Source organism: Labrys sp. WJW (assembly GCF_001676615.1).
GTDB lineage: Bacteria > Pseudomonadota > Alphaproteobacteria > Rhizobiales > Labraceae > Labrys > Labrys sedimenti.
On record NZ_LYXZ01000008.1, the window covers coordinates 1 to 81,906 of the forward strand.

Annotated in this window: 65 protein-coding genes and 1 riboswitch; of the genes, 28 read left to right on the forward strand and 37 right to left on the reverse strand. The window is 64.6% G+C overall.

What is annotated here, in order from left to right; translation table 11 throughout:
- The first annotated feature begins 350 nt into the window (after positions 1-350).
- Positions 351-1,019 carry a TerC family protein gene (locus BA190_RS05725; protein WP_371260292.1) on the forward strand — a complete coding sequence of 223 codons (669 nt, stop codon included), beginning with the start codon at positions 351-353 and terminating at the stop codon, positions 1,017-1,019.
- A 274-nt stretch (positions 1,020-1,293) separates the two neighbouring features.
- On the forward strand, positions 1,294-2,322 hold the full coding sequence (locus BA190_RS05730; RefSeq protein ID WP_068284024.1) for a LacI family DNA-binding transcriptional regulator: 1,029 nt from the start codon (positions 1,294-1,296) through the stop codon (positions 2,320-2,322).
- Between the two features lie 6 nt (positions 2,323-2,328).
- Here BA190_RS05730 and ubiG read toward each other — a convergent pair whose 3' ends face one another.
- Entirely contained in the window at positions 2,329-3,078 is a 750-nt protein-coding gene (gene ubiG, locus BA190_RS05735) for a bifunctional 2-polyprenyl-6-hydroxyphenol methylase/3-demethylubiquinol 3-O-methyltransferase UbiG (protein WP_068284027.1), read from the reverse strand.
- Positions 3,079-3,534: 456 nt separating this feature from the next.
- Between ubiG and BA190_RS05740 the strand changes: the two genes are divergently transcribed.
- A complete protein-coding gene (locus BA190_RS05740; protein ID WP_371260293.1) occupies positions 3,535-8,355 on the forward strand; it encodes an NAD-glutamate dehydrogenase in 4,821 nt (1,606 codons plus the stop codon).
- A 94-nt stretch (positions 8,356-8,449) separates the two neighbouring features.
- On the opposite strand, the gene BA190_RS05745 is transcribed toward BA190_RS05740, so the two are convergent.
- Positions 8,450-9,715, reverse strand: coding sequence for an MFS transporter (locus tag BA190_RS05745; protein WP_068284032.1), 1,266 nt, complete (start codon positions 9,713-9,715; stop codon positions 8,450-8,452).
- Between the two features lie 268 nt (positions 9,716-9,983).
- On the opposite strand from BA190_RS05745, the gene BA190_RS05750 reads away from it, so the two are divergent.
- Positions 9,984-11,258: an arsenic transporter gene (locus tag BA190_RS05750; RefSeq protein ID WP_068284035.1), complete on the forward strand. Its 1,275-nt coding sequence runs from the start codon at positions 9,984-9,986 to the stop codon at positions 11,256-11,258.
- Between the two features lie 14 nt (positions 11,259-11,272).
- Here BA190_RS05750 and BA190_RS05755 read toward each other — a convergent pair whose 3' ends face one another.
- Positions 11,273-12,064, reverse strand: a complete 792-nt coding sequence (locus BA190_RS05755) for an RNA methyltransferase (RefSeq protein ID WP_068284038.1) — start codon at positions 12,062-12,064, stop codon at positions 11,273-11,275.
- A 169-nt stretch (positions 12,065-12,233) separates the two neighbouring features.
- On the opposite strand from BA190_RS05755, the gene BA190_RS05760 reads away from it, so the two are divergent.
- Both BA190_RS05760 and BA190_RS05765 read left to right on the forward strand, forming a co-directional pair.
- On the forward strand, positions 12,234-13,085 hold the full coding sequence (locus tag BA190_RS05760; RefSeq protein WP_068284041.1) for a methyltransferase domain-containing protein: 852 nt from the start codon (positions 12,234-12,236) through the stop codon (positions 13,083-13,085).
- An 82-nt stretch (positions 13,086-13,167) separates the two neighbouring features.
- Positions 13,168-13,737, forward strand: coding sequence for a hypothetical protein (locus tag BA190_RS05765; RefSeq protein ID WP_156771374.1), 570 nt, complete (start codon positions 13,168-13,170; stop codon positions 13,735-13,737).
- Positions 13,738-13,752: 15 nt separating this feature from the next.
- Here the strand turns inward: BA190_RS05765 and mutT are convergent, their stop codons facing one another.
- The 3 genes from mutT to BA190_RS05780 all read right to left on the reverse strand — a co-directional run bounded on the left by mutT (position 13,753) and on the right by BA190_RS05780 (position 16,509).
- Positions 13,753-14,166 (reverse strand): 8-oxo-dGTP diphosphatase MutT, encoded by a 414-nt coding sequence (gene mutT / locus BA190_RS05770; RefSeq protein WP_068284052.1) that lies wholly within the window; start codon positions 14,164-14,166, stop codon positions 13,753-13,755.
- The gene (gene argJ, locus BA190_RS05775) at positions 14,163-15,401 is read right to left on the reverse strand and encodes a bifunctional glutamate N-acetyltransferase/amino-acid acetyltransferase ArgJ (RefSeq protein ID WP_068284055.1); all 1,239 of its coding nucleotides are present in this window, start codon (positions 15,399-15,401) and stop codon (positions 14,163-14,165) included. The genes mutT and argJ overlap by 4 nt, the downstream gene beginning before the upstream one ends.
- A 112-nt stretch (positions 15,402-15,513) precedes the next feature.
- Positions 15,514-16,509: a peptidylprolyl isomerase gene (locus tag BA190_RS05780; protein ID WP_068284057.1), complete on the reverse strand. Its 996-nt coding sequence runs from the start codon at positions 16,507-16,509 to the stop codon at positions 15,514-15,516.
- A 649-nt stretch (positions 16,510-17,158) separates the two neighbouring features.
- On the opposite strand from BA190_RS05780, the gene secA reads away from it, so the two are divergent.
- Positions 17,159-19,978: a preprotein translocase subunit SecA gene (secA, locus tag BA190_RS05785; protein ID WP_068284060.1), complete on the forward strand. Its 2,820-nt coding sequence runs from the start codon at positions 17,159-17,161 to the stop codon at positions 19,976-19,978.
- A gap of 205 nt (positions 19,979-20,183) precedes the next feature.
- Here secA and BA190_RS05790 read toward each other — a convergent pair whose 3' ends face one another.
- From BA190_RS05790 to BA190_RS05815, 6 genes are all read right to left on the reverse strand, one after another.
- Positions 20,184-20,921, reverse strand: coding sequence for a TfuA-like protein (locus tag BA190_RS05790; RefSeq protein ID WP_068284062.1), 738 nt, complete (start codon positions 20,919-20,921; stop codon positions 20,184-20,186).
- Positions 20,918-22,189 (reverse strand): YcaO-like family protein, encoded by a 1,272-nt coding sequence (locus BA190_RS05795; RefSeq protein WP_082979485.1) that lies wholly within the window; start codon positions 22,187-22,189, stop codon positions 20,918-20,920. The genes BA190_RS05790 and BA190_RS05795 overlap by 4 nt, the downstream gene beginning before the upstream one ends.
- Complete coding sequence (locus tag BA190_RS05800; protein ID WP_068284067.1) at positions 22,189-22,842, reverse strand: hypothetical protein; 654 nt, start codon at positions 22,840-22,842, stop codon at positions 22,189-22,191. Before BA190_RS05800 ends, BA190_RS05795 begins: the two co-directional genes overlap by 1 nt.
- Positions 22,843-23,013: 171 nt before the next feature.
- Complete coding sequence (locus BA190_RS05805; RefSeq protein ID WP_068284070.1) at positions 23,014-24,981, reverse strand: BTAD domain-containing putative transcriptional regulator; 1,968 nt, start codon at positions 24,979-24,981, stop codon at positions 23,014-23,016.
- A 562-nt stretch (positions 24,982-25,543) separates the two neighbouring features.
- Positions 25,544-26,722, reverse strand: coding sequence for a YcaO-like family protein (locus BA190_RS05810; RefSeq protein ID WP_068284073.1), 1,179 nt, complete (start codon positions 26,720-26,722; stop codon positions 25,544-25,546).
- A 30-nt stretch (positions 26,723-26,752) separates the two neighbouring features.
- A complete protein-coding gene (locus BA190_RS05815) occupies positions 26,753-27,379 on the reverse strand; it encodes an FMN-binding negative transcriptional regulator (protein ID WP_068284076.1) in 627 nt (208 codons plus the stop codon).
- Between the two features lie 140 nt (positions 27,380-27,519).
- Between BA190_RS05815 and BA190_RS35720 the strand changes: the two genes are divergently transcribed.
- Positions 27,520-27,999, forward strand: coding sequence for a hypothetical protein (locus tag BA190_RS35720; RefSeq protein ID WP_156771375.1), 480 nt, complete (start codon positions 27,520-27,522; stop codon positions 27,997-27,999).
- Between the two features lie 57 nt (positions 28,000-28,056).
- On the opposite strand, the gene BA190_RS05825 is transcribed toward BA190_RS35720, so the two are convergent.
- The 6 genes from BA190_RS05825 to BA190_RS05850 all read right to left on the reverse strand — a co-directional run bounded on the left by BA190_RS05825 (position 28,057) and on the right by BA190_RS05850 (position 39,737).
- Positions 28,057-30,024, reverse strand: a complete 1,968-nt coding sequence (locus BA190_RS05825) for a BTAD domain-containing putative transcriptional regulator (RefSeq protein WP_068284080.1) — start codon at positions 30,022-30,024, stop codon at positions 28,057-28,059.
- Between the two features lie 507 nt (positions 30,025-30,531).
- Complete coding sequence (locus tag BA190_RS05830; protein WP_068284200.1) at positions 30,532-32,499, reverse strand: BTAD domain-containing putative transcriptional regulator; 1,968 nt, start codon at positions 32,497-32,499, stop codon at positions 30,532-30,534.
- A 408-nt stretch (positions 32,500-32,907) separates the two neighbouring features.
- The gene (locus BA190_RS05835) at positions 32,908-36,132 is read right to left on the reverse strand and encodes an efflux RND transporter permease subunit (protein WP_068284083.1); all 3,225 of its coding nucleotides are present in this window, start codon (positions 36,130-36,132) and stop codon (positions 32,908-32,910) included.
- A gap of 15 nt (positions 36,133-36,147) precedes the next feature.
- Positions 36,148-37,314, reverse strand: coding sequence for an efflux RND transporter periplasmic adaptor subunit (locus tag BA190_RS05840; RefSeq protein ID WP_068284203.1), 1,167 nt, complete (start codon positions 37,312-37,314; stop codon positions 36,148-36,150).
- Positions 37,315-37,748: 434 nt separating this feature from the next.
- Complete coding sequence (locus BA190_RS05845; protein ID WP_068284086.1) at positions 37,749-39,065, reverse strand: UDP-glucose/GDP-mannose dehydrogenase family protein; 1,317 nt, start codon at positions 39,063-39,065, stop codon at positions 37,749-37,751.
- Positions 39,066-39,182: 117 nt separating this feature from the next.
- Entirely contained in the window at positions 39,183-39,737 is a 555-nt protein-coding gene (locus BA190_RS05850; protein ID WP_068284089.1) for a histidine phosphatase family protein, read from the reverse strand.
- 50 nt (positions 39,738-39,787) lie between these two features.
- Positions 39,788-39,919: riboswitch (cobalamin riboswitch) on the forward strand.
- 32 nt (positions 39,920-39,951) lie between these two features.
- Here BA190_RS05850 and BA190_RS05855 point away from each other — a divergent pair.
- The 6 genes from BA190_RS05855 (at position 39,952) to BA190_RS05880 (ending at position 46,552) form a co-directional block, all read left to right on the forward strand.
- Positions 39,952-40,164, forward strand: a complete 213-nt coding sequence (locus BA190_RS05855) for a CbtB-domain containing protein (protein WP_068284091.1) — start codon at positions 39,952-39,954, stop codon at positions 40,162-40,164.
- 18 nt (positions 40,165-40,182) lie between these two features.
- Entirely contained in the window at positions 40,183-40,953 is a 771-nt protein-coding gene (locus BA190_RS05860) for a CbtA family protein (RefSeq protein WP_068284093.1), read from the forward strand.
- 529 nt (positions 40,954-41,482) lie between these two features.
- Positions 41,483-42,097, forward strand: a complete 615-nt coding sequence (locus tag BA190_RS05865) for a J domain-containing protein (protein WP_068284096.1) — start codon at positions 41,483-41,485, stop codon at positions 42,095-42,097.
- A 282-nt stretch (positions 42,098-42,379) separates the two neighbouring features.
- Positions 42,380-43,366 carry a cobaltochelatase subunit CobS gene (gene cobS / locus BA190_RS05870; RefSeq protein ID WP_068284099.1) on the forward strand — a complete coding sequence of 329 codons (987 nt, stop codon included), beginning with the start codon at positions 42,380-42,382 and terminating at the stop codon, positions 43,364-43,366.
- Positions 43,367-43,490: 124 nt separating this feature from the next.
- Positions 43,491-45,380, forward strand: a complete 1,890-nt coding sequence (gene cobT, locus BA190_RS05875) for a cobaltochelatase subunit CobT (RefSeq protein ID WP_068284105.1) — start codon at positions 43,491-43,493, stop codon at positions 45,378-45,380.
- Complete coding sequence (locus BA190_RS05880) at positions 45,377-46,552, forward strand: rhomboid family intramembrane serine protease (protein ID WP_068284107.1); 1,176 nt, start codon at positions 45,377-45,379, stop codon at positions 46,550-46,552. Before cobT ends, BA190_RS05880 begins: the two co-directional genes overlap by 4 nt.
- Positions 46,553-46,599: 47 nt before the next feature.
- Here BA190_RS05880 and BA190_RS05885 read toward each other — a convergent pair whose 3' ends face one another.
- Positions 46,600-47,349 carry an SDR family NAD(P)-dependent oxidoreductase gene (locus BA190_RS05885; RefSeq protein WP_068284114.1) on the reverse strand — a complete coding sequence of 250 codons (750 nt, stop codon included), beginning with the start codon at positions 47,347-47,349 and terminating at the stop codon, positions 46,600-46,602.
- Between the two features lie 145 nt (positions 47,350-47,494).
- The gene (locus BA190_RS05890) at positions 47,495-47,788 is read right to left on the reverse strand and encodes a helix-turn-helix transcriptional regulator (RefSeq protein WP_068284116.1); all 294 of its coding nucleotides are present in this window, start codon (positions 47,786-47,788) and stop codon (positions 47,495-47,497) included.
- 97 nt (positions 47,789-47,885) lie between these two features.
- Here BA190_RS05890 and BA190_RS05895 point away from each other — a divergent pair, with 97 nt between their 5' ends.
- Positions 47,886-50,447 (forward strand): FtsX-like permease family protein, encoded by a 2,562-nt coding sequence (locus BA190_RS05895; RefSeq protein ID WP_082979489.1) that lies wholly within the window; start codon positions 47,886-47,888, stop codon positions 50,445-50,447.
- A 176-nt stretch (positions 50,448-50,623) separates the two neighbouring features.
- Positions 50,624-51,400, forward strand: a complete 777-nt coding sequence (locus BA190_RS05900; protein ID WP_068284120.1) for a Bax inhibitor-1/YccA family protein — start codon at positions 50,624-50,626, stop codon at positions 51,398-51,400.
- A 151-nt stretch (positions 51,401-51,551) separates the two neighbouring features.
- Here the strand turns inward: BA190_RS05900 and BA190_RS05905 are convergent, their stop codons facing one another.
- The 7 genes from BA190_RS05905 to BA190_RS05935 all read right to left on the reverse strand — a co-directional run bounded on the left by BA190_RS05905 (position 51,552) and on the right by BA190_RS05935 (position 60,221).
- The gene (locus BA190_RS05905) at positions 51,552-53,171 is read right to left on the reverse strand and encodes an AMP-binding protein (RefSeq protein WP_068284123.1); all 1,620 of its coding nucleotides are present in this window, start codon (positions 53,169-53,171) and stop codon (positions 51,552-51,554) included.
- A gap of 7 nt (positions 53,172-53,178) precedes the next feature.
- A complete protein-coding gene (locus tag BA190_RS05910; RefSeq protein ID WP_068284126.1) occupies positions 53,179-53,784 on the reverse strand; it encodes a CAP domain-containing protein in 606 nt (201 codons plus the stop codon).
- Positions 53,785-53,798: 14 nt separating this feature from the next.
- Entirely contained in the window at positions 53,799-56,672 is a 2,874-nt protein-coding gene (locus BA190_RS05915) for a DUF3772 domain-containing protein (RefSeq protein WP_068284129.1), read from the reverse strand.
- A gap of 183 nt (positions 56,673-56,855) precedes the next feature.
- On the reverse strand, positions 56,856-57,332 hold the full coding sequence (locus tag BA190_RS05920; RefSeq protein ID WP_068284206.1) for a GNAT family N-acetyltransferase: 477 nt from the start codon (positions 57,330-57,332) through the stop codon (positions 56,856-56,858).
- 2 nt (positions 57,333-57,334) lie between these two features.
- Entirely contained in the window at positions 57,335-57,808 is a 474-nt protein-coding gene (locus tag BA190_RS05925) for a GNAT family N-acetyltransferase (protein WP_068284131.1), read from the reverse strand.
- The gene (locus BA190_RS05930; RefSeq protein WP_068284134.1) at positions 57,808-58,719 is read right to left on the reverse strand and encodes a 3-keto-5-aminohexanoate cleavage protein; all 912 of its coding nucleotides are present in this window, start codon (positions 58,717-58,719) and stop codon (positions 57,808-57,810) included. Before BA190_RS05930 ends, BA190_RS05925 begins: the two co-directional genes overlap by 1 nt.
- A gap of 161 nt (positions 58,720-58,880) precedes the next feature.
- Positions 58,881-60,221 carry an aspartate aminotransferase family protein gene (locus BA190_RS05935; protein ID WP_068284209.1) on the reverse strand — a complete coding sequence of 447 codons (1,341 nt, stop codon included), beginning with the start codon at positions 60,219-60,221 and terminating at the stop codon, positions 58,881-58,883.
- Positions 60,222-60,481: 260 nt separating this feature from the next.
- Here BA190_RS05935 and BA190_RS05940 point away from each other — a divergent pair, with 260 nt between their 5' ends.
- Positions 60,482-61,783: a nicotinate phosphoribosyltransferase gene (locus BA190_RS05940; RefSeq protein ID WP_068284137.1), complete on the forward strand. Its 1,302-nt coding sequence runs from the start codon at positions 60,482-60,484 to the stop codon at positions 61,781-61,783.
- Between the two features lie 38 nt (positions 61,784-61,821).
- On the opposite strand, the gene BA190_RS05945 is transcribed toward BA190_RS05940, so the two are convergent.
- On the reverse strand, positions 61,822-62,754 hold the full coding sequence (locus BA190_RS05945; RefSeq protein WP_068284140.1) for a DMT family transporter: 933 nt from the start codon (positions 62,752-62,754) through the stop codon (positions 61,822-61,824).
- Between the two features lie 89 nt (positions 62,755-62,843).
- On the opposite strand from BA190_RS05945, the gene BA190_RS05950 reads away from it, so the two are divergent.
- From BA190_RS05950 to BA190_RS05965, 4 genes are all read left to right on the forward strand, one after another.
- Positions 62,844-63,617 carry a helix-turn-helix domain-containing protein gene (locus BA190_RS05950; RefSeq protein WP_068284143.1) on the forward strand — a complete coding sequence of 258 codons (774 nt, stop codon included), beginning with the start codon at positions 62,844-62,846 and terminating at the stop codon, positions 63,615-63,617.
- Between the two features lie 81 nt (positions 63,618-63,698).
- Positions 63,699-64,745 (forward strand): aldo/keto reductase, encoded by a 1,047-nt coding sequence (locus BA190_RS05955; RefSeq protein WP_068284146.1) that lies wholly within the window; start codon positions 63,699-63,701, stop codon positions 64,743-64,745.
- Between the two features lie 151 nt (positions 64,746-64,896).
- Positions 64,897-65,454 carry an RNA 2',3'-cyclic phosphodiesterase gene (gene thpR, locus BA190_RS05960; RefSeq protein WP_068284149.1) on the forward strand — a complete coding sequence of 186 codons (558 nt, stop codon included), beginning with the start codon at positions 64,897-64,899 and terminating at the stop codon, positions 65,452-65,454.
- A gap of 68 nt (positions 65,455-65,522) precedes the next feature.
- Positions 65,523-65,828, forward strand: a complete 306-nt coding sequence (locus tag BA190_RS05965; RefSeq protein ID WP_068284152.1) for a 4a-hydroxytetrahydrobiopterin dehydratase — start codon at positions 65,523-65,525, stop codon at positions 65,826-65,828.
- A gap of 43 nt (positions 65,829-65,871) precedes the next feature.
- Here the strand turns inward: BA190_RS05965 and BA190_RS05970 are convergent, their stop codons facing one another.
- The 4 genes from BA190_RS05970 to BA190_RS05985 all read right to left on the reverse strand — a co-directional run bounded on the left by BA190_RS05970 (position 65,872) and on the right by BA190_RS05985 (position 68,952).
- The gene (locus BA190_RS05970) at positions 65,872-66,336 is read right to left on the reverse strand and encodes a GNAT family N-acetyltransferase (protein ID WP_068284155.1); all 465 of its coding nucleotides are present in this window, start codon (positions 66,334-66,336) and stop codon (positions 65,872-65,874) included.
- Between the two features lie 54 nt (positions 66,337-66,390).
- Complete coding sequence (locus tag BA190_RS05975) at positions 66,391-67,554, reverse strand: extracellular solute-binding protein (RefSeq protein ID WP_082979491.1); 1,164 nt, start codon at positions 67,552-67,554, stop codon at positions 66,391-66,393.
- Between the two features lie 14 nt (positions 67,555-67,568).
- Positions 67,569-68,240: an alpha/beta hydrolase gene (locus tag BA190_RS05980; protein WP_068284161.1), complete on the reverse strand. Its 672-nt coding sequence runs from the start codon at positions 68,238-68,240 to the stop codon at positions 67,569-67,571.
- A gap of 67 nt (positions 68,241-68,307) precedes the next feature.
- Positions 68,308-68,952: a DNA-3-methyladenine glycosylase gene (locus tag BA190_RS05985; protein ID WP_068284163.1), complete on the reverse strand. Its 645-nt coding sequence runs from the start codon at positions 68,950-68,952 to the stop codon at positions 68,308-68,310.
- Between BA190_RS05985 and gluQRS the strand changes: the two genes are divergently transcribed.
- The gene (gluQRS, locus tag BA190_RS05990; RefSeq protein ID WP_068284211.1) at positions 68,951-69,853 is read left to right on the forward strand and encodes a tRNA glutamyl-Q(34) synthetase GluQRS; all 903 of its coding nucleotides are present in this window, start codon (positions 68,951-68,953) and stop codon (positions 69,851-69,853) included. The two genes, BA190_RS05985 and gluQRS, sit on opposite strands and share 2 nt — an antisense overlap.
- 32 nt (positions 69,854-69,885) lie before the next feature.
- Here gluQRS and BA190_RS05995 read toward each other — a convergent pair whose 3' ends face one another.
- Positions 69,886-70,341, reverse strand: a complete 456-nt coding sequence (locus BA190_RS05995) for an NfeD family protein (RefSeq protein WP_068284166.1) — start codon at positions 70,339-70,341, stop codon at positions 69,886-69,888.
- Positions 70,342-70,354: 13 nt separating this feature from the next.
- On the reverse strand, positions 70,355-71,329 hold the full coding sequence (locus BA190_RS06000) for an SPFH domain-containing protein (protein ID WP_068284168.1): 975 nt from the start codon (positions 71,327-71,329) through the stop codon (positions 70,355-70,357).
- A gap of 230 nt (positions 71,330-71,559) precedes the next feature.
- On the opposite strand from BA190_RS06000, the gene BA190_RS06005 reads away from it, so the two are divergent.
- Positions 71,560-72,747, forward strand: a complete 1,188-nt coding sequence (locus BA190_RS06005; protein WP_068284171.1) for a homoserine O-acetyltransferase — start codon at positions 71,560-71,562, stop codon at positions 72,745-72,747.
- Between the two features lie 29 nt (positions 72,748-72,776).
- Entirely contained in the window at positions 72,777-73,412 is a 636-nt protein-coding gene (gene metW, locus BA190_RS06010) for a methionine biosynthesis protein MetW (RefSeq protein WP_068284214.1), read from the forward strand.
- Positions 73,413-73,666: 254 nt separating this feature from the next.
- On the opposite strand, the gene BA190_RS06015 is transcribed toward metW, so the two are convergent.
- Both BA190_RS06015 and BA190_RS36565 read right to left on the reverse strand, forming a co-directional pair.
- Positions 73,667-74,416 carry a methyltransferase domain-containing protein gene (locus BA190_RS06015; protein ID WP_068284174.1) on the reverse strand — a complete coding sequence of 250 codons (750 nt, stop codon included), beginning with the start codon at positions 74,414-74,416 and terminating at the stop codon, positions 73,667-73,669.
- 190 nt (positions 74,417-74,606) lie between these two features.
- Complete coding sequence (locus BA190_RS36565) at positions 74,607-76,151, reverse strand: L,D-transpeptidase family protein (protein ID WP_082979492.1); 1,545 nt, start codon at positions 76,149-76,151, stop codon at positions 74,607-74,609.
- A gap of 504 nt (positions 76,152-76,655) precedes the next feature.
- Between BA190_RS36565 and BA190_RS06025 the strand changes: the two genes are divergently transcribed.
- The 4 genes from BA190_RS06025 to BA190_RS06040 all read left to right on the forward strand — a co-directional run bounded on the left by BA190_RS06025 (position 76,656) and on the right by BA190_RS06040 (position 81,125).
- Positions 76,656-78,428: an alkaline phosphatase gene (locus tag BA190_RS06025; RefSeq protein ID WP_068284181.1), complete on the forward strand. Its 1,773-nt coding sequence runs from the start codon at positions 76,656-76,658 to the stop codon at positions 78,426-78,428.
- Positions 78,429-78,680: 252 nt separating this feature from the next.
- Positions 78,681-79,142, forward strand: coding sequence for a hypothetical protein (locus tag BA190_RS06030; RefSeq protein WP_068284184.1), 462 nt, complete (start codon positions 78,681-78,683; stop codon positions 79,140-79,142).
- Between the two features lie 4 nt (positions 79,143-79,146).
- On the forward strand, positions 79,147-79,836 hold the full coding sequence (locus BA190_RS06035; RefSeq protein ID WP_068284187.1) for an ABC transporter ATP-binding protein: 690 nt from the start codon (positions 79,147-79,149) through the stop codon (positions 79,834-79,836).
- A complete protein-coding gene (locus tag BA190_RS06040) occupies positions 79,833-81,125 on the forward strand; it encodes an FtsX-like permease family protein (RefSeq protein WP_068284190.1) in 1,293 nt (430 codons plus the stop codon). The genes BA190_RS06035 and BA190_RS06040 overlap by 4 nt, the downstream gene beginning before the upstream one ends.
- 123 nt (positions 81,126-81,248) lie before the next feature.
- On the opposite strand, the gene accA is transcribed toward BA190_RS06040, so the two are convergent.
- Positions 81,249-81,906, reverse strand: a 658-nt coding sequence (accA, locus tag BA190_RS06045; protein WP_068284194.1) for a carboxyltransferase subunit alpha, incomplete at its 5' end; no start/stop codon positions are given.

The window sequence follows — 81,906 nt, forward strand, 5'->3', positions numbered from 1 at the left end:
CGGCGGTGATCCTTTTCAGCATCGCCGCCCTGGCTCTCGTCGTCCCCGCCTATATGCGCTGGCGCGGACGCGGCAAGGTTCTCACCCAGCTCGCCGCTTCCGAGGATTGATGCAACGTTCCGGCAGCCATGCCGGGACGTTACTTTTCTTTCATCTCGACTTGCAGTACACCACCCGCACCAGGCCGGGCCCCTCTGGCAGTTCCCGATGCGTAGCGTTCCGGGACCTGTGATGTCGGACTGGAGCAAACAGAGCGGTCCCGGCGCGTCGGCGTCCCCTAGCGCCCCAGGCTTCCTTCCTGGCTCGAATCGGCACCGCTCTCCCGCACCGGAACGAGAGAGCCTTCCTCCATGCCCGATATCCTTGCCATCCTGTCGGAAGCCATTTCCGTCTCCTCCCTGGTCGCGCTCGGCCAGGTCATCCTGATCGACCTGGTCCTGGCCGGCGACAATGCCATCGTCATCGGCCTCGCCGCCGCCGGCCTTCCCAAGGAGCAGCGGACCCGCGCCATCCTGATCGGCATCGCCGCCGCCACCGTCTTGCGCATCTTCTTCGCCGCCATCACCACCCAGCTTCTCGCCATTGTCGGGCTTCTGCTCGCCGGCGGCATCCTGCTCTTGTGGGTGTGCTGGAAGATGTGGCGCGAACTGAGCACCAGCCATAGTGAGGAAGCCGCCGCCCAACACGCCCTCGACGGCGACGGGGAAAACGGCAACGGCTCGAGCAACGGCACCCCGCGCAAGACTTTCGCCCAGGCCGCCTGGCAGATCGTGGTCGCCGACGTCTCGATGTCGCTCGACAACGTCCTCGCCGTCGCCGGCGCGGCGCGCGACCATCTGTGGGTGTTGATTTTCGGCCTGGTCGTCTCGATCGCACTGATGGGTATCGCGGCGAGCCTGATCGCCCGCCTGCTCAACCGCTATCGCTGGATTGCCTATGTCGGCCTCATCGCCATCCTCTATGTCGCCGGCGACATGATCTATCGCGGCGCCAAGGAAGTCTGGCCGCTGATGTTCTGACGCGGTTGACCTGAGCATCATCCAGGCCGGCAGCAATGCCGGCCTTTTTTCTGGATCGGCATCCATGTTGCTCACGGATGATGAACGTCCCTCAGGAATCGCTCCCTGTTTCAAGGCGCTCTTCCCTGTCGCACAGTGACCGGGGGACGCTGGCAATAGCCGCCTGATATGAACGGGATAGCAACGTTTTCGAGGAAAAGGCCGATCGCCTATTGCCGTTTGCCTCGTCGAATCTTCTGAGGTACGTTCCCGAAAGATCGGGACAGGTGGAACCATGGCGCGGGCAACGGTGCACGATCTGGCGCGTGCGGCGGGCGTGAGCCTGGCCACCATCGACCGCGTGCTCAATCGCCGCGGCGGCGTGCGGCCGGCGACGATCGAGAAGGTCGAGCAGGCCATGGCCCGGCTGAACTATCGCCGCGACATGGCGGCCGCGATGCTGGCCAAGCAGCAGGAATATCGCTTCGTCTTTCTCGTCCCGGTCGGCGTGAACACCTTCATGCGCAACCTGGCGAACGAAGCCACACGGTTGTCCGATCTCAATGCCGCCGACCGGATCAGCATCCGTGTCGTGGAGATCCCGCCCTTCGACGACGACAGGCTCGCCGGGATCCTCAACGGGCTCGACAGCGCCGATATCTCGGGCGTGGCCGTGGTCGCCACCGAGAACGCCCAGATACGCCAGGCCATCGACCGGCTGGCCGAGCGGGGCATCCCGGTAGTGACGCTGGTGTCCGACGTGCCGGCTTCACGCCGCGCCCATTTCGTCGGCATCGACAACAGCGCGGCCGGCCGCACTGCTGGTTCGCTGATGGGGCGCTTCCTGCGCGGACGTTCGGGCCGCATTGCCGTGCTCGCCGGCTCGATGCTGCTGCGCGACCATGTCGAGCGCCATTTCGGCTTCGAGCGCGTGCTGCGAACCGAGTATCCCGATCTCGTCACCCTGCCGGTGATCGAGGGCCGCGACAATGGCGCCGTCGTCGAGGAGGTGCTCGGCACCCTGCTCGACGACCATCCGGATATCATCGGCCTCTACAGCCTCGGCGGCGGCAATCGCGGCGTGATCGCCGCCCTGAACAAGCGCCAAGCCGGCGCCCGCATCTGCGTGATCGCGCATGAGTTGACCACCCATTGCCGCGAAGCCCTGGTCGACGGCACCTTCGATGCCATCCTCAACCAGGACCCTGGCCATGAAGCCCGCAGCGCCATGCGCGTGCTGCGCGCCCTCACCGACGGCCAGCCCATCGACCAGGGCCAGGAACGCATCCGCATCGACATCTATCTCAGGGACAATCTACCCTGAGGCTCCTCACGCCCCTCGCGAAAACACCATCATGAAGTTGACGTCGGTGTCGCGGCTGAGGCGCCATTCGTCCAGCAGGGGATTGTAGACCACGCCGCAGCGGTCGAGCTCGGCCAGGCCTTGCGGCGTCACCGCTTCCTCGATCTCCGCCGGCGTGACGAACTTGTTCCAGTCATGCGTGCCACGCGGCACCCAGCCCAGCACCTTCTCGGCCGCGACGATCGCCAGCGCATAGGCCTTCATGGTGCGGTTGAGGGTGGCGACGAAGAGGAGGCCGCCGGGCTTCACCATATCAGCGCATGTCTTCAGGAAAGCGGCGGGATCGGTGACATGCTCGACGATCTCCATCGCCAGCACCACGTCGAAGCGCTCCCCGGCCGCTTCGAGATCCTCGGCAGGCAGGACGCGATAGTCGATGGCGAGGCCCGAGCGGGCAGCATGGGCCTTGGCCATCTCGACATTGGTCGCGGCCATGTCGATGCCGACGACCTCGCCGCCAAGCTTGGCCAGCGGCTCGCTGAGCAGGCCTGCACCGCAGCCGATATCGGCGAGCCTGAGGCCCTTCAGCCCGTCGAGGGCGACGGAGGAGCGGCCGAAATGCCCGGCGATCTGATCCCTGACATAGCGCAGTCGCACCGGGTTCAGCCGGTGCAGCGCCCGCATGGTGCCGCGCGGGTTCCACCAATCGGCCGCCATCGCCTCGAAGCGTTCGATCTCCTTGGGATCGACCGACGAACCCTTGCCTGCTGCGCTCATGCCTGCGTCCTGGAGAAAGACGCGTTCCGACGGAAACGCTTGCTTGCCCCAGCTCCCTGTTTCGGTGCCTCTTGCGATTCTTGCCGATTCCGTCAAATCGCAAAACACAAAAATCGCGTGGTACGGAGCAGAAAATTACCGTTTTCAGCCGCCTGTGTGGCCCCGATCTACCCCTAAGGCAACCCCATTAACAATGCCCCGCTCTCTTTCTCGATATTGTCATCGCAATTTGGCAATTTCCGTCGCGCCTGGACTTTGAGCGGCCTTAATTTCAGCTATGGTCACCCGAGCCGCATCGACCGGGCAATGCCGGCCTTCCCAAGGTGAGGAATCCTCGCCCCGGGTAGGACTGCACGGCATTCGGCCAATGTGGAATTTCCGAGCCCGTCGCTGGGCGGGTTCGGAAATTCCACAGAGCGCCGCCACAAGGCGGCGTAGCAAGAAGGGATGAACGAGATGGCGTGGCGCGACGACGAAGCCCGGGCGGCCCTGATCCACAAGGCGGCAAGGAGCCTCCAGCCAGGCAAGACCCCTCCCACCTTCGCCGAAGTACTCTTCGGCCGAACCACCCTCGAAGACCTCGCCACCCATGACGCCGCCTCGCTCGCCTTCCTGGCCGAGCAGGCCTGGGACCATGTGCAGCGCCGCACGCCCGGCCATGCCGATATCCGCGTCGTCAATCCCGACATGCCCGACGGCCGCGAGATCTCGGTCATCGAGATCCTCAACGACAACATGCCCTTCCTGTTCGATTCCACCATGGCCGAGCTTTCGGAACGCGGGATCGAGGCACAATTGGTCGCCCACCCCATCATCGCGCTGGAGCGCGACGCCCAGGGCAAGCTCGTGCAATTCTTCGGCGATGCCGTGCCGGACGGCAGCAAGGGCGTGCGCGAGAGCCTCATCCACATCCATATCGCCCGCATCGATTCGGACGCCGACCGGCAGAGCCTGATCGACGGGCTGACGCTGGTGTTCAACGACGTCAGGGCCTGCGTGGTGGATTGGCGCGCCATGCGCGACCGGGTCGAGCAGGCGATCGAATCCTTCCGCACCAATCCGCCGCCGCTGCCGGTCGACGAGATCGCCGAGGCCAACCAGCTCCTGCAATGGATCTGCTCGGACAATTTCACCTTCCTGGGCCTGCGGGAATATCGCTTCTCCACCGACAGCGACGCCTCCGACGAAGTCAGTGAGGGCGAGGGCCTCGGCATCCTCAGGGATCCCGAGGTCAAGATCCTGCGCCGCGGCACCGAATTGGTGGTGATGACGCCGGAAATCCGCGAATTCATGCGCGAGCCGACGATCCTGATCGTCACCAAGGCGAATGTGAACAGCCGCGTCCATCGCCGCGTGCGCATGGACTATATCGGCGTCAAGCTCTACACGCCCGACGGCCAGGTCGAGGGCGAATTGCGCGTCGTCGGCCTGTTCACCTCGGCAGCCTATACGCGCTCGGTGCGCCAGATCCCCTATGTCCGCCACAAGGTCGCCCAGGTGCTGCAGCGCGCCGGGCTCGATCCGCAGAGCCATTCGGGCAAGGCGATCCTGCACATCCTCGAAGAATATCCGCGCGACGAACTCGTGCAGGTCGATTCCGAGACGCTCTACAACTTCGCCATGGAAATCCTGCTCCTCTATGAGCGCCCGCGCCTGCGTGCGCTGGTGAGGGCCGACAAGTTCGACCGCTTCGTCTCCATCCTCGTCTTCATTCCCCGCGAGAAATACGACACCGACGTGCGCATCGGCATCGGCAATTATCTGGCGAATGCCTATAAGGGCCGCCTTTCGGCCTCCTATGCGGCCTTCCCCGAAGGGCCGCTGGCGCGCGTGCATTACATCATCGGCCGCTATGAAGGGGATACGCCCTTCATCGAGCGTTCGGTGCTGGAAGCCGGCATCACTGCCATCGCCACCAATTGGGGCGACAAACTGCGGGCCGCCCTGACCGGCACCACCGACGGCATGCGTGCGCGCCTGCTCGGCAACCGCTACGCCAATGCCTTCACCGGCGGCTATCCCGAAACCTTCTCCACCGCCCAGGCCATCGCCGACATCGGCGTGATCGAGAAGCTGACGCCCGCCCGCCCCGTGGCGATCCTGGTCTATCGCCTGGAGGAGGACGACACGCCTTCGCGCTGCGGCCTCAAGGTCTTCTCGCAGGGCGCACCGATGTCGCTGTCCTATCGCGTGCCGGTGATCGAGAATCACGGCCTGCGCGTGGTCGACGAACGCACCTACGAGATCACCCCCACCGCCAAGCCGGCGCCGGCTCCCGTCTGGCTGCACGACATGACGGTGGAGACCAGCGACGGCCAGCCGATCCCTCCCGGCATCGACTTCCAGCATCGCCTCGAAGCCTCGATCATGGCGGTGGTCGGCGACTATGCCGAATCCGACGGCTACAACGCCCTCGTCCTGCGCACCTCGCTGGGCTGGCGCGAGATCTCCGCCATCCGGGCTTTGTCGCGCTATCTGCGCCAGATCCGCGCCCCCTTCAGCCAGGACTATATGTGGGAAACGGCGCGCAAGAATCCGCAGATCACCGCCAGCATCGTGGCCCTGTTCCGCGCCCGCCACGACCCAAGGCTGACGGCCACCGATGCCGAGCGGGCCGCGCATGAAGCCGAGATCGTGGCCGAGATCGAGGAACAATTGCAATCGGTCTCCTCGCTCGATGAGGACCGCATCCTGCGTCGTTTCACCAATCTGGTGCAGGCGATCATGCGCACCAATCTCTGGCAGGTCGGCCCGGACGGCCAGCCCCGGCCGGTGATCAGCTTCAAGTTCGAATGCCGCAAGGTCGAGGGCCTGCCCGCCCCCAAGCCGCTCTACGAGATCTTCGTCTATTCGCCGCGTGTTGAGGGCATCCACCTGCGCTTCGGCAAGGTGGCGCGCGGCGGCCTGCGCTGGTCCGACCGCCCCCAGGATTTCCGCACCGAGATCCTGGGTCTTGTCAAAGCACAACAGGTCAAGAATGCGGTGATCGTGCCCGTCGGCGCCAAGGGCGGCTTCGTGCCCAAGCGCCTGCCGCCGCCGTCCAACCGCGATGCCTGGCTGGCCGAGGGAACGGAAGCCTACCGCATCTTCATCCGCTCGCTGCTGGAACTCACCGACAATATCGACGGCGACAACATCGTGCCGCCCGACAACACCGTGCGCCATGACGGCGACGACCCCTATCTGGTGGTCGCGGCCGACAAGGGCACCGCCACCTTCTCCGACACGGCCAATGCCATCTCCATCGAGAAGCATCACTGGCTGGGTGACGCCTTCGCATCGGGTGGCAGCCAGGGTTACGACCACAAGAAGATGGGTATCACCGCCCGCGGGGCCTGGGAGGCGGTAAAGCGACATTTCCGCGAACTCGGCACCGACATCCAGGTCGAGCCCTTCACCGCCGTCGGCGTCGGCGACATGTCGGGCGACGTCTTCGGCAACGGCATGCTGCTGTCGCCGGCGACCAAGGTGGTCGCGGCCTTCGACCATCGCGACATCTTTATCGATCCTTCGCCCGATCCCGCCATCAGCCATGCCGAGCGCCTGCGCATGTTCAACCTGCCGCGATCCAGTTGGCAGGATTACGACAAGTCGCTGATCTCCAAGGGCGGCGGCGTGTTCTCACGTTCGCTCAAGGCCATCCCGCTTTCCGCCGAAATGCGCGCGCTGCTCGATCTCGACAAGGCCGAGGCAACGCCCACCGAGGTGATGACGGCGATCCTCAAGGCCCGCGCCGATCTCCTGTGGTTCGGCGGCATCGGCACCTATATCCGCGCCGCCAGCGAGACCGACGACCAGGTCGGCGACCGCGCCAACGACCCCATCCGCATCACCGGCGCCGATGTCAGGGCCCGGGTGATCGGCGAGGGTGCCAATCTCGGCGCCACCCAGCGCGGCCGCATCGAGGCGGCACAGAAGGGCATCAAGCTCAATACCGACGCCATCGACAATTCCGCCGGCGTCAACACCTCCGACGTCGAGGTGAACATCAAGATCGCTCTGGCCCGGCCCGAGCGTGACCAGCGCCTGACGCAGGCCGATCGCAACATCCTGCTGGCTGTTATGACCGACGAGGTCGGTTCGCTGGTGCTGCGCAACAACTACCTGCAGACGCTGGCGCTCTCGCTCTCCGAGCGCAAGGGAGTCGCCGAGACCGGCTTCCTCACCCGCCTGATGCAGTCGCTCGAACAGCGCGGCCTGCTCGACCGCGGCGTGGAATTCCTGCCCGACGACGTCGCCATCGCCGAGCGCACCCGCCGCGGCCAGGCCCTGACGCGGCCGGAACTCGCCGTGCTGCTCGCCTATGCCAAACTGACGCTCTATGATGACCTGCTGGTCACCAGCGTGCCGGACGATCCCTATCTGGCCCGCGAGTTGTCGGTGTATTTCCCGCCCGAGATCCAGAACCGCTTCCCCGATGCCGTCGAGAACCATCGGCTGCGGCGCGAGATCATCGCCACCAATCTGGCCAACGGCATCATCAACCGCGGCGGACCCGCCTGCGTAGTGCGCCTCAGCGACGAGACCGACGCCGACGTCACCACCATCGCCATGGCCTTCGCCGCCGTGGATGAATCCTATGGCCTGCGCTATCTCTACGATGCCATCGATGCTCTCGACAATCGTATCGACGGGCAGCTCCAGCTCAGCCTCTATGGCTTCCTGCAGGATCTCCTGCTCTCGCGCGTCGTGTGGTTCGTGCGCAATGTCGACTTCTCGCCCGGGTTGGAAGCGGTGATCGCCCGCTTCGGCGCCGGCGTCCATGAAATCGCCATCGGGCTCGACGCCACCTTGCCTGAGGCGATGCAGGCGGCACGCCTCAAGCGCACCCGCGAGCTGGTCGAGGGCGGCGTGCCTGAAGACCTCGCCGGCAGGATGGGCAACCTCGATCCGCTGGTGTCGGCGCCCGACATCGTGCTGGTAGCGGGCCGCACCGGCCGGGCCATTGGCGACACCGCGGCCACCTTCTACGCGGCGGAAGCCAATTTCCAGCTCGACCGCATCGTCACGGCTGCCCGCTCCGTGCCCGCCAGCGACTATTTCGAACGCCTTGCCATCGACCGGGCGATCGAACAGATCGCGGCTGCCGAGCGGCGCCTGGTCGCCGACATGCTGGCGACCGGTTCGTCCGGCCAGGCGGCGACGGATGCCTGGCTAGAGGCCCATCCCGAAGCCGCGCGCATCCGCCGCTCGGTGGAGGAAATCGCGGCCAGCGGCCTGACCCTGGCCAAGCTCACCGTGGCGGCCAACATGCTGGGCGATCTCGTCAGGGAGTGACGAGGTCGCGGATGGCCGGCCAGCTGGCACCTCGATGTTGCCGACTGGCCTGTTCGCAAGGCTCCAGTTCAGTTCCTGCTTGAGGCAAGCGGTATCAGGCAGGCGTTTCCTCGGCGTTTTGCGGCTGCCGGTCGGTCGCCGCAGCCGGGGAAGGCATGCGTGGCGCGATGTCGTGGCGTCCCCACACGAACAGCGCCAGCGCCACCAACGCCACGCTGCCATGGACCCAATAGGCTAAACCATAACCGCCCAAATCGGTGAGCCAGCCGGCGACGACATTGCTCAACGAGGCTCCGATAGCCTGCACGGTCATGACGGCGGCGAGCCCGACATTGAAGCGGCCGGTACCAGAGAGAATGCGCTCGGCGGCGATGGGCGTGACAATACCGATCAGGCCGGCTCCCACGCCATCGAGAAATTGCACGGGGAAGATGAAGGCAAAGGATGTGAAGGTCCCCGCGATCGCGCCACGGATCGGCAGGGCTGCCAGTGCAACGATGAATATGGCGGCCAGGCCGAACCGTCTGATCAGCCAGGGCGCCATCAACGCCATGCCGATCATCGAAAGCTGGGAAACGCCCGTCGTGATCGCGGTGGTCCTGAAAGGAGTGCCGAGCTGAATGGAGAAAGCCTGGGCGATCAGGCGGCTGATGGGAGCGTTGCCAAAATGAAATATCATCAGCACCAGGCTGAGCAAGACCAGCCCCTTGCTGCCGGCCAACACTGAAAATCCGGAAGGGGCCTCCGCTCCCTCGTGATGCGCCAGCCCGCGTGCAACTTGATGGTCGATCAATTTCGGCTCGATGGCGAGCGTCGCCGCAATCGTGGCAAAGGCGGCAAACAGCATGAGCCCGACGACGCCGTGGAGGCCGAACAGGAGCGTTCCCGCATAGATCGCCGCCAGGGAGGCAACGTTCCCTGTGTGGTTCCAGAATTCGTTTCGGGATACCTGGCGGGAAAAGCGCTCTTCGCCGACGAGCCCAAGCGTCAGGCCCATGAGCGCGGGACCGATGACGGCGCCGACGATGGCCGTCGCGGACTGTCCCCCGAAGACGGAAAGGCCATTGGGGGTCGCCAGCGTCCACAGAGCCATCATCGTCACAAAGGTGACGGGCAGGATGATCAGTGTCCGCTTGTAGGGCGAGGCATCGACGAGCGCGCCGAACACAGGCGTGGTCAGCATGCCCAACACCCCTCCGATCGTCGCGATCACGCCGAGTGTGAACGGCTCCCAGCCGCGGGTTGCAAGGAAACCGTCGAGAAAGGGCCCCAAACCATCGCGGGCATCGGCAAGGAAGAAGTTCAAGATCGACAGGGCGATGAGGGAGCGACGAAACTCGGAGGGTGGAGAGGACGTCACGACTACTCCCGCGATCAGGTCTCTTCAACGACACGCCATGCCGAGCACCCGGCGGGAATGACGCAGGGATTTCCGCGAGAGCGTTTTGCGATTTGACGGAATCGCGTCGAATCGCAAAACGCATCGAACCAAAGATTTGGAGCAAATAAGCGTTCACGCCTGAACGCGTTTTGCTCTAGCCCCCTCGATGTTCAGCACATATACGATCGAAGAGGCGCGCGAAATGCAATCGCTTTCGAGCACTCCCCGGAGCCCCCATACAGTCCCCATGGTCTTTCAAGTTTCCGCCCCGATTCTCAGCCTTTCCGTTGCAGCCCTGACAGCGTTGACTTTGCTGATCCGGCCCTTCAAGTGGCCGGAGGCGGTCTGGGCCGTCCTCGCGGCGGCGTTGCTGACGGGTGCGGGCGCCATCCCCCTGCTGGACGCTTGGGCAGGCATCGCCAAGGGCCTGGACGTTTATCTGTTCTTGATCGGCATGATGCTGATCGCCGAATTGGCACGACAGGAAGGCCTGTTCGATTGGTTGGCCCTGATAGCCACCAACCATGCGAAAGGCTCCCCGTTCAAGCTGTTCACCCTGACCTATCTCGTCGGCATCCTGGTGACGGTCTTCATGTCGAACGATGCGACCGCCGTCGTCCTCACCCCCGCCGTTTATGCAGCCTGCCGAGCAGCCAGGGTCAAGGATTCTCTACCCTATCTCCTGATCTGCGCGTTTACCGCAAACGCGGCCAGTTTCGTGCTGCCGATCTCCAATCCTGCCAATCTGGTGATATTCAACGGCGGTCATATGCCTGCCCTCGTCGATTGGCTGTCGACCTTCGCACTCCCCTCCGCGCTTGCCATCGCAATCACCTTTGCCGCGCTTTTGTGGAATCAGCGCGCGGCGTTGGCAGCTGAAACACTGGCTGCTCGCGTGCCGGGCACAAGCCTTTCCCTTACCGGAAAGGTGGCGGGACTGGGGCTGACGGTCACGGCCATCGGCCTGATCACCGCCTCGGCGCTCCACGTCGACCTGGGCTGGCCCACTTTTGCCGGCGGGATTCTCACCCTGTCGATCGTATCGATCATCAAGCGCCAATTCCCATCGCAGGCGCTCGAAGACATTTCGTGGAGCGTCATTCCACTGGTGGCGGGCTTGTTCGTGGTGGTGGAAGCACTCGGGACGAGCGGCGTCCTCGCAATGCTGGCCGAGTCCGTCAGCCGCCTGACGGCAATGTATCCCCAGCTCGGCGCGCCTGCCGCCGGCGTGCTCACCGCCATCGTCGCCAACCTCGTCAACAACCTTCCAGCCGGGCTCGTGGCGGGAAACATCGTTCAGTCGATCCACGCATCGCCCGCTCTCTCCGGCTCGATCCTGATTGGAATCGACCTTGGCCCCAACCTGTCGATCACCGGATCACTGGCCACGATCCTCTGGCTGAACGCGTTGCGGCGCGAGGGCATAAAGGTTGGTTTCTGGCAGTTCCTCAAGATCGGGACCGTCGTGATGTTCCCTGCGCTCCTGGCCGCGATCGCCAGCCTCGCAATCCTGAATTCTTGAACCGCCCGGAAGCGTTACCGCGCCAGATGATGCAGCACGATGCCGCTCGTCGTGGCGACATTGAGGGAATCGAAGCCGCCTCTCATGTCGATGCGGATGGTCCGCAGCCGCCTCAGGATGCGTTCGGGCAGGCCAGGGCCTTCGGCACCGAACAAGACGGCCTGCCGGCCCACAGGCTCGATATCGGCGAGGCGCTCCTTGCCGGAGGGGCTGGTGGCCAGCACCTCGAAACCGGCGGCGAGCAAGGCGTCGCAGAGATCGCCGATATCTCCGCTTTGGGCAAAGGGCGTCATCAGGACCGCGCCGGCCGAAACCCTGATCGCCTTGCGGTAGAGCGGATCGCAGGAAGCACCGTCGATCAGCACGCCGTCGAGGCCGAAGGCGGCCGCGTTGCGAAAGATGCCGCCCATATTGTCATGATTGGCGATGGCCGACAGGCCGACGAACAGGGCATGCGGCGGCGCATCGGCCAACAGCCTCTCCACCGCGAGGCCTTCGCCCCTCAGCCCCATCGCCAGGATGCCGCGATGCATGGGAAAGCCGGCAATCCCGTCCAGGACACCGCGTGAGGCACTGTAGACGGGGGTCCCGGCCGGCACCTTGGCGAGGAGGTCGGCGATCGGCTCGATCCTGTTCTCGGCGATCAGGAGGGATTCGACGGCGAAACGCCCTGATAGCAGCGCCGTGCGCAGCACCACCTCCCCCTCGATGACGAAGCGCCCGCCTCGGCCCTTGAGGTCACGCTCGCGGATGTCGCGATACGGCTCGATGCGTGGATCGAAGGGGTCATCGATGGGCAGAAGCATGGAAATCTCAAATCGAGCCGAGGAAACATCGCGGCTGGGACCGCGGACGTCCCGTCCGCTCTTGGCACCATCACGCTCGCAGGAAAAACAGAGCGGACGGGACGTCCGCGGTCCCAGCCATGGCGTCATAGTCGGATAGGCGCATCCTGCTGATGAAAAGCAAGCCCGAATGTCCTACATAGCGGGCATGACCACGCCCTTCCTGTTCGATCCTCAGGCGCTCGCCCTGCACCGCCGGCGTGCTGCGGCCGCTCCCGCCGACTTCCTGTTGCGCCACGTCGCCGAGGACATGGCCGACCGCCTCGCCGTGATACTGCGTCCGTTCGAGCGGGCAGCAGAGATCGGCCCGCTTTCGCCCGTGCTGGCGCAGGCGGTACGCCCTCGCCTCGCCGCAGACTGGCAGGAAGTCGCCATCGGCGACGAGGTGCTGCCTCTTCAGCCCGAAAGCATCGATCTTGCGCTGTCCGCCCTTGCCTTGCAGTTCGTCAACGACCTGCCGGGCATGCTGAGCCAGATCCGCCGCGCCCTCAGGCCGGACGGATTGCTGCTGGCTGCCCTGATCGGCGGTTCCACGCTCACCGAGTTGCGAGCCGCCTTTTCCGAGGCCGAGCTGGAAATGGAAGGCGGCGTCTCGCCCCGCGTGGCGCCTTTCGCCGACGTGCGCGACATGGGCGGCTTGCTGCAGCGAGCCGGCTTCGCACTGCCCGTCACCGACAGCGATGTCCTCACCGTGCGCTACGACAATGCCTTTGCCCTGATGGCCGATCTCAGGGCGATGGGGGCCGCCAACATGCTGGTCCAGCGTCGCAAGGCCTTCACGCGCCGGGCGACGATGCTTCGCATGGCGCAGATCTATGGCGAGCGCTTCTCCGATCCGGACGGGCGCATCCGCGCCACCTTCGAGATCGTCTGGATCTCCGGCTGGGCGCCCCATGCCGGCCAGCAGAAGCCTCTGAAGCCGGGGTCGGCCAAGACCCGTCTCGCCGACGCCCTGGGCGTGAAGGAATACAGGCAGGAGTGACGAGGCCTCGTCCCGGGGCGGTCGCGCAATCCCAGGCGCCCGGCCGCCATGTTCGGCAGCGCCCATGAAGAAGGGACATACCATGCGATCGATCGTGGCCCTCATGGCCTTCCTGGCTGCCGCGGCACAGGCGCAGGCAGCCCCCTCGATGGCGCAGCACTTTGCCCGGTGCGAGCCTGAATTCTTCGAGGCTCTGCGCGATTATATCGCGCACAATGGACCGGCAACCCGCGGCTCCGTGGTCACCAAAGCCGGCACATGGGACGAACTCGTTTTCGCCAAGCCGGTCCGGGCACATGGATTCGATATCAGGGCCTATCGGCAATTGCAGTCGACGCTGGGCTCCAAGCCCAGCTCCACGGCCTGGCAGTGGGGGCTGGTGATCGAGGCGAAACCTCGCGCGGTCGCCTATGCCATCGATCCCTATCTGAGGAAGATTCGCGCCACCAGCGAAGGGCTCGGCCTGCGTGCCGAGGCCAATGGCTGGTCAGCCGGCCTCGGCGCCTACAAGGGGGGACGATGGCGACAGGTACGCGTCGCTCCCCTTGAAGACGGCAAGGCAACCCTGCTGAGCTGTTTCACCTTCAATGGGGATTATCCCGACTTTCCCGGCCTGCCCGACCCTGCGTCCCTGACTGCTTCCAGGAATTGAGCCTGCATTCCCTGCCTACCGCGCCGGGATCATGTCGATCAGCATCGGGATCAGCGGCTCGTCCGCAGGTGGCATCGGATAGTCGCGCAGCTTCCTGGGCAGCACCCATTTCACCGCCTGGCCCTCGCGCCCATGCGGCGTGCCCTTCCAGCGCCGGCAGATCCACAGCGGCATCAGCAGGGTGAAATCCTCATAGCTATGGCTGGCGAAGGTGAGCGGGGCCAGGCAGGGCTCCTCCACCTCAATGCCGAGTTCCTCGTGCAGTTCGCGGATGAGCGTCTCCTCGGGCCGCTCTCCGGGCTCGAGCTTGCCCCCCGGAAACTCCCACAGGCCGGCCAGGGCCTTGCCCTCGGGGCGCTGGGAGATCAGCACGCGCCCGTCGGCATCGACGAGGGCGCAGGCGGCGACGAGAAGCAGGCGTTTGGTCACGAGCGGTAATCACCGTTGATGGCGACATATTCCTTGGTGAGGTCGCAGGTATAGACCCGGTCGCCTGCCTCGCCGAGGCCGATGTCGACGGCAATGGTGATCGCCTGCCCCTTCATGTAGGTGGAGACCGCTTCCTCGTCATAGGAAGGATCCCGCTCGCCATCGACGGCGACACGGATGTCGCCGAACCAGATGGCGAGCCGGTCACGGTCGGCTTCCTCTCCGGCCTTGCCGACGGCCATCACCACGCGGCCCCAATTCGCATCTTCGCCGGCCACCGCCGTCTTGACCAGAGGCGAATTGGCGATCGATAGGCCGATGCGCCGGGCCGCCTGCTTGGAGGTGGCGCCGCGCACCTCGACCGTGACGAATTTGCGGGCGCCTTCGCCGTCCCGCGCCACCTGCTGGGCGAGATCGAGCAGCACGCCGTCGAGCGCCTTGGCAAAACCAGCCAGGCGCGGATCGGCGGCATCGGTCACCGGAGAGCCCCCTGCCTTGCCGGTGGCGAACAGCAGGAGCGTGTCGGAGGTGGAGGTGTCGCTATCGACGGTGACAGCGTTGAAGCTGTCGACGACGCCCCTGGAAAGCAGGCCCTGCAGCACATCCTTGGCGATCGGTGCATCGGTGAAGACGAAGGAGAGCATGGTCGCCATGTCGGGCGCGATCATGCCGGCTCCCTTGGCGATGCCGTTGATCGTCACCGTGATGCCGCCGAAATCGACGCTGGCGGTCGCCCCCTTGGGGAAGGTGTCGGTGGTCATGATGGCACGGCCGGCATCCTCGAAAGCGCCGGGAGAGACCCGGCCGGCGGTCTCGACCAGCACGCCCCGGAACTTGCCGGCATCGAGCGGCTCGCCGATCACGCCGGTGGAAGCGAGATAAACCTCGCTCGGCCGGCAGCCGGCGGCCTCGGCTGCGAGTTCCGCCGTCAGGGCCACCGCCTCGGCGCCCTTCTTGCCGGTGAAGGCATTGGCATTGCCGGAATTGACCACCAGGGCCCGTGCGCTGCCGTCGGCGAGCGCCGCGCGGCACCAGTCGACCGGTGCTGAGGGGCATTTGGAGCGGGTGAACACGCCTGCCGCCTGCGTGCCCTCGTCCATCAGGACGAGCAACACGTCGGTGCGGCCCTTGTAGCGGATACCGGCTTCGGCCGTCGCCATCCGCACGCCGGCCACCGGCGGCAGATCGGGAAAGCGGGCGGGAGCGAGCGGGGACAGCGGCGCGGCCTTGGCCATGGTATTCCTCGATAGGGTGTGCCGATCTCCTCAGTTCCATTGACCTATCGATGGAATGGGATCGGCACGGTCGGTGAAGAAAGTGCCGGTCCGAAGACCGGCACACCCGATCTTACTGGGCGGGAGCGGCCGGAGCCGGCGTGACAGGGGCCGGGGTGGCCGGGGCCTGATCATCGCCGCCGGGAAGCTGCATGCTTCCATCCGCAGGATCGGCCGGCGCCGCCGGCGGCTGCACGATCTTGGCGGCGGCACGCAGCTTGGCGAAGACTTCCTGCTGCGTCTTCTGGGTCAGATAGTCCGAGATCTGCTGCTTGACGCGGTCGAGGGCCGGCGGAGCCTGCGGACGGCGCTCTTCAAGCTTGATGATGTGATAGCCGAACTGGCTCTTCACCGGCTGAGAGACTTCGCCAGGCTTCATGCCGAAGGCAGCCTCGGCGAATTCCTTGACCATGCGATCCTTGGTGAACCAGCCGAGGTCCCCACCCTGCTCGGCAGAGCCGGGATCCTTGGAAACTTCCTTGGCGACCTTGGCGAAATCCTCGCCCGCCTTCAACCGGGCCTCGACCTTCTTGGCGTCGTCCTCGCTCGCCACCAGGATGTGGCGGGCATGCACCTCGTCCTGGGCCGGGATCAGCTTGACCTGGTCGTCATAGGCCTTCTTGATGGCGTCCTCGGTCACGGCTTCCTTGACAGACTTGGCGACCAGGGCATCGATCAGGATGCGCTGGCGGTAGAAGGCGAGCTTCTTCTGCACCTCGGCTTCATCAAGCACCTTCTGCTGCTCGGCCGCATTGGCGGCCACGCGCAGATTGATGGCGGCGTTGATGATGATGTCCTGCCGCTTGGCCGGCGAAAGCTGGGGCGACAGGCTCGGCCCGATCTCCTGCTCCACGGCGTTGAGATCGTCCTGGGTGATGGGCTGTCCGTCCACGCTGATGGTCGGGGTCGCCTGCGATGCGGGCGCCGCAGGAGCGGGCTGGGCTGCCGGAGCCGGGGTAGCGGCAGGCTTCGCCGCGTCTTCAGCGTTGGAAGGCGCGGCAGCGAAGGCCAGGAAGGCAACGCTGGCGAGCAGGGTCGCGGCTGGACGCGCGCGGCGAAGTGACATCATGGGCAGGTTCCTCGAGAGCGGGGGCGGACCCGGAAGCGATTGGGGCATCCGGACGGACGCTGTTTCGGCAACAGGCCCGCATTGCTCCTGATCCCGGGACGAACGCCTACGCAGCGCTGATAGGACAGGAGAAAAGCAAGGTCAATGTCGCCGAATGGCCAGCGCTTCGCCCGCCTTTTAGGAAGGCCTGTCGTCAAAACTGTGACGAGGCCGGCGCTTTGCGACGAATGATCGAGCCATGGCGACGTGACGGCAAAAAATTACGGATTTTTCAGCCAAATGCCCCGGTCAACCGGCGTGGTAGACCCTAAGGTCGATTGACACCCCAAACCCCAATACTTAAGTGAGTCCGGCCGGCAAGCCCTTCGAACCGGGGCGCCGGCATTACGGCCGTCGGTTCACACAATTTCAAAGGCAGCCTGATTCCCGCTGCATCGGAATGCCCCCAACTTGCCGTATCGGGAGCATGCCGCCATGCTGGTGCCATAGCGCACGGTGATTGGAAGCGGGTTGCCTCACATCGGACAGCGCCCGGGCGATGTCCGGTTTCCGTTCCCCGGCTTTCACGGCCGGGGTTGACACGATGACCGGAGCCCCTCTCCGGTCAGGTATCACGCCGCCGCGAGGCGCGAAGATTTGAAGGCCTTCTATGTTCGGCTCGCTCGCCAAGAAACTGTTCGGCTCCTCCAATGATCGCCGGCTGAAAGCCTACAAACCCAAAATCGCCGCCATCGCGGCGCTCGAACCGGAAGTGGCGGCATTGTCCGACGAGGCTCTGCGGGCCCGCACCGACGAGTTCAAGGCCCAGCTCGCCGGCGGCAAGACCCTCGACGACATCCTGGTGCCGGCTTTCGCCACCGTGCGCGAGGCGGCCAAGCGCGTGCTCGGCCAGCGCCATTTCGACACACAGCTCCTCGGCGGCATGGTGCTGCATGAGGGCGCCATCGCCGAAATGAAGACGGGCGAAGGCAAGACCCTGGTGGCCACCGCCCCGGTCTATCTCAATGCCCTGGCCGGCAAGGGCGTTCATGTCGTCACCGTCAACGACTACCTCGCCAGCCGCGACTCCGAATGGATGGGCCGCGTCTATGCCTTCCTAGGTCTCACCACCGGCGTGATCGTGCACGGCCTCACCGACGAGGAACGCCACGCGGCCTATGCCTGCGACATCACCTACGGCACCAACAACGAGTTCGGCTTCGACTATCTGCGCGACAACATGAAATACGACATGGCGCAGATGGTGCAGCGCGGCCACGCCTTCGCCATCGTCGACGAAGTCGACTCCATCCTGGTGGACGAGGCCCGCACGCCGCTGATCATCTCCGGCCCGCTGGAGGATCGCCCCGAGCTCTACCAGACCATCGACGCGCTGATGCCGCAGCTCGACAAGGACGACTATGAGCTTGACGAGAAGCAGCGCACCGTCAGCCTCACCGAGAAGGGCAACGAGCGCGTCGAGCAGATGCTGGCGGGCTCCGGCATGCTGCGTGACGGCTCGATGTATGACGCGGCCAACGTCACCATCGTCCACCACGTCAACCAGGCCCTGCGCGCCCACAAGCTGTTCACCCGCGACAAGGACTACATCGTCCGCAACAATGAAGTGGTGATCATCGACGAATTCACCGGCCGCATGATGCCGGGCCGGCGCTATTCGGAAGGCCTGCACCAGGCGCTCGAAGCCAAGGAGCGGGTGCAGATCCAGCCCGAGAACCAGACGCTGGCCTCGATCACCTTCCAGAACTATTTCCGCCTCTACGGCAAGCTCGCCGGCATGACCGGCACCGCCGCCACCGAGGCGGACGAGTTCATGGACATCTACAATCTCGAAGTGATCGAGATCCCGACCAACCGGCCGGTGCAGCGCATCGACGACGACGACGAGGTCTATCGGACGGTTGACGAGAAATACAAGGCGATCGTGCGCCTGATCGAGGACTGCCGCCAGCGCGGCCAGCCGCTCCTGGTCGGCACCACCTCGATCGAAAAATCCGAGACGCTGGCCGCCTATCTCGCCAATCAGGGCTACAAGCAGCGCGACTTCTCCGACCCGAACGCTTTCGCCTCGCTCTATGACGGCGACCAGGGCACGGCCGAGGAGAAGGTTTTCGCCGTGCTGAACGCCCGCTACCACGAGCAGGAAGCCTTCATCGTCAGCCAGGCCGGGGTACCCGGCGCCATCACCATCGCCACCAACATGGCCGGCCGCGGCACCGACATCCAGCTCGGCGGCAATGCCGACATGCGCATCAAGGTCGAGCTCGCCGACCTGGCTGAAGGGGACGAGCGCCAGGCGGCTGAGACCCGCATCAAGGATCAGGTCGCCACGCTGAAGGAAAAGGCGCTCGCCGCCGGCGGCCTCTACATCATCGGCACCGAGCGCCATGAGAGCCGGCGTATCGACAACCAGTTGCGCGGCCGCTCCGGCCGCCAGGGCGATCCCGGCCATTCGCGCTTCTTCCTGTCGCTGCAGGACGATCTGATGCGCATCTTCGGCTCGGAGCGCATGGACGGCATGCTGCAGAAGCTCGGCCTCAAGGAGGACGAGGCGATCGTGCATCCCTGGATCAACCGCGCGCTCGAAAAGGCGCAGCAGAAGGTCGAGGCGCGCAATTTCGACATCCGCAAGAACATCCTGAAATACGACAATGTGCTGAATGACCAGCGCAAGGAGATCTTCGAGCATCGCCGCGAGCTGATGGCGCAGGATTCCGTCGGCGAGACCATCACCGATTTCCGCCATCTCGTCATCGACGACACGGTGCGCGCCCATGTGCCCGAGAATGCCTATCCTGAGCAGTGGGATACGGAAGGCCTGCACAAGTCGGTGAACGACGTGCTCAGCCTCGACCTGCCGATCACCGACTGGGCCAAGGAAGAGGGCATCGCCGACGAGGAGTTGACCCACCGCATCACCGAGGCAGCCGACAAGCACGCCGCCGAGCGGGCAGCCGGCTTCGGCGACGAGGTGACGCGCCAGGTCGAGAAGGCCGTCCTCCTGCAGACACTCGACAATCTGTGGCGCGACCACATCGTCACGCTCGACCATCTGCGCCAGGTCATCGGCTTCCGCGCCATGGCCCAACGCGATCCGCTGATCGAGTACAAGTCGGAAGGCTACCAGCTCTTCTCCGACCTGATGAACCGCTGGCGCGAGGACGTCACCCGCACCATGTTCCGCCTGCAGGTGATGCAGCAGCCGGAAGAACCCTCTCTGCCGCAGATGTTCGGCCAGCATATCGATCCGCTCACCGGCGAGGATGAGTTCGCCCAGATGGGCTCCGGCTTCCCGCCGGCCCAGTTGAGCTCGCCCTTCCCCGCGGCCGACAGCCCGACCCAGCGCATCGTCGCGCCGGAAGACCGCAACCCCGACGATCCTTCGACCTGGGGCCGTGTCGGCCGCAATGAGGTCTGCCCCTGCGGCTCGGGCAAGAAGTACAAGCACTGCCACGGGCAGCTGGCATAGGCGGGATTTAGCCTCTCATCCCGCTACCGCCACCCTAGGCACTTCCTCAGGAAGTGCCAGATCCCTCAAGGGAAGAAGGCCGATCAAGCACCGTCATTGCGAGCGTAGCGAAGCAATCCAGGACTCGTAGCCGCGGTGGCATGGTTCCTCGATTGCTTCGCTACGCTCGCAATGACGCGTGAGTCAAACATCTCGACCGCTGGTATCAAACCTCGTTCGCCTCCGCCTCCAGCCTTTCCTCCACCCGCTGTCGCAGCACGGCGAAGAAGCCCGATTGCGACAGAGTGAAATTCGGCCTGGCGAACGGCTTGCCGGCATCGGCCCGCATGCGGGCGAGCAGCGCCAGGGCGTCTGCCTGCTTCTGGCTGACGGCGTGACGCTCCAGCACCGCTTCCACCGGGACGGCATCGGCAAGCCCGGACAGGGCCACGACGTCCGGCCAGGTGCGTTCCTTGAAATGCATGCGCCGTGCTGCCGCCAGCAAGGCCTCGCAGTTCGCGGCCGGCAGCGCTCCGGCCTCGGCGACGGCCTCCAGCGTTGCCTCGACATCCACCAGGGCCAGACTGAGCGGCGCATAGCCGAACTCGGCCGGCGCATGCGCCACGCCGACATCGGCATCCGCCACCCGGCGCCCGCTCGCATAGTCCTCGAAGATCCGACCGACACCGATCATGCCGAAGGCGGCGCATTCGGCGCCGCGCAGCGCTCCCATCGAGGCGGCCCCATAGACCGGAATGCCTTCGCTAAGCGCGTAGAGGATCTCCTTGTGCCAGACCGAGGGGGCGTGATCGAAGACGCCGTCGATCAGGCCGATGGCTTCGGCCCCCGTCATCGCCGCCGCCAGCACATCGCCGCACCCCGCGGGCGGGCGCACCGCAAAACCCTGGAGCAAAGTCGGGTCGATGCCGTGAAGGCTGGGACCGGTGAAAAGGATAGTGGTCATGGGCAGGTTTCTCTGGCGGCTCCGGCCGGTCCACCAACCGTCGTCTGTCTGGGAATGAGGTCATTGACACCGACGGAGGCGACGTCGCCTTCCATATAGGCGCCCAGCCCCGGTGTCAGGATCCTTACCACATGGGCAAGGGGTGAGGGAGAGGCGAGGTCGAACAGGAAGACATCCTCGCAGCCGGCATTGGCCAGCGCCTGCAGCGTCACACTCAGGCGCTCGGCGTCCGAAAGACTGCTTCGGCTGGGATAGCGCTCGGCCAGGAATGACAGCGTCACCGCCTCTTCCCTTGGCAAGGGCACGATGCTGCTCGCGACGCAATATTGGGAAGGGTCCATGTCGTCCCGAGCGCCGGCTATATTGGTCAGGCGCGACTGCACCGCTTCCAGCAGCGCAGCCAGCATGGCCTCCCCTGCATCGAGGCGGCAGGCATAGCCCCCGGATAGTCGCTCCCCGGCTCCTTGCTCGTCCAAGACGGGCCGGCTTATCACAGCCCCGACAACGGGAAGGTCCGTCTTGCCCCTGACATGGTAGAAATGGGGAACCAGGCCTGCGGCGGACACCTTGCCGACGGCTTCGTCGAGCCCGGCATGCAAGCCCGGCTGCCACAGCAATTGCCGTGCGAAAGCGCTGGAAAGCCCGAAGAGCTCCACCGGCAGGGTGGCATCCCGTTCAATGGCTTCGAACAAGGCCCGGGTGGCGGCGAACTCGAATGTCCGCCCGGCGGCAAGGCCGGTGGACGCCACGGTAAAGGCCCTGTAGTCCCAGGGGAATCCCACGCGCGTATCGAGCCCGATCAGTTCATAGGGCGCATAGACCTCCGCACCGGACCGCTGATGGATGCCGCGGACCCAGGCGCGCTGGCGCAGGGGATCGAAGAGAGCGTATTTGCAGCGCGACAATCTCTCGAGAGGCACGAGCCTGCGTCCGCGAGCTGCCATCTCCGTCGTCGTCGCGAATTCGCAGACCAGTTCTTTCGTCTGCTCGGCAACCGCTCCCTCGATCGATTCCATGATGGCGCCGATCCGCGCCTGCTCATGCGTCAGGCCCTTGCCCTGGCTGACCGACAAGGCCCGGGAATTGGGCCGCGTCGCAAACCAGACGGGAATGCCGATGATATCAAGCCCAGTGATGTCACCGCAGCGTGTGATGCGGAACGGCGCCAATGACTGCGGAGAAAACGGCGAATCGCAATCCGCCGCCTTCCCTGGATCCGCCGGGAGCAACTCCCCTCTTTCGAGAGGATGGTGCAGTTGATCAGGCATTATTTGCCGGCATCATCCGACAGGACCGCATTTTGCAGCGTATCGCCGTCCGAACCGATCAGCTGCCGCAGCGCGGCCTCGACCGGAGAATAGATGCCCGCATTCGATTGAATGGTCGTCTGGATGCCGGCATGGGGTTGGATACCGGCCTGGTTGGTAATCCCAGCCTGATTGGTGATGCCGGCTTGATTGGTGATACCGGCCTGGGATTGAACGCCAGCCTGGGACTGTACGCCGGCTTGGGACTGTACGCCGGCTTGGGACTGCACCCCTGCCTGGGACTGCACGCCAGCTTGACTTTGGACGCCGGCCTGGCTCTGGATCCCCGCATGCAACTGGCCGTTGGCATCCGTGAAAATATCGGTTCCGAATGCAAAATCGACCTCGGACAGCCGCACGCCGGCAGCCACGAGCGCTTCGATACCCTGGGCACTGCTGGGGTCTATGCCGCTTCCCGATGCGGTCGGCGCACGGCAGTCCGCCATCAGCCGCCACAGGGCCGCAACGACTTTCGCGTAGCCGTCACTCGAGGTTGCCTGGCTGTATTTCACGATCTCATCGTGACTGATTTCGACAACGCGCAACGGACTCATCTTGATGAGTACAACCCCGGCGCCCCGGTTTCCGATGACGAACATCCGCTCGGTGGACATATCCCCTCCTGCTCCTTTCAAAAAGACAGCAACCCTCGAATGCACGCCAGCTTATGGAATTTTATTTCGCACAAATCGATAATTGCTATCCAACGCCACCCCAATACACGAGTGAAAGACTTTAATCTCTATATTTAAAGTCAAATTCGATAATTTTTGGAGATGACAAACTCAATCCAAGCCGGCTATTCTTAATCCTTCCGCACATAGATTGATGTCTTCGCTGCGCCGATCCGGTGCGAGACGAGCCATCTCGAGCGCCGTTGCGCCGGGATACATTTCAGCGAGCTTCCTGCCATATTGGCGCGCCACGTCCACATTGCCCATGAGGCCGTGGCACATGGCCAGGACGCGCAGCACCGCATCTTCGCTGCTCATGTTCTTGCAAAGCTCAATTCCCGTGGCGAAATCCCTGCGCCGGATCGCGATGGTGCAACCGAACCACCAGTAATAGTCCGGCGGGAACGGATTGAGCTCCAGCGCCCGCTGGAAGCGCTCCCAACCGGTGTCGGCGAAGCCGAGATGCGACAGGGCATCGGCATGGTGGGACAAGAGGTCAGCCGAATGCGGATTCAGCGCCTCTGCGACCAGGAATTTCTCGGCCGCATAGTCGAAATCACGCTGATAAAGCGCGACGACCGCCGCCATCCAGTGGCCCTCGCCGATGCCGCCATCGATGGCGAGCGCCGTTTCGGCCTCGTGACGGGCCTGGTGCAGGAGATAGGGATCATTCCCCCCGAGCATCAGCCATTCGAGCTGCAGGGTCTGGGCGATGCGGGCATGGGCCGGCGCAAAGTACCGGTCTTCGCCAATGGCCTGCTTGAACTCCGCCCGGGCCCGGCGCAGTTTCGGCAGGTCGCAATTCTTCAGGCGGGTCTGGCCTTCCAGATAATGCCGGTAGGCGTTCGGCTTCGGGTCGGCCCGCATCCGGTCGAGCTGGTCGCGCTCGATCTCGCTCGCGAGCGTCGACGAGATCTGCCGGGTAATGCGCCTGAAGGTGGAAGGCAGTTTGTCCAGGCCGATCGGATATTCCGCCGCCCAGATGATCTCGGCGCCGGGCTGCCGCGTCAGTCTCAGAGCCATATGCTCGCCATCGGGAAGCATGAAGCCTGAAATGAGATAGCCGCTTCTCAGCGCGGCCAGCCGCTCTGCGTCCGGCGAATCCGCGACCTCGAAGCTGCTATGGGGTGCAATCACCGCGAAGGTTCGATGGCGCGACAGGTCATTGGCCACGTCCTCGATGAGAGCACGATGCAGATAATGGAGATTGTCGCCCGCCAACGCCTTGGGAGGGAACAAGGCAACCCTCGGCAGGCCGACCAGGCTGCGCGTTGCCGAGACTTCCCGGTCGGCGTCGCCCTGCATCTCGCTGGACCGGTCCGACACCACATGCAGCCGCGCTCTCGGCGCGTTCGCCAGGATGCGCCGCATCGCCGCCATCGTCTCGGGACGCGGCTCGCTGTCCAATTCCTGCTTCAGAACGGAAACGAGCGTGGCATAGGTGCGGTTCACCGCATCGAAATTGCCGTTTCGCCCATAGGCCTCGAGCAAAGCTCGATAGCTTTCCTCGCGCTCCGGCTCCAGGGCCAGCATGCGTTCGCCGATGATATCGATCTCACGCTCGGGCGCACGCCCAAAGCGGGTCATTTCCAACAGCACATCGGCGGCCAAGCCGAGCACGAGGCGGCGGAAGCGTTCGCGCTCACCGCGGAACCATTGCGCCAGTTCGCCGCCGCCGGTGTCGACGGTGTCGAGGAGATCGCCTCGCGCCAGCAGCACCGCCTCCACCCGCTCGGCGAGCACCGCCGATTTCTGCAGGGCAAGGATGCACGCCAGATCGGAGCGATGCGCACTGGAGCCAGCCATCAGATGGGAGCCGCTGGTCTCGATCAGGGGCTCCTCATAAGGCCAGCACCTGTGAATGCGCACCAGCAGCTGACGCAGATTGGTCAGCGCCTTCTCCTCGGGCGCATCATCCCAGAGCAAGGCCGCCACCGCTTGACGGCTCATCCGGCCGCTGCCGGCGAGCAGCAGCATGGCGATGAGAATGTAACCCTTGGCCGGAAATACCCCCTCGGTCGGCTTGGCCATGTGAGGCACGCCGACCAGATGAACGATCATGTCCCGCTCAGCATTCATTCGTCGATCCCAGCTCCCTTCGCATGGTTGACGGACGAAAACCGCGCCCGCTCCCCCATAAGGCCTGGCACTATCGATCCGAACAACGCCGGCTCGCGCTCGTGGGAAACTCGCGCGAGCACCGCCAAGTTCGTGAACCGTGGCGACACTGTGTTACAAAATCTATTCAAGTCAATGAATTGACCGGGAATCCTCGCCTCAAGTCACACCGGCGTCACACCAGCCATCAAATCATGAAAGTATAAAATAAGCATTTTTTTCAAAAATCCTTAGGTAATCTGTAATTTTATTGAAACTCACCCCCGCAAAATCGAAACAATTACCATTGACAGATAAATAATACAAAAAATAAACATAAACAAATAATATTAATACATAAAATTTACACGGAAAAGATAAATCTGCGTTGAGGTTCTCCGAAAATATACTGCCAATCTCCCAGAGAATAGCGGGGATTCTCGGTTTTTGGATCTCCCTCGCCCCCATGAGCGGGACTCCCGGAAAGACGCGCTTTCCCTGCTTCTACATTGCTACTTCCGTCATTGCGCTCCGGCCGGCACGGTCACACCACCGTTCCGACCAGGTCCTCCAGGCCGATATCGGAGACGCCGTCCTCCACGAAAGTCTTGAGGCCCGGCACCAGGGCGCGCACCACATGCACGCCCTCGACCGGCCCTGGAAGATCGAAAAGAAAGATCTCCGCATGGCCGGCCTCCGCGAGCTTGCCTGCGACGATGTCGAGCTGTGCGGCATGCGTCCGCTCTTCCGCCCGCAGTAGAGGCGGCTGGCGATGACGCTCGGCGAACTCGGCCAGACCGGGCGCCCCCGGATCCGGAGCGGGCAGAGTGTCGCCCCGCGTTTCGTAGAAATCCGGCTCGAGATCGTCGCGGGCCCCGCCAATATGGGTGAGCCGCGATTGCACCGCCTCCAGCAAGGCCGCCAGCGCAGCGGCTCCGGCATCGAGCCGGCAGGCCTCGCCCCCGGAAAAGCGCTCGCCGCCGCCCGCCTCGCCAACCACCGGCCGCACGATCGCGGCGCTGACCACCGGCAGGCCGAGGCGATTGGTCTTGTCGAAGAAGCGCGGCTCCAGCCCGGCGGCGCACACCTTGGCGACGGCCTCGTCCAGTCCCGCATGCACGCCGGCCTGCCAGCGCATTTGGCGCGACGTCGCCTCGAGATGGCCGAACGCATCGGAGAAGGTGGTCGCATCATGCTCCACCAGTTCCAGCAGAGCGGCCAGGGCGGCAAATTCGAAACTCGGCCCGGCGGCAAGCCCCGCCGAGCTGATATGGAAGGCATCCCGATCCCAGGGAAACTCCTCGCGCATGTCGAGCCCGATGAGTTCATAGGGTGCGAAGACCGGCTCCCCGCTGCCATGGGCAATGCCGCGCACCCAGGCGCGTGGGGTCTCCTCGTCATAGGCTTCGGCCCGGAAACGCACGAGTTCTTCCAGCGGAACCAGGCGCCGGCCGCGGGTCAGCATCTCCTCCGCCGTGCCGAATTCGGCGATCAAAGCCTTGGTCTGCTCGGCGACGGCGCCTTCCACCGCCTCCATGATGGCGGATATGCGCGCCTGCTCATGCGTCAATCCCTTGCCCTGGCTCACGGCGATGGAACGGGCATTGGGCCGGGTCGCAAACCAGACGGGAATGCCGACAATGTCGAGCTCTGTCAGGTCGCCCACCCGCGTGATGCCAAAGGGCACGAGAGGCGGATGATGGAAAGCAGATGCTGGCTTCATGGTTGGGGCGGTCATCAATCGATGAGCCGGCTATTTGGTGGTATTGGTCATAAGGTCCGCCATGACCGCATCGCCCTCCGCCGTCAAGCCTTCGATGACGCTGCTGCGATAGGGCTCCGGCCGGTTCTGACTGAGCTTCCATTTGCCCTCGATGCTGGTAATCGCGATCTCCAGCCCGATAATGCCCTTGATCTGCCCCTTCATGAAAGATGGCGGCGCACTCTCGGGCTGCCAGGGCCGTGATCGCCCGGCCTCGACCAGATTGGTCAGGGCGGTGACATGCTCGCGCAGCCAGCGCGGATTTTCGGTCGACCTCAAACGGCCATGGACATGGACGGTGACGTAGTTCCAGGTCGGCACGGCCTTGCCGCCCTCCACCTTGTCGACATACCAGCTCGGCGTGATATAGTGCATCGGCCCCTGGAAGATCGCCAGTACCTCCAGGGCCGGGTCGTGATCGACCGCCATATGATTGTTACGGTTGAGATGGCCCCGCAACACGCCCTTGCGCCCCTTGTCGGCCACCAGGAACAAGGGGATGTGATTAGCCTGAAGGCGCCCCCGCTCATGGGTGACGACCGTCGCCAGCGGATGATCGCGCATCAAGGCGTGAAGCACCTCCACGCGCTCTTCCCGGAAATATCGAGGGTTATACAAGGCTCACCTCATACTTCCACGAACTCGGCATCGCAAAACAGAACCGAACCGTTTGGAGCAAAGCACGATATCCGAAATCGCACTTTGCTCCAGCTCGCCGTCTTGACGCATTGCCTCGATCAACAAGTCCGTCAACGTCCTTGAAAAATGCCCTAGCAGGCAAAATCGTCGGCATTGCCGTCATCGAGCAACACCGCATCCTGCAGATTGTTGCCGGTTCTCTGCGTCAGATAGCAAAGCGCCATTTTCAGGGAACGGTTTCGGCCTCGGACGGCTTCGATCGCCGTAGCCGACATGTTCGTGCCGAACGAAAACTCCAGATTGCTCAGTTCCGCACCGGCCTCGGCAAGCGAGGCGATGCCGACGATATTCTCGGGCTCAAGCGGCTTGCCTTCACCATTGGCAGCGCGGTGGTCGGCAATCACCCGCCAGCAGAGGGCGGCGACCGCCGCATAGCCATCGCAATTGTTCTCCTTGCCAAAACGACGGACCTCCTTGTCGGGAATCCGAACGATGCGGATGGGACTCATCTTGATCAGGAAGACGCCGACGCCCCTGTCGCCAATGATGTAGATATGATCTCGATCTCGTCTTATTCCAGCCATGCTACCCTCTCTTGAGTAAATTTACGGTTTTAAGTTTTCTTATTATGAAATTAAGAAGAAGCATTCTGCGAATTAACTTATCCCAGCTACCCTGAGCCCGCGCACAATAACCTCTTTCATGTTTCCTTTCTTATCCGGCGTAAGATTTACAACATCCGCCGCGGTGATTCCGGGATACATATCCTTCAAACGCGCACCATAGCTCCTGGCGACTTCCCTGTTGCCGAGATTGCCATGGCATATTGCCAATATCCTCAGGACGGACTGATCGTTCTCCATTTTGCCGCACATGTCGATCGCCCCGTCGAAGTCCTCGCGAAAATAAGCGATCGTGGCCCCACCCCACCAATAGCGGTCGGGCGGGAAGGGGTTGAGTTCGATGGCGCGCTGAAACCTCTGCCAGCCCGCGTCGGGATCGCCCAGATGCGCCAGGGTGTCGCCATGCGATTCCAACAGGTCGGCCGAATTGGGATTGAGCGTCTCGGCTTCCAGGAATTGCTCCGCCGCCTTGTCGTAGTCGCGCTGATGCAGCGCAATCACCGCCGACATCCAATGACCGACACTGTTGCCCGCATCGATGTTGATTGCCGCCTCGGCTTCGTGACGGGCCTGCATCAGGAGTGAAGGGTCGTTCGCTCCCAGCATGAGCCATTCCAGCTGCAGCGCATTGGAGACCGCCCCCCTCGCGCCGGCGAAATCCATATCGATCGCCGCCGCTTTCTGAAACTCCACTCTCGCGCGCCGCAGGCGCGGCAGGTCGCAATTCTTGAACAGGAGGTGCCCTTCCAGATAGTGGCGATAGGCAAGCGGCTTGGGATCGGCCCGCAGGCGGTCGAGCTGGTCCCTCTCGATTTCGCTCGCCAGCGTCACCGCGATCCGATGCGAGATCATGCGGAAGGCAACGACCAGATCCTCCAGTTCCACCCGATATTCCGCCGCCCAGATGATCTCATCGCCGGGATTGCGGGTCAGGCGCAGGGCCATCTTCTCGCTCCCGGGCACCAGAAAGCCGGTGACGAGATAGCCCGAGCGCAGCGCGGCCAGTCTTTCACGATCCCCGGTATCGGCCACGTCGAAACTGCTATGCGGCGCCGTCACCGCAAAGGTGGCGTGACGCGACAGGCTGTTGGCGACGTCCTCGATCAGCATGCGATAGAGGGGATGCAGGGTCTCTCCCGGCCGCGGCTGCGGCGGGAACAGGGAGACGCGCGGCAGGCCCGCCAGATTGCGCAGGGCCGGAGGTTGGACAGCCTGCTCGATCGCCGCCGACACCTCGGCTTCCGCGACGACCTGCAGCCGAGGGCGAGGAGCGTTCGCCAGGATACGCCGCATCGTGGCCACCGTTTCCGGCCTCGGTTCGATGCCGAATTCATCGCGCAAGGTCTTTTTCAGATCGTCGAAGACACGGTTGGCTTCCTCGATATCGCCGATCCGGCCATAGGCCTCCATCAGTGCGCGGAAACTCTCCTCCCGCTCCGGTTCCAGCGCCAGCATGCGCTCGCCGATCTCGTCGATGTCGCTCTTCTTGGCACGGGCGAACTGGGTCATCTCCATGAGCACCTCGCCCGCCAGCCCCAGAACCTGGCGACGAAAGCGCTCACGCTCGCTGCGGAACCATTGCGACAGATCGGGCCCGCCGCTGTCGATCGTGTCGAGCAGGTCTCCCTTCACCAGCCTGACGACGGCCACGCGCTCGGCCAGCACCTGGGATTTGCGGCGCACCATGATCTGGGCAAGGTCGCTGCGGGCGGCTCCAGGTCCGGCCATCAGATTAGAGCCTTCCACCTCGACCAGCGGCTCGTCCAGCGGCCAGAACCTGTTGATGCGGGCCAGCAATTGCCGGAGATTGGTGAGGGCCTTCTCTTCGGGAGCATCGTCCCACAGCAACGCGGCAATAGTCTGCCGGCTCATCCGCCGGCTGCCGCAAAGCAACAGCATCGCAATGAGAACATATCCCTTGCCCGGAAACACGCCCTCCACTGGTTTGGCAACATGCGGTACGCCCACCAAGTGAAGAACAATGTCGTCCTCAGCGTCCATTCGACTATCCTCGCCTGGGGAGTCTGGTCCGGCATCCCATGCATGCCGCCACCACTTGCCAGATCCCCGCCGTTCCCATCACAAATCTCGTGATTCGGAATGAGAACCTTCGGGCCATGCCCGACCTATGCGCCACATCTACTACTTGTTCGTCAAACACATTGAAGTCAACAAGTCCAATCTGATTCCTCACCAGACTTCACGCCCGAGTCACACAGAAACGGAATCATGAATATCACATCACCCTCGATCAAGAAGTTCATTTATAAAATGATGACAAGGAATGACCTCTACGCCTATACCTTAAATTATATGATTAATCTTGAAATTATAAAATAAATCATAATTCAATTCTTTAAATAAAGCAGTCGAACAAAGTCAGACGCAGGAAAATATCGAGCGCCGCACACCGACAATACATTTAAGGAAGCCAATCGCTTGAAACTTCGGGTATCCGCGCGGCCGACTGGACTCTTCTTGATTTCCCCCGCGCCAGCCGCCTCTTCTTCAGGAAAGACCGGCGAGGCGCAGGCCTTGGGCACAGAACTCGACGTCCTCCTGGCGGCGATCCGGTGCCAGGCGTGCAAGGTCGAGGGCGGACATGCCCGGATAGGTGTCCATGACCCGCCGCCCATAGTGACGGGCCATCGCGGTATCGCCGACGAAGCCATGGCCCATGGCCAGCACCCGGATGGCCGATTCGTCGTTCTCCATCCGGGCGCACAGCTCGATTGCTTCCTCGAAGCGCCGGCGACGGATGGCGATGGTGGCACCGGACCACCAATAATAATCCGGCGGGAAGGGGTTGAGTTCCAGGGCCCGCTGGAAGCGCTCCCAGCCCAGTTCCGGCTCGCCAAGATGGGAAAGCGCATCGGCGTGGTGAACCAGCAGATCGGCCGAATGCGGGTTAAGGACCTCCGCTTCCATGAACTTTTCGGCGGTATAGTCGAAATCATGCTGATAGAGCGCCACCACGGCCGACATCCAATGGCCCGTGCCGTGACCAGGATCGATCTTCATCGCCAGATCCGCTTCCGCCCGGGCCTTGTTGAGCAGGGATGGATCCGTGCCCCCCAGCATCAGCCATTCGAGTTGCAGGGTCTGGGCAATGCGGGCGCGCGAGGGCGCGAAATCCCCGTCTTCCTCGGTAGCCAGCTTGAACTCGGCCCGCGCCCGGCGCAGACGGGCGAGGTCGAAGCTGTGTAGGCGGGCCTGTCCTTCGAGATAATGGCAATAGGCCGCCGGCTTGGGATCGGCGCGGGCGCGATCGAGCTGGTCGCGTTCGATCTCATTGGCAAGGGTGGCGGCGATCTGCCGCGTGATCAGCCGGAAGGAAAGCGCCAGCCGCTCGGGCGAAACCAGATATTCGGCGGCCCAGACGATTTCCTCATCCGGCTGCCGTGTCAGCCGCAGGGCCATGCGCTCGCTGCCCGGCACCATGAAGCCGGTGATCAAATAAGCGCTGCACAGGCTGGCAAAGCGCCTGGCATCGCCCGCATCGGCGACATGGAAACTGCTGTGCGGTGCGAGAACCGCGAAAGTACGGTGGCGCGACAGGTCGTTGGCAACGTCCTCGATCAGGGCCCGATGCAGGGGATCCAGCATGCGACCGGGTATCGGGCGCGGCGGAAACAACGCCACTCGCGGCAAGCCAGGCAGGCGAGGCACGGCAGGGTTCGCCTGAAGCGGGCGTTCATCCGGCACATTGCGCGTTTCGCTGCTCACCTGCACTCGTGGCTGCGGCGCGCTGGCGAGAATGCGACGCACGGTGGCTATAGTCTGGGGCCGGGGCTCCGTTCCGAATTCGCGACGAAGCATGTCGGTCAGGCCGGCATGAACCCGATTCACCGCCGGAATGTTGCCGTTGCGGCCATAGGCTTCGATCAGGACGCGGTAGCTCTCCTCCCGTTCCGGCTCAAGCGCCAGCATGACCTCGCCGATGAGATCGATCTCTCGCTCGGGCGCACGACCGTAGCGGGTCATCTCGACCAGGACCTCGGAGGCCAAGGTGAGCACGATGCGGCGGAAGCGTTCGCGTTCACTGCGGAACCATTGCGACAATTCGGGACCGCCCGAATCCATGCTGTCGAGCAAATCGCCCTTGGCGAGCAGGACGGCCTGCACCCTCTCGGCCAGCACGCCCGATTTCGCCAGGCGCAGGAGCGCGGCAAGGTCGCTACGGTCAGCGCCAGGCCCTGCGGTCAGGTGGGGTCCGCTGGTCTCCACCAGCGGGTCGGCATAGGGCCATGTCCTGTGGATGCGGACGAGCAGCTGGCGCAGATTGGTGAGCGCCTTTTCCTCGGGCGCATCGTCCCAAAGCAGGGCGGCGATGGCCTGGCGGCTCATGCGTCGGCTGCCGGCCAGCAGCAGCATGGCGACCAGGACATAACCCTTGGCGGGAAACACCCCCTCTCCCGCCACCGTGAGATGGGGAATACCGACCAGGCGAAGCGCTATGAAAGGCTTGTCATCCATCTTGCCCACCACGACCTCGGCGCCTCCTGAGAGGTGCAACGCTAGAGAGTCTCGATGGTGAAGATCACACACATGAAGCCAAACACAGCCTCACGTCAGTAATGACGTCGGTGCCGATCTTCTCCTCATCGAGACCCAGGCCGGATGAACTGCCCCAGCGCGACAAAGCTGCCGGGGCCCACGTACATCTGAGTATCGTCAGAACGATCCGCGACTATGCCCCGAACCGTGCTGCGCGGTTGAGAATGGTCAACATTGTGTGACGAGTCAATCAAAGGGACTGCAAAGCCTCTTTGCCCGCTCTATTCCCTATCATATTACCTCAGAAAGAGAGCGATTTGCCGTGTCATCCTTGGCGGGCCGGCATGCCGGCCCGCCAAGGGCTGAATCCTGGAGCCGCAGCCGGCCTCAGCTGCCTTCCGGCTCGCCCATCGTCGCCGGCGTCACCGTCGACGGCTTGGGCTTCTCGCGGAAGAGCTTGCGCACGATCAGCCGAATGGTGACGTAGAACACCGGCGTGAGGAAGAGGCCGAGGAAGGTCACCCCGCTCATGCCGAAGACCACGGCCGTGCCGATGGCCTGGCGCAGTTCCGAGCCCGGACCGGTGGCGATCATCAGCGGCACCGCACCGAGGATGAAGGCGAAGGAAGTCATCAGGATCGGGCGCAGGCGCAGCCGGCAGGCCTCGACCACGGCCTGCCAGGGCGTGTCGCCATGGTCCTCGCGCTGGCGCGCGAACTCCACGATCAGGATGGCGTTCTTGGCGGCAAGGCCGATCAGCATGACGAAGGAGATCTGCGTCATGATGTTGTTGTCCATCACCTTGAACCACCAGCCGCCGAAGATCGGCAAGCCGCGTGCCATGCCCCCGAGTAGCGCCGCCAGGATGGAAAGCGGCACGATCAGGATGATGGCGAGCGGCAGCGACCAGCTTTCATACTGGGCGGCCAGGAACAGGAAGACGAACAGCACGGCAATGCCGAACACGAAATAGATCGTGTTGCCGACCGAGCGTTCCTGGAAGGCGATCTCGGTCCATTCATAGCCCACGCCCGGCGGCAGCACCTCGGCCGCCGCCTTCTCCATCAGGTCGAGCGCCGTGGTGGAGGACACGCCGGGCAGGCCCGAGCCGCTGACATAGACGGCCGGATAGAGATTGTGGCGCATCACCGTGTCGGGGCCGGTGCGTTCCTCGAAGGAGATCAGCGAGCCGAGCGGCACCAGGGCACCGGTGCTGCTGCGCACCTTGAGGCGGGTGAGATCTTCCTTGTTGAGGCGGTCGCGTCCTTCGGCCTGGGCATTCACCTGGAAGGCACGCCCCAGCCGGGTGAAGTCGTTGACATAAGCCGAACCGACATAGACCTGCATCGCCTCGAAGATATTGCCGATCGGCACGTTGAGCATGCGCGCCTTGATGCGGTCGACATTGACGAAGAGCTGCGGGCCATTGTTGGACAGCGTGGTGTAGACCTGGGTGAGGCCCGGCGTCTGATTGGCCTTGCCGATCAGGGCATTGGCGGCCTGCATCAGCGCCTCAGGCCCGACGCCGCCGCGATCCTGCACCTGCATCTTGAAGCCGGCGCCGGTGCCGAGCCCCTGGATGGTGGGTGGCGGAATCACGAAGACGAAGCCCTCCTCGATGGCGAAGACGCGCTTTTGCAATTCGCCCACGATGGCCTGCGCCGACAATCCCTCCTTCAGGCGTTCGTCGAACGGCTTGAATGGCACGAAGATGGTGGCCGCATTCGAAGCGGCGGTGAAGGTCGCGCCCGAGAAGCCGGCGACACCGATGACATGGGCAACGCCCGGGCTGCCTGCCGCGATCTGCTGCGCCTTGCGCACCACGGCGTCGGTGCGTTCCAGCGACGCACCGTCGGGCAACTGCACCACGACGATGGCGTAGCCCTGGTCCGATTCCGGCACGAAGCCCGTCGGCACCTTGGTGTAGACATAGAAGGTGGCGTAGAGCAGGCCTCCATAAATGGCCAGGAACAACAGCTTGTGGCGAGCGGCAAAGCCGACTGAACCGCCATAGCCGCGCGACATCCTGTCGAAGCCACGGTTAAAGCCGTCGCCCGCTGCCCGGAGCCAGCGGAACAGGAAGAAGCGGCTGCGATGCTCCGGGTCATGCGGCTTGAGCAACAGGGCGGCGAGCGCCGGCGACAAGGTCAGCGAGTTGAAGGCCGAGATCACCGTGGCGGCCGCGATTGTCACCGCGAACTGCTGGTAGAACAGCCCCGATATGCCCGGAATGAAGGCGGTCGGCACGAACACCGCGCACAGCACCAGGGCGATCGCGATGACGGCGCGGCCGACCTCGTCCATGGTGACATGGGCGGCCCGGTTGGGCGTCATGCCGTCATGGATGTTGCGCTCGACATTCTCCACCACCACGATGGCGTCGTCGACCACGATGCCCACCGCCAGGATCAGCCCGAACAGTGTGAGCATGTTGAGCGAGAAGCCGAGCCCCGCCATCACCGCGAAGGTGCCGATGATCGAGACGGGAATGGCGATGATCGGGATGATCGCTGCGCGCCAGGATTGCAGGAAGACGAAGACGACGATCACCACCAGCACGATCGCCTCGAAGAAGGTCTCGTAGACGGCTTCGATCGAGGCGGAGACGAATTCGGTGGGATTGTAGACGATGGAATATTTCAGCCCCGGCGGAAAGGCCTTGGCCAGATCGTCCATCTTGGCCTTGACGCGATCGGCGGTCGCAAGCGCATTGCTGCCCGGACGCTGCAGCACGGCGATGCCCACCGTCGGCTGGCTGTCGAGATAGAGGTTGGAACTGTATTGCTTGGCGCCGACCTCGACGCGGGCGACGTCCCTCAGCTTGAGCAGGCGGCCATCCGGGGTCGACTTGATGATGACGTTCCGGAACTGCTCGGCGTCCTGGAAACGGCCCTGGGTGGTGACCGTGATCTCGCTGGTGGTGTTGTTGGGTGAGGGTTGGGCACCGAGCGTGCCGCCGGAGACCTGCACGTTTTGCTCGCGCAGGGCCTGGACGACCTCACCCGCCGTCAAATCGAAGCTGGCAAGCCGGTTCGGATCGAGCCAGACGCGCAGCGAGGGTTCGCGCAGGCCGAAGGCGAAGGTCGAGCCGACACCGTCGACGCGGGCCAGGATGTCGTTGACGTTGAGAATGGCATAGTCGGAGATGCCATAGTCGTTCAGCGAATTATCCGGCGAATAGAGCGTGACGATCAAGAGGAAGTCGGAAGACGACTTGTTGACCGTGATGCCGAGAGCCCGCACCTCGGCCGGCAGGCGCGGCTCCGCCGAGGAGACGCGGTTCTGCACCTGCACCTGGGCGATGTCGAGATCGGTGCCGGTGGCGAAGGTGACGGTGATCTGCAGCGAGCCGTCATTGGTGGCCTGGGAAGTCTGATAGATCATCCCTTCCACGCCGTTGATCGACTGCTCCAACGGCGCCGCCACCGTCTCGGCGATGGTCTGGGCGTTGGCGCCGGGATAGGTGGCGTTGATCACCACCGTCGGCGGGGCGATCTGCGGGAACTGGGCGATCGGCAGGCCGACATAGGAAACGAGCCCGATCACCACCGTGACGATCGAGACGACGGCGGCAAAGATCGGGCGGTCGACGAAGAAATGGCCGAATTTCATGGGCTGCGCTCCCGATCAGTTCGGGTCAGGAACGAGCGTTTCCGGCACGTCCAGCTTGGTGGGTTGCGGCACGACCTCGCCACCCGGGCGGGCGCGCATCTGGCCGTTGATCAGCACCTGATCCTCGGGCTTGAGACCCGACTTGACCACGCGGAACGAGCCGAATTTCGGCCCCAGTTCCACCACGCGCGGATTGGCGATCTTGTCGGCGCCGACCACGATGACGGTGCGCCCCTGTGCCGACTGGCTCACCGCCACATCCGGCACGACCAGCGCCTCATAGGGCTCGCCGATGGTGATGCGGATGCGCCCGAACAGGCCGGATGTGAGGAAGCCATCGGGATTGTCGACCTTGGCGCGGGCCGTGACGGTGCCGGTCTGAGCGTCGACCTGGGGCGCGATATAGTCGAGCGTTCCCTTATGGGAGAACCCCTTCTCGTCCGACAGGCCGATCTCGACCTTCAGCGTGGGATCCTTACCGCCGGTGTCCAGCTTGCCCCTGGAGGCCCGCTGATAGGCAAGGTAGCTCGCTTCGTCGAGATCGAAGTAGAAATAGATCGGATCGACGGCGACGATCGAAACCAGCGGCGAGGTCGAGTTGGCCACCACCAGATTGCCGCGCGAGACGAGCTGGCGGGTGATCCTGCCCGAGATCGGGGCGGTGATGGTGGCGTAGTTGAGGTCGAGCTTGGCCGTCGCCAGCGCCGCGCTGGCCGAATCGATCGAGGCGGCCGCTTCCTGATAGGCCTGGAGGTTGGCCTGGTAGGTGGCATCGGTAACGTTGCCGGTCTTCTTCAGGGCTTCGGCACGCGCCAGATTGGCCTTGGTCAGGTCGATCCGGGTCTGTGTGATCTTCACCTGGGCGGCCGCCTGGTCGACCGCGGCCTGGAACGGACGCGGGTCGATCGAGAACAGCACGTCGCCCTCCTTGACCAGGGAGCCTTCCACGAAGCTCGACTTGTCGAGATAGCCGGTGACGCGTGAGGTGATGTTCACCTGCGGCCAGGCCTGGAAGCGACCGGTGAATTCGACCGATTCGGTGATCTTGCGGGCGACCGGGTTGGCCACCGTCACCGGCATGGCAGGCATCTGCTGGGCAAGCGCGATGCCCACCCCCTCGACGGCCGTCAATGCCAGCACGCCGGCGGCCAGCCGACTCAATTTGCAACGCAACAACGACATGGGCATCCTCGCAAGCAAAGCGCTTCAACCAAGCCGCCCGCATGGCTGAATGGCCTGTCGCGGGCGCTGGAGCTGGCGTCTGGAAATTCTGCAGGATTTCCCAGCCTGCGCCGCCAGGGCAGGTTCGGAGATCCTGTTCAGCGCTCCACCGGCCGGAATCGCGGTCGAATCGCCGTGTGAGCCTTATAGTATGATAATTCTTAGCGCTTTGATCCAATCAAGATCCGCGCCCTGCAACCGTGAGTTGGGACTTGGTGCAAATCCGCAACACGCCTGTCATTTCTCGCGCCGGCGCTTGACAGCCGCGTGGCTGCATTCCGTTGGTGCGAACTGGACGTGCTGGCCCTCTCCCCGAACGAGGCGAGGCCTTGCCTGCTGCCTTCTCGAGCCAGCCGCGCCTGCGCCTGGCCGCGCAAATTCGCGGGGCGGTCAGCTCAGGGTGCCGTCCCCTCGCGCCCGATGCTCTCATAGCGGAAGCCGTGCCGCTTCATGTCTTCGAGCCGGTAGATATTGCGCAGGTCCACGATCACCGGCCGCGTGAGCAGGTTCTTGACCCGTTCGAGGTCGAGCGCCCGGAACTCGTCCCATTCGGTGACGATCACCGCGACATCGGCGCCATCGAGGCAGTCATAGGCGCTGGAGCGATAGTCGACCTCGCTGAGGACCTTGTGCGCCTCCTCCATCGCCTGGGGATCATAGGCCCGCACCTTGGCCCCCTTGTCCTGCAGGGCAAGCACGATCGGAATCGAGGGACTGTCGCGCATGTCGTCGGTGTTCGGCTTGAAGGCGAGGCCGAGCAGGGCCACCGTCTTGCCGGCGATGTTGCCGTCGAGGGCAGCGATGACGCGGCGCGCCATCGCCGCCTTGCGGGCATCGTTGACCCCGACCACCGCCTCCACGATGCGCAGCGGCACGCCATGCTCCTGCCCCGTGCGCAGCAGTGCCAGCGTATCCTTGGGAAAGCAGGAACCGCCGAAACCCGGCCCCGCATGCAGGAATTTGGAGCCGATGCGGTTGTCGAGGCCGATGCCGCGCGCCACTTCCTGCACATTGGCGCCGGCCTTCTCGCACAGGTCCGCGATCTCGTTGATGAAGGTGACCTTGGTCGCCAGGAAGGCGTTGGCGGCATATTTGATCAGTTCGGAGGTCCGCCGGGCCGTGAACAGCAGCGGCCCCTGATTGAGATGGAGCGGGCGATAGACCTCGGCCATCACCTCCTTGGCGCGCTCGTCCTCCGCGCCGACCACGATGCGGTCCGGGCGCTTGAAATCCTCGATCGCCGCGCCCTCGCGCAGGAATTCGGGGTTGGAGACCACGCGAACGTCGGCATCGGGCCTGACTTCGCGGATCAGCCGCTCGACTTCGTCGCCGGTACCGACCGGCACCGTCGACTTGGTCACCACCACGGTAAAGCCCTCGACCGCCGCGGCGATCTCCCTGACAGCGCCATAGACATAGGACAGGTCCGCATGCCCGTCGCCGCGGCGCGAGGGCGTGCCGACGGCCAGGAACACCACGGCCGCATCGCGCACGGCAGGGGCGAGCTCGGTGGTGAAGGACAGGCGCTTCTCGCGCACATTGCGGGCCACCAGATCGTCGAGGCCCGGCTCGTAGATCGGCATGCGCCCGGCCAGCAAGCCCTCGATCTTGGCCGGATCCTTGTCGACGCAGGTGACGACATGGCCGAAATCGGCGAGGCAAGCCCCCGTCACCAGGCCGACATAACCCGTACCGATCATTGCAACGCGCATGACATCAATCCTGTTTGGGCGACTAACCCGTCAGAGCCGTGTCTACAAAAGGCCCGGCGACATGCCAATGACGAAAAAGGAAAAGCAGCTCTGCCGGAGGGCCTTGCCGAGACGCCTCTACGACCCTAGCCGCAGCGACCAGCCGCGGGCGGAAGGCCTGAGATCAGCGCTTGCCAGTGGGCCAGCCTCGATGCGCCAGAAGGAACGAGGCTCGCTGCCGAGGACATGAACGATCGCCGCGCGCAGCACCGAGGCATGGGTAACGGCCAGCGTGTAGCCCTCGAACCGCCCGCCATCGAGCCAGGCACCGACCCGTGCAATCACCGCCGCAATGCTCTCACCGCCATGCGGGCAGGCCTGCGGATCGGTCAGCCACGCCCCAAGCGCTTCGGGCTCGGCGGCGGCCACCGCCTCCAGGCCAAGCCCCGCCCAGCGGCCATGGTCGCATTCGCGCAGGGCCTCGTCGATTTCAGGATCGAGGCCGAGGGCATGCGCCGTCTGGCGGGCCCTGAGCGCCGGACTGCTCAGGACGCGGGTCGCCTTGGCGAAACGTCCCTGCTGGTCCCGAGCCGCCTTCTCCCCCCTCGCGTCGAGCGCCTCGTCGAGTGGAAACCCCGCCGCACGCAGTGCGGGCGTCGCTCCATGGCACAGCAGGATCAGGCGTGGCGTCATGAAGGCAATTCCCCAAGATAAAGTCGCTTCCAGAATATTGACATATCCGTGACTTGCGCTCTTATGGAAGAGCTTTGCCAAGGGTGGGAAGCCGGTGGAATTCCGGCACGGTCGCGCCACTGTGAACGGCGGCGCTGCGGCGTCAATCCGGAAGTCAGACCTCTTCCAAGGCAGCATGACTCGTAACGGGACGCGTAATCCCAAGGAGCTTTTCATGACCACCGCAACTCTGGCACCCGTCGCCCAGCAGCCGATCGCCATCCCGGTCCGCGAGATCCTGCCCTGGGCGCTCTTCACTGTGCTCCTGGCTGTGCTCGCCATCTATTTCGTTGGCGCCGAACAGGGCGCAACCTCGCTGATTCCCGGCGTCTACATCCACGAATTCGTGCATGACGCCCGCCATCTGCTCGGCTTCCCCTGCCACTAGGGCGCATAGGCACACGACATGGTTAGATCGCTTTTGATCCGGGGGATGCTGATCGGCATCCTGGCCGGACTGTTTGCGTCCGGCTTCGCCTGGGTGTTCGGTGAACCCCAGGTCGATGCCGCCATCGCTTTCGAGGAAAGCCACGCATCCGAGCCGGCGCCCGCTCCGACAGCTGCGCCGGCTCCCGGCGCTGCGCAGACGACCGCAGCCCATGAACACGAGGAAGAGCCGGTCAGCCGGCCGGTCCAGGCCAGCTACGGGCTCGTCACAGGCATGGTCGTCTATGGCGCAGCGCTCGGCGGCATCTTCGCCCTGATCTTTGCCTTCGCGCAGGGCCGGATCGGCAGCCTCAGCCCGCGCGCAACCGCCGGATTGATCGCCGTCATCGGCTTCGCCGCCATCATGGTGGTGCCGCAGATCAAATATCCTGCCAATCCGCCGGCCGTCGGCAATCCCGACACGATCGGTCTGCGCACCGCCTTCTATTTCGGCTTGATCCTGCTGTCCCTCGTGACGATGGCTGCGGCTCTCGGCACCGCGAACCGGCTCGCTGCCAGCCTCGGCCGCTGGAACGCCAACCTCGTGGGGGCGGCAGCCTATCTGGTGGTGATGGTGGTGGCCATGCAGATCCTGCCGACGGTCAACGACATCCCAGCCGATTTTTCGGCCACGGTGTTGTGGAAGTTCCGCATCGCCTCGCTCGGCATTCATGCCGTGCTGTGGGCGACGCTCGGGATCGCCTTCGGCATTGCAGCACAAAAACTGCTGCAAGCCCGCGCCAGCCGCTGACAAGAGGCCGGCCAACCGCGGCAAACGTCGCATTTTTACAACACCGACCCGATTTTGGGGCGGTTTTCAAAATTTATTTCATTTCGCACTTGCGAAATGAACCGATGAGGATCACTTTAGGGACGTGGCGGATGCGCCTTTGCGCTCCCCCACTGCCCTCCTTGGGCGTTTCCTCCCTAAGACTTGGGCCGCCATTGGGCGGCCTCTTTCTTTTTTGGGTCGACAGACCCCATATTTCAGATTGTGCAGCGGCATTCCACCTTCGATTAACCCTAGAGCAAAGCGCGTTCAGGTGTGAACGCTTATTTGCTCTAACTCATTGTTTCGACGCGTCTTTGCGATTCCAGGTGATTCGGTCTAATCGCAAAACGCTATAGAGCAAAGCGTGTTCAGGTATGAACGCTTGTCGCTCTCGCTGTTTGGTTTTACGCGTCTTTGCGATTTGACGTGCTTCGTTCGAATTACAAAACGCTCTTGCGTCCAAGCTCGCGCTTGCCCATTTGTGTTCACCCTCGCATAGTGTGTCATTATGGATCTGGACTCGCCCTTGTTTGATCGCATCCGGGTGCGCCCAAGGGCCGAAGAGGTCCAGCCGGCGAGCGTACGGCTATGCGAACATGCCGGTTGCCGGAACGCCGGCGAATTTCGTGCGCCCAAGGGGCGCAACCGCGAAGGCCAGTTCTGGCATTTCTGCCTGGAACACGTGCGCGACTACAACAAGACCTATAATTATTTCGCCGGCCTGCCGGACGACTCGGTCAGCGCCTATCAGCGCGATGCGGCCACCGGCCATCGCCCGACCTGGACGATGGGGGTCAATCCCTGGTCCAAGAAGCGCGGCGAAGGGCCGCAACCCGGCCCCGAGATCCATGACGGCTTCGGTTTCTTCGACGAGGATCACGGCTTCCGCCGCCCGCAAGGAACGCCCGAACCCGAGGGACGACGGCTGAAATTGCTGGAGCGCAAGGCCCTTGACGCGCTCGATCTGCCGGAAACCGCCAGCGGCCCCGAAATCAAGGCGCGCTACAAGACGCTGGTCAAACGTCTCCATCCCGATGCCAATGGCGGGGACCGATCCAGCGAAGATAAATTGCGCGGGATCATCCAGGCCTATAATACGCTGCGTAGCGCCGGGCTCTGCTGAGCGCCCGCAACACCGGCGAGGCTTCCGGGCTTGGAGCGTGTCCAATCCGGGAAATCTCCGCCAGATCGTCGAGACGATGTCGAGCGTCCCATGCCCCGCCTGGCGAGACAGGGAAATTCGGCCAAGGCGTTTTGTGATTTGAATGACCAGCTTCAAATCGCAAAGACGCGTCGAACCAGGGAGTTGGAGTAGAAGTGCGCTTTTACTCCAGGGGCGGCATCGTCCGGCCCGCTGGAACTGATTGTCGGCTGCGCCGTCCTGGCGCGAGCCAAGGAAGGCATAATGACTGACGCAACGACACCGGCCAATCTGCCGGACATCATGGTTTCGGCCAAAAAGTTGTTTGGTTTCGATACGGATCTCGAAGTACCGGCCTATTCCCAATCCTCCGACCACGTCCCGGACCTCGATCCCGATTATCTTTTCGACAAGCCGACGACGCTGGCGATCCTGGCGGGCTTTGCCCATAATCGCCGCGTGATGGTGACGGGCTATCACGGCACGGGCAAATCGACGCATATCGAGCAGGTCGCCGCCCGTCTCAACTGGCCCTGCGTGCGCATCAATCTCGACAGCCATGTCTCGCGTATCGACCTCGTCGGCAAGGACGCGATCGTCCTCAAGGACGGCAAGCAGGTCACCGAGTTCCGCGACGGCATGCTGCCCTGGGCCCTGCAGAACAACATCGCCCTGGTGTTCGACGAATATGACGCCGGTCGTCCCGACGTGATGTTCGTGATCCAGCGCGTGCTGGAAATCTCGGGCAAGCTCACCTTGCTCGACCAGAAGCGCGTGATCCGCCCTCATCCGGCCTTCCGCCTGTTCGCCACCACCAACACGGTGGGCCTGGGCGACACTTCCGGCCTCTATCACGGCACCCAGCAGATCAACCAGGGCCAGATGGACCGCTGGTCGATCGTCACCACGCTGAACTATCTGCCGCATGACAAGGAAGTCGACATCGTGCTGGCCAAGGCCAAGCACTATCAGAAGAGCCCGAACGGCCGCGACATCGTCAACAAGATGGTGCGCGTCGCCGATCTCACCCGCAACGCCTTCATGAACGGTGACCTCTCCACCGTGATGTCGCCGCGCACGGTGCTGACCTGGGCCGAGAACGCCAATATCTTCCACGATATCGGCTTTGCCTTCCGTGTTACCTTCCTCAACAAGTGCGACGAGCTCGAACGCAGCCTCGTGGCCGAGTTCTACCAGCGCGCCTTCGGGGCCGAGCTGGCCGAAAGCTCGGTGAACGTCGCGCTGACGTGATCCGGGGGCGCGGACGTCCCCATGACACTCAAGCGAGTGTCGGACGGTCCGCCCCTGGAAACACCACGCTCGTAAGAGAGGAAGAGCGGACGAGAACGTCCGCGCTCCCAGGATTGACGGCATCATGACCACGACGAACCGCAAGCCCGGCGAAAAGCCCAAGGACGTTCCCAACGACGCCTTCAAGCGTTCGGTGGCCGGGGCCCTGCGCGCCATCGCCCGCAAGCCGGATCTCGAAGTGACCTTCGCTTCGGAAAAGCCGATGCTGATGGCCGACAAGGCGCGCCTGGCCGAACCGCCGCGCAAGCTCGATGCCCATGTCGCGGCGATCGTACGTGGGCAGGCCGATGCGATGGCACTCCGTCTCGCCTGCCATGACCCGGCAGTGCATCGCCGCCACGCCCCGCAGAACGAGCAGGCGCGCAGCGTGTTCGATGCCGTCGAGCAGGCCCGCTGCGAGTCGATCGGGTCACGCCGCATGGCCGGGGTGGCCAACAACCTCACCGCCATGCTCGAGGACCGCTATTTCCGCGGCGGCAAATATGAGGACATCCGTGTCCGCGAGGAAGCCCCGGTCGAGGATGCCCTCGCCTTGATGGTGCGCGAGAAGCTGACCGGCCTCGCCCCGCCCGAGCCGGCCCGCAAGCTGGTGGACCTGTGGCGCCCGCTGATCGAAGAGAAGGCCGGCAAGGACCTCGCCCGCCTCGACAGCGTGATCGAGAACCAGCGGGCCTTCGCCCGCGCCATGAACGACCTCCTGACCCATATGGGCTTGTCCGAGGAAGCGCAGGCCGATAGCGACGATTCCGACGATCGCGAGAACGATGCCGAAAGCGAGCAGGAAGGCGAGAACCAGGAGAACCAGGGCGAGGCCCAGGACGATTCCGAATCCATGAAGCTCGAGGAAACCGAGAGCGAGGACGAGGAATCCCAGGACGGCGAGACACAGGACGCCGAATCGCCCTCCTCCGACCTGCCGGACGATACCGAGACGGGCGATGCCGAGGAGGCGGCCCAACCCTGGCGGCCGCCCGAGCATCGCGACAATGAGCGGCGCGCCAGCGACTACAAGGCCTTCACCACCCGCTTCGACGAGATCGTCGAGGCGGCGGATCTGTGCGATCCCGAGGAACTCGATCGCCTGCGAGCCTATCTCGACAAGCAGCTTTCCAGCCTGTCGGGCGTGGTGGCGCGCCTGGCCAACCGGCTGCAGCGCCGCCTGATGGCGCAACAGAACCGCTCCTGGGATTTCGATCTCGAGGAAGGCATGCTCGATCCGGCCCGCCTGTCGCGTGTCATCATCGACCCGACTTCCGCGCTCTCCTTCATGCGCGAGCGCGACACCGATTTCCGCGACACGGTGGTGACGCTCTTGATCGACAATTCCGGCTCGATGCGCGGACGCCCGATCACGGTGGCCGCGACCTGCGCGGACATTCTCGCCCGCACGCTGGAACGCTGCGGCGTGCGCGTGGAGATCCTGGGCTTCACCACGAGAGCCTGGAAAGGCGGCCAGTCGCGCGAGAGCTGGCTGCAGGCCGGCAAACCGGCGTCCCCCGGCCGCCTCAACGACCTCCGGCACATCATCTACAAATCGGCCGACGCGCCCTGGCGCCGGGCTCGCAAGAGCCTCGGTCTGATGATGCGCGAAGGGCTGCTCAAGGAGAATATCGACGGCGAAGCGCTGGCCTGGGCGCATCAGCGCCTGCTCGGGCGCTTCGAAAGCCGGCGCATCCTGATGGTGATCTCGGACGGCGCTCCGGTCGATGATTCGACCCTGTCGGTCAACACCGGCAATTATCTGGAGCGCCACCTGCGCTGGGTGATCGAGGATATCGAGACGCGCTCGCCGGTAGAGCTGATCGCCATCGGCATCGGCCATGACGTCACGCGCTATTACAAGCGCGCCGTCACCATCGTCGATGCCGAGGAACTCGGCGGCGTCATGACCGACAAGCTCGCCGAACTCTTCGAGGAAACCGGGGCGTCGGGCTCGCGCCGAGCCGCCGCGTGAGCTCCCGGCAGCCGCCTCTGTGGCATCGCGCCCTGTTCGGGCCGATGCCCCTGGCCTACCCCTTGGCGGCGGTCTGCGCCGGCCTCTATTTGGTGGCTGCGCTGTTCACGGCCTGGCTGGCCGGCTCGCCCGAGAATCTCGCGCGGATCCTCTGGCAGCCTTCGCAGGGGATCCTCTACACGCTCGGCATCGGCGGCCAGGTTCCCTTCACCCAGGGGCGGATATGGACCTTGTTCACCGCGCCCTATCTGCATGGCAGCCTGCCGCATCTGGCGTTGAACCTGTTCTCGCTGTTTCAGGTCATGCCGATGGTGGAGCGGACCTATGGCCGGCTGCGGGCCTTCGTGATCTATGCCATCGGCGGTATTGCCGGGGCCGCCGCCTCGGTGCTGTGGGGCGAGGTGTTTTCCCTCGGTGCCTCCGGAGCGATCTTCGGGCTGCTCGGTGCCATCGTGTTGTATGGTGCCCGGCGCGGCGACGCCTTCGGCCGGGCCCTGATGACCAACGCCGCCTTCTGGGCCGGCCTCAACTTCCTCTACGGGCTCCTCAATCCCGGCATCAGCAATGCAGGCCATTTTGGCGGCTTCCTCGGCGGCCTGGCCGCCGCCGTGCTCATCACCCGTCGTATCGGTCCCTTCCAGGAACCCCGTCGTCTTGCCTTCACGCTTGCCAGCCTGGCGTTGCTCGCCCTGGCCTTCGGCCTTGGCAACACGACCTCCCGGGTCTGGCAGTTCAGCACGAATGACCAGAACGCCGCGACGAAAAGCGTCGAGGACCTCCAGGACCAAGCCGACGCGGTTCTTGCCGTCGACCCGAACAATGCGGATGCCCGCCTGCTGCGTGCCCTCGTGCTGGCCCAGCGCGACGACTATGAGGGCGCTCTCCGGGAAGTGGATCTCGCCATCAAGGGCGGACGCAACGACGCCGTGACGCTCAACCTGCGGGCCTGGTCCCTGTTCAAGCTCGGCCGCGCCGAAGAGGGACTGGCGGATGCCGAGGCCGCGGTCAAGGCGGCGCCTGACGAAGGCGCCATCCTCGACACCCGCGCCCATATCTACGAAGCCTTGGGCCGGCGCGAGGAGGCGATCGCGGACTACAAGGCTGCCCTGCGCCTGATCCCGAACGAACCTGAAACCCAGGCGGGCCTGAAACGGCTGACAGGCGGAGATTGAGGGCGGAACGCCCTGGCCGGCGTCCCACCCTTGCCTGATCCCGCTGCCTATCGGACGCCGCCGGAGACCGCCAGCACCTCGCCGGTCAGCCAGCCGGATTCGCCCGAGGCCAGGAAGACCGCGACGGGCGCGATGTCCTCGGGCTGGCCGATGCGTCCCAGCGGAGTCTGGGCCACGGTCTGGGTTTCCAGGTCGCCGCCGATGAAGCCGGCGGCGTGCACGCCCTCCGTCTCCACCATGCCGGGGTTGATCGAATTCACCCGGATCTTCCTGGGGCCGAGTTCCTTGGCCAGCACCCGGGTGATCGAGGTCACCGCCCCCTTGGTGGCGGTGTAGACCGATGTGGCCGGGAAATTCACGTCGGTCGCAACCGAGCCGATATTGATGATGCTGCCGCCCTCGGGGCCGAAATGCTTCTCCGCCTCCTGGCTGGCCAGCAGCAGCCCGAGCACATTGGTGTTGAACTGGCGATGGAACTCGGCTTCCGTCACCTCTTCGAGCGGTGCGAAGGCATAAACGCCGGCATTGTTCACCAGGACGTCGAGCCGGCCATAGGCCTTCTCGGCCTCGACGAAGATGGCCTTCACCTCTTCCGCCTTGGAGACGTCGCCCTTGACGGCGATCGCCTTGCCGCCCTTGGCGGTGATCTCGGCGACGACTTTCTCGGCTCCATCCCGGCTCGAGGCATAATTCACCACGACGGCGGCGCCTTCGGCCGCCAGGCTTTTCGCAATACCCGCGCCGATGCCCTTAGAGGCACCGGTAACCACGGCGACCTTACCTGCCAATCTGCTCATCGAATATCTCTTGGTTCGAGTGACAATGATTCGATAGTTAGATAATCATCGAAATGAAACAAGAGCGGGTGATGGAAAATTTTGCGAGCAGGCCGGAGGAGGAAGGTGCTTATGGACGTTCGACGGTGCCGCCCCTCATCCTGCCCTACAGGCTGGCCAGTTCGCGCAGATAGGCATCCAGCGTCTCGCGTTGGAGCACGAGCGTGGCGAACTTGCCCTCGCGCACGATCTCGATGAGCCCGGCATTCTCAAGCTCCTTCATATGATGGGACAAGGTCGCCGGCGTGACCTCATGCTTCTGCTGCATGCAGGCGCAGGCCATCGAGCCGCCTTGCGCAGCGATTTCCTTGAGGATCTGAAAGCGCCGCGGCTCGGCCAGCGCCCTGGCGATCAGGGTGCATTGGCGCTCCGTCAGCGAAACTGGCGCGGTCATCGTCATGATGGAGCCTATATCATGTCTGTCACGGGCTCGCGCAATATCGTGGTGCGCGGCTTGCGGTAAGCGGAGCGCACCCCCACTTTGCCTTGATTCGGCCTTGTCCATCCGCTCAACATCACCGATGTTCCTCGCTTCGCTTCCCCTTCCCCTGCGCTTTGCCCTGCGTGAATTGCGCGCCGGCATCCGCGGTTTCGGTATTTTCCTTGCCTGCCTCGCTCTCGGCGTGATGGCGATCGCCGGGGTCGACGCCATCTCCAGCGCCCTGTCGGACGGGCTGCGCAGCCAGGGTCGGGTGATCAATGGCGGAGACATCGAGTTCACGCTGGTGGGGCGCGAAGCCAGTCCCGAGGAGCTCGCCTTCATCGGACAGCAGGGGCGGCTCTCTGTCGCCGCAAGCACAAGGGCGATGGCGCGCACACCGGACGGCCAGACCGCCCTGGTCGAAATCAAGGCGGTCGACCAGGCCTATCCCCTGCTCGGCACGGTGGAGTTCGGCAAGGGCCAGGCCCTGTCCGCCACCATCGGCGGCCAGGGCAGCCGGGCCGATGCGGCAGCCGACGCCGCCCTGTTCGCCCGGCTCGGCCTGCAACCCGGCGCCGCCGTCACCATCGGCAACCTGACGGTTAGCCTGGTCGATCGCCTCGTCGGCGAGCCGGACAAGATCGCCGGCGGCATTTCCTTCGGGCCTCGCCTGATGATCACCCTGAACGCGCTGCGCGAGAGCGGGCTGATCCAGCCGGGCTCCCTGATCCGCTGGCGCTATCGCCTGGTACTGCCGCCGAATGTTTCGCCGGATGCCGTTCGCCAGAAAGCGAACGAGGCCTTTCCCCAGGCCGGCTGGGAGGTCCGCACCCGCGACGACGCCTCCCCGGAGCTTCGGCGTGGCATCGAGCGCTTCACCATGTTCATCACGCTGGTCGGGCTGACGGCCCTGCTCGTCGGCGGCGTCGGTGTCGCCAATGCCGTCAGGGCCTTCGTCGAACGCCAGCGCGACAGCATCGCCACGCTGAAGACGCTGGGAGCCGGAGCCAACCTCGTCACCGGCATCTATCTCACCCAGACCCTGCTGCTGGCCTCTCTCGGCATCGTCATCGGTCTTGTCGCCGGCGCCGCCCTGCCCTTCATCCTGGCCTATGGCTTTGCTGACTATCTGCCGCTGCCGATCACGCCGGTGCTCAATCCGGCCGGGCTCGCGCTCGCTGCCCTCTACGGTCTGCTGACTGCCCTCGCCTTCTCTCTGCTGCCCCTGGGGCGGGCCCGGGACATCTCCGTATCGGCCCTGTTCCGCGATGCCATCGCCCCGACACGGCGCTGGCCGGCCCCCATCGTGCTCACCCTTGCCGGCCTGGCCGTCGCCGCCCTGGTCGCCCTGGCGGTGTTCTTCGCCGCCGACCGCAAGGTGGCCCTGGTCTATGTCGGCTCCGCGCTCGGCGCCTTCATCCTCCTGCGCGTGGTGGCAAGCCTGCTGATGGCGCTCGCCCGCCGGCTGCCCCGCCCGCACTCCACGCCGCTGCGTCTGGCCGTTACCAATATCCACCGTCCCGGCGCCGCCACCCCCTCGGTGGTGCTCTCGCTCGGCCTGGGGCTCTGCCTGCTGGTGGCCCTGACGCTGGTCGACGGCAATATCCGCCACCAGCTTTCCGCCGCCATTCCCGACAAGGCGCCGAGTTTCTTCTTCGTCGACATTCGCCGCGCCGACGCGCCCCGCTTCGACGCCTTCCTCAAGCAGGCCGCCCCGCAGGCGACCAGCGAGCGCGTACCGATGCTGCGCGGCCGCATCGTCAGCGTGAAGGACGTGCCGGCGGATAAGATCAAGCCATCCCCGAACATCGCCTGGGTGCTGAGCGGAGATCGCGGGGTCACCTTCACCGACGCGGTGCCGGCCGGCTCACGCGTGGTCGAGGGCCAGTGGTGGGGTCCCGATTATACCGGCCCGCCCTTGGTCTCCCTGGAGCAGGAGGTCGCACATGGTCTCGGCCTCAAGGTCGGCGACGCCATCACCGTCAACGTACTCGGCCGCAACATCACCGCCAAGGTCGGAGCCCTGCGCAAGCTCGAATGGCAGAATTTCGGCATCAATTTCGTACTGGTCTATTCACCGAACACCTTCAAGGGCGCGCCGGTGACGGACATCGCCACCCTCACCTTCCCGCATGGGGCCGACGATGCCGTCGAACTCGGCCTGCTCAAGCAGGTGGCCGACGCCTTCCCGATGGTGACCGCCGTGCGCATCAAGGATGCGCTGCAGAGCTTCGCCGATCTCGCCGGCCAGCTCGCCATGGCGATCCGGGCCGCCGCCGCCATCGCCCTCGTCGCCTCGATCCTGGTGCTGGCGGGCGCGCTGGCCGCCGGGCAGAGCAGCCGGCTCTACGACGCCGTCATCCTCAAGGTGCTGGGCGCCACGCGCGGGCGCATCCTCTTCGCCTTCATCCTCGAATACGGGCTGCTGGGCCTCGCCACCGCCCTGTTCGGCGTGGTCGCCGGTACCGCTTGCGCCTGGCTGATCGTCACCTATCTGATGAATTTCAGCTTCACCTTCCTGGCCGGGCCGGCTTTCGGGGCTGCCTTCGGCGCCCTGGCGCTGACCATCCTGTTCGGCCTTGCGGGTACCTGGCGCATCCTGCGCCAGAAACCGGCCTCGCATCTGCGAAGCCTGTAGGCCCGGATGGCAGGTGCTTGAAATGACAAGCGTTTCAGCCGAAGTTCAGGCGATGAAGATCGACCACCCCACGGTGGCATGCCGGCAACATTGCAAGCAATTCACTTAACTGTTTCAATGGAAAGCACTACATAAGAGCAAGCTTTTTGCGGCATGTGCCGCATCTGGAGAGACACATGGCTTTCAATGATCCTCGTTTCTCGGCCGGCACCGTCTCCGACGTCCGCGCCGGAGCACCGGCGATCGATCAGGGCCTGCGCGCATTCATGCTCGCGGTCTACAACCACATGACCTTGGGCGTGGCCATTACCGGCCTGGTGGCGCTCGGCGCCTACATGGCCTCGGGGATCGTGGTCAACGAGGCGGGCAAGATCGTCGAGCTGAACTCGTTCGGCATGTTCCTGTTCAACTCCCCCTTCAAGTGGGTCGTCGCATTCGCCCCCCTTGGCATGGTGTTCTGGATGAACATGGGGACGGAAGGTCGCTCGGTTCAAACCACGCGCGTTCTGTTCTACGTGTTCTCGGCCCTCATGGGCCTGTCACTGTCGACGATCTTCCTCGTCTACACGCATGGCTCGATTGCTCGCGTCTTCTTCATCTCGGCCGCCAGCTTCGGTGCCCTGAGCCTCTACGGCTACACCACCAAGCGTAACCTCTCGGCCTTCGGCGCCTTCCTGATGATGGGCTTGGTCGGCCTGCTGCTTGCCAGCCTGGTCAACCTGTTCTTCCCCTCGGGCATGCTGACCTTCATGATCAGCGTCGCCGGCGTCGGCATCTTCGCAGGCCTGACCGCCTACGACACCCAGATGCTGAAGTCGCTCTATGTGGAGAATGCGCACAGCTTCAGCCGCGACGAGGGCGAGAAGCTCGCCGTCCATGGCGCGCTGACGCTCTATCTCGACTTCATCAACCTCTTCATCATGCTGCTGCGCCTGCTCGGCGACCGCCGCTGATCCCTGAAGAGCTTCTTGACGCATTGCGCCGGCCGGGGTTTCCCCGGCCGGTTTTGTTTTTAGGAGCCCGGACATCTTGTCCGCACTATCTCTGGGCCGAAGCGAGCTTGGGGAGGAGGAGCGGCCAGGATGTCCGCGCTCCGTGAAAGCCTCAGTCGAGCTCGCGCAGGGCCCGGCGGATGATCTTGCCGGACGAGGTCAGCGGCAGGGCGTCGACATAGGCGATCACGCGCGGATATTCGTGGGCGGACAGGCGTTCGCGCACGAAGAGCTGCAGGTCGGCGGTCATGGCGTCCGATGCCGTGAAGCCCGGCTTGAGCACCACGAAGGCCTTGACGATCTCGGTCCGCAAGGTGTCGGGCATGCCGACGACCGCCGCCATCGCGACGGCGGCATGGCGCATCAGGCAGTCCTCGATCTCACCAGGGCCGATGCGATAGCCGGCCGAGGTGATGATGTCGTCGCCACGGCCGACGAAATGCACATAGCCGTCGATGTCGCGGCGCGCCTTGTCGCCGGTCATCAGCCAGCCGTCGCGGAATTTCGCGGTGGTGGCGGTGGCGTTGCCCCAATAGCCCAGGAACATCACCGGATCGGGCGCGCGCACCGCAATCTCGCCGATCTCGTCAATCGGGCTTTCCTGCCCCTCTTCGTCGACCACCGCCACGCGATGGCCGGGCACGGCCTTGCCGATGGCGCCGGGCCTGGAAACCCCGAGTTCGTGGCAGGAGCCGAGCACGAGATTGCATTCGGTCTGGCCGTAGAGCTCGTTCACCGGGAAGCCGAAGGCCGCTTCGGCCCAGGCATAGGTGCCCGGCCCCAGCGTCTCGCCGGCCGACATGATCGAGCGCAGATGGGTACGGTAGACCTGGCCGTGCTGATGCGCCGCCTGCAGCATGCGCAGGGCCGTGGGCGGCAGGAAGGCATTGCGGATCTTGAAGTCCCACAGCAGTCCCAGCACCTCGTCCACCGAGAACTTGGCATGGAGACCTGCCACCACGGGCACGCCCAGCGCCAGACTGGGCAGCAGCACGTTGAGCAGGCCGCCCGCCCAGGCCCAATCGGCCGGCGTCCACATCACGTCGTCGGGCTGGCCCAGCCCTGGATGGGCGAAGCGCAGGCCGGGAATGTGACCGAGCACCACGCGATGGCCATGCACGGCACCCTTGGGTTGGCCGGTGGTACCGGAGGTGTAGATCATCATGGCCGGATCGTCGGGCGTCGAGGCGATCGGCGCCAGCTCCCCCTTGGCTCCGGCGATCAGACGATGGAAGTCGAGCGCCCCTCCGCCGGCGCCGTCGACGCTGATCACCGTCTCCAGGTCGGGCAGCCTGGCCTCGATCTCCCCGAGCTTGGCGAGCCCGCTTTCGTCGAGCAGCACGGCCTTGGCCCCGGAATCGCGCAGACGGAAGCTCAGTGCATCCGGGCCGAACAACACGGCGAGCGGCAGGGAGATGGCACCGAGCTTGGCGACGGCGAGGTGGGCGATCACCACCGCCGGCGATTGCGGCAGCAGGATCGCGACGCGGTCGCCCTTGCGGATACCCAGACGTTTCAGCGCCAAAGCGAAGCGGTCGGAGGCCTCGCGCAAGGCGCCATAGCTGATGTGCTCGCTGCCGCCGCCGGGAAGCCGGCGCAGGATGGCGAGCCGGTCCGGTTCGCGCCGGGCCCAGACGTCGCAGACATCCACCCCGATATTGTAGCGAGCCGGCAGCTCCCAGCGAAAATCGCGCGCGGCGATGTCGTAGTCTTGCTTGTCCAGCTCGTTCATGCCGCACTCACCCCCCGAACAGGCCGCCGAAGAGGCCTCCGGAGCTTTTCACGCGCGTAGGCCGGCGTACCACGCGCACCACCGGACCGGCCCCGAAGGCCTGCGCCTCCTCCGGCCGGCTGGGTTCACCAGCCACCGCCATCGCCCAATAGACCCGCTCGCCGGCCCTGGCAATGGCGATACCAAAGCGGGTGGCGCCTGGCATCAGCAGATTCTCGTCATGCTCGGGCGAGTTCTTCCACTGCTTCATGGCGTCGAGATCGGTGTAGGTGCCGTAGGAGACATTCTCGCCGATCTTGGAATCGTCCAGCCCGGCCGATTTGACGCGGGAGGAGAAGCTGCCGCCGATCGAATGGGAGAGCTGGTTGGCCGAAGCCATGGCATTGGCCTGGTTCTGGGCGAAGGACGTCAGGCGCGAATCGAGCGCCACCGCGGTGAGGCCCTTGCTCTGGCGGTACTGGGTCAGCCAGTCCCGGGCCTGGGCCGGATTAAAGGATACGGGCCGGCGTTGATAGGAAACGGCTTCGGGCTTTTGCGTGAGGGCGCAGCCGCCCAATCCAAAGGTAACACCCAAGACAAGAAAAGCGGCCGCAGCCACCCTCATGCGCGACATCGAGTTCTCCACGGTCAGGATCCCGCCGCAGCCGGCGGGGTTGAAGGCTTGGCGGCGGCCGGCTCCGCGGCAGGAGCATCCGCCTCGGGCTGGTCACCCTTGAGTCTGGCGGTCATCGCCGCCTGCAGTTCGGGCTCGAACAGGATCACCCGCTGCGGGGGCGCCGCGGCGCCCTGGCCCTGCAGGCGGATACCCTTGGCCTTGAAATTCTTGAAGATACGGGCGAGCAGGTCGCTCTTGACGGCAACCTGCGTCTCCATGCTGGCGACCATCACAATGAGTTCGAATTCCAGTCCTGCATCCATGGAGGTCATGTAGACCTGGGGCCTCGGCGTCGGCAGGATACGCGGATCGTCCTCCGGCGCGGCCAGCATGGCTGCCTTCACCGCGTCGATGTCGCTGTCATAGAGCACGGTCAGGGCGATGCGCAGCCGGCTCCAGGTATTGCCATAGACCCAGTTCTTCACCGAGCCGGTGATCAGGGTCGAATTGGGAATGATCAGCGTGGCGCGATCATAGGTCTCCAGCGTGGTCGAGCGCACGGAGATGCGGCGGACATAGCCCTCCTCGCCGGCGGCGGCGATGATGTCGCCGACCCGGATCGGTCTTTCGGCCAGCAGGATCAGGCCGGAGACGAAATTGCCGGCGATGCCCTGCAAGCCAAGACCCAGACCGACCGACAGACCACCGGCGACGATGCCGATATTCTGCCAGCTCACGCCGATCTCGGACAGGCCGGCCGAAATGGCGAGGATGAAGCCGAGATAGCCGATGATGGTGGCGATCGAGTTCTGCACGCCCGAATCGAGGGAGGTGCGCGGCAAGAGCGTGTTGCCGAGCCAGCCCCGGATCAGGCGCATCACCGCCCAGATGATGATGAACAGCATCACGCCGCTGATGATCGACGAGGGCGAGATCGTCAGCTCGCCGATCTTGAAGCCGAAATAGGCGCGCTGGATCGCCGGGGCCATGTCGGTCGAATAGAGGCCGAAGGGCAGGCCGAGGCTGCCGACGGCAAAGGCGATGATCAGGAAGCGCAGGACGCCGGAGAGCAGGGTCGCCCCGAAGGTGACCTGCTTGGCGGTGACGCCGATGGTACTCGCCACCGCACGGCGACGGTCGACGTCCGAGATCAGCCGTTCGGTCAAAGCCGAATCGACCAGGGTGGTGAGCAGATAGCTTGCCGCCACCACGCACAGGACGAGCAGCGGAAAGACCGCCGCCGCCACGGCGAGCGTGCTGTAGCCGAGAGCAAGGCATACGGCCATCACCAGCACGGAGAGCCACCCGATCGGCCTGAGTATGTCGAGCCCGGTCAGATCCTCGTCGGGCGCCAGTGTACGGCCGTCCACCACCGTTGGCGGGGCGCTGCGGAGGCGGATGAGCAGGGAAACGATGATGGCGAGATAGAGGATGGCCGAAATCGTCTCGCGCGCCACGCTGAGGGAGGGATCAGCGTGGAGATGCTCGATGACGCCATTCAGGAGAACGGACAGGCCCAGCGCCACGGCGAGCCAGCCCATGCGCCGTCCGATGCGGCGGACGGCCCAGTCGCTCAGGGGCAGCAGGCGCAATTCGGCGTGGCCCTCGGCCAGCACGGCCTGCGCCAGGGCCCACAGGCCGAAGCCGATCGAGGAGGCAGCGATCAGGCTCGAGCCGTAATCGGCAAGCACCTTCTCCGGCAGGAGCCCGGAAAAACCGAAGGCCAGCATCGTCACGGTGATACCGACCGGCACGCCGAGCATGATGTGGGCGATGCCGAGCACCGCATCGAGCGAGGCGACGTAGCGTCGCGAGGCCCGCTTGCTGCGCGGCAGCCGGGCGCGCCAGCGCTGGATGCGCAGCCGCAGGAACTGTGTGACGGCATAGCCGATGGCGATGGTCAGCAGGAAGATGGCGATGCTGGTGGAATTGACCTTCGACACCAGATAGCTGCTGTGATCCGAGAACGCGTTCCTCGCCAACTCCCCGGCCCTGGGCAGGTTTTCCAGCACTGGAATCCAGAATTCGCCGGAGAAAGGGCTGTTGCCGCTCTTGAGGAGGCGGCCCGTGAGCTGCTCGCGCTGCCGCTCGGTGATGGCATTGGAGAGGTTTGCCGCCCGAGTGGACTGGTCTCCCGCCACCTTGACCACATCGGTGAGCTGCTTTTGCAGATTGCCCTGCGTGCTGCGCGTCTCGGCGATGTCGGCGCTTTCGGACGGATCTGGATCCCCCAGCTTTGCCAACCTCGCCTTGGACTGATCCAGCAAGGGGGAGACCGTCGCTTGCAGTGCCGAGAGGTTGGTGATGGCCGTATCCACCGTGCTGCGCAACTCATCCAGCGTCTTCGACGCGTTCTCCTGATCGGCAGGTAAGCTGGTCAGAGTCGCCTCCACCCCGTCGAGCGACTTCTGTTCCTTGGCCAGTGCATTATTGAAGGGGCGGACGGTAATGGTGTTGCCCAGCTGATCGGCGCGCGAAATCTGCTTTTGCGTCTCGGCGGCAACATCGTTGAGCTTGGCGAGCAGGTCGGAAGCCGCCTTGCGGGCGTCGGTCGTGGCCTTGGCCTCGGGCGGGTCGACCGGCTTGGGCTGCGGGGGGAAAGCGTCCAGTGCTGCCTTGGCCTTGTCGCGGGCCGGGATGATGCTGCCCAGCAAGGCGACGAGATCGGCACGCCTCCTGCTGACCGTCTCGCGCAGGTCCTGCAGGGATTTCTGCGCCTCCTCGCCATTGTCGGTAATGGTGGCGAGCTGGGTCGCGATGTCGTCGAGAGACTTCTTGTCGAGACTCAACCCTGTCTGGAAACCCGTCAGGGCCAGGTCGTCCTGCGCCCTCGCCGCCATGGGCGCAGCCAGGAGCGTGAAAAGCAGGCTGCAGAGCAGCAGAAGGCGGGAAAGCGAACGAAACATGGCGCGAAACTAGAGTGTTTTGCGCTTCGGTGGAATTACCAAGAAGCGCAAACACGTATCGAAACGGGGGACCAGAGCAAAGGAGCGTTTCCGCTGGGCCGGCCTTGCTCTAGAGGCTGTTGCCGCCTGATGGAAGAATTTGCGGGCGGCATTATGGCGTAGAAACCGTTTTAGGCATCAAAGTCAGCCCGCCGGCGCCCTCAACTCGAAGATATCGAGAGCGTATGGGCCGACATCCTTTTCGAGATGGCGCCATCCCAACCCCGCGTAGAAGGCACGCTTGTCGCTCTCGGCGCAAAGATAGGCCTGGGCGAAACCACGGCTGAAGGCCAGCTCCGCCGCAGCCGCCACGATGGCGGCACCATGCCTCCGGCGACGGAATTCCGGCTCGATCCACACCGCGGCGACCCAGGGTGTCAGGGCCGGTCGTTCTTCCAGATCGCTGGCGATCAGCGAGGCCGTGCCGACGAAGTCGTCGCCCCGGTGAGCCACCAGACAGGCCGGCAACACTTCCGTGGTCGTCAGGTTTTCTGCGAACAGGCCCGCCACGGTCTCGAGGCTCTCGCCCTGTTCCTGCCACCAGGCCCGCCAGACGCGGTCGGCGACCGCCTCGAGGAAATGGGGTTGGTCACGCAGGTCGGAAATCTCGATGGTGCTCACATTCAATTCTTTTCGATCAGATCGATGAAACCCGGCTCGTCCAGCACCAGGAAGCGATCATGGTCGAGCGTGCGGAAACCGTGCCGCCGATAGAAGCGCAGGCCCGCTTCGTTGCCGGCATCGAGGTCAAGCCGCATGAAACGCGCACCGCGCTCGCGGCCACGGCGGGCCGCCTCCGCCAGGAGCTGGATGCCGATATGTTCGTTACGCCGCTGTGGCGCGACATAGAGGTCGACCACGAAGACACCATTGGCGCCGCGCCAGGTCGAAAAACTGTCCTGGTGCACCAGATAGCCCGCGAGGCCCCCTTCCGGCGGCTCCGCAACGACGATGCCGATGCTCGGCGTGGCACTGAAAGCCTCGGCACGCAGAATGTCGCCCGTCGTGCCGACCTTGACCCCGAACAGGGCCGCAAGCTCGCCCACCATCGCAGCGACGGCATCGCAATCCTCCGGCGCGGCAGGGCGAATCAGCATCAGCGCGGCCGGATGCCGATGATGGCGCGCGCCTCGTCCGGCGTGGCGATGGCGAGGCCCAGTTCCTCCAGGATGGTGCGGATCTTGGTAACCTGCTGGGCGTTGGAGGTGGCGAGCTGGCCCTTGCCGATCCACAGATTATCTTCCAGACCGACGCGGACATGGCCGCCCATCACCGCCGCCATGGTGCCGAGCGCCATCTGGTTGCGGCCGGCCGCCAGCATCGACCACTCATAGTCCTTGCCGAACAGCTTGTCGGCCGTGCGGCGCATGTCGACCACGCTGTCGGGATTGGCGCCGATGCCGCCGAGGATGCCGAGCACGGTCTGCACGAAGAGCGGCGGCGTCACCAGCTTGCGGTCGAGGAAATGAGCCAGCGTATAGAGGTGGCCGACATCGTAGCATTCGAATTCGAAGCGCGTGCCGAGCGGGCCCATCGTGGTGAGGATGTGCTCGATATCGGCCAGCGTGTTCTTGAACATGCCGCCGCGCGTCGCTTCCAGGAACGGCACCTCCCAGTCATGCTTCCACTCGCGCGGGCGATCCAGCATCGGATAGAGCCCGAAATTCATGGTGCCGAGATTGAGCGAGCACATTTCCGGCTGCAGGCTCGCCGGCCCCTTCAGGCGCTCCTCGATGCTCATGCGGGCCGAACCGCCGGTGGTGATGTTGACGATGGCGTTCGTCGCCTGCCGGATGCGGGGCACGAACTGCTCGAAGACGGTCACATCGGGCGTGGGCGCCCCCGTCTCGGGATCGCGCGCATGGAGATGCAGCACGGCAGCCCCGGCCTCCGCCGCCCCGATGGCGGAGGCGGCAATCTCGTCCGGCGTCACCGGCAGATGCGGCGACATGGAGGGGGTGTGGATCGAGCCGGTGATCGCGCAGGAAATGACGACTTTATTGGCCATGACGGGCACCTATGACTTTTGTCTTGTTTGATGGCGGATAGTTTTCAGGTCGTCATTGCGAGCGCAGCGAAGCAATCCAGTCTCTTAGAAGGTTTGCATTTTTCCGACTCCTGGATTGCTTCGCTGCGCTCGCAATGACGAAATCCAATGCCGCAGCCCGGCTATGCTCCAATGTCCTTGAGGGCCTGGCGTAACGATACCGCAAAGCGCCCGGCAATCTCGCCGAGTTCGGCGTCGGTGGCGTTATAGGGCGGCGCCAGGATCACGGTGTCACCCTTGATGCCGTCGACATTGCCGCCGGAGGGATAACAGATTAGCCCGTTGGCGAAGGCGCGCGAGCGGATCTTGAGGAATAGCGCCTTCTCTGCCGGGAAGGGTTCCTTGCTCTCCCGGTCCGCGACGATCTCGATGCCGGTGAAGAAGCCGCGGCCGCGGATATCGCCGATCTGGGCAATGCCGTGGAGGGCATCGGCCAGCGTGCGCTTGAATTCCTCGCCCTTCACGGCGACGCGCTGCACCAGCCCGTCGCGCTCGACAATGCGCTGCACGGCGACACCGGCGGCGCAGGCGGCTGTGTGGCCGGTGAAGGTGTGGCCGGTCTGCGGCCCGCCGTCGACGGCATTGATCGGCTCGGCGACCCTGTCGGAATAGACGGCGGCCCCGAGCGGCAGGTAGCCCCCGCCCAAGCCCTTGGCCACCGTCATGATGTCGGGGAAGACGCCGTCATGCTCGAGCGCACGCCAGGTGCCGCAGCGCCCGGCCCCGCACATCACCTCGTCGGCAATCATCAGGACGCCATGGCGGTCGCAGATCTCGCGCACCTTCCTGGCATAGCCCGGCGGTGCCGGCACCACGCCACCGGCCGCCCCAACAACTGGTTCGAACACGAAGGCGGCGACCCTGTCGGGGCCCAGTTCCAGGATCTTGTCTTCGAGTTCCTGCGCACAGGCCGCGCCGACATCCTCCGGCGCCACGCCAGCCGGCGGCCGGTAGACATTGGCGGGCGAGAGGCGCGGCACGTCGACGAGCGCGCCCTCGAAGGAGAGGCGGCGTTCGCGAAAACCCGAGAGCGCCAAGGCGCCCAGCGTGTTGCCGTGCCAGGAACGCTCACGCGAAATGAAGCGGCGCCGGCTCATCTCGCCGCGCGCCGCGAAATATTGCAAAGCCAGCTTTAGGGCCGATTCCACCGCCTCAGAGCCGCCGGAGACGAACACCATCTGCTTGAGCGTGCCGCCGCAGAGCCGGCCGACGCGCTCGGTCAATTCCTCCAGGGGATCGGAGGTGAAATTGTAGCGATAGCCATGGGCGATGCGGTCGAGCTGGTCCTTGATCGCCTGGTTGACCTCTTCATTGCCGTGGCCGAGGCAATAGACGGCGGGACCGCCCGAGCCGTCGAGATATTGCTTGCCGTCGACATCGGTGAGCACCAGGCCCTTGCCCCAGGCGATCTTCGGCAAGCCCGCCCCCGCCACCGAGGTCGATTCCGCGACGTCGCCCGCCATCTCCGTCTCCATTCCCAAGATCGAGCGCCTCTCATGGCGCCTTGGCCCGCGCTTTCGGCACGACACTTTGTAGGACATATGGAAGGGGGGATCGGCAAGCGTCAAGCGTGGCAAAGCCGCGCGCCAGCTACCCAGTCAGCGATCGATCGCTAACATTGTCCATCCCCCGACAGGACGGCGCTTCGGCGCTACTTGATCTTGCGCCATATTCCACGCATGGTCCGCTCTTTCGCCGGCAAAGGCGGCTTGGGGCACTTTTCATGAATATCGATATTGCCAAGAGGGTGTATGATCGGACTTGGAAGCTCGATCCGATCGTCCGCAGCCTCCTGGACACGGACTTCTACAAGCTCCTGATGCTGCAGCCCATCCATGCCCGGCATGAGAATGTGCGCACCACCTTCACCGTGATCAACCGCACCAAGTCGATCAACCTGGCCGATGTGATCGACGAGAAGGAACTGCGTGACCAGCTCGACCACGCCCGCACGCTGCGCTTCGGCAAGCGCGAGCTGATCTGGCTGCGCGGCAACACCTTCTACGGCAAGCAGCAGATCTTCCGGCCCGAATTCCTCGACTGGCTCGCCGATTTCAGCCTGCCCGACTACGATCTGCGCATCGAGAACGGCGATTATGTGCTCGAATTCGACGCGCCCTGGAGCCAGGCCACCATGTGGGAGGTTCCGGCACTCGCCATCATCAACGAGCTTAAATCCAGGGCCGCCACCCGTTCCATGGGCCGCTTCGAGCTCGACATCCTCTATGCCCGCGCCAAGGCCAAGCTGTGGGACAAGATCGAGCGGCTGAAGAAGCTGGAAAACCTGAAGATCTCCGATTTCGGCACCAGGAGGCGCCATTCCTTCCTGTGGCAGAGCTGGTGCGTGGAGGCGATGAAGGAGGGGCTGGGCAACGCCTTCGTCGGCACCTCCAACGTGCTGCTCGCCATGAACAACGACCTGGAATCGATCGGCACCAACGCCCATGAGCTGCCCATGGTCTATGCGGCGCTGTGCGAGGAGGACGGTTGCCTGCGCGAATCGCCCTACAAGGTGCTGGAGATGTGGCGCGACTTCTATGACGGCAATCTCCTGATCGTGCTGCCCGACACCTTCGGCACCGCCGCCTTCCTGGAGCGTGCGCCGGACTGGGTGGCCGACTGGACCGGCATGCGCCCCGATTCCAAGCCGATCCAGCAGGCCGGCGAGGAGATCATCGCCTGGTACAGGGCGCGGGGCCGTGACCCGGCCAAGAAGCTGATCATCTTCTCCGACGGCCTCGACATCGATTCCATCGAGACCGCCCACAGGAACTTCAACGGCCGCATGCGCCCCTCCTATGGCTGGGGCACCAATCTCACCAACGACTTCCGCGGCTGCGGCTCGCACCCCATCCCGCTGCTCGATCCGATCTCGCTGGTGTGCAAGATCACCTCGGTCAACGGCAAGCCGGCGGTGAAGCTTTCGGACAACCTCGCCAAGGCCACCGGCGGGAAAGTAGCGATCGATCGCTATCTGAAGGTGTTCGGTGAGGAAGGGCGGGGGGTGCAGGCGGTGAGCGTATAACCCACGGCCTGCACGGAACATGACCCTTAGGGTCTGCGTCACTCCGACAGTTCGACCGCCACCGGCCGTCCCAACGGCCGTTTCAGCATCTGCGCAGCAATCACGCCGGCCAGCACCAGCCCACCTCCGATGACGTGGTAGGAGCGGATCGGCTCGCCCAGCATGACGATGGCGGCGAGCGCCGTGAACACCGGCAGCAGGTTAAGGAAAATGGCGCAGCGGCTGGGGCCGAGCTGCTCGACGCCACGGATCCACAGCACCGGCAGCACCACCGAGGCGGCACAGCCGGCATAGGCGATCAGCGGCAGGGTTTCCATGTTGAGGGCGCGCAGCGGCGCCGGCGTCGCCAGCAAGGCCGGGAACATCACCGCCAGCGAGCAGAGCGCCTGCATATAGGTCGACTGCCAGCCCGACACAGGCAGGTTCCAGCGCTTGAGCAGCACCGAATAGAGGGCATAGACGAAGCCTGCCAGCAGCATCAGGGCGTCGCCGGGGTGCACGCCATCCCGGGCCAGGCTGCCGAGATCGCCGGCGCTGACGAGATAGACGATGCCGACGATCGACAGGACCCCGCCGCCGACCATGCCGATGGTCGGCCGCTCGCCCAGCATCAGCGCACTCAAGGCCACGGTCAGCAGGGGCGACAATGCAGTGAACACCGCCATGTTGGTCGCCGTGGTCGACCCCGCTGCGAGATAGGACAGGCTCTGGAACAGGCACATGGCCAGGAAGCCGAGCACGGCGAATTCGCCGAGATGACGCCACAACACCGCCCGGTTGCGCCAGGCCGGCAGGCCGACGAAGAGGGTCATCAGGCCGATTGCCAGGACGAGGCGATAGAAAGTGATGGCTTGCGGCCCGATGGCATGGGCCGACAGCCTGGAGACGATGACGTTGCCCGCCCACAGGACGATGGCGAAGAAGGGATAGAGCAAGGCGAGAGGTTTGGAGGAAGAGGATTTAGAAGACATGGCGCACCCGTGGAATGGAGGGGCGGAAACTGCCTCTTTTCACCGCGTCCGTCTCACGCTAATCTAACATCTACTATCGTGATTGGGACATGCTGGACGACCACACCACCCGCCACCTCGCTTTCCACGACACCGAGCGCGCCGTCGTGGCGATGGAGATCGATTATCCCGACGGTTCCGATACCGGCTGGCATGCCCATCCGCGCGCGCAACTGCTCTACGCCATCCAGGGCGTGATGATCGTGCGCTCGCAGGCCGGCAGCTGGGTGGTGCCGCCCAACCGGGCCGTCTGGCTGGTCGGGGGCCTGGAGCACGAAGTGCGCATGTGCGGCAAGGTCAAGATCCGCACCGTTTTCATCGATCCCACGGTCTCCGCTGCCCTGCCCAGCGACAATTGCGTGATCGCCGTCTCGCCCCTGCTGCGCGAGCTGATCGTTGCGGCAGTCGCCATCCCGCTCGATCATCCCGCCAGCGGCCGTGATGAGAGGCTGGTGCAGCTGCTGCTCGACGAGCTCAGACTTCTCGATGTCCTGCCGCTTCATCTGCCGATGCCGAGGGATGTCCGCCTGCGCACCGTCTGCCGACATCTGATCGCCCATCCCGAAAACGAGGAAACGGCGCAGGACTGGGCTGCGCGCCTCGGCATCACCGCCAAGACGGTGCACCGGCTGTTCGCCAGCCAGACGGGGCTCACCTTCGGCCAATGGCGCCAGCAGGCCCGGCTGCTCTTCGCCCTGGAGCAACTGGCCGCAGGCGCCCGCATCATCGATGTCGTCTATGACAGCGGCTATGCGAGCCAGAGTGCCTTCACCGCGATGTTCCGCCGGCATTTCGGCATGCCCCCCAGCGAGTTCTATCGGTGAGGCATTCCCGAGAGCCGCGGGGCTTGCCAACGCCGCCTTCCTTGCTTCAAACAGGCGTCCTCCCTTTTCCGGATTCCTTTCATGAAATTTCATAAGCTCGGCCGCACCGGCCAGGACGTTTCCGTGATTTGCCTGGGCACCATGACCTGGGGCGAGCAGAACAGCGAAGCCGATGGCTTCGCCCAGATGGATTATGCCCTCGAGCAGGGCGTCAATTTCTTCGACACCGCCGAAATGTATGCGGTTCCCCCACGGGCGGAGACCGCCGGCTCGACCGAACGCATCATCGGCAACTGGTTCAAGGCACGCGGCAGCCGCGACAAGGTGATCCTTGCCAGCAAGGTCGCCGGCGCTGGCACCTCGGTCTGGCTGCGCGACGCCCAGGAGCCGACACGGCTCAACCGCGCCCAGATGACCGAGGCGCTCGACAAGAGCCTCAAGCGCCTCCAGACCGACCATATCGACCTCTACCAGCTCCACTGGCCCGAGCGCTCGATGCCCTGGGGCTCCAACCCCACGGCCTTTCGCACCAGCCCCAGCGATGAGACCACGTCGATCGCCGAACAGCTCGACGTGCTCGACGGCTTCGTGAAGGCCGGCAAGGTCCGCTGGATCGGCCTTTCCAACGAAAGCGCCTGGGGTGCGATGCGCTTTCTCACCGAAAGCGAGACGCGCGGCCTGGCGCGCATGCAGTCGATCCAGAACGCCTATTCGCTGGTCAATCGCACCTTCGAAACCGCGCTAGCCGAGGTCGCCATGCGCGAGCAGCTCGGGCTGCTCGCCTATTCCGCTTTGGCCCAGGGCTACCTGACCGGAAAATACCGCGACGGCGCCCTGCCGGCCGGTTCGCGCAAGGCCCTGTTCAATCGGCTGCAGCGCTATGAGAAGCCCGGCTCCGACACCGCTTTCAACGCCTATCTCGACCTCGCCCGCGAGCATAGCCTCGATCCGGCCCAGATGGCGCTGGCCTTCGTCAACACCAGGCCCTTCACCACCGCCACCATCATCGGGGCGACCACCATGACACAGCTCAAAACCGCCATCGGCTCGATCGACATCGCCATTCCGGCTGAGCTCGAGGCGCGTATCGACGCCATTCACCAGCTGCACATGAACCCGGCACCGTGAAGATGCGGCGGGCCAGCCGCCAGCGCTGGCCTGGCTCGTTTTCCGCAGAAAAAAACAGGATGCCGAGGGGGCGCGACGGTTTGCGCTTTCCCCTCGGCGGTAAAACTCTCTAGGATTGAATCTCCGACGATAACTATACGGCGTTCGTGCCATGCCGCGTCTGTTTACCGCTCTGGAAGTTCCTCCCCTCATCGGCATGAAGTTGTCGACGCTCCGCGGTGGCCTGCCCGGCGCCCGCTGGATCGACGTCGAGAACTATCACATCACCCTGTCCTTCATCGGCGACATCGATGACGGACTGGCGCGCGATGTCGCCGAAGCTCTCGACGGCATTCGCCGCCCCATTGTCGACATCGTCGTCGACGGGCTGGATGCCTTCGGCGGCAGCAGGCCGAAATCGGTCTATGCCAGGGTGCTGCCCAACCCGGCCCTGATGGAGTTGCAGGCCGTGCAGGAGCGCCTGCTCCGCCGGCTTGGCGTGCCGATCGAGAACCGGCAATATACGCCGCACATCACCCTGGCGCGGCTGCGCAGCGAAGCGACGGCACGCCTCACCGCCGACTGGCTGGCTCTGCGCGGCGGAGGCCGTCTCAGCTTCACCGCCGAGCGCTTCGTGCTCTACTCCTCGCGCGATTCGGTCGGCGGCGGCCCCTATATCGTCGAAGAGGCCTATGAATTGCAGCACCGCGAAGAAGCCACGCTGCGCTGACGTCGTCCTTGCCGCCTGCGCAGCGGCGTCCTCACCGCCACAGCTCAAACGCATCGAAGGAGGCTGGCATGCCCCAGGCGAAACTGAACGAGGACGAACGCCGATCCGCCTTGGCCGAGCTCTCGAACTGGGCACCGACGCCGGGCCGGGATGCGATCCGCCGCGTTTTCGTCTTCCGCAATTTCAGCGAAGCCTTCGGCTTCATGGCACGGGCCGCCCTCACCGCCGAAAAGCTCAACCATCACCCCGAATGGTCGAATGTCTACAAGACCGTCGACGTCACCCTCTCCACCCATGACGTCGACGGGCTGACAGAGCTCGACCTCAAGCTCGCCAGGAGCATGGACAAGATCGCCGCAACGGTGGGGGTGTAATACCGGCGACGCCCATCGACGGATCGCCAGCTTGAGTCTGAATTCACAGCGAGACCAAGTGCCGTTCCATGATGATCGTGCGTTCATCACCGTGATAACTGTCTCGCACGGCGGTAAATCCCAGCTTGCCGTAGAACCGCTCAGCCGTCACGGTTGAGGGGACCCGCAATATCGCAAGACCTGCGTGCCGCGCCAGATCTTCGATCTCAGTCATGAGGCGTCGCCCGACGCCGTTGCCCTGAGCATCGGGGGCGACGAACACTGTGCGAACCCACTCTCCCTCCAGGCTCGCAGTGCCGATGACACGCTGGCCGGCAAGAACAACGAGGACTTTGCGAGTCCGGATCAGTTCTACCACCCGTGGGGGCGTGAAGTTCTCTCCGATGCGAGCAATGATTTCGGGCGCATAATCGCGCGCGTTGGTTTCGCGAAGAGCGGCCAGTATGACTTCACTGATCGCCGGCGCGTCATCCGGGCCGGCGTGACGGATATCACAATCGAGTGGCATAGCCTTACATTATGACGCTGCGTGCGCCATTCCAAGCAACAGCTCGGCCACCTCTTACGCCGCCTGCCATTTCTGAGCGTATTCGCTGCGCAATGCGACGAACCAGGGCGGCTGGGCCGGCCACCACCAGATCTTCGACAGGGCATCGCCGGGATAGGCCGCCCCAAGGAAATCCCGCAGCTTGGGATCGAGCCGGTCGAAGGCCCCCCGCGCCACCGGATTGGCGGAGAAAGCCGTGGCATAGGCGGCCGACGCCTCCGGCGTCACGATGAAGCGGGCCCATTCATGCGCCTGTTCGGCATTGCGGGCATTCTTGAGCAGGCCATAGCCCTGCAGCCAGCCGAAGGCGCCCTCCTTGGGTGCCACGAAGCCGATATTGTCGCCAGCCAGCACCTGCGCCGTGGTGTCCCAGGTCAGCCCCAGCGTGCACCCCTTGGCGCGGAAGGCCGTCAGCGCTTCGTTCTCGCTGCTCCAGAACTGGCCGATCATCGCCTTGCGCCTGGTCGCCTCCGCCAATGCCAGGTCCCAGAGCTGGCGCATGGTGGCTTCGTCCCTGTAGCCGTCGAGCCAAAGCTTCGGCAGTTTGCCCTCGGCTTCCAGCACCCGGCCCATCGCCGCCAGGCCCGTCGACGGTCTGATCGCAACCTTGCCGCGGTATCTGTCATCGAAGAGCGCGGCAAGGGAGGCGGTGCCATAGGCCTGCGGTGCCGCCTGGCGCGCATAGGCCAGCGCCTCCGCGCCCCAGACCACCGGCAGGAAGTAGCGCCGCCCCTTATGCATGGCCGAACCGGTCAGGAAGGCCTTGTCATAGAGATCGAGACCGACATTGCCATCGTCCCAGGACTGCAGCAGGTCCGCCTGCAGCCATTCCGGCAGGCGATCGATCGAAGGCTCCACGATGTCGGCGCCCACGCCCTGGGCGGCGATGCGCGCCTGCGCCAGCATCGCCTCCTGGTCGGGCTGCTCGACGAAATTGACGGTGATGCCGGTCTTTTCGGTGAAGCTGCGGAACAGGGTGCTGAAATCATAGCCCGACCAGCCCAGATAATTCAGTTCCCCGGAGGAGGAGAGAGCCCGGCTGACTATGGCTGGCGAAGCCAGCGTGCCGAGGCCGAGCGCCGCCACCCCGCGCAGGAAGGTGCGTCGATCGGGTCTCGAAAGTTCCCTCCCCCCCTTGCGGGGAAAGGCAAAACGCTCCGGTTGCGGCAATGTCCTCAAGCCGGTCCTTCCCTCTACTCCGCCCGTGCCAGTGCCTGCGCCAGGAAGGTGCCGCCAAGCCGCAGGCCCTGATTGTCGATGCCATGGCCGAGCCCGCGGCTCATATGGGCCTCGACCGGGACGGAGAGGGATTTGAGCCCTTCCTGCGAGAACTGGAGCGCGAAGGGGGGAATGACCTGGTCCTGGTCGCCATGCATCAGCAGGACGGGCGGCCTCGCCGTGATTTCCGGCGTCATCACCGTGGGCAACTGCCCGTCCGGACAGACGAGCACGCCGGAATAGCCGACGATCGCCCCCATCGCCTTGGGGCGGCGAAGTCCGACATGCAGGGCCATCATGGTGCCCTGGCTGAAGCCGACCAGGGCGAGAGCGGCCTCGTCCAGTCCTTCGCGCTTCAGCTCCTCGTCCAGGAAGGCATCGAGCACCGGGCGTGCCTTCTCCACGCCATGCCAGCGCTCATTGGGGATCTGGAAGGTCAAGGGGAACCATTGGCGCCCGAAGGGGCTTCCCGCGCAGGGCTCGGGCGCGTGGGGCGATACGAAGGCGGTATCGGGCAGGAGCTCCTGCCAGGCACGGCCGATATCGATCAGATCATTGCCGTCGGCGCCGTAGCCATGCAGAAACACGACGAGCTGGCGGGCTTTTCCGGATTTGGCAGGCAGGCGGGGCCCGTCGAGTGTCGTCATTCTGCTCTCCTCACGTAACTCTTGGATCCACTGAACACCCTTGCGTGACGAAAATACGTCGCGCCGTCTACTCCAAGGCAACGCCCGCCCGGTTCTTCATCCTGGCGTAATAGGCAAAGAGCAGGCGAGCGGCAACACTGCGCCAGGGGCGCCAGGCTTCGGCGATGCCGGCAAGTTCTGCCGCATCCGGGCGTTCTTCGAGGTCGAGGAGCATGCGTGCCGCCTCCTGCAAGGCGAGATCGCCCGAGGCAAAGGCATCGCCGTGCCCCAGGCAGAACATCAGATAGATGTCGGCCGTCCAGGGACCGATGCCCTTGACCTTGGTGAGTTCGAGGCGGGCCGCATCGGCGCTGAGCGTCGCGAGGGCATCGAGATCGAGCCCCTCCAGCATTGCCTGGCCGACGGCCCTGAGGGTGCGGATCTTGGGCATGGACAGACCACCGGCGCGAAAATCCGCCTCGGGAGCGCCAACCAGCCTCTCGGGCGTGAAGGGATCGAACACCGCCTTCGTGCGCGCCCAGATCGCCCGGGCGCTGGCGACGGAGACCTGCTGGGACACGATGATCCAGGCGAGTCCCTCCAGACCACCCTCGCTGCGGCGCAAGGGCGGCTCACCGCACAGGTCATGGATGGCAGCCAGCCTGGGATCGAGCGCACGCAAGGCCTCGACTCCGGCGAGGATTTCGGTGCGCGAGCGGATGATCACGGTCATGCCCGTGTGTTACACCACGGGCGTGACAAATCAATCGATCCGCCCCGTCCTGCGCTTCGCCCCCAGCCCGACCGGCCACCTCCATCTCGGCCACGCCCTCTCGGCCTTCGAGAACGAACGCTGGGCAGAGGCGAGCGGCGGGCGCCTGCTGTTGCGCATCGAGGACATCGATACCACGCGGTGCCGCCCGGAATTCATCGCTGCCCTGCTGGAAGATCTCGCCTGGCTGGGCCTCCCGTTCGAACCATCGCCGCGGCGCCAATCCGAACATTTCGATGAATATCGCCAGGCCCTCGACCGCCTTGCCGGCATGGGGCTGCTCTACCGCTCCTATGCGTCGCGGGCAGAGATTGCCGCGGCCATCGACCGGCCGGGTCATCCCCGCGACCCGGACGGCACCCCGCTCTATCCCCGCTCCGCGCTCGCCGGCGCCGACGATCCGGCCCGGCGCGATCCGGCCGAGCCCTATGCCCTAAGGCTCGACATGACGGCAGCCCTGGCCAAGGCCGGGCCTCTGGCGCCTGCCCTGTCCTGGCAGGAGCAGGCAACGCCCCGAGGCGCGGGCTCCGAGGCGATTCCTGCCGCTCCGGAACGCTGGGGCGACGTCGTGCTGGCACGCAAGGAGTTTCCGGCGAGCTATCATCTGGCCGTGGTGGTCGACGATGCCCTGCAGGGCATCACGCATGTCGTGCGCGGCCGGGACCTCTACCAGGCCACCGGCCTGCACCGCCTGCTGCAGGCCCTGCTCGGCCTGCCCGAGCCGATCTACCACCATCACGGCCTGCTTCTCGGCCCCGACGGCGAGAAACTGTCGAAGTCCGCCCGTTCCACCAGCCTGCGGGCTCTCAGGGCGGATGGAGTGACACCGGCAGACATCAAGGGGATGGCGGTGATGGGCTGAGGGGCAGAACCAAGCCTACCCAGTTTCTATCCTCACGTCTGCCTGACCACTTCTTCCACCGCCAGCCATCCGCCCTCGACGCGCACCACCCTGATGCGCGCACCGGCGCCTGCGTCAGCTCCCCTGATCTGCCACACCGTGTCGCCGACCCGGATCCGCCCCTCGCCGTTGACGATCGGCTCGGCCAGGGTGAAACTCTGGCCGACGAGTGCATCGGCCCGGCGATTGAGAAAGGGCTGTTCCTTGTCGGATGCATCGGCCCGGCGGGCAAAATGCCGGCCGATCCAGGCGAAGACCACGCCGAGAGCTGCGAACAGCAGCAGGGCCAGCGGCCAGCTCAATGGCAGGAAGAGGCTGATCACACCGACAGCCGCGGCGGCGAGACCGAGCCAGATCATGAAGGCTCCGGGCAGGAACACCTCCAGGCCGATCAGCACGGCGGCCAGTACGAACCATCCCCAGACATTGATGGACGCAAGTTCGGTCATGGACGGCTCCGTCTCAATCCTGGCCGGTACGCGGCACGCCGGAGCGCTTGGCCGGCAAGGCTGCGTCCCCGAAAGTGGCCTTGGCGATCTCGCCGATGCCCGCCAGCGAACCGATCAAGGCCGTCGCCTCCATCGGCAGTACCATCACTTTCTGGTTCGGTGCCGTCGCCATCGCCTGCATGGCCTTCACATATTTGTCGGCGATGAAGTAGTTGAGCGCGGCGACATTGCCGTGTGACAGGGCCTCGGAGACCACCTGCGTCGCCGCGGCTTCGGCCTGGGCCGCGCGCTCGCGCGCCTCGGCATCACGGAAGGCGGCTTCCTTGCGCCCCTCGGCCTCCAGCACCTGGGCCTGCTTGCGGCCATCGGCCCGCAGGATCTCCGCGCGCTGCTGGCCCTCGGCCTCGAGGATGACCGCCCGCTTCTCCCGCTCCGCCTTCATCTGGCGCCCCATCGAAGCGATCAGGTCGGCCGGCGGCACGATATCCTTGATCTCGATGCGGGTGACCTTGATGCCCCAGCTGGTCGCCGCCGCGTCGACCACGGTCAGGAGTCGATTGTTGATCTCGTCGCGATGGGAAAGCAGCTGGTCGAGATCCATCGAGCCCATCACGGTGCGGATATTGGTCATCAGCAGGTTGAGGATGGCGCTGTTGAGATTGGCGACCTCGTAGGCAGCCCTGGCGGCATCGATCACCTGGAAGAAGGCGACGCCGTCCACCGCCACCGAAGCGTTGTCGCGGGTGATGATTTCCTGGGTCGGGACATCCAGCACCTGCTCCATCATGTTCATGCGCACACCGATGCGATGGAAAATCGGTGGCACGATGTTGAGGCCGGGCTGGATGGTATAGGCGTAACGGCGAAAACGCTCGACCGTGTAGTTATATCCTTGCGGTACGGTCTTCACCATCTTCATCAGGAAGAACAGCAGGACAATGGCCAAGACGATGACGGCTGTCGTTGCGGTGAGCGGAATATCGGGCATGGCGTTTTCCAGGTCTGACCAGATCTCACCATGTCTAACGATGACCACGAGTGCTGCAAAGCGCTCTCGCGAACTCGTGCAACCGGAAGATGCGAAAACGCACGAGCGCCGCCATCCGCAATGCCATTGCACTTGCTTCAGTGCGTGATATTAGGATGTATCGAACGAAACGTTCGGCAAATCGAACGAACTTGTCGAGCGACCTTGGGCGACGGGGGAAATGCAGACGCATGTCGGAAGGTGAGCAGCTACGGGCGAGCTTCCCGGAACTGGCCCGCAAGCAGGCAGACCAGCCCGATGACAGCCTGCTCGTCGATTTCGGCCCGGAACGGCCGCTTCGCCTCGACAGCGGCATCGATTTCGCGCCGCTGCGCATCGCCTATACCACGGCGGGCACGCTCAATTCAGCCAGATCCAACGCCGTGCTGGTCTGCCACGCGCTCACCGGCGACCAGCATGTCGCCAGCATCCACCCGGTGACCGGGCGTGCCGGCTGGTGGGACACCCTGGTCGGGCCGGGCAAGCCGATCGACACCGAGCGTTTCTTCGTGATCTGCCCCAATGTGATCGGCAGTTGCATGGGCTCCTCCGGCCCGGCCTCGACCAATCCGGCAACCGGCCGGCCCTATGGCCTCGACTTTCCGGTGGTGACCATCGCCGACATGGTGCGGGCACAGGCCATGCTGCTCGACCATCTCGGCATCGAGAGCCTGTTCGCCGTGCTTGGCGGCTCGATGGGCGGCATGCTGGTGCTGCAATGGGCAGTCGCCTATCCCGACCGCGTCTTCTCGGCGCTGTGCATCGCCAGCGCCGCCCGTCATACCGCCCAGAACATCGCCTTCAACGAGGTCGGCCGGCAGGCGATCATGGCCGATCCCGATTGGCGCGGCGGCCATTATCTCGAGGCAGGCACCCGCCCGGCCAAGGGCCTCGGTGTCGCCCGCATGGCGGCCCACATCACCTATCTCTCCGAGGACGCGCTGCAGCGCAAATTCGGCCGCAACCTGCAGGACCGCGCGGCGCGGACCTTCACCTTCGACGCCGATTTTCAGATCGAGAGCTATCTGCGCTATCAGGGCTTGAGTTTCGTCGAGCGCTTCGACGCCAATTCCTATCTCTATGTCACCCGCGCGATGGATTATTTCGACCTCGCGGCCGAGCATGGCGGATCCCTCGCCTCAGCCTTCAAGGGCACGCATACCCGCTTTTGCGTGGCATCCTTCACCTCAGACTGGCTGTTCCCGACCAGCGCCTCGCGCCAGATCATGCATGCGCTCAACGCCGCCGGCGCGCGCGTCTCCTTCGTCGAGATCGAGACCGACAAGGGCCACGATGCCTTCCTGCTCGACATTCCCGAGCTGTTCGACATGGTGCGCGGCTTCGTCGGCGCCGCCGCCCGCGAGCGAGGCGTGGCATGAACGGGTTCCGACCGCGCGACACCAGGACGATGACGGCCCAGCGCAGCGCCACGGCCGCGCCGGGCAGCCGCCTCGATTTCCTGCAGATCCGCGACATGGTGATCCCCGGCGCCCGCGTGCTCGATGTCGGCTGCGGCGACGGCGAATTGCTGTCCCTGCTGGAGGCGACGCGCGGTGTCGATGGCCGCGGCATCGAGATCAGCCAGCTCGGCGTCAACGCCGCCGTCGGGCGCGGCCTCGCCGTGATCCAGGGCGATGCCGATTCCGACCTTTCCGACTATCCCGACGACAGCTTCGACTATGTGATCCTGTCGCAGACCCTGCAGGCAACCCGCAATCCGCGCCAGGTGGTGGAGGACATGCTGCGCATCGGCCGGCGCGCCATCGTCTCCTTCCCGAATTTCGGACATTGGCGCATCCGCAGCCAGATCATGTTCCGCGGCCGCATGCCGGTGACCGACAACCTGCCCTATGCCTGGTACGACACGCCCAACATCCATTTCTGCTCGATCCGGGACTTCGTCGAGATGGCCCGCGGCCTCGATGCGGTGATCGAACGGGCCGAGGCGCTGACGCTGTCCGGCCAGCCGGTTCAAGTCAGGGCACCATGGTGGTTCTGGAACCTGTTCGGCGAGCAGGCGGTATTCCTGCTACGGCGGCGCTGAGATGTTGGCTTCGCTGACGCCGTAGGCATCGTCGCGCCGCCCCTCACCGCACCTCTCCCCGTAAGAACGGGGCGAGGAGGCGCAAGCGTTGCGATCGATCCTCGGACCTCTCATCTCGCCCGACGGTTGGGCGAGATAGTTTGCTGTCAATATGAAACGCACCGCCGAAGTCCCCTCGCCCCGTTCTTACGGGGAGAGGTGCGGTGAGGGGCAGCGCAACCTTGACGAAGAATCGAGTAAGCGGCAGCGCAGGCTCACGCCCCGCCGGCGACCCGCCCGGCCGCCGGGCTCGGCAGCAGCACCGGCGTGAATTTCGGCGACACGGCCCGCTTGGCACGGACGGTGATCGGGCGGAACACCTGCTTGGAGGCCTCCACGATGTGCACGCCGGCAAAGGGAGAGGCGAAGCGGGCGGCAAAACGCTCATAGGCGGGCGCGGAACGCAGCGCCCAGCCATGGAACATCGGCGGCAGATAGAGGGCTTCCGTCCAGTTCACCGGCGAGAACAGCGCATCGCGCAGCAGGCGGGTCAATTGCGGCCGGGAGAAGGGCCGGCCATTGCCGAAGGGTGTGGCATCCGAGCGCGCCCAGACCCCGCGCCGGTTGGGGGCCACCAACATCACCGTACCGCCGGGCGCCAGCACCCGCCAGATCTCGCGCAGCGTATCGAGAGCGGAATCGGCCTCCTCGAGCAGATGGATGGCCAGCACCCGGTCGAGACAGCCATCCGCCAGCGGCAATTCGGTCTCCTCGACCAGGGCGGCAGCGAGCGGACCGTTTTCAGGCCATTCCAGCACGCCCTGCGTCGCCGGATTGAAGGAGACGACGCGCTCGGCCTCGTCGCGAAACATGGTGAGATAGGGTGCGGCAAAGCCGATGCCGGCAACGCGCTGGCCGCGAAGATCGTTCCAGCGGGCTCGGATCTTGGTGGCAATCAGGCGGCCGGCCACGATGCCCAGATTGGTCGAGTAGAAGTCGCGGAGATCGACGACATCGAGCGACATGGCATCAAGGGTCCAAACGGTGGCGGCGAGATTGATTTTGCAACGGCTGGAGACTGCCTGTCACCCGAGGTGAGGCCGAAGCCTGGATATGGGCACGACGATCAGCCCTCGGCTCTCGTCACCCCCAATGAATGAGCCCTCTCCCATGCCGGGAAAGGGCTCACGGATCAATCGATCAAGAAAGATCGGGTCAGTTGGTCGCCGTGGCACCCTGCTCACCGCCCAGACCCAGCCAACGCTTGTAGAAAGGCTGCTCGGTCGGCGGGTTGGTGATCGCGGGCGGCAGTTCGGCCATCTGGGCGGCCGGCAACGCAGTCGCGGCCATCATCGGCTTGCCCGGCGTCAGCGTCTTTGCCTTGCCCTGCTTGGGCTTGGTGTCAGGCACCGTGCCGGTCTGGATCGGGTCAACCTTGATCGCCGTCACCGGGGAAGCCGGCTGCTCGGTCGGCGCGAAGCCCAGCCAGCGCGCATAGAAGGGCTGGCCGTCCGGTGCCGCCGAGGCCACCAGCTGGCTTGCCGGGGCACTGGAGGAGACCGGCGCCGCGGCCACCGCCACCGGCTTCTGCGGCATTGGAGCCGGGAACTTGCTGCCCATCAGCCGGGCATAGACGGCTTCCTGGCGCTTGGCGACAGCCTTCGGGTCCGCAGTGCCCTTGATCGGCTTGCGCGCCACGGCAGCTTCCGAATAGAGCAGGCTTTCGGCCGCGGCATAGGTCACGCGATGAGCGGCATTCGCATCCGCTTCCGTTGCCGGAGCGCCCGCGTCGTTGAGAGCGACCTCGGTCACGTCGACGCGCGAATAGCTGAAGGGCCGGTCCTTGCCGGGCACCGCCGATTGGTCGACAGCACGCGCGGTGAACACCGGGTTGGAACCACCATCCTGGTAGATGTAGTTGACGGCCTTGGTGCCGGAGGCAACCAGCGCAGTGACCTTGGCATCGTCACCGCGCCGCTTCTCGTAGACGGCGGCCGCCACATTCTGGCTGGCGGGAGCGATGCCGCAATCGGTGCCGCCATTGCCGTTGAAGACATAACGGCCCTTGCAGACATCGACCTTGACCGTCTGCTTGGTGACCTCGAAATTATCGGTGCCTTCCTTGAGGTTCTGCCAGAAGCCGATATTGGGGTTACGGCGGTTACGGGCCATGTTCTCGGGCGTCATGCGGAAGGGCAGCGACTGCACCTGGAAGGAAGCCTGGCCGCCCTGCAGCGCCTCGCGCGCCACGGCATAGATTTCGGCCACCTGCTTGTCGGTCATGGCAAAGCAGCCGCGCGACGAGCAGGAACCGTGCACCATGATGTTGCCGCCGGCCCGGCCGAGCTGGCGATCGAAGCTGTTGGGATAGCCGATGTCGAACGACAGGTAGTATTGCGAATTCGGATTGAGGCTGCTCATGCTCACGGCATAGAAGCCTTCGGGCACCTGACGGTCACCCTCGCTCTTCTTCGGGCCGAGCTGCCCCGACCAGCGGCAGACCGGATAGCTCTTGAGCAGGGCATAACGTCCGCTCGAGGTCTGCTTCCAAAGCTCGAGCTCGGACTCTTTCTTGTAGATGCGCACCAGGATGGGTGCGGAACGCGCCATGCCCTTGGCCTGCATTTCGGCAATCAGGGCCTGCGGCACCGGGCTAGTCGAACGAACACTTGCGCCATTCTGATTGGAACAGGCAGCCGCCAGCAAAAGAACCGGCACGGCCATTGCAATCTTGCGCATCAACTTGAAGTGAGCGGTCATGAACCAGTGAACCCGTGCAAAGTCAGTAATACAGACTAAGGGACATTTACAGTCAACGACCACTCGCCGCAAGTCATGGGCCGATCGTGGTTACGCAACAGCGTGAACGGACTCTTAACGGCACAATGCCTGATTCCACGCCCTGCCGATAGAGGCCTTCCACCGGAAACTGGCCGGGGACCCTATAGACTTCCTCGCGGCTCGACAAGCATCGGCGATGACAAATCCCGGATCGAGCAGGACAATGGGATGCGACATGGAGTCTTCGTCGCCCCGAGTCCCAATGATCCCCCCTCTAATACTGCGTGTGAAGCGGCCTGATCCTGAGCCTTCTGACTGTCATGGACCTGTCGCACGCCCTGGCTATCCCTAGCGCAAAGCGCGTTCAGGGGGAACGCGCTCTCTTCCAGCTCTTTGTTTCCACGCGTCTTTGCCAATGCGGCACCTTCGCCAAACTGCAAGACGCCTGAGTGCAAAGTCTGCTCGCATCGCGAAAGGATTGCCATGCGCACGCTCCTCGCCGCTCTTGCGGTCACCACCATGCTGATCGGTCCCAGCCAGGCCGCAGGCATCTATCCGCTCGACCGCGCGACCATCCTGGCCGGCTCGCCCTTCGACTTCAAGGCCGAGTTCGCCGGCACGGTGAAGCCGGAGGATGTGCGCGTCATCGTCAACGGGCAGGACTACAAGGGTGTGTTCGGCAAGGACGTCGAGTTCGTCGCCTCCGAAAAGGGCAAGGACGACAAGGATCTCGGCTCGGCGGTGCTGCTGCGCGGTCTCACCCTCAGCGTGCCCGGCAGCTACAAGGTCGAGGTCTCGGCCAACGGGCAGAGCCGTAGCGTGACCTGGGACGTCTTCGGCACCGCTGCCGTGCCCAAGGCCAAGAACATCATCTTCCTGCTCGGCGACGGCCTGACGGTCGCCAACCGCACCGGCGCGCGCATCATGTCCAAGGGCATGACCGAGGGCAAGGCCAATGGCCGCCTCAACATGGATGACCTCGATCACATGGCCTTCATCGGCACCTCTTCGACGGACGCCATCGCCACCGACAGTGCCAACACGATGTCGGCCTACATGACCGGCCACAAGACGGCGGTGAACGCTCTCGGCGTCTATGCCGACCGCACGCCCGCCAGCCTGGACGATCCGCGTGTCGAGACCATCGCCGAAGCGCTGCGCCGCACGTCCAAAAAGTCGATCGGGGTGGTCTCCACCGCCGAGATCGAGGACGCGACCCCGGCTGCCGTGGTTTCCCATACCCGCAAGCGCGCCGACAAGGCCGAGATCGTCGGCATGTTCTACGACGTAAAGCCCGAAATCATCCTGGGCGGCGGCTCTGCCTATTTCCTGCCGAAATCGACCACCGGCTCCAAGCGCAAGGACGACAAGGACTATATCCAGCTCTTCAAGGATGCCGGCTACACGCTGGCCACCGACAAGGACAGCCTCGCCGCGGCTTCCGGCACCAATACCGGCAAGATTCTCGGCCTGTTCCATACCGGCAACATGGACGTGGCGCTCGACCGCAACCTGCTCAAGAAGGGCACGGTGGGCAAGTTCCCCAACCAGCCCGGCCTGGTCGACATGACCCAGTCGGCCCTCGACCAGCTTTCCAAGAACCCGGAAGGCTTCTTCCTGATGGTGGAAGCCGCCTCGATCGACAAGATGTCGCATGCGCAGGATGGCGAGCGCTCGCTCTATGAAACCATCGAGTTCGACAAGGCCGTCGGCGCGGCGCGCGAATTCGCCAAGACCCATCCCGACACGCTGATCGTCGTCACCGGCGACCACACCCACTCCATGTCGGTGATCGGCACCGTCGACGACAGCAAGCCCGGCACCGACATGCGCGAAAAGATCGGCATCTATGCCGATGCCGGCTTCACCAATTACGAGGACAAGGACGGCGACGGCTATCCCGACAAGATCGACCCGAGCAAGCGCCTGGCCGTCGTCTATGGGAACTATCCCGACCACTACGAAACCTTCAGCCCGAAGCTGGACGGCCCCTATGAGCCGGCCATCCAGAACGAGAAGAAGGAATATGTCGCCAATCCCGCCTACAAGGACGTGCCCGGCGCCGTCTTCGTCCAGGGCAACATCCCGCGCAACAACGACAGCACCGCCCACGCCGTCGACGACATCGTGCTGCAGGCCACCGGCCCGGGCGCCGAAGGCTTCAAGGGCTATCTGGAAGAGAGCGACGTCTATCGCGTCCTCGCCGACGCCTTCGCGCTCGGCGCCTCCGGCGCCCAGAAGGCCCAGATGCAGTAAGGCTTTGCCTGAAATAAACGAGTCGAATTGGCTCAACCTTTGTCATTGCCGGGCTTGACCCGGCAATCCAGCCCTCCTCCCGGCACTGAAGACGAGGCGGTTGGATGCCCGGGTCAAGCCCGGGCATGACAATGGCAGCGTTTCAGTTGTTGCCGACAACGCCTAATGATCGGACGGCAACCATCGGGCGGCTAGCCGCCCGATGGCGACGTTTCTCGAGAGCGCCGACCTCGGCCCGCGTAAGAGCCCACCATGACGACCATCCCTTTCCTGTCCCGCCGCCATGTCGTGACCCTAGTCGGTCTGTCGCCGCTCCTTCTCGCGCGGCCGGCTCTGGCTGCCTCGCCGGCGACGCTCGGCTTCCCGGAACTCTATGGCAAGATCAGCGTGCTCGGCCTGGAATTCTCCGCCAAGGTCAAGGAACTCGACGGCAAGGACGTGGTGATGAGCGGCTTCATGGCACCGCCCCTCAAGGCGGAAGCCACCTTCTTCGTGCTCACCGAAATCCCGATGTCGATCTGCCCCTTCTGTTCCTCCGACTCGGACTGGCCCGACAATATCGTGGTGATCTATCTCGACGAGAAGCAGACCTTCGTGCAACCCGGCACCCGGATAGAAGTGTCGGGACGCCTGGAGATGGGGTCCTGGACAGATCCGGAGACCGGCTTTCTCAGCCGGCTGCGCCTGCGCGACGCGCGCTACTGGGTGGTCTGATCCCGTGCTGGCGCTCGACCTCGAAGACATCGCCGTCTCCTTTCCCGGCCTCGCCGCCCCGGTGCTGCGTATCGAAGAGCTCTCCCTCGCGGCGGGCAGCCAGCTTGCCGTGACCGGTCCGTCGGGCTCCGGCAAGAGCACCTTCGTCAACGTCGTCACCGGTCTCGAGCGCGTCGGGCAAGGCCGGGTATGCTGGGGCGACACCGACATTGCCAGGCTGCCGGAGGGTGCCAGGGACCGCTGGCGCGGCCACAATATCGGCCTGGTCATGCAGGATTTTCATCTCTTTCCCGGCCTGTCGGCCCTGGAGAACGTGCTGCTGCCGCTGCGCCTGTCGGGGCGGGCCGGCAAGAGCGCGATCGAACGCGGCCGCTCCCTGCTCGAACGGGTCGGCCTGTCCAGGCCGGATCAGGCGATCGACGGCATGTCCCGCGGCGAGATGCAGCGCGTCGCCCTCGCCAGGGCACTGCTGCGCCGGCCGGCCGTGCTGGTGGCGGACGAGCCGACCGCGAGCCTCGACGCCGCGAGCGGCGCCGTCGTGGGCGACCTCCTCATCGAGCTCGCCGGCGCGGAAGGCTCTACGCTCATCGTCGTCTCGCACGACACTGCGCTCACCAGCCGGCTGGCAAGGCGGCTGACGCTCGCCGCCGGCCGCATCACATCGGACGAGCAATTAAGGGCGCAGGCCGCATGATCCGCTTCATCCTCGCCGATCTGCGCCGCGTCTGGCCAGGGGCGTTGGCCGTGGTGCTGCTGGTGGCGCTGGCCACTGCGCTCGGCGTCGGCGTGGTGCTGCAGGAACGGGCGATGCGCCTCGGCAGTGCCCGTGCGGCCGACAAATTCGACCTCGTCATCGGCGCCGCCGGCAGCGAGACCCAGCTGGTGCTCTCCTCCGTCTTCCTGCAGCCTTCACCCTTGCCGCTGATGCCGGCGGAGACGCTGCGCAAACTCGCCGCCGATCCGCGCGTCGCCTGGGTCGCCCCGATCGGCTTTGGCGATTCCTATCAAGGCAAGCCGATCGTCGGCACTACCACGGCCCTGGTGAATGCTCTGTCCGACGGCCTTGCCGAAGGTAGAGCCTTCGCCGCCGAAGGCGAGGCTGTGGTCGGCGCTGCCGCCGGAATCCCGCTCGGCACCCGCATCAAGCCCTCGCACGGCATGGCCGAGGAAGGGGGCCACGCCCATACCGAACTCGCCTATACCGTGGTGGGGCGCCTGAAGCCGAGCCATACCGCCTGGGACAAGGCGGTCCTGGTGCCGATCCAGGCCGTCTGGCATCTGCACGGGCTTGGCCACACCGAGGAAGCGGCGGATCACGATGCTCATCACAAGCAGAAGGCATCCAAGCCCGATGGTGCCGAGCATGGCGAAGCCGGCCACGAGGAGCATGAGCACGAAGGCGCGATCGATGCGGCGGCTCCGCTCGACGAGAGCTTTGCCAACACCGCCGCCGGTGTCCCGGCCCTGCTCGTCAAGCCCCGCACGATCGCCGACGCCTACAAGCTGCGCCAGGCCTATCGCGGCGAGGGCACGCTCGCCGTCTTCCCCGCCGAGGTGCTGACGCGGCTCTACGCTACGCTCGGCGATGCCCGTACCGTGCTGGTGGCGGTGGCGGCCGGCGCCCAGTTCCTGGTGGCGGCAGCCCTGATCTTCGTGACGGTGATCCATGTCGGCCAGCGCCGGCGCCAGATTGGGGCGCTCCGGGCGCTCGGCACACCGCGCCTGACCGTTCTTAGCATCGTCTGGTCCGAACTCTTCGTCCTGCTGGCACTCGGCATCGGAGCCGGCTTCGCGCTCGGCTATCTCGGTGCCCTGACCATATCGGGCTGGGTGACGAGCTGGAGCGGCATGGTTCTGCCGGTGGCCTTCACGCGGGCCGATCTGGGCCTGGCTGCCCTGCTGGCCGGCTTCGCCGCCCTGCTCGGCCTGGCCCCCGCCTTACTGGCCTACCGGCAATCGCCGGCAGCCGCGCTAAGGGGGTGAGGCGGAAACGCCTTGCCAACGTCATTGCGAGCGTAGCGAAGCAATCCGAGAGCGACAGCCGATATTCGCGGCCCTGGATTGCTTCGCTACGCTCGCAATGACGCGTGAATGGCCGCCCGCGTCCTACAGGCTCCGGCCGATCATCAGATATTTGTCCTGGCGCGCCCGGATCAGGGCTTCGCGGGACTGGTTGAACAGATCGCGCAGCGAATTCTGGATGAAATCGCCCGTGGTCTCGATCGCCTTCTCGGGCAGGCGATGGGCACCGCCGGTCGGCTCGGGAATGATGGCATCGATCACGCCGAACTTCAGGAGATCCTGTGCCGTGATCTTCATGTTGTTGGCGGCATCCTGCGCCTTGCTGGCTTCCCGCCAGAGGATGGAAGCCGCGCCTTCCGGCGAGATCACCGAATAGATGGAGTGCTCCAGCATCAGAACACGGCTCGCCGCCGCTACCGCGATGGCACCGCCCGAACCGCCTTCGCCGATGACCACGGCGACGCTGGGCGAGCCCAGCCCCAGGCAGGCATCGGTCGAGCGGGCGATCGCCTCGGCCTGGCCACGCTCTTCCGCATCGATGCCCGGATAGGCACCGGCCGTGTCGACGAAGGAAATCACCGGCAATTCGAAGCGATCGGCCATTTCCATCAGGCGTACGGCCTTGCGATAGCCTTCGGGCCGTGCCATGCCGAAATTATGGCGGATACGGCTTTCGGTGTCGGAGCCCTTTTCATGGCCGAGAATGCAGACGGCCTCGCCACGGAAGCGTCCGAAACCGCCG

Bases quoted from the DNA above. Each gene is read 5' to 3' on its own strand.
- BA190_RS05725 (WP_371260292.1), top strand. From the start codon at position 351: ATGCCCGATATCCTTGCCATCCTGTCGGAAGCCATTTCCGTCTCCTCC.
- BA190_RS05730 (WP_068284024.1), top strand. From the start codon at position 1,294: ATGGCGCGGGCAACGGTGCACGATCTGGCGCGTGCGGCGGGCGTGAGC.
- ubiG (WP_068284027.1), bottom strand. From the start codon at position 3,078: ATGAGCGCAGCAGGCAAGGGTTCGTCGGTCGATCCCAAGGAGATCGAA.
- BA190_RS05740 (WP_371260293.1), top strand. From the start codon at position 3,535: ATGGCGTGGCGCGACGACGAAGCCCGGGCGGCCCTGATCCACAAGGCG.
- BA190_RS05750 (WP_068284035.1), top strand. From the start codon at position 9,984: ATGGTCTTTCAAGTTTCCGCCCCGATTCTCAGCCTTTCCGTTGCAGCC.
- BA190_RS05755 (WP_068284038.1), bottom strand. From the start codon at position 12,064: ATGCTTCTGCCCATCGATGACCCCTTCGATCCACGCATCGAGCCGTAT.
- BA190_RS05760 (WP_068284041.1), top strand. From the start codon at position 12,234: ATGTCCTACATAGCGGGCATGACCACGCCCTTCCTGTTCGATCCTCAG.
- BA190_RS05765 (WP_156771374.1), top strand. From the start codon at position 13,168: ATGCGATCGATCGTGGCCCTCATGGCCTTCCTGGCTGCCGCGGCACAG.
- argJ (WP_068284055.1), bottom strand. From the start codon at position 15,401: ATGGCCAAGGCCGCGCCGCTGTCCCCGCTCGCTCCCGCCCGCTTTCCC.
- BA190_RS05780 (WP_068284057.1), bottom strand. From the start codon at position 16,509: ATGATGTCACTTCGCCGCGCGCGTCCAGCCGCGACCCTGCTCGCCAGC.
- secA (WP_068284060.1), top strand. From the start codon at position 17,159: ATGTTCGGCTCGCTCGCCAAGAAACTGTTCGGCTCCTCCAATGATCGC.
- BA190_RS05790 (WP_068284062.1), bottom strand. From the start codon at position 20,921: ATGACCACTATCCTTTTCACCGGTCCCAGCCTTCACGGCATCGACCCG.
- BA190_RS05795 (WP_082979485.1), bottom strand. From the start codon at position 22,189: ATGCCTGATCAACTGCACCATCCTCTCGAAAGAGGGGAGTTGCTCCCG.
- BA190_RS05800 (WP_068284067.1), bottom strand. From the start codon at position 22,842: ATGTCCACCGAGCGGATGTTCGTCATCGGAAACCGGGGCGCCGGGGTT.
- BA190_RS05805 (WP_068284070.1), bottom strand. From the start codon at position 24,981: ATGAATGCTGAGCGGGACATGATCGTTCATCTGGTCGGCGTGCCTCAC.
- BA190_RS05810 (WP_068284073.1), bottom strand. From the start codon at position 26,722: ATGAAGCCAGCATCTGCTTTCCATCATCCGCCTCTCGTGCCCTTTGGC.
- BA190_RS05825 (WP_068284080.1), bottom strand. From the start codon at position 30,024: ATGGACGCTGAGGACGACATTGTTCTTCACTTGGTGGGCGTACCGCAT.
- BA190_RS05830 (WP_068284200.1), bottom strand. From the start codon at position 32,499: ATGGATGACAAGCCTTTCATAGCGCTTCGCCTGGTCGGTATTCCCCAT.
- BA190_RS05835 (WP_068284083.1), bottom strand. From the start codon at position 36,132: ATGAAATTCGGCCATTTCTTCGTCGACCGCCCGATCTTTGCCGCCGTC.
- BA190_RS05840 (WP_068284203.1), bottom strand. From the start codon at position 37,314: ATGTCGTTGTTGCGTTGCAAATTGAGTCGGCTGGCCGCCGGCGTGCTG.
- BA190_RS05845 (WP_068284086.1), bottom strand. From the start codon at position 39,065: ATGCGCGTTGCAATGATCGGTACGGGTTATGTCGGCCTGGTGACGGGG.
- BA190_RS05850 (WP_068284089.1), bottom strand. From the start codon at position 39,737: ATGACGCCACGCCTGATCCTGCTGTGCCATGGAGCGACGCCCGCACTG.
- BA190_RS05855 (WP_068284091.1), top strand. From the start codon at position 39,952: ATGACCACCGCAACTCTGGCACCCGTCGCCCAGCAGCCGATCGCCATC.
- BA190_RS05860 (WP_068284093.1), top strand. From the start codon at position 40,183: ATGGTTAGATCGCTTTTGATCCGGGGGATGCTGATCGGCATCCTGGCC.
- BA190_RS05865 (WP_068284096.1), top strand. From the start codon at position 41,483: ATGGATCTGGACTCGCCCTTGTTTGATCGCATCCGGGTGCGCCCAAGG.
- cobS (WP_068284099.1), top strand. From the start codon at position 42,380: ATGACTGACGCAACGACACCGGCCAATCTGCCGGACATCATGGTTTCG.
- cobT (WP_068284105.1), top strand. From the start codon at position 43,491: ATGACCACGACGAACCGCAAGCCCGGCGAAAAGCCCAAGGACGTTCCC.
- BA190_RS05885 (WP_068284114.1), bottom strand. From the start codon at position 47,349: ATGAGCAGATTGGCAGGTAAGGTCGCCGTGGTTACCGGTGCCTCTAAG.
- BA190_RS05890 (WP_068284116.1), bottom strand. From the start codon at position 47,788: ATGACGATGACCGCGCCAGTTTCGCTGACGGAGCGCCAATGCACCCTG.
- BA190_RS05900 (WP_068284120.1), top strand. From the start codon at position 50,624: ATGGCTTTCAATGATCCTCGTTTCTCGGCCGGCACCGTCTCCGACGTC.
- BA190_RS05905 (WP_068284123.1), bottom strand. From the start codon at position 53,171: ATGAACGAGCTGGACAAGCAAGACTACGACATCGCCGCGCGCGATTTT.
- BA190_RS05910 (WP_068284126.1), bottom strand. From the start codon at position 53,784: ATGTCGCGCATGAGGGTGGCTGCGGCCGCTTTTCTTGTCTTGGGTGTT.
- BA190_RS05915 (WP_068284129.1), bottom strand. From the start codon at position 56,672: ATGTTTCGTTCGCTTTCCCGCCTTCTGCTGCTCTGCAGCCTGCTTTTC.
- BA190_RS05925 (WP_068284131.1), bottom strand. From the start codon at position 57,808: ATGCTGATTCGCCCTGCCGCGCCGGAGGATTGCGATGCCGTCGCTGCG.
- BA190_RS05930 (WP_068284134.1), bottom strand. From the start codon at position 58,719: ATGGCCAATAAAGTCGTCATTTCCTGCGCGATCACCGGCTCGATCCAC.
- BA190_RS05935 (WP_068284209.1), bottom strand. From the start codon at position 60,221: ATGGCGGGCGACGTCGCGGAATCGACCTCGGTGGCGGGGGCGGGCTTG.
- BA190_RS05940 (WP_068284137.1), top strand. From the start codon at position 60,482: ATGAATATCGATATTGCCAAGAGGGTGTATGATCGGACTTGGAAGCTC.
- BA190_RS05945 (WP_068284140.1), bottom strand. From the start codon at position 62,754: ATGTCTTCTAAATCCTCTTCCTCCAAACCTCTCGCCTTGCTCTATCCC.
- BA190_RS05950 (WP_068284143.1), top strand. From the start codon at position 62,844: ATGCTGGACGACCACACCACCCGCCACCTCGCTTTCCACGACACCGAG.
- BA190_RS05955 (WP_068284146.1), top strand. From the start codon at position 63,699: ATGAAATTTCATAAGCTCGGCCGCACCGGCCAGGACGTTTCCGTGATT.
- thpR (WP_068284149.1), top strand. From the start codon at position 64,897: ATGCCGCGTCTGTTTACCGCTCTGGAAGTTCCTCCCCTCATCGGCATG.
- BA190_RS05965 (WP_068284152.1), top strand. From the start codon at position 65,523: ATGCCCCAGGCGAAACTGAACGAGGACGAACGCCGATCCGCCTTGGCC.
- BA190_RS05970 (WP_068284155.1), bottom strand. From the start codon at position 66,336: ATGCCACTCGATTGTGATATCCGTCACGCCGGCCCGGATGACGCGCCG.
- BA190_RS05980 (WP_068284161.1), bottom strand. From the start codon at position 68,240: ATGACGACACTCGACGGGCCCCGCCTGCCTGCCAAATCCGGAAAAGCC.
- gluQRS (WP_068284211.1), top strand. From the start codon at position 68,951: ATGCCCGTGTGTTACACCACGGGCGTGACAAATCAATCGATCCGCCCC.
- BA190_RS05985 (WP_068284163.1), bottom strand. From the start codon at position 68,952: ATGACCGTGATCATCCGCTCGCGCACCGAAATCCTCGCCGGAGTCGAG.
- BA190_RS05995 (WP_068284166.1), bottom strand. From the start codon at position 70,341: ATGACCGAACTTGCGTCCATCAATGTCTGGGGATGGTTCGTACTGGCC.
- BA190_RS06000 (WP_068284168.1), bottom strand. From the start codon at position 71,329: ATGCCCGATATTCCGCTCACCGCAACGACAGCCGTCATCGTCTTGGCC.
- BA190_RS06005 (WP_068284171.1), top strand. From the start codon at position 71,560: ATGTCGGAAGGTGAGCAGCTACGGGCGAGCTTCCCGGAACTGGCCCGC.
- metW (WP_068284214.1), top strand. From the start codon at position 72,777: ATGACGGCCCAGCGCAGCGCCACGGCCGCGCCGGGCAGCCGCCTCGAT.
- BA190_RS06015 (WP_068284174.1), bottom strand. From the start codon at position 74,416: ATGTCGCTCGATGTCGTCGATCTCCGCGACTTCTACTCGACCAATCTG.
- BA190_RS36565 (WP_082979492.1), bottom strand. From the start codon at position 76,151: ATGACCGCTCACTTCAAGTTGATGCGCAAGATTGCAATGGCCGTGCCG.
- BA190_RS06025 (WP_068284181.1), top strand. From the start codon at position 76,656: ATGCGCACGCTCCTCGCCGCTCTTGCGGTCACCACCATGCTGATCGGT.
- BA190_RS06030 (WP_068284184.1), top strand. From the start codon at position 78,681: ATGACGACCATCCCTTTCCTGTCCCGCCGCCATGTCGTGACCCTAGTC.
- BA190_RS06040 (WP_068284190.1), top strand. From the start codon at position 79,833: ATGATCCGCTTCATCCTCGCCGATCTGCGCCGCGTCTGGCCAGGGGCG.